General features: G+C 64.4%; 116 protein-coding genes, 1 tRNA gene and 2 pseudogenes (1 of these 119 only partly in view). 52 read left to right on the top strand and 67 right to left on the bottom strand.

Going from position 1 to position 109214, the window contains the following annotated elements:
- Nucleotides 1-31 precede the first annotated feature (31 nt).
- The gene (locus tag AC3CB8_RS03415) at nt 32-760 is read right to left on the bottom strand and encodes a DUF805 domain-containing protein (protein WP_023774483.1); all 729 of its coding nucleotides are present in this window, start codon (nt 758-760) and stop codon (nt 32-34) included.
- Nucleotides 761-1465: 705 nt separating this feature from the next.
- Between AC3CB8_RS03415 and AC3CB8_RS03420 the strand changes: the two genes are divergently transcribed.
- On the top strand, nt 1466-2008 hold the full coding sequence (locus AC3CB8_RS03420) for a glycosyltransferase (RefSeq protein WP_352563925.1): 543 nt from the start codon (nt 1466-1468) through the stop codon (nt 2006-2008).
- 3 nt (nt 2009-2011) lie between these two features.
- Here AC3CB8_RS03420 and AC3CB8_RS03425 read toward each other — a convergent pair whose 3' ends face one another.
- Nucleotides 2012-3880, bottom strand: a complete 1869-nt coding sequence (locus tag AC3CB8_RS03425; protein WP_352563924.1) for a DEAD/DEAH box helicase — start codon at nt 3878-3880, stop codon at nt 2012-2014.
- Nucleotides 3881-4028: 148 nt separating this feature from the next.
- Here AC3CB8_RS03425 and AC3CB8_RS03430 point away from each other — a divergent pair, with 148 nt between their 5' ends.
- From AC3CB8_RS03430 to AC3CB8_RS03440, 3 genes are all read left to right on the top strand, one after another.
- Nucleotides 4029-4232: a hypothetical protein gene (locus AC3CB8_RS03430; RefSeq protein WP_031240383.1), complete on the top strand. Its 204-nt coding sequence runs from the start codon at nt 4029-4031 to the stop codon at nt 4230-4232.
- Nucleotides 4233-4340: 108 nt separating this feature from the next.
- Nucleotides 4341-5375 carry an aspartate-semialdehyde dehydrogenase gene (locus AC3CB8_RS03435; protein ID WP_023774477.1) on the top strand — a complete coding sequence of 345 codons (1035 nt, stop codon included), beginning with the start codon at nt 4341-4343 and terminating at the stop codon, nt 5373-5375.
- A gap of 250 nt (nt 5376-5625) precedes the next feature.
- Complete coding sequence (locus AC3CB8_RS03440; RefSeq protein ID WP_352595883.1) at nt 5626-6078, top strand: GNAT family N-acetyltransferase; 453 nt, start codon at nt 5626-5628, stop codon at nt 6076-6078.
- Nucleotides 6079-6080: 2 nt separating this feature from the next.
- Here AC3CB8_RS03440 and AC3CB8_RS03445 read toward each other — a convergent pair whose 3' ends face one another.
- Entirely contained in the window at nt 6081-6488 is a 408-nt protein-coding gene (locus AC3CB8_RS03445) for an ACT domain-containing protein (RefSeq protein WP_352563921.1), read from the bottom strand.
- A gap of 189 nt (nt 6489-6677) precedes the next feature.
- On the opposite strand from AC3CB8_RS03445, the gene AC3CB8_RS03450 reads away from it, so the two are divergent.
- A complete protein-coding gene (locus AC3CB8_RS03450; RefSeq protein ID WP_352563920.1) occupies nt 6678-7088 on the top strand; it encodes a DoxX family protein in 411 nt (136 codons plus the stop codon).
- A 166-nt stretch (nt 7089-7254) separates the two neighbouring features.
- A complete protein-coding gene (locus AC3CB8_RS03455; protein ID WP_023774473.1) occupies nt 7255-7518 on the top strand; it encodes a YMGG-like glycine zipper-containing protein in 264 nt (87 codons plus the stop codon).
- A gap of 131 nt (nt 7519-7649) precedes the next feature.
- Here the strand turns inward: AC3CB8_RS03455 and AC3CB8_RS03460 are convergent.
- From AC3CB8_RS03460 to AC3CB8_RS03490, 7 genes and pseudogenes are all read right to left on the bottom strand, one after another.
- Nucleotides 7650-8461 (bottom strand): annotated as a pseudogene (locus tag AC3CB8_RS03460) (acyl-CoA thioester hydrolase/BAAT C-terminal domain-containing protein); the annotation flags it as partial.
- Nucleotides 8462-8586: 125 nt separating this feature from the next.
- On the bottom strand, nt 8587-8988 hold the full coding sequence (gene rpsP / locus AC3CB8_RS03465) for a 30S ribosomal protein S16 (RefSeq protein ID WP_023774471.1): 402 nt from the start codon (nt 8986-8988) through the stop codon (nt 8587-8589).
- Between the two features lie 48 nt (nt 8989-9036).
- Entirely contained in the window at nt 9037-9363 is a 327-nt protein-coding gene (locus AC3CB8_RS03470; RefSeq protein ID WP_015314959.1) for a chorismate mutase, read from the bottom strand.
- 7 nt (nt 9364-9370) lie between these two features.
- Entirely contained in the window at nt 9371-10987 is a 1617-nt protein-coding gene (ffh, locus tag AC3CB8_RS03475; protein ID WP_352563919.1) for a signal recognition particle protein, read from the bottom strand.
- 313 nt (nt 10988-11300) lie between these two features.
- Nucleotides 11301-12257 (bottom strand): CPBP family intramembrane glutamic endopeptidase, encoded by a 957-nt coding sequence (locus AC3CB8_RS03480; RefSeq protein WP_352563918.1) that lies wholly within the window; start codon nt 12255-12257, stop codon nt 11301-11303.
- A gap of 175 nt (nt 12258-12432) precedes the next feature.
- On the bottom strand, nt 12433-13032 hold the full coding sequence (locus tag AC3CB8_RS03485) for a DUF1236 domain-containing protein (RefSeq protein ID WP_023782104.1): 600 nt from the start codon (nt 13030-13032) through the stop codon (nt 12433-12435).
- 62 nt (nt 13033-13094) lie between these two features.
- A complete protein-coding gene (locus tag AC3CB8_RS03490) occupies nt 13095-14192 on the bottom strand; it encodes a zinc-binding metallopeptidase family protein (RefSeq protein WP_023774467.1) in 1098 nt (365 codons plus the stop codon).
- A gap of 287 nt (nt 14193-14479) precedes the next feature.
- Here AC3CB8_RS03490 and AC3CB8_RS03495 point away from each other — a divergent pair, with 287 nt between their 5' ends.
- Nucleotides 14480-15277 carry a lytic murein transglycosylase gene (locus tag AC3CB8_RS03495; protein ID WP_352726531.1) on the top strand — a complete coding sequence of 266 codons (798 nt, stop codon included), beginning with the start codon at nt 14480-14482 and terminating at the stop codon, nt 15275-15277.
- Nucleotides 15278-15326: 49 nt separating this feature from the next.
- On the opposite strand, the gene AC3CB8_RS03500 is transcribed toward AC3CB8_RS03495, so the two are convergent.
- The 3 genes from AC3CB8_RS03500 to AC3CB8_RS03510 all read right to left on the bottom strand — a co-directional run bounded on the left by AC3CB8_RS03500 (nt 15327) and on the right by AC3CB8_RS03510 (nt 17699).
- Complete coding sequence (locus AC3CB8_RS03500) at nt 15327-15554, bottom strand: hypothetical protein (protein ID WP_023774465.1); 228 nt, start codon at nt 15552-15554, stop codon at nt 15327-15329.
- Nucleotides 15555-15869: 315 nt separating this feature from the next.
- On the bottom strand, nt 15870-16304 hold the full coding sequence (locus tag AC3CB8_RS03505; protein ID WP_031248378.1) for a hypothetical protein: 435 nt from the start codon (nt 16302-16304) through the stop codon (nt 15870-15872).
- 171 nt (nt 16305-16475) lie between these two features.
- The gene (locus AC3CB8_RS03510; RefSeq protein ID WP_023782099.1) at nt 16476-17699 is read right to left on the bottom strand and encodes an argininosuccinate synthase; all 1224 of its coding nucleotides are present in this window, start codon (nt 17697-17699) and stop codon (nt 16476-16478) included.
- A 314-nt stretch (nt 17700-18013) separates the two neighbouring features.
- Here AC3CB8_RS03510 and AC3CB8_RS03515 point away from each other — a divergent pair, with 314 nt between their 5' ends.
- The gene (locus tag AC3CB8_RS03515) at nt 18014-18655 is read left to right on the top strand and encodes a LysE family translocator (protein WP_023774461.1); all 642 of its coding nucleotides are present in this window, start codon (nt 18014-18016) and stop codon (nt 18653-18655) included.
- Here the strand turns inward: AC3CB8_RS03515 and AC3CB8_RS03520 are convergent.
- From AC3CB8_RS03520 to rlmN, 3 genes are read right to left on the bottom strand one after another with little or no spacing between them, the layout of a single operon-like run.
- The gene (locus AC3CB8_RS03520) at nt 18627-19100 is read right to left on the bottom strand and encodes a hypothetical protein (RefSeq protein ID WP_023782098.1); all 474 of its coding nucleotides are present in this window, start codon (nt 19098-19100) and stop codon (nt 18627-18629) included. The genes AC3CB8_RS03515 and AC3CB8_RS03520 overlap by 29 nt on opposite strands.
- On the bottom strand, nt 19097-19546 hold the full coding sequence (locus tag AC3CB8_RS03525) for a hypothetical protein (RefSeq protein WP_023774459.1): 450 nt from the start codon (nt 19544-19546) through the stop codon (nt 19097-19099). The genes AC3CB8_RS03520 and AC3CB8_RS03525 overlap by 4 nt, the downstream gene beginning before the upstream one ends.
- Nucleotides 19543-20778 carry a dual-specificity RNA methyltransferase RlmN gene (rlmN, locus tag AC3CB8_RS03530; RefSeq protein WP_352549531.1) on the bottom strand — a complete coding sequence of 412 codons (1236 nt, stop codon included), beginning with the start codon at nt 20776-20778 and terminating at the stop codon, nt 19543-19545. Before rlmN ends, AC3CB8_RS03525 begins: the two co-directional genes overlap by 4 nt.
- Before the next feature lie 277 nt (nt 20779-21055).
- Between rlmN and AC3CB8_RS03535 the strand changes: the two genes are divergently transcribed.
- Nucleotides 21056-21355, top strand: a complete 300-nt coding sequence (locus AC3CB8_RS03535) for a hypothetical protein (protein ID WP_023774457.1) — start codon at nt 21056-21058, stop codon at nt 21353-21355.
- Between the two features lie 82 nt (nt 21356-21437).
- On the opposite strand, the gene AC3CB8_RS03540 is transcribed toward AC3CB8_RS03535, so the two are convergent.
- Complete coding sequence (locus AC3CB8_RS03540) at nt 21438-21935, bottom strand: DUF305 domain-containing protein (protein ID WP_352563916.1); 498 nt, start codon at nt 21933-21935, stop codon at nt 21438-21440.
- Between the two features lie 182 nt (nt 21936-22117).
- On the opposite strand from AC3CB8_RS03540, the gene AC3CB8_RS03545 reads away from it, so the two are divergent.
- Entirely contained in the window at nt 22118-23473 is a 1356-nt protein-coding gene (locus AC3CB8_RS03545; RefSeq protein WP_352615580.1) for a chloride channel protein, read from the top strand.
- 53 nt (nt 23474-23526) lie between these two features.
- On the opposite strand, the gene AC3CB8_RS03550 is transcribed toward AC3CB8_RS03545, so the two are convergent.
- The 3 genes from AC3CB8_RS03550 to AC3CB8_RS03560 all read right to left on the bottom strand — a co-directional run bounded on the left by AC3CB8_RS03550 (nt 23527) and on the right by AC3CB8_RS03560 (nt 25115).
- Nucleotides 23527-24030, bottom strand: coding sequence for an invasion associated locus B family protein (locus AC3CB8_RS03550; RefSeq protein ID WP_015314944.1), 504 nt, complete (start codon nt 24028-24030; stop codon nt 23527-23529).
- 287 nt (nt 24031-24317) lie between these two features.
- The gene (locus AC3CB8_RS03555; protein WP_023793556.1) at nt 24318-24680 is read right to left on the bottom strand and encodes a YkvA family protein; all 363 of its coding nucleotides are present in this window, start codon (nt 24678-24680) and stop codon (nt 24318-24320) included.
- A 138-nt stretch (nt 24681-24818) separates the two neighbouring features.
- Complete coding sequence (locus AC3CB8_RS03560; protein ID WP_023774453.1) at nt 24819-25115, bottom strand: 4a-hydroxytetrahydrobiopterin dehydratase; 297 nt, start codon at nt 25113-25115, stop codon at nt 24819-24821.
- 50 nt (nt 25116-25165) lie between these two features.
- On the opposite strand from AC3CB8_RS03560, the gene AC3CB8_RS03565 reads away from it, so the two are divergent.
- Nucleotides 25166-25684 (top strand): low molecular weight protein-tyrosine-phosphatase, encoded by a 519-nt coding sequence (locus AC3CB8_RS03565; protein WP_352563486.1) that lies wholly within the window; start codon nt 25166-25168, stop codon nt 25682-25684.
- Here AC3CB8_RS03565 and thpR read toward each other — a convergent pair.
- Both thpR and AC3CB8_RS03575 read right to left on the bottom strand, forming a co-directional pair.
- On the bottom strand, nt 25588-26184 hold the full coding sequence (gene thpR / locus AC3CB8_RS03570) for an RNA 2',3'-cyclic phosphodiesterase (protein ID WP_352563485.1): 597 nt from the start codon (nt 26182-26184) through the stop codon (nt 25588-25590). The genes AC3CB8_RS03565 and thpR overlap by 97 nt on opposite strands.
- A 128-nt stretch (nt 26185-26312) precedes the next feature.
- Nucleotides 26313-26948 (bottom strand): arylesterase, encoded by a 636-nt coding sequence (locus AC3CB8_RS03575; protein WP_023774451.1) that lies wholly within the window; start codon nt 26946-26948, stop codon nt 26313-26315.
- 83 nt (nt 26949-27031) lie between these two features.
- Between AC3CB8_RS03575 and AC3CB8_RS03580 the strand changes: the two genes are divergently transcribed.
- The 4 genes from AC3CB8_RS03580 to AC3CB8_RS03595 all read left to right on the top strand — a co-directional run bounded on the left by AC3CB8_RS03580 (nt 27032) and on the right by AC3CB8_RS03595 (nt 31961).
- Nucleotides 27032-27727: an ABC transporter ATP-binding protein gene (locus tag AC3CB8_RS03580; RefSeq protein WP_352563484.1), complete on the top strand. Its 696-nt coding sequence runs from the start codon at nt 27032-27034 to the stop codon at nt 27725-27727.
- Nucleotides 27727-30276 carry an ABC transporter permease gene (locus AC3CB8_RS03585; protein ID WP_352563483.1) on the top strand — a complete coding sequence of 850 codons (2550 nt, stop codon included), beginning with the start codon at nt 27727-27729 and terminating at the stop codon, nt 30274-30276. The genes AC3CB8_RS03580 and AC3CB8_RS03585 overlap by 1 nt, the downstream gene beginning before the upstream one ends.
- Before the next feature lie 227 nt (nt 30277-30503).
- Nucleotides 30504-31277, top strand: coding sequence for a Bax inhibitor-1/YccA family protein (locus AC3CB8_RS03590; protein ID WP_023774447.1), 774 nt, complete (start codon nt 30504-30506; stop codon nt 31275-31277).
- A 105-nt stretch (nt 31278-31382) separates the two neighbouring features.
- Complete coding sequence (locus AC3CB8_RS03595) at nt 31383-31961, top strand: GNAT family N-acetyltransferase (protein WP_352563481.1); 579 nt, start codon at nt 31383-31385, stop codon at nt 31959-31961.
- A gap of 75 nt (nt 31962-32036) precedes the next feature.
- On the opposite strand, the gene AC3CB8_RS03600 is transcribed toward AC3CB8_RS03595, so the two are convergent.
- Nucleotides 32037-32417, bottom strand: a complete 381-nt coding sequence (locus tag AC3CB8_RS03600) for a DUF2794 domain-containing protein (protein ID WP_023782086.1) — start codon at nt 32415-32417, stop codon at nt 32037-32039.
- Nucleotides 32418-32942: 525 nt separating this feature from the next.
- Here AC3CB8_RS03600 and AC3CB8_RS03605 point away from each other — a divergent pair.
- From AC3CB8_RS03605 to AC3CB8_RS03630, 6 genes are read left to right on the top strand one after another with little or no spacing between them, the layout of a single operon-like run.
- Nucleotides 32943-33602 (top strand): helix-turn-helix domain-containing protein, encoded by a 660-nt coding sequence (locus AC3CB8_RS03605; protein ID WP_023793541.1) that lies wholly within the window; start codon nt 32943-32945, stop codon nt 33600-33602.
- Nucleotides 33603-33637: 35 nt separating this feature from the next.
- Nucleotides 33638-34708, top strand: coding sequence for an extracellular solute-binding protein (locus tag AC3CB8_RS03610; protein WP_352563480.1), 1071 nt, complete (start codon nt 33638-33640; stop codon nt 34706-34708).
- 22 nt (nt 34709-34730) lie between these two features.
- Entirely contained in the window at nt 34731-35594 is an 864-nt protein-coding gene (locus AC3CB8_RS03615) for an ABC transporter permease (protein ID WP_023774442.1), read from the top strand.
- The gene (locus AC3CB8_RS03620) at nt 35594-36391 is read left to right on the top strand and encodes an ABC transporter permease (protein WP_023774441.1); all 798 of its coding nucleotides are present in this window, start codon (nt 35594-35596) and stop codon (nt 36389-36391) included. The genes AC3CB8_RS03615 and AC3CB8_RS03620 overlap by 1 nt, the downstream gene beginning before the upstream one ends.
- On the top strand, nt 36388-37500 hold the full coding sequence (locus AC3CB8_RS03625) for an ABC transporter ATP-binding protein (RefSeq protein ID WP_023774440.1): 1113 nt from the start codon (nt 36388-36390) through the stop codon (nt 37498-37500). The genes AC3CB8_RS03620 and AC3CB8_RS03625 overlap by 4 nt, the downstream gene beginning before the upstream one ends.
- A 22-nt stretch (nt 37501-37522) precedes the next feature.
- On the top strand, nt 37523-38908 hold the full coding sequence (locus AC3CB8_RS03630) for an NAD(P)/FAD-dependent oxidoreductase (RefSeq protein WP_023782080.1): 1386 nt from the start codon (nt 37523-37525) through the stop codon (nt 38906-38908).
- A 54-nt stretch (nt 38909-38962) separates the two neighbouring features.
- Here the strand turns inward: AC3CB8_RS03630 and AC3CB8_RS03635 are convergent, their stop codons facing one another.
- Nucleotides 38963-39772 (bottom strand): DUF1223 domain-containing protein, encoded by an 810-nt coding sequence (locus tag AC3CB8_RS03635; RefSeq protein WP_352552389.1) that lies wholly within the window; start codon nt 39770-39772, stop codon nt 38963-38965.
- A 393-nt stretch (nt 39773-40165) separates the two neighbouring features.
- A complete protein-coding gene (acnA, locus tag AC3CB8_RS03640; RefSeq protein WP_023774437.1) occupies nt 40166-42856 on the bottom strand; it encodes an aconitate hydratase AcnA in 2691 nt (896 codons plus the stop codon).
- 284 nt (nt 42857-43140) lie between these two features.
- Here acnA and ccmA point away from each other — a divergent pair, with 284 nt between their 5' ends.
- The 4 genes from ccmA (at nt 43141) to AC3CB8_RS03660 (ending at nt 45334) form a co-directional block, all read left to right on the top strand.
- A complete protein-coding gene (ccmA, locus tag AC3CB8_RS03645; RefSeq protein ID WP_023793531.1) occupies nt 43141-43749 on the top strand; it encodes a heme ABC exporter ATP-binding protein CcmA in 609 nt (202 codons plus the stop codon).
- A gap of 49 nt (nt 43750-43798) precedes the next feature.
- The gene (gene ccmB, locus AC3CB8_RS03650; protein ID WP_023774435.1) at nt 43799-44464 is read left to right on the top strand and encodes a heme exporter protein CcmB; all 666 of its coding nucleotides are present in this window, start codon (nt 43799-43801) and stop codon (nt 44462-44464) included.
- 124 nt (nt 44465-44588) lie between these two features.
- Nucleotides 44589-44756, top strand: coding sequence for a heme exporter protein CcmD (ccmD, locus tag AC3CB8_RS03655; RefSeq protein ID WP_023774434.1), 168 nt, complete (start codon nt 44589-44591; stop codon nt 44754-44756).
- Nucleotides 44753-45334, top strand: coding sequence for a DsbE family thiol:disulfide interchange protein (locus AC3CB8_RS03660; protein WP_023782076.1), 582 nt, complete (start codon nt 44753-44755; stop codon nt 45332-45334). The genes ccmD and AC3CB8_RS03660 overlap by 4 nt, the downstream gene beginning before the upstream one ends.
- 81 nt (nt 45335-45415) lie before the next feature.
- Here the strand turns inward: AC3CB8_RS03660 and AC3CB8_RS03665 are convergent, their stop codons facing one another.
- From AC3CB8_RS03665 to AC3CB8_RS03680, 4 genes are all read right to left on the bottom strand, one after another.
- Nucleotides 45416-45655: a Trm112 family protein gene (locus AC3CB8_RS03665; protein WP_352563476.1), complete on the bottom strand. Its 240-nt coding sequence runs from the start codon at nt 45653-45655 to the stop codon at nt 45416-45418.
- A gap of 84 nt (nt 45656-45739) precedes the next feature.
- Nucleotides 45740-46411, bottom strand: a complete 672-nt coding sequence (locus AC3CB8_RS03670; protein ID WP_023782074.1) for an LON peptidase substrate-binding domain-containing protein — start codon at nt 46409-46411, stop codon at nt 45740-45742.
- Nucleotides 46412-46517: 106 nt separating this feature from the next.
- On the bottom strand, nt 46518-47540 hold the full coding sequence (gene trxA, locus AC3CB8_RS03675) for a thioredoxin (RefSeq protein WP_352563474.1): 1023 nt from the start codon (nt 47538-47540) through the stop codon (nt 46518-46520).
- Nucleotides 47541-47624: 84 nt separating this feature from the next.
- Nucleotides 47625-48122 (bottom strand): prolyl-tRNA synthetase associated domain-containing protein, encoded by a 498-nt coding sequence (locus AC3CB8_RS03680; RefSeq protein WP_023771907.1) that lies wholly within the window; start codon nt 48120-48122, stop codon nt 47625-47627.
- 210 nt (nt 48123-48332) lie between these two features.
- On the opposite strand from AC3CB8_RS03680, the gene AC3CB8_RS03685 reads away from it, so the two are divergent.
- Nucleotides 48333-48407 (top strand) — tRNA-Gly (locus AC3CB8_RS03685).
- A gap of 94 nt (nt 48408-48501) precedes the next feature.
- Here AC3CB8_RS03685 and AC3CB8_RS03690 read toward each other — a convergent pair.
- The 4 genes and pseudogenes from AC3CB8_RS03690 to AC3CB8_RS03705 all read right to left on the bottom strand — a co-directional run bounded on the left by AC3CB8_RS03690 (nt 48502) and on the right by AC3CB8_RS03705 (nt 49821).
- Nucleotides 48502-48798 carry a hypothetical protein gene (locus tag AC3CB8_RS03690; RefSeq protein ID WP_023793522.1) on the bottom strand — a complete coding sequence of 99 codons (297 nt, stop codon included), beginning with the start codon at nt 48796-48798 and terminating at the stop codon, nt 48502-48504.
- Between the two features lie 197 nt (nt 48799-48995).
- Nucleotides 48996-49208 (bottom strand): annotated as a pseudogene (locus AC3CB8_RS03695) (outer membrane protein); the annotation flags it as partial.
- 33 nt (nt 49209-49241) lie between these two features.
- Entirely contained in the window at nt 49242-49586 is a 345-nt protein-coding gene (locus AC3CB8_RS03700; protein ID WP_352563472.1) for an outer membrane protein, read from the bottom strand.
- Nucleotides 49587-49620: 34 nt separating this feature from the next.
- On the bottom strand, nt 49621-49821 hold the full coding sequence (locus tag AC3CB8_RS03705) for a hypothetical protein (protein WP_352563471.1): 201 nt from the start codon (nt 49819-49821) through the stop codon (nt 49621-49623).
- 120 nt (nt 49822-49941) lie between these two features.
- Between AC3CB8_RS03705 and AC3CB8_RS03710 the strand changes: the two genes are divergently transcribed.
- Both AC3CB8_RS03710 and AC3CB8_RS03715 read left to right on the top strand, forming a co-directional pair.
- On the top strand, nt 49942-50214 hold the full coding sequence (locus AC3CB8_RS03710; RefSeq protein ID WP_352563470.1) for an invasion associated locus B family protein: 273 nt from the start codon (nt 49942-49944) through the stop codon (nt 50212-50214).
- A gap of 69 nt (nt 50215-50283) precedes the next feature.
- Nucleotides 50284-51528 carry a M24 family metallopeptidase gene (locus tag AC3CB8_RS03715; RefSeq protein ID WP_352563469.1) on the top strand — a complete coding sequence of 415 codons (1245 nt, stop codon included), beginning with the start codon at nt 50284-50286 and terminating at the stop codon, nt 51526-51528.
- Nucleotides 51529-51569: 41 nt separating this feature from the next.
- Here the strand turns inward: AC3CB8_RS03715 and AC3CB8_RS03720 are convergent, their stop codons facing one another.
- The 5 genes from AC3CB8_RS03720 to AC3CB8_RS03740 all read right to left on the bottom strand — a co-directional run bounded on the left by AC3CB8_RS03720 (nt 51570) and on the right by AC3CB8_RS03740 (nt 57638).
- Entirely contained in the window at nt 51570-53006 is a 1437-nt protein-coding gene (locus tag AC3CB8_RS03720) for an amidase (protein WP_352563468.1), read from the bottom strand.
- A gap of 357 nt (nt 53007-53363) precedes the next feature.
- A complete protein-coding gene (locus AC3CB8_RS03725; protein WP_023771914.1) occupies nt 53364-54455 on the bottom strand; it encodes a Gfo/Idh/MocA family protein in 1092 nt (363 codons plus the stop codon).
- A 288-nt stretch (nt 54456-54743) separates the two neighbouring features.
- Entirely contained in the window at nt 54744-55907 is a 1164-nt protein-coding gene (locus tag AC3CB8_RS03730) for an ABC transporter substrate-binding protein (RefSeq protein ID WP_352563467.1), read from the bottom strand.
- A 64-nt stretch (nt 55908-55971) separates the two neighbouring features.
- Nucleotides 55972-56814, bottom strand: a complete 843-nt coding sequence (locus AC3CB8_RS03735; RefSeq protein WP_352563466.1) for an ABC transporter permease — start codon at nt 56812-56814, stop codon at nt 55972-55974.
- Nucleotides 56811-57638: an ABC transporter ATP-binding protein gene (locus AC3CB8_RS03740; protein WP_023771917.1), complete on the bottom strand. Its 828-nt coding sequence runs from the start codon at nt 57636-57638 to the stop codon at nt 56811-56813. Before AC3CB8_RS03740 ends, AC3CB8_RS03735 begins: the two co-directional genes overlap by 4 nt.
- A 313-nt stretch (nt 57639-57951) precedes the next feature.
- Between AC3CB8_RS03740 and AC3CB8_RS03745 the strand changes: the two genes are divergently transcribed.
- The 3 genes from AC3CB8_RS03745 (at nt 57952) to AC3CB8_RS03755 (ending at nt 61472) form a co-directional block, all read left to right on the top strand.
- Nucleotides 57952-58890 carry a MurR/RpiR family transcriptional regulator gene (locus AC3CB8_RS03745; RefSeq protein ID WP_352553656.1) on the top strand — a complete coding sequence of 313 codons (939 nt, stop codon included), beginning with the start codon at nt 57952-57954 and terminating at the stop codon, nt 58888-58890.
- Nucleotides 58891-58969: 79 nt separating this feature from the next.
- The gene (locus AC3CB8_RS03750; protein ID WP_023771919.1) at nt 58970-60754 is read left to right on the top strand and encodes an NAD(P)/FAD-dependent oxidoreductase; all 1785 of its coding nucleotides are present in this window, start codon (nt 58970-58972) and stop codon (nt 60752-60754) included.
- A gap of 157 nt (nt 60755-60911) precedes the next feature.
- On the top strand, nt 60912-61472 hold the full coding sequence (locus tag AC3CB8_RS03755; protein ID WP_352563465.1) for a CatB-related O-acetyltransferase: 561 nt from the start codon (nt 60912-60914) through the stop codon (nt 61470-61472).
- A gap of 14 nt (nt 61473-61486) precedes the next feature.
- Here the strand turns inward: AC3CB8_RS03755 and AC3CB8_RS03760 are convergent, their stop codons facing one another.
- Together AC3CB8_RS03760 and AC3CB8_RS03765 are read right to left on the bottom strand one after the other, a co-directional pair.
- Nucleotides 61487-62722 carry an amidohydrolase/deacetylase family metallohydrolase gene (locus AC3CB8_RS03760; RefSeq protein WP_352563464.1) on the bottom strand — a complete coding sequence of 412 codons (1236 nt, stop codon included), beginning with the start codon at nt 62720-62722 and terminating at the stop codon, nt 61487-61489.
- 33 nt (nt 62723-62755) lie between these two features.
- Nucleotides 62756-63121, bottom strand: coding sequence for a RidA family protein (locus AC3CB8_RS03765; RefSeq protein WP_023782057.1), 366 nt, complete (start codon nt 63119-63121; stop codon nt 62756-62758).
- A gap of 220 nt (nt 63122-63341) precedes the next feature.
- Between AC3CB8_RS03765 and AC3CB8_RS03770 the strand changes: the two genes are divergently transcribed.
- The gene (locus AC3CB8_RS03770; RefSeq protein ID WP_140788985.1) at nt 63342-63827 is read left to right on the top strand and encodes a hypothetical protein; all 486 of its coding nucleotides are present in this window, start codon (nt 63342-63344) and stop codon (nt 63825-63827) included.
- 72 nt (nt 63828-63899) lie between these two features.
- Here AC3CB8_RS03770 and AC3CB8_RS03775 read toward each other — a convergent pair whose 3' ends face one another.
- Nucleotides 63900-64535 (bottom strand): methyltransferase family protein, encoded by a 636-nt coding sequence (locus AC3CB8_RS03775; RefSeq protein WP_023782055.1) that lies wholly within the window; start codon nt 64533-64535, stop codon nt 63900-63902.
- 342 nt (nt 64536-64877) lie between these two features.
- Here AC3CB8_RS03775 and AC3CB8_RS03780 point away from each other — a divergent pair, with 342 nt between their 5' ends.
- The 4 genes from AC3CB8_RS03780 (at nt 64878) to AC3CB8_RS03795 (ending at nt 67996) form a co-directional block, all read left to right on the top strand.
- The gene (locus tag AC3CB8_RS03780) at nt 64878-65039 is read left to right on the top strand and encodes a hypothetical protein (RefSeq protein WP_352563463.1); all 162 of its coding nucleotides are present in this window, start codon (nt 64878-64880) and stop codon (nt 65037-65039) included.
- A 28-nt stretch (nt 65040-65067) separates the two neighbouring features.
- On the top strand, nt 65068-65853 hold the full coding sequence (locus AC3CB8_RS03785; protein ID WP_352563462.1) for a COG4705 family protein: 786 nt from the start codon (nt 65068-65070) through the stop codon (nt 65851-65853).
- 78 nt (nt 65854-65931) lie between these two features.
- Nucleotides 65932-66615 (top strand): winged helix-turn-helix domain-containing protein, encoded by a 684-nt coding sequence (locus AC3CB8_RS03790; RefSeq protein ID WP_352574912.1) that lies wholly within the window; start codon nt 65932-65934, stop codon nt 66613-66615.
- A gap of 10 nt (nt 66616-66625) precedes the next feature.
- Nucleotides 66626-67996: a sensor histidine kinase gene (locus AC3CB8_RS03795; RefSeq protein ID WP_023771927.1), complete on the top strand. Its 1371-nt coding sequence runs from the start codon at nt 66626-66628 to the stop codon at nt 67994-67996.
- 44 nt (nt 67997-68040) lie between these two features.
- On the opposite strand, the gene AC3CB8_RS03800 is transcribed toward AC3CB8_RS03795, so the two are convergent.
- Entirely contained in the window at nt 68041-68469 is a 429-nt protein-coding gene (locus tag AC3CB8_RS03800; RefSeq protein WP_023771928.1) for an Lrp/AsnC family transcriptional regulator, read from the bottom strand.
- A gap of 121 nt (nt 68470-68590) precedes the next feature.
- On the opposite strand from AC3CB8_RS03800, the gene AC3CB8_RS03805 reads away from it, so the two are divergent.
- The gene (locus AC3CB8_RS03805; RefSeq protein WP_352563460.1) at nt 68591-69694 is read left to right on the top strand and encodes a saccharopine dehydrogenase family protein; all 1104 of its coding nucleotides are present in this window, start codon (nt 68591-68593) and stop codon (nt 69692-69694) included.
- 52 nt (nt 69695-69746) lie between these two features.
- On the opposite strand, the gene lpdA is transcribed toward AC3CB8_RS03805, so the two are convergent.
- The 4 genes from lpdA to AC3CB8_RS03825 form a co-directional block, all read right to left on the bottom strand.
- Complete coding sequence (gene lpdA / locus AC3CB8_RS03810; RefSeq protein WP_352563459.1) at nt 69747-71144, bottom strand: dihydrolipoyl dehydrogenase; 1398 nt, start codon at nt 71142-71144, stop codon at nt 69747-69749.
- Between the two features lie 288 nt (nt 71145-71432).
- A complete protein-coding gene (locus tag AC3CB8_RS03815; protein WP_352563457.1) occupies nt 71433-72758 on the bottom strand; it encodes a dihydrolipoamide acetyltransferase family protein in 1326 nt (441 codons plus the stop codon).
- A gap of 1 nt (nt 72759) precedes the next feature.
- On the bottom strand, nt 72760-73773 hold the full coding sequence (locus tag AC3CB8_RS03820) for an alpha-ketoacid dehydrogenase subunit beta (RefSeq protein WP_352563456.1): 1014 nt from the start codon (nt 73771-73773) through the stop codon (nt 72760-72762).
- A 3-nt stretch (nt 73774-73776) separates the two neighbouring features.
- Nucleotides 73777-75009: a 3-methyl-2-oxobutanoate dehydrogenase (2-methylpropanoyl-transferring) subunit alpha gene (locus tag AC3CB8_RS03825; protein WP_023771933.1), complete on the bottom strand. Its 1233-nt coding sequence runs from the start codon at nt 75007-75009 to the stop codon at nt 73777-73779.
- Between the two features lie 297 nt (nt 75010-75306).
- On the opposite strand from AC3CB8_RS03825, the gene holA reads away from it, so the two are divergent.
- Complete coding sequence (holA, locus tag AC3CB8_RS03830) at nt 75307-76350, top strand: DNA polymerase III subunit delta (RefSeq protein ID WP_352563455.1); 1044 nt, start codon at nt 75307-75309, stop codon at nt 76348-76350.
- A 407-nt stretch (nt 76351-76757) separates the two neighbouring features.
- On the opposite strand, the gene AC3CB8_RS03835 is transcribed toward holA, so the two are convergent.
- The 5 genes from AC3CB8_RS03835 to mnmE all read right to left on the bottom strand — a co-directional run bounded on the left by AC3CB8_RS03835 (nt 76758) and on the right by mnmE (nt 82586).
- Nucleotides 76758-77639: a ParB/RepB/Spo0J family partition protein gene (locus AC3CB8_RS03835; RefSeq protein WP_352563454.1), complete on the bottom strand. Its 882-nt coding sequence runs from the start codon at nt 77637-77639 to the stop codon at nt 76758-76760.
- Nucleotides 77640-77705: 66 nt separating this feature from the next.
- On the bottom strand, nt 77706-78506 hold the full coding sequence (locus AC3CB8_RS03840) for a ParA family protein (RefSeq protein ID WP_031251964.1): 801 nt from the start codon (nt 78504-78506) through the stop codon (nt 77706-77708).
- 55 nt (nt 78507-78561) lie between these two features.
- The gene (rsmG, locus tag AC3CB8_RS03845) at nt 78562-79194 is read right to left on the bottom strand and encodes a 16S rRNA (guanine(527)-N(7))-methyltransferase RsmG (RefSeq protein ID WP_352563453.1); all 633 of its coding nucleotides are present in this window, start codon (nt 79192-79194) and stop codon (nt 78562-78564) included.
- The gene (mnmG, locus tag AC3CB8_RS03850; protein WP_352563452.1) at nt 79191-81074 is read right to left on the bottom strand and encodes a tRNA uridine-5-carboxymethylaminomethyl(34) synthesis enzyme MnmG; all 1884 of its coding nucleotides are present in this window, start codon (nt 81072-81074) and stop codon (nt 79191-79193) included. Before mnmG ends, rsmG begins: the two co-directional genes overlap by 4 nt.
- A 183-nt stretch (nt 81075-81257) precedes the next feature.
- Nucleotides 81258-82586 carry a tRNA uridine-5-carboxymethylaminomethyl(34) synthesis GTPase MnmE gene (mnmE, locus tag AC3CB8_RS03855; RefSeq protein WP_023782042.1) on the bottom strand — a complete coding sequence of 443 codons (1329 nt, stop codon included), beginning with the start codon at nt 82584-82586 and terminating at the stop codon, nt 81258-81260.
- A 72-nt stretch (nt 82587-82658) separates the two neighbouring features.
- Between mnmE and AC3CB8_RS03860 the strand changes: the two genes are divergently transcribed.
- A complete protein-coding gene (locus AC3CB8_RS03860) occupies nt 82659-84677 on the top strand; it encodes a thioredoxin domain-containing protein (protein ID WP_352594823.1) in 2019 nt (672 codons plus the stop codon).
- A gap of 58 nt (nt 84678-84735) precedes the next feature.
- On the opposite strand, the gene rho is transcribed toward AC3CB8_RS03860, so the two are convergent.
- The 3 genes from rho to hemE all read right to left on the bottom strand — a co-directional run bounded on the left by rho (nt 84736) and on the right by hemE (nt 87734).
- Entirely contained in the window at nt 84736-86001 is a 1266-nt protein-coding gene (rho, locus tag AC3CB8_RS03865; protein WP_015314810.1) for a transcription termination factor Rho, read from the bottom strand.
- Nucleotides 86002-86166: 165 nt separating this feature from the next.
- Nucleotides 86167-86703 (bottom strand): protoporphyrinogen oxidase HemJ, encoded by a 537-nt coding sequence (gene hemJ / locus AC3CB8_RS03870; protein WP_023771941.1) that lies wholly within the window; start codon nt 86701-86703, stop codon nt 86167-86169.
- Nucleotides 86703-87734, bottom strand: coding sequence for a uroporphyrinogen decarboxylase (gene hemE / locus AC3CB8_RS03875; protein ID WP_352594826.1), 1032 nt, complete (start codon nt 87732-87734; stop codon nt 86703-86705). The genes hemJ and hemE overlap by 1 nt, the downstream gene beginning before the upstream one ends.
- A 293-nt stretch (nt 87735-88027) precedes the next feature.
- Between hemE and AC3CB8_RS03880 the strand changes: the two genes are divergently transcribed.
- From AC3CB8_RS03880 to dnaQ, 5 genes are all read left to right on the top strand, one after another.
- Nucleotides 88028-88960: a pyruvate, water dikinase regulatory protein gene (locus AC3CB8_RS03880; protein ID WP_435053015.1), complete on the top strand. Its 933-nt coding sequence runs from the start codon at nt 88028-88030 to the stop codon at nt 88958-88960.
- A 276-nt stretch (nt 88961-89236) separates the two neighbouring features.
- A complete protein-coding gene (locus tag AC3CB8_RS03885) occupies nt 89237-89836 on the top strand; it encodes a Maf-like protein (RefSeq protein WP_023782039.1) in 600 nt (199 codons plus the stop codon).
- Nucleotides 89829-90728 carry a shikimate dehydrogenase gene (locus AC3CB8_RS03890; protein ID WP_352563449.1) on the top strand — a complete coding sequence of 300 codons (900 nt, stop codon included), beginning with the start codon at nt 89829-89831 and terminating at the stop codon, nt 90726-90728. Before AC3CB8_RS03885 ends, AC3CB8_RS03890 begins: the two co-directional genes overlap by 8 nt.
- Nucleotides 90725-91306, top strand: coding sequence for a dephospho-CoA kinase (gene coaE / locus AC3CB8_RS03895; protein ID WP_023771946.1), 582 nt, complete (start codon nt 90725-90727; stop codon nt 91304-91306). Before AC3CB8_RS03890 ends, coaE begins: the two co-directional genes overlap by 4 nt.
- Nucleotides 91307-91392: 86 nt before the next feature.
- Nucleotides 91393-92121 carry a DNA polymerase III subunit epsilon gene (gene dnaQ, locus AC3CB8_RS03900; RefSeq protein WP_352563448.1) on the top strand — a complete coding sequence of 243 codons (729 nt, stop codon included), beginning with the start codon at nt 91393-91395 and terminating at the stop codon, nt 92119-92121.
- A 19-nt stretch (nt 92122-92140) separates the two neighbouring features.
- On the opposite strand, the gene AC3CB8_RS03905 is transcribed toward dnaQ, so the two are convergent.
- The 9 genes from AC3CB8_RS03905 to rph form a co-directional block, all read right to left on the bottom strand.
- Nucleotides 92141-93091 (bottom strand): alpha/beta hydrolase, encoded by a 951-nt coding sequence (locus AC3CB8_RS03905; RefSeq protein ID WP_352563447.1) that lies wholly within the window; start codon nt 93089-93091, stop codon nt 92141-92143.
- A gap of 18 nt (nt 93092-93109) precedes the next feature.
- Entirely contained in the window at nt 93110-93790 is a 681-nt protein-coding gene (locus tag AC3CB8_RS03910; RefSeq protein ID WP_023782034.1) for an isochorismatase family protein, read from the bottom strand.
- Nucleotides 93791-94115: 325 nt separating this feature from the next.
- Nucleotides 94116-95420 carry a M24 family metallopeptidase gene (locus tag AC3CB8_RS03915; RefSeq protein WP_023771950.1) on the bottom strand — a complete coding sequence of 435 codons (1305 nt, stop codon included), beginning with the start codon at nt 95418-95420 and terminating at the stop codon, nt 94116-94118.
- A gap of 101 nt (nt 95421-95521) precedes the next feature.
- Complete coding sequence (locus AC3CB8_RS03920; protein ID WP_352726416.1) at nt 95522-96493, bottom strand: GlxA family transcriptional regulator; 972 nt, start codon at nt 96491-96493, stop codon at nt 95522-95524.
- A 97-nt stretch (nt 96494-96590) separates the two neighbouring features.
- On the bottom strand, nt 96591-96914 hold the full coding sequence (locus AC3CB8_RS03925) for a low molecular weight protein tyrosine phosphatase family protein (RefSeq protein ID WP_023782031.1): 324 nt from the start codon (nt 96912-96914) through the stop codon (nt 96591-96593).
- Nucleotides 96915-96979: 65 nt separating this feature from the next.
- Entirely contained in the window at nt 96980-98158 is a 1179-nt protein-coding gene (hemW, locus tag AC3CB8_RS03930; protein ID WP_023782030.1) for a radical SAM family heme chaperone HemW, read from the bottom strand.
- Nucleotides 98155-98832, bottom strand: coding sequence for an RdgB/HAM1 family non-canonical purine NTP pyrophosphatase (gene rdgB / locus AC3CB8_RS03935; protein ID WP_023782029.1), 678 nt, complete (start codon nt 98830-98832; stop codon nt 98155-98157). Before rdgB ends, hemW begins: the two co-directional genes overlap by 4 nt.
- Nucleotides 98832-99242, bottom strand: coding sequence for a VOC family protein (locus AC3CB8_RS03940; protein ID WP_023782028.1), 411 nt, complete (start codon nt 99240-99242; stop codon nt 98832-98834). The genes rdgB and AC3CB8_RS03940 overlap by 1 nt, the downstream gene beginning before the upstream one ends.
- Before the next feature lie 183 nt (nt 99243-99425).
- Complete coding sequence (gene rph / locus AC3CB8_RS03945) at nt 99426-100142, bottom strand: ribonuclease PH (RefSeq protein WP_352594830.1); 717 nt, start codon at nt 100140-100142, stop codon at nt 99426-99428.
- 155 nt (nt 100143-100297) lie between these two features.
- Between rph and hrcA the strand changes: the two genes are divergently transcribed.
- The 6 genes from hrcA (at nt 100298) to AC3CB8_RS03975 (ending at nt 105862) form a co-directional block, all read left to right on the top strand.
- Nucleotides 100298-101380, top strand: a complete 1083-nt coding sequence (gene hrcA / locus AC3CB8_RS03950) for a heat-inducible transcriptional repressor HrcA (protein WP_023771957.1) — start codon at nt 100298-100300, stop codon at nt 101378-101380.
- A gap of 143 nt (nt 101381-101523) precedes the next feature.
- A complete protein-coding gene (locus AC3CB8_RS03955; RefSeq protein WP_015314792.1) occupies nt 101524-101721 on the top strand; it encodes a hypothetical protein in 198 nt (65 codons plus the stop codon).
- Nucleotides 101722-101810: 89 nt separating this feature from the next.
- Complete coding sequence (locus tag AC3CB8_RS03960; RefSeq protein ID WP_352563444.1) at nt 101811-103175, top strand: PQQ-dependent sugar dehydrogenase; 1365 nt, start codon at nt 101811-101813, stop codon at nt 103173-103175.
- A gap of 113 nt (nt 103176-103288) precedes the next feature.
- Nucleotides 103289-103906, top strand: a complete 618-nt coding sequence (locus AC3CB8_RS03965) for a LysE family translocator (RefSeq protein WP_023771959.1) — start codon at nt 103289-103291, stop codon at nt 103904-103906.
- A gap of 179 nt (nt 103907-104085) precedes the next feature.
- The gene (gene cysK / locus AC3CB8_RS03970) at nt 104086-105066 is read left to right on the top strand and encodes a cysteine synthase A (RefSeq protein WP_023782025.1); all 981 of its coding nucleotides are present in this window, start codon (nt 104086-104088) and stop codon (nt 105064-105066) included.
- 169 nt (nt 105067-105235) lie between these two features.
- Nucleotides 105236-105862: a glutathione S-transferase family protein gene (locus tag AC3CB8_RS03975; protein WP_023771961.1), complete on the top strand. Its 627-nt coding sequence runs from the start codon at nt 105236-105238 to the stop codon at nt 105860-105862.
- 9 nt (nt 105863-105871) lie between these two features.
- Here AC3CB8_RS03975 and AC3CB8_RS03980 read toward each other — a convergent pair whose 3' ends face one another.
- Nucleotides 105872-107116 (bottom strand): RNA polymerase sigma factor, encoded by a 1245-nt coding sequence (locus AC3CB8_RS03980; RefSeq protein WP_352563493.1) that lies wholly within the window; start codon nt 107114-107116, stop codon nt 105872-105874.
- Nucleotides 107117-107123: 7 nt separating this feature from the next.
- Nucleotides 107124-107492 carry a YciI family protein gene (locus tag AC3CB8_RS03985; protein WP_023771963.1) on the bottom strand — a complete coding sequence of 123 codons (369 nt, stop codon included), beginning with the start codon at nt 107490-107492 and terminating at the stop codon, nt 107124-107126.
- A gap of 233 nt (nt 107493-107725) precedes the next feature.
- On the opposite strand from AC3CB8_RS03985, the gene AC3CB8_RS03990 reads away from it, so the two are divergent.
- The gene (locus AC3CB8_RS03990; RefSeq protein ID WP_023782022.1) at nt 107726-108187 is read left to right on the top strand and encodes a RidA family protein; all 462 of its coding nucleotides are present in this window, start codon (nt 107726-107728) and stop codon (nt 108185-108187) included.
- A gap of 350 nt (nt 108188-108537) precedes the next feature.
- Here the strand turns inward: AC3CB8_RS03990 and AC3CB8_RS03995 are convergent, their stop codons facing one another.
- Nucleotides 108538-108663 carry a hypothetical protein gene (locus tag AC3CB8_RS03995; RefSeq protein WP_352563443.1) on the bottom strand — a complete coding sequence of 42 codons (126 nt, stop codon included), beginning with the start codon at nt 108661-108663 and terminating at the stop codon, nt 108538-108540.
- A 2-nt stretch (nt 108664-108665) separates the two neighbouring features.
- A complete protein-coding gene (locus tag AC3CB8_RS04000; protein WP_352563494.1) occupies nt 108666-109208 on the bottom strand; it encodes a hypothetical protein in 543 nt (180 codons plus the stop codon).
- On the opposite strand from AC3CB8_RS04000, the gene AC3CB8_RS04005 reads away from it, so the two are divergent.
- A protein-coding gene (locus AC3CB8_RS04005) for a YciE/YciF ferroxidase family protein (RefSeq protein ID WP_015314781.1) crosses the window boundary here: on the top strand, nt 109207-109214 show its beginning. 499 nt of this gene lie beyond the right edge of the window; 8 of the gene's 507 nt are visible here — the first part of the coding sequence; the start codon lies at nt 109207-109209; the stop codon falls past the right edge of the window. The two genes, AC3CB8_RS04000 and AC3CB8_RS04005, sit on opposite strands and share 2 nt — an antisense overlap.

Genomic DNA, 109214 nt, shown 5'->3' on the forward strand with positions numbered 1-109214 from the left:
TTTTGGAGTGACTTTTCTCGGGACCTGGCTCCTAAACTCTGACTCCCGCCGGCACCGGTCCCCACTGGTTTTCACGCGCCTGGGTCGGGATCAGCGCGAAGACCAGGATGATCAGGCTGCCGATGCTGGGGACCAGGATCACCAGATAGAGCCAGCCCGACAAGCCGATATCGTGCAGCCGGCGCACGGTCATGCCGAGGCTGGGCAGGAGCGTCGCCAGGAGGAAAGTGCCGCAGAGGCCGACCGTCACCGCCGCCGAGACATCTGTGTCGAAATTGCCCATTTCGATATCGGTGAAGATGCCGATGCCGCCGACGATCAGCAGGCAGACCACCCAGAAAAGGCAATAGCCCCAATATTCCTTGCGGCGGGCGCGGCCGGCGAAGTTGAAGTAGTTCTGCGTCAGTCCACGCCAGAAATAGCCCCAGAGATCACTGGGTTCGGCGGTTGCGCTCTCGCTGGATCGGCCGAAATGCCGCGCCTGCCCGCGCGCCGTGGATGCGGTGCCGGCTTGGGCCGGTGCCGCACTTATGCCGGCGCCAACCGTCGAGTTCACGGCCGGGCTCGGGTTGGGTTGGCCAGCGATCGAAAAGACGTCGCGCGCCTGGCCGCCGCCCGGCTGGAACTCGACCGTCGTCCCGTTAGGCATGGCGGTTTGCCGGCGCAGGTTCTCGCGGGTGAAAGTGTAGCTGTTGCCGTCGGCTCCGGTGATGAAGCCGAAGCCCTGGTCTTCGTCATAGTGAAGCACTTCGCCGCGCATCCGCCCGCCCCTTATAGCCCGTTCCCGGCCAAGATGTGGCACAGGCCCAAGCCCATGGGCAAGCCGCCCATAGCTACCGTCTTCGCGGCGAATGAAGCATAAGACACCGAGTGCAACCGTTTTGGCCAAAGCAGACCATGACAGTGGAATATTCCAATGCCAGCGTGTTGACCGAGGATGGCGAGGTGACGGTGCCGCCCGGGCGGGTCACCTTGGCCATCTGCCACCGGGCTGATGCTCTGGCCGCCCGGCAAGGGCCTGGCTGGCATTCCACGGGTAGGGAGCTTTCTCGTGAACGCGGCTCTGGCGGATCCGGTTGGATGCGAAACCCGAGGCGCCGGGCCAGAGCACCGGGGCGGAGCCAGGCCTCGTGCTGATCAGCCATCACATCCTGACCCAACAACACCGATCCGCGGTATCGGCTACCACCAGCAAGCTTGCCTTTCTTTGGCACGATCTCATCCCGACACTGCGTCCGGACCTGGTCGGTGCGGGCATCGGCGAGACTCGATACGGCTCTTATCTCGAACACTTCGTGCGCATCGGCGTTCTGCGCTTCCGCCGAGGTTGGCGCGACGTTGAGCGATCACATGCGCAAGGCCGGCGTCGCCGCGCCCGTGGTGTACCGGTTTCCGATGCCCTCCATCCTCCACGAGACCGCTTCGCGCATGGGCGCGACCTCCCGCATAGAGACCGGCGAACCGTTTGTACTCTATTGTTCCACCATCCAAGTACGCAAGAACCACATCCTCTTGGGCGCACTGGCGGCAGGCGCTGGACGAAGGCGTCAAGCTGTCGAAGCTTGTCTGCGCTGGGCGCTGGGGCTGGATGATCGAGCCGCTGCGCGCCTATCTCAAGGCTTATCCGAAGCTATCCGAATCGGTCACGTTCACCGGCCTGGTCAGCGACGAGGAGCTAATCCAGTATTATCGAAGCGCCTCTTTCGGCGTCTTTCCCTCGCATATTGAGGGGTGGGGCTACGGCGCCTCGGAATGTCTCGATTTCGGCATTCCGGTAATCGTCTCGACCGCGCCGTCGCTGATCGAGGCGAGCGGCGGCATGATGCCGGCGATCGACCCCAATGACCAGGCCGGCTGGTACGCAGCGATCCGCAAAATGGCGGAAGACCACGCCTGGCGATCCTCGCTGGCGGATCGCATCGCCCAAAACCACCGCCCGACGCCGGCATCGGCAAGCTGGGCCGCGATCAAGGCCGGCCTGAAGGAGAGCGCGGCCGGCCGTCTCTAGACTTTACGAAGGCCGCTTCTTCGTCTTCTTGTTTTTTGGCGGACCGGCGTTGTCGAATTTCGGCTTGCCCGGCTTCTTCGCCCACGGCTTTGCCTCATGCGTGGTGGCCGGACGCTGGTCGGCTGAAGCCGGTGCACGCTTCTCGAATTTGCGCTTCGGCGCGTTCGGGTCGAATGGCGCCTTGCCGCGATGCGGTTTCTTGTCCGGGCTCGGCGGCTGATAGCCGGCCCGCGACAGGTCCGGCGTGCCGTCCAGCCGCTTGACCACGATGTTCCCCTGCAATTTGCGGTCAGGCCCGATCGCGGCGAGAAAGCGCTCCGCCCAGTCGGCGGCGATCTGCACGAACGTCTCTTCCGGCTGCATCTTAATGGCGCCGATCTCGCGCTTGCTGATGCTGCCGGCGCGGCACAGCATCGGGATCAGCCAGCGCGGCTCGGCATTCTGGCGGCGACCAACCGACAACGAGAACCAGACGCTGGCGCCGAAATCGTCGCGGCGGCTGGGCGCCTCGTCGCGATGGGCGAATTTTTCGCCCGCCGCTCTTTCACGCGATGGTGTGAAAGGCGCGACGTCCATGAGATCCTCGGGCGCCGAGCGGCTGGCGCGGCACTGGCGCACGAAAGCGGCCGCCACCTGTTCGGCGCCATGACGGCTAAGAAGCGCATCGATGAACTCGCGCTCGTCATCCTTCAGCGGTTCGTCGAAAGCCGGGTCGGCAAGAATGCGCTCGTCGTCGCGCCGTATCACGTCGTCGGCCGAGGGCGGGCTCGCCCATGTCGCCGTCAGCTTGGCGCTTTGCAGCAGCCGCTCGGTACGCCTGCGGGCGCTGTTGGGCACGATCAGCGCGCTGACGCCCTTGCGCCCGGCACGTCCCGTGCGGCCGCTGCGGTGCAGCAGCGTTTCGGGATTGGTCGGCAGGTCGGCGTGGATCACCAGCTCGAGATTGGGCAAGTCGATGCCCCGCGCCGCGACGTCGGTGGCGATGCAGACTTTCGCACGGCCGTCGCGCATCGCCTGCAGCGCATGGCTGCGTTCGTTCTGGCTGAGTTCGCCCGAAAGCGCGACGACGGAAAAATTGCGGTTGTTGAAGCGTGCCGTCAGATGATTGACGGCGGCGCGCGTGTTGCAGAACACCAGCGCGTTCTTGGCCTCATAGAAGCGAAGCACGTTGATGATGGCGTTCTCGCGGTCGGCGTGGGCGACATTCAGCGCCCGATATTCGATGTCGAGATGCTGCTTTTCCTCGCCGGCGGCCGAGATGCGTACGGCATCGCGCTGATAGCCCTGGGCGAGCGTGGCGATGGAGCGCGGCACGGTGGCCGAGAACATCAGCGTCCGGCGCTCGGCCGGTGCGGCATCGAGGATGAATTCGAGGTCCTCGCGAAAGCCGAGATCGAGCATCTCGTCGGCCTCGTCGAGAACCACGGCCTTGAGCGTCGACATGTCGAGCGAATGGCGCGTGATGTGGTCGCGTAGCCGGCCTGGCGTGCCGACGACGATGTGGGCGCCGCGCTCCAGCGCGCGCCGCTCGGTGCGCATGTCCATGCCGCCGACGCAGGACGCCACCGTGGCGCCGGTCGGCTCATAGAGCCATTCGAGTTCGCGCGTCACCTGCAGCGCCAGTTCGCGCGTCGGCGCCACCGCCAATGCCAGCGGCGCCGCTGCCGGGCCGAAACGTTCCGCGCCGTCGAGCAGCGTCGGCGCCATGGCAAGGCCGAAGGCGACGGTCTTCCCCGAGCCGGTCTGCGCAGACACCAGCGCATCGGCCTGGCCGAGCTCCAGCACCGCCTTCTGCACCGGTGTCAGGTCGGAATAACCACGTTTTTCCAGCGCCTGTGCCAGCGCGGGAACAATACCATCGAAGTTGGACATCTCGTTCTTTCGGAATTCAGGGGTTCTGCGCTCATCATGGAGCACATGCCGGGGGGCTGGCGGCGCCAGCCAGACAATCTTGGCCGTTCGTACTTCCTGCCGCCCTTCTTGTACAGGGTGCCATGAAGGCTATGCGTGGTGTCGCCAATTGACTCCTGCCGCAAACCGCGTAAAAGCCCGCTTCGAACGGGATCGTTTTTCGATGCGCGGCCTTTTGATGGCTCTTCTTGCATTCGATGCCCCCAGCCTCAATGCGAACCATTGGGCCGGGCGCGTCGCCGCGTCGTCTCGTTCCGGCAAAACCCCATTCTTGGCCAAGAAAACCACCAAAACCACCACCAAAACGGTGTGATTCCCTTGGCCTAACCACCCTCTCCCGGGTCCGGCCTGGGGGACGGAACCCGCACTTGGCCGGCGGGTTTTCTCCAAAAACCAAGCGGAGAGGGACAGGAGATCTCAGATGAGTTTCAAGGTTGCGATAGTCGGCGCCACGGGCAATGTGGGCCGGGAAATGCTCAACATTTTGGAAGAGCGCGGCTTTCCAGTGAGCGAAGTCGTGGCGCTCGCCTCGCGGCGCAGCATGGGCACGGAAGTGTCGTTCGGCGACCGCACGCTGAAGGTCAGGCCGCTCGATCAGTATGATTTTTCCGACACGGACATCTGCATCATGTCGGCCGGCGGCAATGTCTCCAAGGAATGGTCGCCGAAGATCGGCAAACAGGGCTGCGTCGTCATCGATAATTCGTCGGCCTTCCGCTACGACCAGGACGTGCCGCTGATCGTGCCCGAGGTTAACCCGGACGCGATCTCGCTGTTCACACGCAAGAACATCATCGCCAACCCGAATTGCTCGACGGCGCAGCTCGTCGTGGCGCTGAAGCCGCTGCATGATTTCGCCACCATCAAGCGCGTCGTCGTCGCCACCTACCAATCGGTGTCGGGCGCCGGCAAGGAAGGCATGGACGAGCTGTTCACACAGACCCGTGCGGTGTTCGTCGCCGACAGCGTCGACGTCAAGAAATTCACCAAGCGCATCGCCTTCAACGTCATCCCGCATATCGACGTCTTCCTCGATGACGGTTTTACCAAGGAAGAATGGAAGATGGTCGCCGAGACCAAGAAGATGCTCGATCCCAAGATCAAGCTGACGGCGACCTGCGTGCGCGTGCCGGTGTTCATCGGCCATTCGGAAGCGGTCAACATCGAGTTCGAGAAGCCGATCACCGCCGATGAGGCGCGCGACATCCTGCGCGATGCCCCCGGCTGCCAGGTCTTGGATAAGCGCGAGGATGGCGGCTACATCACGCCGCTGGAATCGGCCGGCGAGGACGCCACCTTCATCTCGCGTATCCGCGAGGATTCGACCATCGACAACGGCCTGTCGATGTGGATCGTCTCCGACAATCTGCGCAAGGGCGCGGCGCTGAACGCCGTGCAGATCGCCGAGCTCCTGGTCGAGCGCGGCCTTATCCAGCCGAAGAAGAAGGCGGCCTGACGTAGGTTTGTTTTAGCTCACGGGCCGTATCGCCGCTGCCGCGGCGGGCCCTCCGCGAGGGCGGCGGCCTGACGTAGGTTTGTTTTAGCTCACGGGCCGTATCGCCGCTGCCGCGGCGGGCCCTCCGCGAGGGCGCCGGACGACCGGCGGCCCGCGGTCGCCGGGCTCGGCCTTCGGCCGTCATCTCTCTTCTCCCCGTCACTATACGGGGAGAAGGTGCCGGCAGGCGGATGAGGGGCAGCGCCGACCTATGAGCGATCGCACCAAAATCACTCTGCGCCCGGCCATCGATTCGGATGCCGCCGCCATCGCGACCATGATGCGTGCGTCGCTCAACGCTTTCGACTGGATGCCAGTGCTGCACACGCCGGAGGAAGACCTTTTCTTCATCCGCGACGTCATGCTGCCATGGCAGCAGGTGACAGTCGCCGAGGCTGGCGAAGAGATTATCGGCTTCATCGCCGTGAACGGCGATTGGGTGGAACAGCTCTATCTCGATCCGACCTGGACAGGACAAGGCGTCGGCAGCCGGCTGCTGACGGACGCCACTGCCGCCCTGCCGGTCGTGAACCTCCATTGCTTCCAATCCAACACCGGCGCCCGGCGTTTTTACGAGCGCCATGGGTTCCGTGCGGAAGCATCCGGCGACGGCACGGCTAACGAGGAAGGCCCGCCTGATATTTTGTATGTCCGCCGGCGTTGATTTCAGCCACCGCTGTCCGTAGCCAGCTGGCGCAGCAACCCCATCGCCTCCTCCGCCCGCCCAGCCGGCACAAACAGATGGTCGTGGTAAAAACCCGAGACCGGATTGACGCCCATGCCGGCGGCGGCCAGTCGCGCGGTGATGGCGGCGAGAAAGCCGACGGCTTCCAGCGATGAGTGGATGTCCAGCGTGATCATCCGGCAGCGGAACGAAACGGTGAGTCCGGCTTTCCTTGCCGCCGCCTCGGTCACGATCAGTGTCGTGCCCTCGCGCTCGCCAAACACCATGACCGGCTCCAGGCCTTCCGGATGGGGAGCCCCAGGCGCCAGCGTGGCGAAGACATGAATGCCGTCGAGCAAGTCCGGCGTCATCGATGCCAGCAATGTCTTCAGGTCGGTCTCGCCGGTCATTCTTCGTCTCTCTTGTTGCAACGGATCGCCCGCTCCTCAATAGCCGCCATGGGCGAATGCCGATAGCCGGGCCCGCGTCGCGGGGCGCACCGGCGCCAAAATAAATCCGGCCCGTGTAGGATTGCCGGCCCATGCCGCGTCCTTGGCTTGACCCCTGCAAAGGGCTCAAACCAACCGGAGGGAACACCAATGAGCATTTCCGAAACCGCGCCCGTTTCGTCCGGCGCCCTGTGGACCGGCCGCGTGTTGAGCGGCGTCATCATCCTGTTCATGATGTTCGACGGCGCCATCAAGCTGCCGCCGCTCGATATCGTCACCCAGGCGATGGTGCCGCTGGGCTGGCCGGCAGATCCGAATGTCGCGCGCATGCTCGGCGTCATCGGCCTGGTCTCGACCGCGCTCTACGCGCTGCCGAGCACCTCCGTGCTCGGCGCCATCCTGCTCACCGCCTATATGGGCGGCGCCATCGCCACCAATGCGCGCATCGGCAATCCGCTGTTCTCGCACACGCTGTTCGGCGTCTATCTCGGCATCATCCTGTGGGGCGGCCTCTATCTGCGCGACCCCAGGGTGCGCGCGCTGATCCCGTTCAGCCGATAGCCAAGAACAACGTCGCTTCATCTTCACGCCAGCGGGTGGCAACTCCGATGATGCGATTTGTCTGAGCGAGCGGCGTCGCGATCTTCGTTTTCCTCGGGATCAAATTAGCCGTCTGAGAGTTAAGCACTTGGCGGCGAGACGGCGATCCGCGTGAGAGGAACGACAAATGAAGAAAATCCTGGCCATTCTGGTGCTGACGACGGCACTGGGTGCATGTTCGCAAACGGAAAAAGGGGCTGCCGTGGGCGGCCTAGGTGGTGCTGCGGTTGGCGCGGCCGTGGCCGGAGATCCGGTGCAGGGCGCTGTTGTCGGCGGTGCGGTGGGCGCCGTGGCTGGCGCGCTGATCGGCCATGCCAGCGAAAGCGGCCAATGCCGGTACCGCGATCGCCATGGTCGGGTCTATGTCGATCGCTGCCCAAGCGGTTATTGATCGGCCGCATTTCAGACATGAACAGCAAAACGGCGGGCTTGACCCGCCGTTTTCGATCGATGAATTGGCTGCGCTCGCTTGAGACAGCCGCGGGCAGCGCTACAGCAGCTCCCGGATCTATCGCCAGGCGACCGCCCCAGATCCGCATCAGCGCGGTCATTGCCGCCATGCGCATGCGAGCTTGAGCGCGGTGTGGTTTCGCCAGGCAGGAGAATGCGATGGCCGGCGCCTGGGCCCGAAACCAGGCGCGTGGCCTTTCCGGCATCTTGCCGACGTCGGACAATCGAGCGGGCAAATCCCAGGGATGGCCACAGCGCATCGTCGCCGCCCGCGACCAGCATGACCGTCGCCGAAATGTCCTCGACCGGAATGGCGGCCTTGCCGGCCTCCTCCTTGAAAGCGGTCAGGCAGTGTTCGAAAAGCCCGCGGTAGGACACAAGGCCGTCGACGCAGCTTGCTTTCCAATTTGGGTCGGTTGGAACAAACGGGAACGGCAGTCCCTTGAGCGTCCACGACGACCGCTCGGGCCAGCTGACGCCGTCGGCGCCCGGCCCGATATTTCCCCAGACCACCGATGTCGGGCTGATCGCGACAACGGCGTCGATGCGCGGGTCATGCGCCGCAACGAGCAAGGCCGCCTCGGCGCCTTTGGACGTGCCGACATAGACGATACGCCGGCATCCCAAACCGACAAGACGGTCGGTCGCGGCGAAAAAAATCTCCAAGGGATTTCGCAAATGCCTGGGATCTGGCGTTGGCCGCCAAACCACCGGAGGGCAAGGGCAGAGACGCCCACATCGGCAAACAGCCTGGCGCGCCCGACGTCGACGCGGCCGCTCGATCCGCTCAGCACCACGACACCTGCCGTGGCCTCGGGGCATCGCAACAGGGTTCCGGCGACGACGCCGGACAGGCTCTCCTCCGCGACTGCCCGTTGGTCCATCCGATCCTCAGCCGGAAATCAGAAGCTTTCCAATGAAACAGCAAAGGGCAGGTGAGTGGCAAATGCAAACAGCAAAACGGCGGGCACAGGCCCGCCGTTCTGTTCCCGCAAGGAATAGGAAGCGATTACTCGGCGGTAGCGGCTTCCGCTTCGGCCGGTGCGGCAGCGGCCGAGGCGACGGCGGCAGCGGCGTCTTCCTGGGCCTTCTTCAGCAGGGCGGCGCGTTCCTGCGCCTTCTTGCCGGGCTCGGCCTTCTTCGGGTTGGAGCGGGCCTCGCGCTTGGCAAGGCCGGCCTCATCGAGGAAGCGCAGCACGCGGTCGGTCGGCTGGGCGCCGTGCGACAGCCAATGCTTGACGCGGTCGGCATCGACCTTGATGCGCTCGCCGTCCTTCGGCAGCAGCGGGTTCCACGAGCCGAGCGACTCGATGAACCGGCCGTCGCGAGGCGAACGGGCATCGGCGACGACGACGTGGTAGTAAGGACGCTTCTTCGAGCCCGCACGGGCCAGTCTGATCTTCAGTGCCATTTCTTTTCTCCTAAAAGCTCTGATTTCGTTTGATAAGTCAGGGTTTCTTCAACCCGTTTTCGTCACGCCGTTGGCAGCGGCGATCTGTTCGTGGTGCCGGATCACTTCGCGGACGACGAAGTTGAGGAATTTCTCCGCGAAATCCGGGTCGAGATGCGCGTCATGCGCCAGCTGGCGCAGGCGGGCGATCTGCTGCTGCTCGCGCGCCGGGTCGGCCGGCGGCAGGCCATGCTCGGCCTTGAGCACGCCAACCGCCTTGGTGCAGCGGAAGCGCTCGGCCAGCATGTGGATGAGGGCCGCGTCGATGTTGTCGATCGAGGCGCGGTAGCCGGCCAGGATGGTGCGGGCGTCGGCCATGTCCTTTTCTTCGTTCATAGCGTCCTCACTTCTTCTTGCCGAGACCGGGCAGGCCGCCACCGCCGCCAAGGCCGGGAAGCTTCATGCCGCCGGGCAAGCCGCCGCCGGGTAGGCCGGGCAAGCCGCCGCCGGGAAGACCGCCGGGCAAGCCCTTCATGCCGCCGAGGCCGGCGGCCTGCGCCTGCTTCTGCAAGGCTTCGAGCTGCTTGGGGTCCATCTTCGACAGATCGGGCATGCCGCCGCCCATCATGCCGCCCATGCCACCACCGGGCATCATGCCGCCGAGGCCCATCTTGGAGGCAAGGCCTCCCATCATGCCGCGCATCAGGCCGCCGCCTTTGCCCTTGCCGCCCATCGCCTTCATCATGTCGGCCATGCCGCGATGCATCTTCAAGAGCTTGTTGATTTCGGCGGCATCGGTGCCGGAGCCGGCGGCGATGCGCTTCTTGCGCGAGTGCTTGAGGATATCCGGATTGGCGCGCTCGGCCTTGGTCATCGAGGAGATAATGGCGAGCTGGCGGCCGAACATCTTGTCGTCCAGGCCGGCGGCGGCCATCTGGTCCTTCATCTTGCCCATGCCGGGCATCATGCCCATGATGCCGCCCATGCCGCCCATCTTCGACATCTGCTGAAGCTGCTGGGCGAGGTCGTTCAGGTCGAACTTGCCCGACTGCATCTTCTTGGCCATCGCCGCCGCCTGCTCGGCGTCGATGTTTTCGGCGGCTTTTTCGACCAGGCTGACGATGTCGCCCATGCCCAGGATGCGGTCGGCGATGCGCTTGGGGTGGAATTCCTCCAGCCCGTCCATCTTTTCGGCGGTGCCGATCAGCTTGATCGGCTTGCCGGTGACGGCGCGCATCGACAGCGCGGCACCGCCACGGCCGTCGCCGTCCATGCGGGTCAGCACAAGGCCGGTGATGCCGACTCGCTCGTCGAAGCTTTTCGCCAGGTTGACGGCGTCCTGACCGGTCAGCGAATCGGCGACCAGCAGGATTTCGTGCGGGCCCGACACCTTCTTGATGTCGGCCATCTCGACCATCAGCGGCTCGTCGATGTGGGTGCGGCCGGCTGTATCGAGGATGACGACGTCATGTCCGCCGAGCTTGGCCGCCTGCACGGCGCGCTTGGCGATATCGACCGGGTTCTGGCCTGCGATAACAGGCAGCGTCGCCACCTTGACCTGCTCGCCGAGCTGGCGCAGCTGCTCCTGCGCTGCCGGACGCCGCGTGTCGAGCGAGGCCATCAGGACCTTTTTGTTCTGACGCTCGGTCAGCCGCTTGGCGATCTTGGCCGAAGTGGTGGTCTTGCCGGAGCCCTGCAGGCCGACCATCATGATGACGACCGGGGCAGGCGCGTTGAGGTCGATGGCGACACCCTCGGCGCCGAGCATGTCGACCAGCTGGTCATGGACGATTTTGACGACCATCTGTCCCGGCTTGATCGACTTCAGCACCGCGGCGCCGACGGCCTTCTCGCGCACCTTGTCGGTGAAGGACCGCACCACTTCCAACGCCACGTCGGCCTCGAGCAGCGCACGGCGCACCTCGCGCAGCGCTGCCGAGACATCCGCCTCCGACAACGCGCCGCGACCGGTCAGGCCGTTCAGGATGGAGCCAAGACGCTCCTGCAGCGATTCAAACATTCGTTTTCCTTTTCCCAGGCACCCGGATGGTGCCCGAGAGGTAATGAGTTCGCGCCCAGTCTCCTAGCAAAAGCCAGTCTCCTAGCAAAAGCCACTCCAAGCAAAAGCCCAAAACCAAAAAGCACCCGGGGGCGCACAGCGCTGCCGGGTGTTGGCCTCCAGGATCTGTTTACAGCACTCGGCCTCAAAGAGGTTTCGGCGTCCTGGTCGGCTTGCTCGGAGGAATACTCGTCGCGGAATTCGTGGGCTGTAGACAGGAAATCGGCGAGAGAGTCAAGGCAAAGCCGGTGTCGCGCTGTTTCCAGGGCCGCGATCAGGCCGCATCCACGGCGTTTGGAACCTCAGCCGTGACCTTGAGTGGCGACCGCGGATGCAGCAGCAAGACAATCGTCAGCAGGCTGCAGGCAATGCCGATGAGGGCAATGAGGATGGCATCCGATATCATCCAGCCCGGTCCTTCGAGCGGCTTTGCAGTGAACAAGGCGAAGGAATTGTAGCTCTGCTGATGCGAGATCAGCAGGAAGCCGGTCAAATTGTTGCCGAGATGGGCGCCAAGTGCGGCGCCGAGATTGCCGGTGGCGTAGACCACGAGGGTCAGAAGCAGCGCGAAGGCAGCGATCGAGACCAGCACGCTGGCGTTCATGGCGGCCGTCGAACCGCCGCTCCAGTGCAGCGAGGTGAACAGCAGGCCGGGCAGCAGCGCCCAGACGAACGGGCTTCTGAACCGATTGGCCAAGCCGCGCGGCAAGTAGCCGCGGAACAGCACCTCCTCCGACGAGGTCTGCAGCAGGGTGAGTGCGGCGATCGGGATCGCGAACAGCAGCCAGGATGGCAGGCTGATCATGTTGCGCGCGATGCCGGACTGCAGCAGATAGAGCAGGATTTCGGACAAGGACGAGGTGATCAGCACCGCGATCAGCCCCTTGAGGAAGTCCAGTCGCGCTACGCGGCGGCCGGCGCCAAGCAGCGCCGACAGCGGCTCGCCATGCACCCAGCGCATGACGATCCACAGGCCGATCCAGATCCCGGCGAAAGAGGCGAGCGCACAGAGGATGCCGACGGGCGAGGCGAGAAAACCCTCCATGTCGTGTGGCGAAGCCGCCGCCCCACGCCAGGCGAAGTAAACACGGGTGCCACCGAACAGCACGGCCGCGGTGGTGGCGCCCCAGAACAGGACGACCATCAGCGTTCCCAGCAACAGGCGCGGCAAAGTCGTCCTGGCGTTCGGCGTGTTGCGATAGCGCTCGAAGGCAGTGTCGTCTATCGTCACGCTTGTCCTCGATCCCAATCCACCGCTGCTTGATCTGGCTGATGGTTTCGGGAACCGGGCGCGATGTCAGCAGAATACGCAAACCCGGATTGGCACGGAACACAGCGTCGGCCAGCCTACCGCGGTCGCCTATCAGGTTTCGCCGGCGGCCGCTTCGGCGACCGCCGGCATCGCATCAACGCACGACGTACATGATGCGCCGTGTCTGCGGATCGATCAGCGCCCGCTGGCCGTTCACATAGACATAGCGGTAGTTGTAATCAGGAATTTCGCGCAGCTCGACCGTATCGGGCAGGGTCGCGCCGGTGACCACCTCGCCGTCGAGATAGACGGGGTCGAGGCGGTGGGTGTCGACGTAGGTCCGTACCGCGGCCGGCGGCGCTGGAAAGTCGCCAACCACCGGATCGCTGGAAATGATCGCACCGGTATAGTCGGTCGAATAGTTGCCGATGTCGGCCGGCGGCGTGACCACGGCAACGGCGGAGCGGCGCTGCGTCAGCACGACGCGGCTGCCGCCGAAATCGGCCGTGACGTAGTCGGAATAGACCCAGCCCTGGCCACCCGCTTCGGCGATGGTGCACCATTTGCTATTTTCGATGCAGCCGTTGAGCGTCGCCGACTGGCCTGCGGCGAGCACGCCGATCACTGGATACTGCGGACCAGGGCCGGCGCGCACGTTGAGATCGGTGACTGCCGAGACTGCGGTATCGGCCAGCGCCGCGCCGGACATTGCGGTCAGCATCCCCGCTATTGCGGGAAACAATAAGGATTTCATGGGTTCTCTCCGTTTCAAAGTCCCTCGGCGGTGACAACGGGGCAGCAGCGCATGCGTTCCGGCTAAAATGCGCGAGCCAACTCACGATTTGTTCCGCCGTCCACCGGCAAGCCGGTCAGAAGATCGTGTACGAACGCCAGTTTCCGCGCCGTCGCGTCCGAAATGACGAAGGGGTAGAGGTCGGGGAGGCCCATGCAGCGGTTGATCGAATTGGAAGCTTCCGACAGCACCAGCCAGCGGGCAAGGATCTTGTCGAAGGGCTCGGGCGTGTTGGCGGGCTCCGAGGGTGCTGCCCGCGGCTCGCCCCCGGTATCGCCCCGCGGCAGTTCGTTCGCCTCCACCGTCTCCAGCCGGCCGAGCGGAAAGTTCAGCGCATGCACCATTTCCAGCGTGTCGGTGATGTGCAGGTGGTGGGCCCAGGTCTCGGCCCAGTCCTCCCACGGATGCGAGGTGGCGTAGGCCGAGATGTGGTCTTGCTGCCAATCGGGCGCCGCGCCATTGGCGTAATAAGCTTTCAGCGCCTGTTCGTAGTCGGCACGCTCGTCGCCGAACAAGGCGCGGAACGCTTCCAGCCTTCGCGGATCGTCGCGGATCAGGCGGTCCCAGTAATAGTGGCCTAGCTCGTGGCGGAAATGGCCGAGCAGCGTGCGATAATTCTCACCCATCTGGACGCGACGTTTTTCGCGCTCGGCTGAATCGGCTTCGGCGACATTCAGCGTGATCAGGCCGTTGTCGTGACCAGTGAGAATCCGTTCGCCGCCCGGGCCGCCGCCAATCGGATCGGCGAGGAAGTCGAAGGCCAGCCCGATCTCGTCCGTCGGGCTCTGCTTGGGCGCCACCGGCAGGCCGAAGGCGAGCAGCGAATAGATGGCGCGCTTCTTCGCCGCCTCGACGCGAATCCAGCGGCGGCGATTGCCGTCGACCGAGAGATCCGGGATCAGCTGGTTCAGCACGCAGGCACGGCAGAAGACCTGTTCCGGCTCGGCCATCCAGTTGCAGGCGCATTCGTCGGCATTGGTGCACTGGATCGCGCCGTCGACGCCTGACAAGACAAAGCGCGCGTCCTCGGGATCATAGAGCACGAGACTGCTGCAGTTCAGGCACTGGGCATTCTCGAAATAGAGACGGTGGCCGCAATGCGGGCAGTCGAAAAGTTTCATTTCGATCTCAATTCATCAGAAGGGATGCATGGCGGCCCGTGCCCAAACGCGAACCACCGGCCGGTGTTCCGCGCTCCATCGCGACTATTTTGCTTCCCCGGTCCAGGCGCGCCTGCCCGGTCCATGGGCGGCATCAGCGTCTTCATGCCTGACACTCGCCATAATAATCACTTGATCGTAGGCAAATTCCCCGCCATTCGCCAGCATCGCGCCACAGACGGTGACAAATGCGCGTTTCGCTGGCAAATTCGCAAACGGGACGTGAATCAGGCAACCAGGAGAACAACATGGCATTTCTTGCCAAGGGTAGGATTTTAGCGGCGGCGGTGGTGGCGGCGCTGGGGCTGGCAACCGGTGCGCAAGCGGCGGCCAGCTGCGGCAAGACCGGCGCCGGCTTCGACGCCTGGAAGCAGGACTTCGCCGCTGAGGCCAAGTCCGAAGGTGTCGAGTCGAGGGGTCTGGCCGCTCTGGCCGGCGCCACCTACGCAACAAGGACGATCTCCGCCGACCGCGCCATCCACAAGGCTTTCAGCGGATCGGTGGACGATTTCATGAAACGCCGCGGCGGGTCGGCGATCATCTCCAAGGGCCGTTCGCTGAAGAAGTCGAACGCGGCGCTGTTCAACCAGATCGAAGCCAACTACGGCGTGTCGCCGGGCGTGCTGCTCGCCATCTGGGGCATGGAAACCGGCTTCGGTGCTTCCATGGGCAACCAGAACACAGTCTCCGCCATTGTGACGCTTGCCTATGATTGCCGCCGTCCCGAATATTTTCACCCGCACGCCATCGCGGCTCTGAAGCTGGTTGATCGCGGAGCGTTGACCGCCTCGTCGGTCGGCGCCATGCATGGCGAGATCGGCCACACGCAGTTCCTGCCCGGAAATGTCTTGAAGTATGCGGTCGGTAGCGGAAACCTGCGCGACAAGGCCACCGCTTTGGCCTCCACCGCCAACTTCCTCAAGGGTCACGGCTGGCGGGCTGGCGCCAGCGCCCAGTCGAACATGGGCGCGATCGCCGGCTGGAATTCCGCAAGCGTCTATCAGCAGGCCATCGCCCGCATCGCCACCGCGATCGACGCCGATTGATCGAACCGCACGGCATTGAACGAAAAACCCGGCCTCCGCGCCGGGTTTTTCATTTCACGTCGAGCGCATAGGAGCAGCCGGCCAGCGTCCTGCCCCCGTGGGACTCGACGGTCGAGACGTTGAGCGTGATGCGCGTGGCAAGGCTCACACCGCTGGCGTCCTCGCTGCTTTCGGCCACGACCTTCTCGCCGAGGAACTTGTCCGGCGTCGAAACCGTCGCCGGAACGTCGAGCTGGCGAGCGAGGTCCGGCGCGGCGATCCCGTCGAGCACCGCCATCGGCCCGGTCGCGGTAAGACGATTGTCCCCGTATCGCGTCCGAAGACATGGATCGGAGCGGGCAGCTCATACTGCCGCAGGAAGGGATTGCCGGAAGCGGCCTCCTTCCAGCCGAGGGTCTGCCCCACATCCGGCTCGCCGGCCAGCCAGAGGGCAAGACCATTATACGCTGGCACATTGGCCCTGCATTCGATGAGGGCGGCGAGGTCCAGGGAGGCGAGGTCGAAATCCCCAGCGGCGACCGGCGTCGCGAAAAGCACCAGCGGCACCAGCCATTCCCGTGAAATGGCCGGCTTCGATCCCGTCACGTCGCTCTCAATGATTTGCCCAGCCGCTCAACGGGCATTTCTGGGAAATGGGAACCTGGAAGGCGCCGTCAACACCGCTGCAGTTGCGAAATTTGAGCGACAGCGGCGCCGGGGCTTGCGTGACCTTAGCAGGCTTCGGCTTGCCCTTGATGACCATCCAGATTTCTGTCGGTTGGTCGAGTTGCAGCCTGTTGATGTCGGAATAGCTGACCCGGCCGCTGCGTACGCCATCGGCGAGGCGCTGGCAGAACAAAGTCGGCATGCGCGCCTGCGATGTGCCCATGAAAGAAGCCATATCGTGCTTGAATGAAATGTTCCATACGCGGACGGCGCCAAGGCACCCTTCCAACCCCGCGTCAGGGGCGCGTTTCGCGGCCGCTTGTGATGACTGGCACCCGATGAGAGCGACGGCTGCCGCAAGCAGAAGAACATTGTTTTTCATGTCAAAGCCCCTTGATCCCGTGCAAGAACCTAAATGAAGCCGCTCAGAGATCAAGGACCAACTTGTCTGGAGCGTTTTTGACTTCCAGTATATTAGACAGATAAAATAAAACCCGACGTCTCCGTCGGGTTTCGTAAGCGTGAGTTGGCGAAAGCCAGGCCGCTGCCCGGTTCAGCCTCGGCGGTTGCGTGCGGCCAATGTCCGCAGCCTCAGCGCATTGAGGCGGATGAAGCCGGCGGCGTCCTTCTGGTCATAGGCGCCACGGTCGTCCTCGAAGGTGACCAGCGCGTCGGAATAGAGCGTCTTCCCAGACTTGCGGCCGGTGACCATGACATTGCCCTTGTAGAGCTTCAGCCGCACCGTGCCTTCGACGTCTTCCTGGCTCTTGTCGATCATCGCCTGCAGCATCAGGCGCTCGGGCGAGAACCAGAAGCCGTTGTAGATGAGCTCCGCGTAGCGCGGCATGAACTCGTCCTTGAGGTGCGCGGCGCCGCGGTCGAGCGTGATCGATTCAATGGCGCGATGGGCCACGATCAGGATGGCGCCTCCCGGCGTTTCATACACGCCTCGCGATTTCATGCCGACGAAACGGTTCTCGACCAGGTCGAGCCGGCCGATGCCATTGTCGCGGCCGAGATCGTTGAGCGCGGCCAGCATGGTGGCCGGCGACAGCTTCTTGCCGTTGAGCGCGACCGGGTCGCCCTTCAGGAATTCGATCTCGATCTCGGTGACGGCATCCGGCGCGTCCATCGGCGACACGGTGCGCTGATGCACGAATTCCGGCGGCTCGCTCCACGGGTCTTCCAGCACCTTGCCCTCGGAGGACGAGTGCAGCAGATTTGCGTCGACGGAGAACGGTGCGTCGCCCCTCTTGTCCTTGGGCACCGGGATCTGGTGCTGTTCGGCGAAGTTCATCAGGTCTGTGCGCGATTTGAACGACCAGTCGCGCCACGGCGCGATGACCTTGATGTCGGGGTTCAGCGCGTAGGCCGAAAGCTCGAAACGGACCTGGTCGTTGCCCTTGCCGGTGGCGCCATGCGCGATGGCGTCGGCGCCGGTTTCCCTGGCGATCTCGACCAGGTGCTTGGAGATCAGCGGCCGCGCGATCGAGGTTCCCAGGAGATAGGTGCCTTCGTAGACGGTATTGGCGCGGAACATCGGGAACACGAAGTCGGCGACGAATTCCTCGCGTACGTCGACGACACGAATGTCCTTGATACCCATCATCTCGGCCTTGCGGCGCGCCGGCTCCAGCTCGCCGCCCTGGCCGAGATCGGCGGTGAAGGTGACGACCTCGGCGCCGAGTTCGGTTTGCAGCCATTTCAGAATGATGGATGTGTCGAGGCCGCCGGAATAGGCGAGCACGACCTTCTTCACGTCTTTGGTCTTGGACATTTCTGCTCCGTCGAAAAGCGGACGCTTGAGGCAAGGCGTCAGGGATTGTCGGAGCGCCTTTTAGCAGGAACGGCAAAGCGAGCAAGCGCACGCGGCGCCAGCCTTCTGATCCAGCGCGGCAGTGCGACGCCCGGCTTGATCGGGAGCAACGATCTCGGGGCCATGCCGCCGGCCACTAGGCGCTCAAGAGCGCCGCCTTGAAGCGCGGCGAAAACTGGCCGAACCGCTCCAGCTCCACCGGAGGATGCGCCGGCCCCGTCTGGCGTCGGCGCGATACATCCTGTATACGCCCCGAATCTTCCCGGGGCCTTGCCATGTCCTTCATTCCCGACACCACCACGCTGATCCAGTTCGCCATCGCCACCGTTATCCTGGCGATCACGCCAGGCCCCGACATGACGCTGTTCGTGTCGCGCACACTGAGCCAGGGCCGCGCCACCGGCTTCGCCTCGATGGCCGGCGCGCTGTGCGGCACGCTGATCCACACCACGCTGGTGGTGGTCGGCGTCTCGGCGCTGATCGTCGCCTCGCCGATGGCTTTCTTCGTGCTGAAGATCTTCGGCGCCGGCTATCTCGTCTTCCTCGCTTGGCAGGCGATCACCAAGGGTTCGGCTTTCTCGCCGGAAAAGAAGACCGGCCCGCAAATCTCGCTGTTGCGCAGCTGGGCGGCGGGGCTCGGCGTCAATTTGCTCAACCCGAAAATCATCCTGTTCTTCATGACCTTCCTGCCGCAATTCGTCTCCGCGCACGATCCGAACGCGCCGGGCAAGCTGTTCTTCCTCGGCTCCATGTTCATCGTGCTGTCGATCCCGGTGACGGTACCGATGGTGCTGGCGGCTGAAAAATTCGCGGCGGCAATGAAAGCCAGCCCCCGTGTGACGCGGGTGGTCGACTATCTTTTCGCCGGCGTGTTCTCGGCGTTCGCGCTCAAGATTCTGACGGCCCAGGCGAAGTAGAGACCTTCCACCAGCTTCCTGCCCAGCGCCCGGCGGCAAGCCAATAGAAGATGCCGCCGACCATGCCGCCACCGAGCACCGCCATGATGGCGCTGGCTTCGGTGACCGCGAAAGCGGAATCGCGGACATTGTCGACGAGGCCGAGGAAAGCCCCCGCCACCACCGCGCCGGCGAGGGCGTAGAACAACCAGTCGCGCCGACCGAGGATTTCGGCAATCAGGATGACGATCGCCGCCGGCATGAAGCCGAAATAGGCGACGAACAGGGCGACGAAAGGAATTGAAAAATAGAGCGACGCCGTCGCCGCCGGATGCGCTTGCGCCGGCCCGTAGCCGAGCGAGGCCAGGAACAGGATGTTGAGGAAGGCGCTCGCCGCCAGCGAGGCTACGGCATAGCCGAACAGGATGATGGCGAAGCGCACGATGTACGCGACGAGACGGTTCATTGGGGATCACGGCCCCTGAGACGACCGGAGCCGCGTCCAGCCAGAAGCCAGTAGACCCAGCCTGCGGCAATGCCGGCGGCGGCCAGAAAACCCAGGAAGCCCGGATTGAAAACGAAGCCTCCGGCCGAGCCCGGCACAAAAACACCGAAGGCGATCGACGTGACCGCGCCCGTGACCGCGAAGTAGAACCATCCTCGCAGCGCCAGCCGTTCGGCGACGAAGATCGCCGGGCCGACGATCAGCAGCGCGCAGATGGCCACGGTCAGCACGGCGAGCGGGAAGGAGGCCAGCCAGTCGAACGTGAAAATGATTGACCAGTTGCCGTCCTCGATCCCGGCCAGCAGAACGATCAGCAGCACAGGCACCAGGATCGAGGTCAGCACGGCGGCGAGGTAGCCGACTGCTATCACCGCGAAACGTGTGAGGCCGGCGACGAGACGGCTCACACCTCGCCGTGCCCCGCGATCATCATGGCTTCCAGCGCCAGCCGGTCGACCTTGCGCATGCGTTCCGATTCCGACTTCAGCTGACCGCAGGCGGCCAGGATGTCGCGGCCGCGCGGCGTGCGGATCGGCGAGGCATAGCCGGCATTGTTGATGTAGTCGGCGAACTTCTCGATCGTCTCCCAGTCCGAGCATTGGTAGTTGGTGCCCGGCCACGGGTTGAACGGGATCAGGTTTATCTTGGCCGGAATCCCCTTGAGCAGCTTGATCAGCCCCTTGGCGTCCTCGATGGAATCGTTGACGTCCTTCAGCATCACATATTCGAAGGTGATGCGCTTGGCGTTGGAGAGGCCGGGATAGGCGCGGCAGGCGGCGATCAGTTCCTTCAGCGGATATTTCTTGTTGATCGGCACCAGAAGGTCGCGCAGATCGTCGTTGGTCGCGTGCAGCGAGATCGCCAGCATGACGCCGATCTCCTCGCCGGTGCGGAAAATCTCGGGCACGACGCCCGAGGTCGACAGCGTGATGCGACGCTTGGACAGGGACAGGCCGTCGCCGTCGGAGGCGATCAGCAGCGCCTTCTTCACCGCCTCGAAATTATAGAGCGGCTCGCCCATGCCCATCATGACGATGTTGGACACTTTCCGGCCCTCGGCCGGCACGATGGCGCCATCCGGCGTGTCGCGGTCGGGGAAGTCGCCGAGCCGGTCGCGCGCGGTGAGCAACTGCGCCAGGATTTCTTCGGCGGTCAGGTTGCGCACCAGCTTCTGCGTGCCGGTGTGGCAGAACGAACAGGTCAGCGTGCAACCGACCTGCGAGGAGATGCAGAGCGTGCCGCGGCCTTCCTCGGGGATATAGACCGTCTCGATCTCCACCGGCCGGCCGGCGCCGCGCGGCGGAAAGCGGAATAGCCACTTTCGCGTGCCGTCGGCGGAAATCTGCTCCTCGACGATCTCGGGCCGGGCAACGGTGAAATGCTTGTCGAGTTCGGCGCGCAGATCCTTGGAGATGTTGAACATGCCGGCGAAGTCGGAAACGCCGCGCACATACATCCAGTGCCAGAGTTGCTGGGCGCGCATCTTTGCCTGACGCTCCGGCACGGTGCCGGATTCGACAAGAGCGGCGGCGAGTTCCGTCCGCGTGAGGCCGATCAGCGATGGCTTTTCGGTCCGCGCGGCACGGCCGCGCAAGGCGTCACGGGCGCCGTCGGCGGTAAGATCGAGTGAAAGGGTCATGGTTGCACAGATATAAGCGGTTTGCGGCCGATTTCATCCATCGGCCCGATATGAAGGGCGGCGCATAGCACAGGTTGAGCGCGAAGTCATGCGGTGCACGACAAACCGGGTCTGCCGTCGGTGTCCCGATCGCGACCGTCCCCGTGAAGGACGGTCGAGGCCGGCCGAGGGAATGTCGTTGGCGGCGATCACTTAGTCGTGTTGGCGTAACGATCCCCCTCGCGCCTTCGAACCCTGAACGGGGCAACTGTGCCCCTACAGAATGGGAGAATGCAGGATGAAATCGATCAAGCTCGCCGTCATTGCCGGCCTCGCCGCGCTTTGCGCCTCGCAGGCGTTTGCCGAGGACACGATGGGCACCATGAGCATGATGAAAGGCGGACAAGTGACGGCGATCATGCCCGACGGGCATATGGGCACCATGACGCCGGACGCGAAGATGGGCGCCGACATGATGAAGATGGCCAAGCCGATCAAGCACTGCATGATGATGATGACCGACGCCAAGGGCAAAGCCTACATGATCGACACCTCGACCAAGAAGGCCCAGGCCGAATGTGAAAAAATGGCCATGTGACCATCTCGCAAGGACTTGCCCGCCGGCTTTGAGGCCGGCGGGACGGGCAGCTTTCATATTGTCCGCGCCTCCATCCCCGCGCCTACCGGTCGATGGACAGCGTATCGATCCCGGTGCTCTGGTCGGTTTCCGGCGGTGGCGGCGCGGCCTCGCGGGCTCGGTAGGACAGCAGGTCGGGAGCGCCGGCCGCTGCGGGATTGGCTTCGAGCCGCGCGATCAGACGCTTCATTTGCGTGATCTCGGGCACCTGTGCGTCGATGATGCCGTCCGCCAGCTTTCGCACCTCCGGATCGTGGATATGGGCGCGTTCGCTGGTCATGATCGCGATCGAGTGGTGCGGGATCATGGCCTTCATGTAAGAGACGTCGCTCACGGTTTCCTGGCTTCTGACCAGCCACAAGGCACCAGCGAATACGAGCATGCCACCGATGACGATGCCGACATTCGCGGCCACGCTCTCGTACATCCCCCACATGAAGCCGATCATGACGATGGCCATGGCGGCGCCCATCACGATGGCCATCCACACCCGGGTCTGGCTGAAGAAAACATGATCCAGCGCATAGGTGTTCAGGTACATGAGCCCCTACATGAGGACCGTGGAAACCAGGATCATCGCGGCGAATCTAACATAGCGCATGACCGCGGGCTCCTTGCTCAAAGGCACCGCGACTGTGGCCTTTTGATCCCGTCCGACCGGCAGACTCGCGCTTGATCGGCGTCATGCCTGTGTTAGGGCTGGGTTTTCCCCCGAGGACAGACATGGCCGGCCAATCGCGAAAACACCCCATGCTGCGGCGTTCGCGCGCCATGTGGGCCTCGCGCCGCGTCTGGCAGCCGCGTCTGGTGTTCTGGGCGGGAGCCATCTCCATCGGCCTGATCAGTGTGCTGTTCGCCGTGCTGGCCGACAAGGCGCAGGCTCTGTTTCATGTCGTGATCGGCAATGACGGCGGCTGGCGCTTCTATCTGCCGCTGGCGATCACGCCGCTCGGCTTTGTGCTGTGCGCCTGGCTGGCGCACGCCGTCTTCCCGGGCTCGCAAGGCAGCGGCATTCCGCAGGCGATCGCCGCCCGCCACCTTCGCGACGACGACGACCGCAGCCATATCCTGTCGCTCAGGCTGGTGGTGGGCAAGATCGCGCTCACCCTTGTCGGCCTGTTCTGCGGCGCTTCGATCGGCCGCGAGGGACCGACCGTGCAGGTCGGCGCATCGCTGATGCTGCAGGCGGCGCGCTGGGGCGGCATGGCGCAGGCGCGCGGCCTGATCCTGGCGGGGTCGGCCGCCGGCATCGCCGCTGCCTTCAACACGCCGCTCGCCGGCATCGTCTTCGGCATCGAGGAGATGGGCCGCACCTATGAGGCGCGCACCAACGGGCTGGTGCTGACGGCGGTCATCCTGGCCGGCCTCGCCTCGCTCGGCGTGCTCGGCAACTACACCTATTTCGGCGTGTCCAAGGAGACGATCTCGTTTGCCGTCGACTGGCCGCTTGTAATCGCCTGCGGCGTCATCGGTGGCGGCTTTGGCGCCTTGTTCTCGTTGCTGGCCCTCAAGGCGACGCGGCGTATCCGACGCTGGAACGCGCTGCAGCCGCTGTGGCGCGCGCTGCTGGTGGCCGCGATCTGCGGACTGGGGGTCGCGGTGATCGGCATCGCCTCGGGCGGGCTGACCTTCGGCACCGGCTACGCGCAGGCGCGCAGCGCGGTCGAAGGCACGCCGCTGCCCTGGTTCTTCTTTGCCGAGAAATTCGGGGCCGGCCTGCTGTCGATGATCTCAGGCATTCCCGGCGGCATCTTCGCGCCCTCGCTGGCGGTCGGCGCCGGCATCGGCAGCTCGCTCGGCCTGATGTTCGGGAGCAGCGCCGGCGTCGCGGCCCTGCTCGGCATGGCAGGCTATTTCGCCGGCGTCGTGCAGGCGCCGATGACGGCTTTCGTCATCATCCTGGAAATGACCGGCAATCACGACAATGTCATCGGCCTGATGCTGGCTTCGATGCTGGGCTACGGCACCGCGCGGCTGATCTCGCACGAGCCGCTTTATCACGCCCTGTCGCGGGTGTTCATCGCCGAGGCGATCCGGCGGCGGCGGGCGGAGGCAGCACCGGAATCAGGGCTGGGCTGAAAAAGCAAAGGCCGGGCGTTACGGCCCGGCCTTCGGTTCAAAAACGAAGATAGCTATTTGCACTTGGCGATCGAGGACAACGCCGCCGAAATGCCCTTAAGCGAGAAGACATAGTTCGTGGGATTGCCGCGGCCCGACTTCGCCGACACCTTCATGTCGGTTCCGGTCTTCATCGCCGCGATCAGCACTGGCTCTTCCGCCGCGTTCTCGACCCAGGCCGATTTGCCGCGCGTGAACATCGAGAAGCTCTTCTTGTCGATGGTGACGGTGGCCTTGGAACCTTCCTGGAAATTGTAGCCGGCGATGAACTGCGGTTCATAGGACACCTGCTGGCCGGGTCGCTGGCTGACGAAGAAGAACATGTCGCCATGGTCGAGCGTCGGCGGCTGCTTGTCGGTCGGCACTGTCAGCACGTAGCAGACCTTGCCGCCCGAAGCCTGGTAGCTGTAGGTTCCCCAGGCATTGTGCTGGCCGATCTTGGTCGCCTGCTGCGCCAGCGCCGGCGCCGCCGAGGCCGCCAGGACCAGGCTCGAAACTAGTGCAATCAATCCGCGCATCGTTTTTCCCGTATTCCAAATGGTGCGGAGGCGGGCCGCGTGGCGTCCTGCCGTCGCTTCATTTTGATTTAATCTGGGTTACCAAACGGTGAATTCCCCAAGAGAAAAGGACTCTTCACCCCAGGAAACCGCCGCCATTTCCGCGCCGCCGCCTTGTCAGCGGCCGGCTCGGTGTCCCTTTGGCGACTTGGAGGCCACGAAAACGGCAAGAGTTTGACTTTTAACCCGCCGCTGAACGCCCCTGTCCAGAGGTCGAGCCGTCGCGGCGGAATTCGGCCGGCGGGACTTCAGCCCTTGTCGGCGATGGCGTCCTTGGCGGCTTGCCGGTGCGCGGGCGTGATATGGGCGCTGACGGCGGTGATCGCGGCGGTCAGCACGGCGATGTCGTCGGTGAAGCCGAGACCGAGGATGAAGTCGGGGATGAGGTCGACCGGCAGGACGAAATAGCCGAGCGCTGCCACCAATATGCCCTTGGCGCGCAGCGGCGTCTTCTTGTCCATGGCGCAGTAATAGGCGGCGACGACATCTTCCATGAACGGAATCTGCCGAGCGGCCTTCCTGGCCGTGCGCCAGAACTTTTCGCGCACTTCGCCCTCGCCGGCCAGCTTGTCGCCAAAGCCGAAAAAATCAAAACCGGATTCTCGCGCCATCTATCTCTCTCCTTGCGGATCCCATGCGCATACCGGCGCATGCCGCCGATCAAAATGTGGTGAAAGCCGAACCGGGCTGCAAGATGCCGGCGCCGATTTGCGGGCCCGCGCCCGGCCTGGACGCTGGACAGCCCGCGTTCAGCCGCCGAAATAGCGGTTCATCTTCTTGGCGAGGTCTATGTCGAGCGCCGTCACGCCGCCGGCGTCATGCGTGTTCAAGGTCACATTGACTGTCTTGTAGACATTCGACCAATCGGGATGGTGGTCCATCTTCTCGGCGGCCAGCGCCACCCTGGTCATGAAGGCGAAGGCTTCGGAGAAATTGACGAAGGTGAAGGTGCGGCCGATCGAGGCGCCATCCTGTGCCAGTGTCCAGCCCTCAAGCCCTGTGAGCGCCGCTTCGGCGGCCTCCCTGCCCAGTTTCTCTCTCGTCATGTCCGCTTCCCGTGCTAATGCGCTGAAGTCGTCACCATAGCGCCGGATCCATGATCGCGAAGCCCATAAATTCCATTCTTTTCGTCTGCCTCGGCAACATCTGCCGGTCGCCGCTGGCCGAAGGCGTCCTTCGCGCCGTGCTGGCGGAGCGCGGATATGGCGGCGATATCGTGCTCGATTCGGCCGCGACCGGCGGCTGGGAGGTCGGCTCCGCTCCCGACCCACGCTCGATCGCCATCGCGTCTCACCACGGCATCGACATCTCGCGGCAGCGGGCGCGCAAGATCATGGCGGAGGATTTTCACCGCTTCGACCTGATCTTCGGCATGGACCGGTCCAACGTCGCCGACCTGAAGGCGCTGGCGCCGGCGGCGGTGCGCGACCGTATCCACCTGTTCCTGGAATTCGCCGAGGGAAGGCCGCGCGATGTACCGGATCCCTACTATGAGGACCAGCAAGCGTTTGCCGAGGTCTATCGCATGATCCGGGAGGCGTCGGAGGTGTTGGCGACACGGCTGGCGGCACGCGTATCGACGCCGGACAGCGGCCATGCCTCCTCGACGATATAGGGGCCGCCACCGACCGAATCGCGCGAGGACATCAGCACGAAACGGCCGATACGGAACGGCAGCGTCGAGAAATTGCCGCGCGCCGACAGATATTGGGCGACGTCGAGCGGGCTCGAATTGCGCAGCCGCGCCAGCGTCACGTGCGGCATGAACCTGCGCGGATCGGCGGGGATGCCGAGCCGTTGGCAGATGCGCTCGATTTCGGCCTGGAGAGCCGCCAGATCGGGCGAGGGCGAAGCGCCGGCCCACACCGCATGCGGCTTCTTCTGGCCGAACGCGCCGACACCCGACAGCGTCAGCGAAAAGGACGGGCGATGCACCCGGTCGAGCGCGTTGGCGATCTCGTCGGCGACATGGCCCTGGACGTCGCCGATGAAGCGTAGCGTCAGATGGTAGTTTTCGACGTCGATCCAGCGGGCCCCGGGCAGGCCGCCCCGGAGCAGGGACAGCGAAAGGGCGGCATCACGCGGAATTTCGAGGGCGGTGAAAAGACGCGGCATGAAGAGCCTCCCTTCCTCGAATCGAAACTGTCATCCCTAGCGAATCATCGATAATCAAATGGAGCAAGTGGTTTGTTGGTCGCGGATGCAATCTAAAGCTTCCGCAACGGAACCGGTTCCATCCGACGTCACGATCCGCCTGGCATGGCCTTCTCGACGGTGGGCAGGATGCGTTCGACCATCAGGTCGACGCCGCGAGCACTCGGATGCAGGCCGTCCTCGAGTTGCAGGCCGGGCTGGCCGGCGACGCCGTCGAGGAAGAACGGATAGAGCGGAACATCGTATTTGCCGGCCAGGTCAGCAAAAATTGCGTCGAAGGCGCTCTGGTAGTCGGCGCCGAGATTGGGCGCCGCCCGCATGCCGGCTAGCAGCACGGCAATCTTTCGCTCTTTGAGCTTGCCCAGCATCTCGTCCAGATTCCTTTTCGTGATGTCGGGCGCGACACCCCGCAGCATGTCGTTGGCGCCGAGTTCGAGGATCACCAGCTGCGTGCCGTCAGGCACCGACCAGTCGAGCCGCGCTAGGCCGCCGCTGGAGGTGTCGCCGGAGACGCCGGCATTGGCGACGATGACGTCATGGCCCTTCGCACGAAGTGCTGCCTGCAATTTATCGGTAAAGCCCTCGCCCGGGCCAAGGCCGTACCCCGCCATCAGGCTGTCACCGAAGCCGACGATCTTGAAAGGCTCGGCGCGCACCGACGAGATGCCGCCGCAGATGGCGAGGAAAACGATCAGGCCTGCGGCAAAGCGGCGTTTGAAAGACATGCGGCAGGTCCCATATGACAGAGAATTCTTCCGGCGATGGCTTCCGACAGGCAGAGCCTCCCTTCATATAGGACGCTTTCATTTTGACAGAAGCCGTCATCGCGCTGAAAGACGTATCCCTGACACTCGGCGAAGGCGCTTCGTCGGTTCATGTATTGAAGGGTGTCAGCCTCGACGTCGCGCGCGGCGAGGCGACTGGCATCGTCGGCCCGTCGGGGTCCGGCAAGTCGACATTACTGATGGTGCTGGCAGGGCTGGAGCGGGTCGATTCCGGTACGGTGCGCATTGCCGGCGAAATCCTCAACGGCAAAAGCGAGGACCAGATCGCTTCGTTTCGCGGCCGAAACATTGGCATCGTGTTCCAGTCCTTCCACCTCATCCCCAATATGACGGCGCTTGAAAATGTCGCGGTGCCGCTCGAACTGGCTGGCCATGCCGATCCGTTCTCGGTGGCGGCGCGCGAACTGGCGGCGGTGGGCCTGAGCGACCGCGTCACCCATTATCCCGGCGAGCTCTCCGGCGGCGAGCAGCAGCGCGTGGCGATCGCCCGGGCGCTGGCACCATCGCCGCGCATCCTGATCGCCGACGAGCCGACCGGCAACCTCGATCAGGCGACGGGGCGGCAGGTCGCCGATCTGCTGTTCGCCAAGGCCGCCGAACGCGGCATGACGCTGGTGCTGGTGACCCATGATCCGGCGCTCGCGGCGCGCTGCTCGCGCCAGGTTTCGATGCGCTCCGGCCGGATCGAGGCGCCGCCGCCGGTCAGGGTCAGCGCCTGATGCCGCTGGCGCGGACCTTGAAGCTTGCCATCCGCTTCTCGCTGCGCGAGATGCGCGGCGGCCTGTCCGGCTTCCTCATCTTCCTCGCCTGCATCGCGCTCGGCGTGGCGGCTATCGGCGGCGTCAATTCGGTGGCCCGCTCCATCACCGCCGGTGTCGCCGATCAGGGCCAGACGCTGCTCGGCGGCGATCTTCGCTTCCAGATCAACCAGCGCGACGCCAGCCAGGCAGAACTCGGCTTTCTCGACGGGCTGGGCGTGGTTTCGCATACCGCCGGCATGCGCTCGATGGCGCGCCTGGCTGACGGGTCCGACCAGGCGCTGGTCGAGGCCAAGGCTGTCGACGAGGCCTATCCGCTCTATGGCGCGCTGGAAACCGAACCGGTGCTGACGAAGCAGGAACTGTTCGGCGGGCAGTTCGGCGTTTTAGGCGCCGCGGCACCCGATCTCTTGTTCGAACGGCTGCATCTCAAGATCGGCGACCGGCTTAAGCTCGGCACCGCCACGTTCGAACTGCGCGCCAGGCTGGTGGCCGAGCCCGACGCGGTCTCCGACGGGTTCGGCTTCGCGCCAAGGCTGATGATCTCGACCGAGGGCCTGGCCGCCACCGGGCTGATCCAACCGGGCAGCCTAGTCGAGAACGCCTACAAGGTCCGGCTGCCCGCCGGTGCCGACGAGGCTCGGCTCAAGGCCATCCAGGACCAGGCGGCCAAGGATTTTCCGGAGGCCGGCTGGTCGATCCGCACGCGCAGCAACGCCGCACCGGCGCTTTCCTCCAACATCGAACGCTTCTCGCAGTTCCTAACGCTGGTCGGGCTCACCGCGCTGGTGGTCGGCGGCGTCGGCGTCGCCAACGCGGTGCGCGCCTATCTCGACGGCAAGCGCGGCGTCATCGCCACCTTCAAGAGCCTGGGGGCATCCGGCGGCTTCGTCTTTGCCGTCTACCTCGTGCAGATCCTGATCATCGCCGCGCTTGGCATCGTGCTCGGCCTCGTGCTCGCGGCGCTGATGCCGTTCGCGGCGAGTGCCGCGCTTCGGTCGGTCATTCCCGTGCCGGCGCAAGGCGGCTTCTATCCCGGCGCGCTCGCCATGGCGGCCCTGTTCGGCCTGCTGGTGACGCTGGCCTTCGCGCTGCTGCCGCTCGGCCGCGCCCGTGACGTCCCGGCAACCGCGCTGTTTCGGGAGATGGGGCTGGAAGGCCGGGGTCTCCCGCGCCCCGTCTATGTCGTTAGCGCGCTCGGCATCGCGCTTTTCCTGGCAGCGCTGGCGATCCTGTTTTCGGGCGACCAGCGCATCGCCTCGATCTTCGTCGGCGCCACCGTTTTTGCTTTCCTGGTGCTGCGTCTCGTCGGCGGTCTGGTGCAATGGGCAGCCAGGAAAAGCCCGCGCGTGCGCTTTGTCGCGCTGAGACTTGCCATCGGCAACATCCACCGGCCCGGGGCGCTGACGCCCTCGGTGGTGCTGTCGCTGGGGCTTGGGCTGACGCTCTTGGTGACACTGGCGCTGATCGACGGGAATCTCAGGCGCCAGATCTCCGGCAGCCTGCCGGAGCGGGCGCCGAACTTCTTCTTCGTCGACATCCAGGGCAGCGAAGTCGATGCGTTCTCCTCGCTGATCGCGGACGAGGCGCCGCGGGGAACGCTGGCCAAGGTGCCGATGCTGCGCGGCCGGGTCATGGCGCTCAACGGCGTCGCCGTCGACAAGGTCAAGGTGCCGGCCGAGGGCGCCTGGGTGCTGAAGGGAGATCGCGGCCTGACTTACGACACCAAGCAGCCGGAAAACGCGACGCTGACCGAAGGCAAATGGTGGCCCGACACCTATGCCGGCGAGCCGCTGGTTTCGTTTTCGGACAAGGAAGGCAAGGAAATCGGGCTGAAGCTCGGGGACACGATCACCGTCAATGTGCTCGGCCGCAATGTCACCGCCCGCATCGCCAATTTCCGCCAGGTCGAATGGGAAACGATGGGCATCAATTTCGTCATGGTGTTCTCGCCCAACACATTCGCCGGCGCCCCGCATGGCTGGATAGCCACGCTCACCGAAAAGAACGCCTCGACGGCCGACGACGCGCGCGTCCTCAACGCCGTCACCCGCGCCTTCCCCGCCGTGACGACGGTGCGGGTCAAGGACGCACTCGACATCGTCAACCGGCTGGTCGGCCAGCTCGGCACGGCGATCCGGGCGGCGGCCGGCGTGGCGCTGATCGCCTCGGTTCTGGTGCTTGCCGGCGCGCTTGCCGCCGGCAACCGGGCGCGCATCCATGACGCGGTGGTGCTGAAGACGCTGGGCGCCACCAGGCGAACGCTGATCACGGCATTCTCTTTGGAATACATGCTGATCGGACTGGCCACCGCGATTTTCGCGCTCGCCGCCGGCAGCGCCGCCGCCTGGTTCGTGGTCGCACGCATCATGACACTGCCATCGCATTTCATGCCCGAGGTGGCGGTGGCGACGATTGCCTTTTCGCTGGTGATCACGGTCGGCATCGGCCTTGCCGGCACCTGGCGGGTGCTCGGCCACAAGGCCGCACCCGTGCTGCGAAACCTCTGATTCGCCGGCCGGCGCCCGCCTGCCCGGGTTAAATCTTGGTAAGAATGCCGTCCGAAACGGCCGGCGAAGGCGCATTTTGACCCGTCACGAACCGTTACACCCGGTTACGGTCTTGTTCTCGACGCGAATAACCATCATATTCCGCGCAGGCATGCTGGAGCCCCCCAGCGGCGCCTGGGTCCGCAAGAGGCCCGACACCGGACGGGGCAGAAGCAACGAGGATTCCAATGGCTGATCCCATTCGCAACTATCAGACGTCGGCGGTGCCCGGCGTCCGCGCCGACATCGACCAGGGTCTGCGCGCCTACATGATCAAGGTCTACAATCTGATGGGGCTTGGGCTGCTCATCACAGGCCTTGCCGCCATCGGCACGATCATGCTGGCCACCACCACCGATCCGGCTTCGGCCGTCGCGACGCTGCCGAGTGGCGAGATGCTGACCTCCTTCGGCTACGCGATCTTCGGTTCGCCGCTGCGCTGGGTTGTCATGCTGGCGCCGCTGGCCGCCGTGTTCTTCCTGTCGTTCAGGATCCAGTCGATGAGCGTCGCCGCCGCGCAGACCACCTTCTGGGTCTATGCCGGTCTGGTCGGCCTGTCGCTGTCGTCGATCTTCCTGGTCTACACCACGGCCAGCATCTCGCAGACCTTCTTCGCCACCGCCGCGGCCTTCGGCGCGCTGTCGCTGTTCGGCTACACCACCAAGCGTGACCTGTCGGCGATGGGCTCGTTCCTGATCATGGGCGTGTTCGGCATCATCATCGCGTCGGTGATCAACATCTTCCTGCAGTCGTCGGCACTGACCTTCGCCGTCTCGGCGATAGGCGTGTTGGTCTTCGCCGGCCTCACCGCCTATGACACGCAGAAGATCAAGGAGATGTATTTCGAGGGCGACACTTCCGATGTCGCGGGCCGCAAGGCCATCATGGGCGCGCTGTCGCTCTACCTCGATTTCATCAACCTGTTCATGTTCCTGCTCCAGTTCATGGGGGACCGCCGCTAAGCGGCATTGGACCATCGACTCCTGAAAGGGCGGCCCAACGGCCGCCCTTTTCTTTTACACGGGTCTCTGCTGTTATTGAAAGCACAGGAGAGGCTTGCATAAAGAATGAGCAATATCGTGATCAGGCCTGCGATCCCCGCCGACCTCGACGCCATAACCGAAATCTACGCCGACGCGGTTGCCAACGGCACGGCGAGCTATGAACTGGAGCCCCCCAGCCGCACCGAGATGGGGACGCGATTCGCCGCACTCGCGGCCGGCGGCTTTCCCTATCTGGTGGCTCAAAAGGCAGGCGCCGTGCTTGGCTATGCCTATGCCGGCGCGTTCCGGCCGCGCCCGGCCTATCGCTTCATCGTCGAGGATTCGGTCTATGTCGCGCCTGACGCGAAGGGCCAGGGTGTCGGCCTTACACTAATGCAAAGCCTGGTCGCGGCGGTCGAGGCGGCAGGCTTCCGCCAGATCGTCGCGGTGATCGGCGATGGCCGCGCCGACAGCGCCTCGGTGAGGCTGCACGAAAAGCTCGGCTTCCGTCATTCCGGCCGCCTCGAGGGCTCCGGTTACAAGCACGGGCGCTGGTTGGACACGGTATTCATGCAGCTATCGCTCAACGGCGGGGCATCGCTGCCACCTGATTCGGATTCGCTGCCGGAGCGGAAGTTCCGGAAGGGAGAACTGAAGAATTGAGGAATAAGACACTCGGCGCCTGACGTAAGCGGCTCTTTTCCTTCGCTCCTCAATTCTTCAATTCGCCATTCACCCCTATACCAGCTTCAGCTTGCTGTCGAAGACGCCGAGCACGCGGCCAAGCTCCTGGCCGCGTTTGAGGATGCGCCCGCCCGCCGCGATGACGGCGAAGGCGCCTTGCTTGCGCGCCAGTTTCGGGTCCTTGACGATCTGGAACAGCGGCACTTCGCTGGCACGGCGGAAGACGGAAAAGACAGCGCGGTCGGTGAGGTGATCGATGGCGTAGTCGCGCCATTCATTGGCCGCGACCATGCGTCCGTAAAGCCTGAGGATCTGGTCCAGTTCGCGCCGGTCGAAGCGGACCGGCTGGTCGAGGCGTGCGCTGCGCGCCTCGTGTAGCGGGATCAATATCGCGGATGCGTCTCCATCCCCCATCCCGCCGCCGTCATCGGTCATGCCTGCCTCGATCCTCAAAAATGAATCTTTGCCAACCAAAGTTGGCCCCTTCGCATCGCAATTGCAAGAGCCGGAGAAGCGAAGCAGCGGCGCGCCGTTTCCGCCGCGTCCAGTCACGTTTGTGAAACGCGTGTTGGAATTGGTGATGGTTCGCCACATTTCTGCCTTTTTTTATCCGCGCTCATGCCCCAATGTCCGACGAATTTACCGGCGTTGCCTGAGACGGTTCGGTCCGGCACCGGCTCGTAAACCCCAAGCCCCCCGCCCACGGGTCTGCGTCGGATCGAACCAACCTCGGCCTTTTCCTCGGAAAAGCCGGGTGCGACGATCCCAAAACCTAAATGACCGACGTCAGAAGCAAGCTGACGTCGGTTTTTTCGTTTTTGAGCCTTGCACCTGGGACTGCGCGGGCCGAGCATCGGCGTAGGGCCGAGGTCGCCAGCCCACGTCGCTATTCAATTCTGCCGACCATGCTTGCCATTTTCCGTATCACTTAATAGGGTGTTAAGTGGAACGGAGACGACAATGCCACACGCATCGGACTCCCCACTGAAACAGTTGAATGGCCGGGCGGCCGTGTCGGAGGCCGGCGGCGTCGGCCCTCGTATCAAGGCATTGCGCACGGCCCGGCGCGTCTCGCTACGCCAGCTTGCCGACATGACGGGCACCACGGCGAGCTTCATCAGCCAGCTCGAGCGCAATCTGTGCGGCGCCAATACGGGCACGCTGCTCAAGATCGCCGCCGCTCTCGATCTCGGCATCAACGATCTGTTCGAGGACAATGCCCGTCCCCTGCACAAGGTTTTGAGGCGCGAGGAGCGGCCGGTCGTTCCGGTCGGCCTCCAAGGCCGCAAGATGCTCCTGTCGCGGCGGCCGATCCATCAATTCGAAGTCTATGCCGGCCATTTCGAGGTTGGCGGCTCGACCGGCGACGAGACCTATGTGCATGGCGGCGAGCACGAAATGTTCATGGTGCTCAGGGGCACCGTCGAGCTGACGCTTGCCGACGAGCGCCATCTGATGCGCGAAGGCGACAGCGTCGAATACGCAACCTCGGTGCCGCACCGGACCGTCAATGTCGGCGACACGCCGGCCGAGGTCCTCTGGATCATCGCGCCGCCGACCGCCGGCGCGCTCGAACTCGATCGATACAGGCCCGGAAACCGCTCGCATCCGGGTGAATGAAAACAATGCGAGTTCTGCAAATGGGAGAGATGATCATGAAACTGAGATTTGGACATGCGGCGGCCGTCGCCGTGCTTCTGGCGGCCACCGCCGCGCTCGCGCAATCCAAGCCGGTGGCGGGAGAGGTCGCTGATGGCTCGCTGAAGGGCAAGACGCTGACCCTGGTTTCCTATGGCGGCATCTACCAGGACGGCCAGGCGGCCGCACTCAAGGAGTTCGTCGACAAGTCCGGCGTCAAGCTCCTCAATGACGGCCCGACGGAGATCGCCAAACTGCAGGCGCAGGTCGAGTCCGGCAATGTGACCTGGGACGTCGTCGATACCGACGACCTGCCGCCCTATGTCTATTGCGGCAAGCTGTTCCAGAAGCTCGATCTGACGAAGCTCGACGTCTCGAAAATCCCGGAAGGCCAGGTCGGCGAATGCTCGGTGCCGGCGATGAACTACGGTGTCGTGCTGATGTACAACAAGGAAAAGTACGGGGATAATCCGCCCAAGAGCTGGGCCGACTTCTTCGATACCCAAAAATTCCCCGGCGTGCGTGGCATCGACGGCTCCGGCAGCCCGACCGGTGGCCTGCTGGAACAGGCTTTCAAGGTTGCCGGCGGCGACCCGAAGGCGATGACGGTGGCCGATATCGACAAGGCGATAGATGTGGTCCGCAAGCTCGGCCCCGACACGATCTTCTGGAAGACGGGTGCAGAATCGCAGCAGCTCGCCGAATCCGGCGAGGCCGACATGCTGATGATGTGGACGGGCCGCGCCATGACGGCGGTCAAGAACGGCGCCAAGTACGCGCCCGCCTGGCAGGACTGGCTGGTGGTGATGGACCAGATGACAATACCCGTCGGCGTCAAGGATACGGATGCATCCTATGCGTTGCTCAATGCCTATCTCGGCAAGCATGCCCAGGAGATATTGGCGGAGAAGACCTCCTACACGCCGATCAACAACGACGCGCAGCCCAAGGTCGACGCTTCCGTCGCCGCCTACCTGACCAATACGCCTGAACGCCAGAAGCAGGGCTACAAGCAGAACTTCAAGTTCTGGGTTCCGAACTTCGCGGTGGCGCAGGAGAAGTGGGCGGCGCTGATGGCCGGGAACTGACCGGCTGACGGGAAGCAAGGCCGTGAGCGCGTCCGAGCCAACCATTCCGGCCGCCGAAAGGCGCTGGGCATGGCGGCCGTTCGCGCTCGCGTTGCCGGCCCTGGTCCTGCTTTTCGGGGTGATCGGCTATCCGCTACTGACCATCGTGCTGCGCAGCCTGTCGGAACCGGAGTGGGGAGCGCAGAACTATGTCTGGTTCTTCAGTGCGCCGATCAACCTTGTCGTGCTCCAGCGGACCTTCGTCATTTCGGCTTGGGTCACGCTGGTGTGCGTGGTTTGCGCTTATCCCTACGCCTATCTGATGACCGCGGTCGGTCCTCGCGTCCGGCTGGTGCTGCTCTTGTGTGTGCTGATCCCGTTTTGGGTGAGCGGCGTGGTTCGCACCTTGTCCTGGGTGATCCTGCTCCAGGATTCAGGCGTCATCAACTCGATCCTCAGGTCGCTCGGGCTCGGTGGTATCAGGCTGATCCGCACCCAGACGGGCGTGGTCATCGGCATGGCGCAGGTGCTTTTGCCGTTCATGATCCTGCCGCTCTATTCGGTCATGAAAGGTATCGATCTCAGGCTGATGCGCGCGGCGCAAAGCCTTGGCGCGCGGCCGTCCCGCGCCTTCTTCACCATCTACCTGCCGCTGTCGCTGCCGGGCGTCTATGCCGGGGCGATCATCGTCTTCATCCTGGCGCTCGGCTTCTACATCACGCCGGCTTTGCTCGGCGGTCCGCGTTCGACCATGCTGTCCACCCTGGTGCAGACACAGGTGCTCAGCCTGCTGCAATGGGGCCGTGGCGGCGCCATGGGCGTGGTGCTGCTGGTCACGACCTTCGTGTTGCTGGCGCTCGCCGCGCCCGTGATGCGATCCCGGTACCGGGAAGCGGAGCGGCGCTGATGGAGATGAAGCCGCTCACCCGCGTCATCCTCGGCCTTGTCTGCCTGTTGGTGGCCATATGGCTGGTGGCCCCCACGCTGGTCGTGGTGCCGATGTCGTTCAACGAGAACAAGTCGCTGGCGTTTCCGCCGCAGGGCTTTTCCTGGCAATGGTACCAGAATTTCGCCACGAACCCGGACTGGTCGAACAGCTTCCTCAATTCGCTGAAGGTCGCCTCGATCGTTGCCGTGCTGGCAACGGTGCTCGGCACGCTTGCCGCCTTCGGCCTCGACCGCATGAAGGCACGGCCGGCAAACCTGCTGCGCATGCTGATGTTGACGCCTATGGTGGTGCCGGGCGTGGTGCTGGCCATCGGCATCTACGCGGTCTATCTCGATACACGGCTTGTCGGCACGCTGCTCGGCTTCGTGCTCGCGCACACCATCCTTGCGCTGCCCTTTGTGCTGATTGCCGTCTCGGCCAATCTCGAAGTGTTCGACAGGCGGCTCGAGACAGCCGCGGCGAGCCTCGGCGCCAGCGCGCTCACCGCCTTCCGCACGGTGACGCTGCCGCTGATTGCACCCGGCATGCTGTCGGGCCTGCTGTTCGCCTTCGCCACCTCCTTCGATGAGATCGTCGTGTCGCTGTTCATCACCAATCCCTACCTCAAGACATTGCCGGTGCAGATCTTCGCTTCCATCACGCGCGACGCCGACCCGACGGTCGCGGCCGTCGGCACGATCCTGTTGTTTGCCACCACGATCCTGATCGGCGGCGGCATGCTTCTTCTTGGCCGCGAGCGGAAAGGACGCCAATGACCTTGGGGCAAGAGAGCAGGGGCGCGGCGATCGATCTCAGGACGATCAGCAAGGCCTATGGCAGCTTCAAGGCGCTGGACGGCGTGTCGCTGCACATCGAGGCCGGCGAGTTCATGACGCTGCTGGGACCAAGCGGCTCCGGCAAGACGACGACACTCAACGTCGTCGCCGGCTTCACCGAGGCCAGTGCCGGCGCGCTGGAAGTGGGGGGCAAGAGCGTCGTCGGCGTGCCGGCGCACAAGCGCAACATCGGCGTGGTCTTCCAGCATTACGCGCTGTTTCCCCATATGACGGTGAGCCGCAACGTCGCCTATCCGCTCGCCTTGCGCGGCGTGGCGGGAGCCGAGCGCGAACGACGGGTGCGCCAAGCGCTCGACATGGTCAAGATGGCGGATTTCGGCCATCGCTTCCCCAGCGAGCTTTCGGGCGGCCAGCAGCAGCGCGTGGCGCTGGCCCGCGCCATCGTCTTCGACCCGCCGCTGCTGTTGATGGACGAGCCGCTCGGCGCGCTCGACAAGAAGCTGCGCGAATGGCTGCAGCTCGAGATCAAGCGCATTCACCGCGAACTCGGCACCACCTTCGTCTATGTGACGCACGACCAGGAAGAGGCGCTGGTGCTGTCGGATCGCATCGCCGTGTTCAACCGGGGCCGGATCGAACAGATCGGTACCGGGCGCGAGCTGTATGACGAGCCGGCGACACTGTTCGTCGGCAAGTTCATCGGCGATTCCACCGTCTTGCGCGGGGCCGCCGCCACCTCGGGCCAGGAGACGGCGATCGAGATATCAGGCCAGACGGTGACGACCGCCAAGCGTCTCCCCAATGGCGGCAGGCCGGTCATGCTGCTGCGTCCCGAAAAGCTGGCGCTCGCCCGCCCTGGCGCAGGCGGCGATGGCCGCAACCGGCTCACGGGGCGCATCGGCGAAGCCATCTATCTCGGCTCCGGCTCAAAATACGAAGTCGATCTGGCCGACGGCTCGAAAGCCATCGTGCGCTCGACGCTGGAAGCAGACAGTTTCGTCATCGGGGACGAGGTCGAGGTGCTGTTCGCCGGCGCCGACGTGAAGCTGCTCCCCGACGACGACAAGGCTGACCTGACGCTCACCTGATTTCGGAACGGATTTCAAGAAAATGCAAGCCAAGCACAATGGCGACGTGTCGTTCTGGTATGCCGATATCGGCGGGGTGCCGGCCTATCGGCCGGCCTTGCCCGGCGACATCGAGGCCGATGTCTGCATCGTCGGCGCCGGTTACACCGGCCTGTGGACAGCCTATTATTTGAAGAAGGCGCGGCCTGCGCTGCGCATCGCCATCGTCGAGAAGGAGTTCGCCGGCTACGGCGCGTCGGGCCGCAATGGTGGCTGGCTGTCGGGCGGCTTCAGCTGGTCGCGTGAGAAATACGCAAAGACCTCCTCGCGCGGCGCGGTGATCGACATGCAGCGCGCCATGTCCGGAACGGTCGATGAGGTGATCGCGGTGACGGAAGCCGAAGGCATCGACGCAGATATCCGCCGTGTCGACAACATCACCGTCGCCACCAACACAGCACAATTGCAGCGCGCCAAGGCCGAATACGAGGAGCTGCTGGGCTGGGAGATGCCGCCGGAGCGGCTGGCCTTCCTCGATGCGCGGGAGGCGCGCCAGCGCATCGCCATCGACAAGGTGCTGGGCGCCTTCGTCGTGCGCAACGTCGCGCGTGTCCAGCCGGCCAAGCTGGTGCAAGGCCTGGCGGCGGCTGTCGCGCGGCTTGGCGTGCCGATTTACGAGCAGACGCAGGTGCTGGCGATCGAGAAGGGCAAGGTCACCACCAGCAGAGGCATCGTGCGGGCAGGGAAGATCGTCCGCGCCACCGAAGGCTTCACGGCTGGCATCCCCGGCTACGAGCGTCTCTGGCTGCCGCTGAACAGCGCCATCGTGGTTACCGAGAAGCTGCCGCAAGAACTGTGGGATCAGATCGGCTGGAACGGTTACGAGGTGCTGGGCGATGCCGCCCACACTTATTGCTACGCGCAGCGCACGCGCGAAGGCCGCATAGCCATGGGCGGCCGTGGCGTGCCCTACCGCTTCGGTTCGCGCACCGATGTGCGCGGCCGGACCCAGCAAGCGACCATCGACCAGTTGCACGAGGTGCTGACCAGGTTGCTGCCGCGGACCAAGGGCGTGCGCCTCGACCATGCCTGGTGTGGGACGCTTGGCGTACCGCGCGACTGGTGCACCACTTCAGGCTTCGACCGGGAAAGCGGCATTGGCTGGGCCGGCGGCTATGTCGGGCTCGGGGTTTCCAGTTCCAACCTGTCAGGCCGCACCCTGCGCGACCTCGTGCTCGGCCACGACACCGAGCTGACCCGGCTGCCCTGGGTCAACCGCACGGTCAAGAAATGGGAACCGGAACCACTGCGCTGGCTCGGCGTGCATACAATGTACCAGCTCTATCGCATCGCCGACCGGCGTGAAGCAAACGGCTTGGACCGGACCTCACGCCTTGCGGCTTTCGCCGATCGCCTGACCGGACACTGAGCATCCGGGCGAACTGCGTCACAGGTGCCCGGCATTGCGCCGAACCGCGTGACGTTACAGCTTACGATCGAGGGAGGTCTCGGATCCGGGTTTGTGGATGAAAGCCGCACCCAGGATGGGGCCTGGCAGGCCATCCTTGCCGACCGACTGCAAAAGCACGGCGCAGCCGCCTTTCTTGGTGATCTCGCTCAGCGGCAATTCGTATCGCTGCGCCATGCCATGCCACATGCCGGCGGTCTGGATCCCGGTGACCGCGTTCCAATAGGTCATCTTACGGCCGGAGTTCTCGCCCTGGCCGATCTTGACAGTCTGCGGCGCGTCGAAATAGACGATGACGACATGGGCGTCGTTCGGGCCGGCGCCGGCGTCACCTGCGTCGATGATCACCCGGTCGCCGGTGCGGCTGACCTTGATGGGCACACGCATGCCTTCGCCGGCACGGGCCATGCGGGCAAGCGCGCCGTCGACCTCACCGCGATTGGCGCCGTTGACATGCATGCGGCCGTTCAGGACGGCCTGCGGCGTATAGACCGAACGGCTGCTGAAATAGCGCATATAGTCATATTGCCGCTCGGTGTTTTCCTTGTGGCTCAGCGTGTCCTTCCAGCCGAGATAGTCCCAGTAATCGACGTGATAGGCGAGCGCGACAAGGTCTTGCCTCGTGGCGAGTTCGGCGAAGAACGCGTCCGCCGGGGGGCAGGAACTGCAGCCCTGGCTGGTGAACAGTTCGACCACGCCGAGCGGCCTGTCGGGTTTCTCGGCCTGGGCCGTTTCGGGCTCGCTGGCACGGCCAGCGCCGGCATAAACCGAGAAGGCCAGCGCAAAGGCTGCCAGCCACAATGATCGTCGCGAGGCCATGACCATTCCAATTCCCACCGGTGATGCCGGCTTTGTTCTGCTTTGCCGAAATATGTGGCAGAACGGGAAGTCAACGGGAAGTCACGTTGCGGTGAAATTTACCGCTGCAATCGTGAGGTAAGGCCGCAATAGGAGCAGCCGCTGCATTTCAAGGCGTGGTTCGATTGAGCGGCGGCATCATCGCCATGCGGCAAGTTCTCCTCACCGCCATCTATCTCTATTGCCAACGCACCGGCCCTGGACTTTGGTCCTGGCCGGTCAATGCTTTGACGACCTTGCCTTCATCCCGGCAGGACTGTGCGGCATGCTGGTCCGCGGCCGCGGCAGGGGTATATCGAGTAGTGAGTAGTGAGTAGTGAGTAGGAGCGTCCCTGCGTCCTACTCACCACTCACTGTTTTCTAGGCCGCCAGATCGCGCAGCACGTACTGCAGGATGCCGCCGTTCTTGAAGTAGTCGAGCTCATCCAGCGTATCGATGCGGCAGATGATCGGCACGTTCTTCACCGTGCCGTCGCCATAGGTGATCTTGGCGGTCATCGTCTGGCGCGGCTTGATGGCGCTCAATCCGTCGATCTCGACCAGCTCGTCGCCCTTGAGGTTGAGGGAAGCCCATGAGGTGCCTTCCTCGAAGACGAAGGGGATGACGCCCATGCCGACCAGGTTCGAACGATGGATGCGCTCGAAAGACTGGGCGATGACGGCGCGGACACCAAGCAGGTTGGTGCCCTTTGCCGCCCAGTCGCGCGACGAGCCGTTGCCGTATTCGACGCCGGCGAAGATGACCAGCGGCACCCCTTCCTTCTTGTATTCCATCGCCGCGTCGTAGATCGATTCCTCTTCCTTGCTGGGATAGTGGATGGTGTAGCCGCCCTCACGGCCGTTCTCGCCCAGCATGTGGTTGCGGATGCGGATGTTGGCGAAGGTGCCGCGCATCATCACCTCATGGTTGCCGCGCCGCGTGCCGTACTGATTGAAATCGGCAACGCCGACGCCATGGTCGGTCAGGTATTTGCCGGCCGGCGAGGCGGCCTTGATCGAACCCGCCGGCGAGATGTGGTCGGTGGTGATCTTGTCGCCGAACAGGCCGAGCACGCGGGCGCCCTTGATGTCGCCGATCTTGCCGAAACCGGTGGTCATGCCGGCGAAGTAGGGCGGGTTCTGCACATAGGTCGAATTGTTGTCCCAGGCATAGGTCTGACCTTCCGGCGCCTTGACGTTCTGCCAGTACTCGTCGCCCTTGAAGACGTCGGCATATTTGCGGGCGAACAGCTCGCGGGTGACGTTCTTCTCGATGAACTCCTGGATCTCCGCCGAGCTCGGCCAGATATCCTTGAGATAGACCGGATTGCCGTTCCTGTCGTCGCCGAGCGGCTCCGTGGTCAGGTCCCTGGTGACTGTTCCAGCCAAGGCGTGGGCGACGACCAGCGGCGGCGACGCCAGGTAGTTCGCCTGCACGTCGGGCGAGACGCGGCCTTCGAAGTTGCGGTTGCCGGAGAGCACCGCGGCAGCGATCAGACCCTTGTCGTTGATGGTTTTGGAGATCGGCGCCGGCAGCGGGCCGGAATTGCCGATGCAGGTGGTGCAGCCGAAGCCGACCAGGTTGAAGCCGATCTGGTCGAGCTCCTTCTGCAGGCCCGACTTTTCCAGATATTCCGCCACCACCTGGCTGCCGGGGGCCAGCGAGGTTTTTACCCACGGCTTCTGCTTCAAACCGAGGCGGTTGGCGTTGCGGGCAAGCAAACCCGCACCGATCAGCACTGATGGGTTCGAGGTGTTGGTGCACGAGGTGATGGCGGCGATGACGACGTCGCCATGGCCAAGGTCATGGTCGGTGCCTTCGACGGCGTAGCGCTTGGAGATTTCCGCCGCCTTCTTGTATTCGGTGTCCATCGCCTTGGCGAAACCGGCCGGAATGCCTTCCAGCGCGACACGGCCCTCGGGGCGCTTGGGACCGGCCATCGACGGCACGACGCTGTCCAGTTCCAGTTCGAGCAGGTCGGTGAAGACCGGATCGGCGGAGCCGGACTCGCGCCACATGCCTTGCGCCTTGGAATAGGCCTCGACCAAGGCGATGCGGTCCTCGCTGCGGCCCGACATTGTGAGATAGCGGATGGTTTCCTGGTCGACCGGGAAGAAACCGCAGGTGGCGCCATATTCGGGCGCCATGTTGCCGATGGTGGCGCGGTCGGCCAGCGTCATGTTGGACAGGCCAGGCCCGAAGAACTCGACGAACTTGCCGACGACGCCCTTCTTGCGCAGCATCTGGGTGACGGTGAGCACGAGGTCGGTGGCGGTGACGCCCTCCTTGAGCTTGCCGGTGAGGCGGAAGCCGATGACTTCCGGCAGCAGCATGGAAACCGGCTGGCCGAGCATGGCCGCCTCGGCCTCGATGCCGCCGACGCCCCAGCCGAGCACGCCAAGGCCGTTGATCATGGTGGTGTGCGAATCGGTGCCGACGCAGGTGTCGGGATAGGCGGTGGTTTCGCCGTCCTCGGTGTTGGTCCACACCACCTGGCCGAGATATTCTAGATTGACCTGGTGGCAGATGCCGGTGCCGGGCGGCACGACGCGGAAGTTGCGGAATGCCTGCTGGCCCCATTTCAGGAACTTGTAGCGCTCTTCGTTGCGCTCATATTCGAGCTCGACATTGCGGGCGAAGGCCATCGGCGTGCCGAACTCGTCGACGATGACGGAATGGTCGATGACGAGGTCGACCGGCACCAGCGGGTTGATCTTCTGCGGATCGCCGCCAAGCGAAGCCATGGCGTCGCGCATGGCGGCGAGATCGACCACGGCCGGGACGCCGGTGAAATCCTGCATCAGCACGCGGGCCGGGCGGTAGGCGATCTCGACGCCGGCGGTGCCCTTGTCGGTCAGCCAGCCGGCCACCGCCTGGATGCTCTCCTTGGTGACGGACCGGCCGTCCTCGTTGCGCAGCAGGTTTTCCAGCAGCACCTTCATCGAATAGGGCAACTGGGCAATGCCGGTGAGGCCGTTCTTCTCGGCTTCGACGAGGTCGAAATAGACATACTCGGCGTCGCCCGCTTTCAGCGTGCGGCGGCAATTGAAACTGTCGAGGGATTTTGACACGTGCGATCCGTCCTGTCTGTTCAGCCTGAAAGGGAACGGACGCCGATGGCATGCAATCACGCGCAAAGGTGCGGGTACGGCCATTTCCGCTGTCCGTTCCCAAGCAACCCGAGCCGTTCAAGGCGGCGCGTGCGCTGGTTCGGCGCTAATTCTGTTCCCGCGCCGACCGCTGGCACGGATGCCCCGCATATAGAGAATTTTCTGGAATAGTTCTAGACAGTTGCAGAGCAAATTTGTGCGATGCGGCAGCGTTCGCGAAACATTGATTTCAGGGCAGGCGAGGGATGCGGCTTATCGCCGAAAATCTGGGCGGCGAACGCGGCGGCGAGCCGGTTTTCTCCGGCATCGGCATTGTGCTCGATCAGGGCCAAGCCCTGGTCGTCACCGGGCCGAACGGCTCGGGCAAATCGACCTTGCTCATGGTGGTCGCCGGCCTGCTGCCGAAAACCGAAGGCCGTCTGCTGCTCGAGGGCGGCGGCGACGAGTTCCCCTCGATCGGCTCGGCCTGCCACTATCTCGGCCACCAGAACGCGATGAAGGCGGCGCTGAGCGTGACCGAGAATTTGCGCTTCTGGCGGGAGTTCCATGGCGAAGGCCGGCTCGATGTGGAGGAGGCTCTGGCAACGGTCGGGCTCAGCGGCATCGGCCATTTGCCGTTCGGCTATCTTTCGACCGGGCAAAGACGCCGCGCGGCGATCGCGAAACTCTTGGTCAGCCATCGGCCGCTGTGGCTGCTCGACGAGCCGACGGCAGGGCTGGACAAGGCTTCGGAGGCGCGATTTGCAAGGCTGATGCGCGAGCATTGCGAGGAAGGCGGGATGCTCGTGGCGGCGACGCATCTGCCGCTGGGATTGGCGGCGGCGAAAGAGTTGGTGATGGGGGAGGCCTTTTGATGACTGCCCCCTACGGCGCCCCCCTTCTTCAACAAGGGACCACATCGTAATGTGGTCGCTCTTCCTACGCGACATCCGCCTCTCGATCCGTGCCGGCGGCGGCGCGCTGACCGGCGTAATTTTCTTCCTCGCCGTCATCGCCACCATCCCTTTCGGCGTTGGGCCGGATCTCAAGCTTTTGGCCCGCATCGGTCCGGCGATCCTGTGGATCGGCGCGCTGCTTGCCTGCCTGCTCGGCCTCGACCGGCTGTTCCAGGCCGACCGCGAGGACGGTTCGCTCGATCTCCTGGTGCTCGGCAACGACCGGCACATGCTGGCGCTGACGGTGCTGGTGAAGTGCGTCGCGCATTGGGCGGGCAGCGTCCTGCCGCTGGTGGTCGCGGCCCCACTGCTCGGCCTGTTCATGAACATGGAACCGTTGGCCATAGGCGCCACGGCGCTGACGCTGCTGGTCGGCACGCCGGCCATCACCTTCATCGGTGCCGTGGGCGCCGCGGTGGCGGTGGCGCTGCCGCGTGGCGGCCTCTTGATCTCGGTGCTGGTGCTGCCGCTGACCATACCGGTGCTGATCTTCGGCGTTTCGGCGAGCTATGGCGCGACGGCCAATCCCGATCCGTTCCTGCAGCCCTTCCTCATTCTTGCCGCGCTGACGCTGTTTCTTGGCGTCCTGGGGCCGACCGCCGCGGCGCTGGCGCTGCGCCACGGCACGGATTGAGGCGCAAGAGCTCTGAAGGCTGCGGCGTGGCGGCCGATTGCGGAGCCGCCGGCGCGCGGCTAAGGGAAGACATGATCGAACGAGGCGGAAAGACCCGGCTGGAACTGGCGATGGAGCGGCGCGCATGAGCGCGCATGCGCTCTACGTCGCGGCGGCCTACGCGATCACCGCCGTGGCACTGGCCGGGCTGATCGGCTGGATACTCATCGACCAGCGGGCGCGCAAGCGCGAACTCGCCGAACTCGAGGCGGCCGGCGTGCGCCGCCGTTCCGACAAGGCAGCCAAGCCATGAGCACAGGGACGGAAACGCCGACGCCGCCCCGTCGCCGCCTTTTCGTATATTTGCCGCTGCTGGTCTTCCTCGGACTGGCCGGACTGTTCCTGTCGCAGCTTTTGTCGGGACGCGATGCCTCGGAAGTGCCGTCGGCGCTCATCGGCCTGCCGGCGCCGCGGACCAACCTGCCGCCCCTGGAGGGCAGCAATTTGCCCGGGCTCGATTCGAAAGCCTTCGCCGGCAAGGTCACGCTGGTCAACGTCTTTGCGTCCTGGTGCGCGCCGTGCCGGGAAGAGCACCCGGTGCTTCTCGCGCTGGCGCAGGACAAAAGGTTCGCGATGGCGGCGCTAAACTACAAGGACCGGCCGGAAAACGCCCGCCGCTTCCTCGGCGACCTCGGCAATCCGTTCCAGGCGATCGGCGTCGACGAAGCCGGCCGCACGGCGATCGACTGGGGTGTCTATGGCGTGCCGGAAACCTTCGTCATCGGCAAGGATGGCAAGATAGCCTACAAGCATGTCGGCCCGCTGACGCCAGAGTCCACCAGGGAGCTTCTCCTGCCGCAGATCGACAAGGCGCTGGCCATGCCGAACTGAGGCGATGGCGCGAAAACCCCAGGATATCCCTTGGTTTGTATACGTTTATGGTTGAAGCGGAGCGGACCGCTCCGCGCCACCTCAATTCGGCCCACCTGATCGTGGCGGCGACAGCACATCCTCGGCCGAGAGCACCCTCGCTTCCGAGGGCAGCATGATCGGGATGCCGTCGCGCACCGGATAAGCGAGCTTGGCGACCCGCGAGACCAGCTCGCCGCGCTCGGGATCCCAGGCCAGCGGCCCCTTGGTCAGCGGGCAGGCCAGGAGTTCCAGCAGCTTGGGGTCAACATTGGTCTTCTTTCCGTCGCGCCCATCCACCATTGGGTCCCCTTCCGGTTTCACGCCCAGCATGTCAGGAAATCAATCAGGCCGTCATTTGCAGGGCGGCTGGATATCGACGCATCCCTACTGCAGGCTCGAGCCAAAATCCTCATTCTCGCGCGCCAGCGTCATCTCGGTGATGGCGATCAGCGTTTCGGCCCTGGTTTTCAGGTCCGCGGCCTCGAGCAATGCCTGCTTCTCGGCCGGTCCGTAGGGCGCCATCATCGACAGCGCGTTGACCAGCATGGCGTTTTCGGCGCGGCTGACGCTTTCCCAGTCGGCTTCCAGATCATTCGCCTGCAGATAGGCGCGAAAGGCTCTGAGCAGCGCCGGCCGGTCGATTTCATTAGCCGCCTGCTCTTCGTCGAGATCGGCGAGGAAGGGTGCCGGCTTCGCCTGGCGGAAGGGCGTCTTGACCGTCAGCTCGTGGGCGACGCGGAACCGGCACACGCCTTGCAACGAGATCAGGTAGCGACCGTCGCCGGTCTCGGAAAAGGCGATGATGCGACCGATGCAGCCGACGCTGCAAAGCTCCGGCTCGCCATCCTCGCGCAATGCGCCATTGAGGCCGGGCTGGATAACGCCGACGAGCCGCGAGCCGCCGACCGCCTCGTCCACCATCTGCAGGTAGCGCGGCTCGAAGATGTTGAGCGGCATGCGGCCGCCCGGCAGCAGCAGCGCGCCTTCGAGCGGAAAGAGCGGGATCGTCGACGGCAGATCCTTGGCGAGCCGGTAATGCGCGTTTCCCGCTTGCACCTCGTTCCTCCGATCGCTTCCCTCGCGAAGCGTCAATCCTGCCCTGTCCTATCTGGGGCTCAGGCCTTGCGCCGCAAGCCCTTGCGACAAAACAACCATGAGCGGCTCAGGAAAACAGCAATGCCGACAATTTGCGGCGCGCCGCAAGCGTCGCCTCGTCGGTCATGCCCCAGGCCTCGAACAGCTGCAGCAACTGCGTCCTGGCGCCATCCTCGTTCCAGCTCCGGTCGGCCTTGATGATAGCCAGCAGATTGTCGGCGGCTGCCGTGCGATCGCCCATGGCGTTCTGGATCATGGCCAGGTCGAAACGGGCCTGATGGTCCTTGGGGTTTTCCGCAAGCCGCCGCTCGAACTCGGCCGGATTGCCCAGCGCCGCCGCCTGCGCGGCCAGCGCGATCTTGGCACGCAGGGCGGCCAGCGGCGGTGCATCCTTCTTGGCCTCCGGCGCCGTTGCCAGGAGCGCCTCGGCACCCTCGGTGTCGCCGGCCTCGAACAACAGGTCGCCCAGCCCGCCAATCGCCTCGACCGTTTCCGGCGCCTGCGCCAGGATGGTATCGTAAATGTCGGCCGCGGTCTGCATGTCGCCGGCGTCGCGCGCCTCCGCCGCCGCGGCCAGCGCCTCGGCCACCGGCGGCGCGCCATTGCCCTTGCCGCCGACCTTGGTGATGAATTCGTTGATCTGGCTCTCGGGAATGGCGCCCATGAAGCCGTCGACCGGCTGGCCGTCCTTGAAGGCGATGACCGCCGGAATCGACTGAATGCCGAGCTGGCCGGCGATCGAGGGATGGTCGTCGATGTTCATCTTGACCAGCTTGACCCTGCCGCCGGCGGCCTTGACCGCCTTTTCCAGCTGCGGGGTGAGCTGCTTGCAAGGTCCGCACCACGGCGCCCAGAAATCGACCAGTACGGGCTGGCGGCGCGATTCCTGGATGACGTCGACGGCAAAGGCCGCGGTCGTCGTGTCCTTGATGACGTCGCCGGCGACGGGGCCGGCGTTGGGGGCGGCTGCTGGCGGCGCGGACGCCTGGCCGAGTCCGGCTTTGGACTCGGTTCCGCCATACTGCACCGTGGTGGCATACTGGCCGCCCTTGTTTCCGAATGATCCGCCAAACGGATTGTTGTCGCTCATCTCGTCACCCTTTCGGTCGCGCCGCCGGCCCGTGGCCCGGCGCCCTGTCTCAATTGGAAATCGGCTTTGCCACCCATGTGGCGATCATGCCGAGACTTTCAAGATAGCAGCATCATGCCCGGTTGCCTCGACGAATCTGATGAGATCGGCGGCCGCGATCGATGTCGTCGCCTCGTTGGTCAGTGGATGCGCGTTGATGACGGAATGGTCCATTAGATCCTTGTCGAGCACCAGCCTGACGCGGTTTTCCCTGTCGTTGATGATGCCGAAGACCGTGACCGCCCCCGGCGTGACGCCGAGCAGCTCGATCAGCATTTCCGGTTTGCCGAACGAAACCCGGCTGGCGGCGCCGATCAGCTGGTGTATCTGCTTGAGATCGACGACCGCGTCCTCGCCGACGGTGACCAGGAAGAAATTGTCCTTCTTGTCCTTCAGGAACAGGTTCTTGGTGTGTCCGCCGGCGATCTCCCCGCGCAGCGCCTGCGAATCGGCAACCGTATAGAGCGGCGGGTGGCGTATCGTCGAAACCGCGATGCCGAGTTCGGCAAGAAAGGCCATCAGGTCAGCTTCGGTCTTCGGCATGGGTCTCTTCTTCGTCGGTTTCTTGGCCTTGCCGTTTACGGCCAATGAGGCGACCGACACAAGACCGTCGCGCAAGCGGCGATCAAATCGGCGCGTCGCGGGCGGTTTGCCGGCATCGATCGGAAGGTTGCAAAAGCCTGCTATTTCCCTGTTGCAATCGCCGCGCTCTTCAGCCATATAGGCCCGGCTTGCGGCCAAGACGCCGTGTGAGCGGGTGTAGCTCAGGGGTAGAGCACAACCTTGCCAAGGTTGGGGTCGAGCGTTCGAATCGCTTCACCCGCTCCAGTTTCCTCAAGGAAATCAAGCACCGAAAAGCCGCGGTTCGCCGCGGCTTTTTCGTTTTTGACGGATTGAACCTCGACCGCCCAAGAGCCGGACGTCACTTATGGGACTGCTGGAAGCCGGCAACGTCGTACTGAGATACGCTCTTCGGGTTCTTGGAGTTCTGCGGCTGGGTACCTGCGTAATGTGTTCCCGCATTTCCGTCCGGGTTGAAGGCTGAACCCGGCGCGGTGCTGGCATTGCCCGGCGTAACACTTCCTGTCTGAGCGGTGCCGATCGTTTGATCGGGTTGGCCTTTCGTCCCCGTTACCGAGTGGACGTTGGCAGCCGAAGCCAGGCCGGCGGAGGTCATCAGCAAGCCCAGTACCATGGGGAAGAGGTGATGTTTCATCATTGTTCTCCCAAAATCGGTTTGATTTCAGGGCGCTCGCGGTCTCGGGAGCACCCGGCGAACAAGACTGAAACGCTTTTCGGGACGCCGTTCATCCCGAGCATCACGGATCTGTGATGTCGGGCGCCGCCGGCCTGTCGCACAGGCTAACCCACGCCTTCCGTTGGGTGCACGGGAAATTCCTGCGCCGCTCGACTGGGCTACTGACCCGTCCCGAATTTGTATGTGACGCGGGCCATGACGGCATCCACTTTGGCGTCGGTCCGATACGTCTCTGGGTTCACTCCGATTGTGCCATCATCAAATACGTTATTGCCGCTGCTGGTCTTGGACCCAAGATCGATGTGGGTGTAATCGACGCCAAGAGATAGGTTGTCGGTAATGGCATAGTCGATCCCGGCGCCGAGGGCATAGCCGCTTTGCCAGTCGTTCTTCTCGTATGTGACCTAGGCATCATTGTCCCGGGCCGTGAACTTGACCTTGCCGCCGGCATACCCGGCCGTTGCATAGATCAACACACGATCGAAGGCATAACCAATGCGTCCAACGGCTGTAACGTAGTTGGAGATTTTACCGGTTTCAGTGTCGCTGTCTGGGAAATAGGGGCTGACGATGGTCTTTTTGATGCCCGTGGCAGTCCACGTCACCTCGCCACCCAGGACGATCTGGTTCCACTGATACTGTGCGCCTATGTGAGCGTCGGTTGCCGTGATGTCGCCGTTTGCCGCGCCCTGCCGACGCACCGCTTGCGTAAATGGCTCTCCTGGCGACCGGCACGTCACCAGCCGCAACCCCGGTGATCTCGTTCCGCGACAAAGCGGGGCCTCAGTATTTGGTACCCGAACTGTCGCCAGCAGCATCCGCGCCTGGTTGCTTTCGTCCGCCGGTCAGCCGACCGGACTCGAACTCCTCGACCGCCTTGTCCCAGCAGGCCTTCTCAAGGTCGGGCATCAAGCCTTCCCGCTCCCAGAGTTCGCGGACCCGCTTGCTGATATGCGCGACACGTTCTTCGTGGCTGATCACCATGGCCGTCTTCCTATGGATATCCAGAGGAAGCAACCGGACAGCGCCTGAAATGTTCCAATTGGACGCGTAGAGTCCCCGCCGGTTTGTTCTTCTCCACATGGATTGATGGGCCGGCTAACCATGCCTCGTCGATCTGATCGCGCAGCAGCGCCATGCCATAACCCTTGCGGCGATGGATGGACAGAAAAGCGATGTCGCCTGTTCCTGCCGTCCGGCGCCAGCTACCAGATCGACCAGGGACAGAAGACGCTGCCGCCGGACCTCGTCAAGGCGATGAAGCCGGGAACCAATCTGAACATCGGCATGGAATCCGTCACCCGCAAGCCGGTCACCATGCCGGTGTCGCTGGCCGGCTTCAGCGCCGCGTTGACCAAGCTGGAATCGATCAAGTAGACCTTCGGTCGCTTGATTGTCGGCGCCCGCGATGCTCCGTTGCCGGTTCCATGCATACGGAGAAGCCTCATGACGGGTTTTGTCGACCGGCAGCGCGCCACGCAGTTGATGCAACGCGCCGGCATCGCGGCGCTGGTGCTCTCAGCGCCCGAGGCCTTCCATTATGCGACCGGCGCTTCGATCGGCCCGGCCGGCCTGTTCCGGCGCGCCGGCGCCGGCTTCGTCGTCGTCCCGGCCAGACAGGACCTGCCGATCGGCGTTGTGGTCGCGGACTTCAATGCCAGGCAACTGCGGACCGCCGCGCCCGAGATGGTCGTGCGCTCGCACCCGATCTGGATCGAAGCCGCGCCGGTCGAGACAGGACCTGCAGGGCTGCCCTTGGCGGAGCGTATCGAGGCTGGCCAGGCTTCGCTCGGCCGCGCGCCGGATTTCGCGCGTCCCGCAACCTTCGACCTCGCCGGCTCGGTTCGCCAGCTTCAGGCAATCCTCACCCATTTCGGGCTGCAGCGTGCCACGCTCGGGCTCGACCTCGACTTCATTCCCGCCGCCGATTTGGCCGCCATCCAGGCGCTGCTGCCGGATTGCCCTGCTGTGGACGGCTCGCCCGTGCTGGACCGGCTGCGCGCGGTCAAGTCGGAGCGCGAGATCAACCTGCTGCGGCAAGGCATCATCCTGTCGGAAGCCGGCCTGGAGCGGCTGCAGGTGGATGCCATGGCCGGCATGCGCCAGAGCGATCTCGTCGCGCTCTACCGGCAGGGCGTCGCCACGGCGGCTGCCGGCTTGTCCCATCCGGTCATCACGGCCGAATATGTGACGCTGGGCGCCCGGGCCAAGGGCGCCGACGCCAGGGCCGTGGCGGGCGATCCGCTGAAATGCGACATGGTCTGTACGGTCGGTGGCTACGCCTCCGACATGTCGCGCAACTTCACCTTCGGCCCGCCTTCGGCCGATCAAGCTGAACTGCACGCCATTGCCGAGCGCGCCTTCGACGACGGGCTGGCCGAGCTTGTTCCCGGGAACACGCTTGCCCATGTCCACCGCGTCGCCACCGACAGCCTGGCGCGCCAAGGCCTGCGCTCCTACCGCCGCGGCCACTTCGGCCACGGCGTCGGACAGTCGGTCTTTTCCGAGCAATGGCCGTTCATATCGGCTGGCAGCGAGGTCGTCATCGAGGCCGGCATGGTGCTGGCCTTCGAGATCCCGCTCTACATCGACGGCCTCGCCAGCTTCAACCTCGAGGACCAGTTCCTGATCACGCCGGAAGGCCCCGTGGCGATGAACCGGCTGCCGCGGCGGCTGGAAGTGATTGGGTAGGCCAGCACCATGCGGCGGTGGTCACCTGGGCGCGTGAAGAACTAAGCGCTCACGGCCGGCCGCCTGTCCTTCCATGGCATTTCCTGTTCCAGCCGCGCCGACGCCGCCAGTACCGTCGCCTCGTCGCCGTAGCGGCCGACAAGCTGCACGCCGACCGGCGCGCCGCCCTGCGACCAGCCGAGCGGCAGCGAGATCGCCGGCTGGCCGGAGATGTTGAAGGGGAAGGCAAAGACTGCATCCGCCCATTTGGCGTTGTAGTGGTCGATATCCGTCTCCGACATGTCGTAATAGCCGAACGGGCGCGGCAGTTGCGTCAAGGTGGGCGTGACGAAGAGATCATAGGCCTTGAGGTCGCCGACAATATCGCGGCCGACTTGCCGGAGCTGCTCGACATCGGAGATGTGCCTGACCCCGCTGGTGGCGCGGCCGCGCTCGATGATTGCCCAGGTCACCGCCTCGACATCGCCTGACGTCACCGGCCGGCCGATCACCGTTTCGAGGTAGTCGAAGGTCGCCGCCGTCTGCACGCAGGTCATGTTGGTGTAGGTCGCCCATACGCCGTTGGCATCGAGCGGCATGTCGTGCTCCTCGACATGATGCCCCAACCGCTCCAGTGCGGCCACGGTCGCCAGCACCGCCGCCTTCACCTCCGGATCGATGGCGGTGCCGTTGGGCGGCGTGACTGTGAAGCCGATGCGCAGGTTTTTCGGCGCACTCCCCGACAGGCTAATCCAGGAGGCATCCGGCACCGGCGGCGTATAGGGCTCGCCGGGCAGGGCGCCGGCCACCGCATCGAGATAGGCCGCCGTGTCGCGCACCGTGCGCGAGCAGCAGAGGAAGTAGGCACCGCCGTACCAATAGTCGCCAAACGGCGCCAGGCTGACGCGGCCGCGTGACGGTTTCAGGCCCACGATCCCGCAGCAGGAGGCGGGGATGCGGATCGAGCCGGCGCCGTCGCTGGCCTCCGCGATCGGCACCATGCGCGAGGCGACAGCCGAGGCCGCACCGCCGCTCGATCCGCCTGGCGTGATGCCCTCCTTCCACGGGTTTTTCGTCGTGCCGTAGAGTTTTGGTTCCGTCGTGATCGACCATCCATTTTCGGGCGCGTTCGACTTGCCGACCAGCACCAGTCCCGCCGCCTTCATGCGGCGGACGACTTCGGTGTCGAAATCGGCGACGACATCTCTGAGGTAGAAACAGGAATTGGTGTTGGGCGCACCTGTCCAGGACGAGGCCAGTTCCTTGAGCAGGAATGGTACGCCGGCAAAGGGTGCCGATCTGTCGACCGTCGCGGCCTGCGCGCGCGCCATGTCATAGAGGCGATGAATGACCGCATTGAGCGACGGGTTCAACCGCTCGACTAGCGTGATCGCCGCCTCGACCAGTTCCGCCGGCGAAACCTGGCCGCCGCGGACCAGCGCGGCGAGGCCAAGCGCGTCGGACTCGGCATAGGTTTTCAAAAGACTGTCGGTGACCATCTCTCTCTCCCTATTCTCCTGTCCTCGACACTCGTCGAGGCGACCGAGCCATCGCTTCGGTCATTTGCCAATGTTGGCACCGCCCCTCATCCGCCTGCCGGCACCTTCTCCCCGTATAGTGACGGGGAGAAGGGAGGACGGCCGCAACCCCGGCGCCACTCCTGTGGCCTTAAAGGTTGGCGAAGTCGTCGGTGACGGCGTCTTTCTCCCCGTCACTATACGGGGAGAAATGCCCGGCAGGGCAATGAGGGGCAGGGCAAACTTGAGATGGTTGTCCTGCAGGGGCTCCAATCCCGCCAATGTTCTCACTGCCGACGTTCACTGCCGGCGCCCTCCAGCGCCGGCAACCGGATGACGTCAGGCCAGTTCCACCGTCCGTCCCAGCTCGATGCTCTGTTCGGCCGCGAGCACGATGCGCAGGCTGTTGACCGCGGCATCCATCTGCTCGGTCAGATCGAGGTCCTCGCTTATGGCGCGCAGGAAGAACGCCTGCTCGCGGTCGCACAGTTCCTGGTGGCCGGGCTCGTCCTCCATGCTGACGATCTCGTCGGGCTTTTTGAAATTCTTGTCGCCGTCGACGGCGGCATAATGGATCTTCAGCGCGTCGGTCTTGGTGTGGCGGTCGATGTCGGCGGAGTTCGACACTTCGGCCAACTCGGCCGCGCTGCTCGCCTGCTGGCCGGCGACGATCGAGACCGCGCCTTTCGGGCCGACGACATCCTTCACGAAATAGGCCGTCTCGCTCATCATCGGGCCCCAGCCGGCCTCGTACCAGCCGACCGAACCGTCATCGAAGGTGACATGCAGATGGCCGTAATTCTGCTTGTCGGCTTCGGCCCACAGTTTGGCGCCGATGCCATGCACGCGTACCGGCTTGGCGCCGGTCAGCTGGCACATGACGTCGACATAATGCACGCCGCAATCGACGATCGGGATCAGCGAATCGATCAGGTTCTTGTGCCAGTGCCAGGCGCTGCCGCTGCTTTGCTGGTTGAGGTTGAGCCGCATGACCAACGGCTTGCCCAGCGTCTTGCCGACCTCTATGAACTTGATCCACGAGGGGTGGACGCGCAGGATGTAGCCGAGCACCAGCTTGCGGTTTTTCGCCCGCGCGGCCGCCACCACCTTTTCGGCGTCCTCGATGTTGGTGGCCAAAGGCTTTTCCATGAACACGTGGCAGTTCGCCGCGATCGCCTTCAGCGCGTATTGGGCATGCGTGTTTGGCCAGCTGTTGATCGAGACCGCGTCGGGCTTGGTCTCCTTCAGCGCCAGATCGAAATCCTCGTAGAGCGGATAACCGGCGAGTTCGGCCGGGATTTTCGTGTTGCTCTTGATCGAGCGGCTCATGATGCCGACGATCTCAAACCCCTCCGAGCGGTGATAGGCGCTGGCGTGCGACGCACCCATATTGCCGAGACCCACCACCAGTACTTTTACCTTGTCGGCCATGTCAGCCTCCCGAATTCTTGATTGGATCGTGTGGGCGGCGCGCTGCCGCCCTTGTTGGTCATCCCGCGTTTGCGCTGCCCCTCATCCGCCTGCCGGCACCTTCTCCCCGTATAGAGGCGGGGAGAAGGGAGCTTGCCGCAACCTCCGCGCCCTTCTGGAAACCTTGGAGATGGGCGAAACCATTGACGACAGCATCTTTCTCCCCGTCGCTATACGGGGAGAAATGCCCGGCAGGGCAATGAGGGGCGCAGCCGCCATCGACAGATCTCGGATGCGATTTGCGCAGCCCTACTTCACCGCCGAATCGAACAGGTGCGCCTTGATCTTGTCGACATCGAGCGCGGCAAAGCCTTCCGACAGTTTGACGCCGTCGGCGTCGGCCTTGACCTTGGCCTTGTCGAAGTCGTTGGCGGCCGGGATCAGGTCGTTGCTGCAGACATCCTCGGCCTTCACCGGGTTGGTGATCTGGCCGATCTTGTGGATCTCGTCGAAGAAGCCCTGCCAGCTCGCCATGTCGTGAGAGCCCCAGCCGCCGCGCTTGTCCATGTCGCCGCGGAAGACGTTGATCTGCTGCAGGATCGAGGTGGTGCCGAGCTCCGGTCCGAGGTTCTTGGCCAGCGTCGGGAACTGCTCGAATACCGCTTCAACCGCCGCGCGTGGATTTTGATATCCAAACTCAAGGCCCATCGCCCAGCCGCGCAGATACTTTTCCAGGAACGCCTTCTTGTCGGGGTCCTCGAGGTCGGCGGCGCGCACGACGAAGGTGTTGGCCGGCAGCTTCGAGTTCTTCACGCCGAGCCAGTATTCGAAGTCGAGACCCTTGGCGATCCATTCGGCGCGCAGCCCTTCCCATGACAGCGCCGCGTCGCCCTGGCCGCCCGCAAGCGCGGTGCCCCAAGTCGGCCAGCCGGCCTCTACATATTTGACCTTCTTGATATCGACGCCTTGCGCGGCAAGCAGCGGATCGGTGATCGACTGCCAGGCGGCGGAGCCGAGCAGGATGGTCTTGCCTTCGAGCTTCTTCAGATCGTTCGAGCCCTCGCCCTTGCGGAAGGCAATGCTGAACGTGTCGCGCGCGCCCATGTGGAACACCGACTTCAGCTTCATGCCGTTCTGAATGGCGAAGGAAAACACGCCGGGCGAAGGAAAGCCCATATCGGCCTGGCCGACATCGACGAACTTCACCGTCGCCGTGCCGTCGGACGGTCCCGGCTGCATGTCGGTGTCCAGCCCGTCGAAATAGCCGGCCTTCTTGGCCGCCCAGTAGGGATAGTCGTCGAGCACTTCGAGCGTGCCGCGCGGCGAGATCCAGGTGAACTTTCCATAGGCCTCGGCCCTCGCCATGAGTCCGGTGGCGCCGAGCGCGGTCGCCGTCACCAGCCCGGCGCCGGTCACCTGCAGGAAGGTGCGGCGGGTCATTCCCGCCTGTTGGATGAGATTGTCCTTGGTCATGGCACTCCCCTTTTGTTGATTGTTGGTCTGCCGCCCGCCTCCGGGCGTGCTCATTGCCTTCGCTTCAAGCCTCCCAGCTCGCCCATTTCTTGCCGATGAGGAAGAACAGCACGTAGATCAGAATGCCGAGCATCGACAGGATCAGCACCACGGCGAAGAATTGCGGCATCTGGATCATCGACGAATAGGTGGTGAGCCGGTTGCCGAGGCCGAAGCCACCGCCGACCATCTCGGCGCCGACGGCGGTGAGCAGGCCGAAGATGGCGCCGATCATCAGCCCGACCAGGATCATCGGCAGCGCCATCGGCGCGCGGATTTTCCAGAATATCTGTAAGGTGCTGGCGCCATAGGACCGCGCCAGCGCGATCTTGGCGCTGTCGACGCGACGAAAGCCGGTGGCGGCATTGATCATCACCATCGGCCCGGCGGCCAGCGCCACCGCGATGATGCGCGGCGTGTAGCCGAAACCGAAACGCAGGATGAGCAACGGCACCAGCGCCAGCATGGGCGTGGTGACCAACAGCAATATATACGGCGCGACGATCTTTTCCGCGAACGGGAACTGGGTGATGACGGCGGCCAGCATAAGACCGACGGCGGCGCCGACGGCAAAGCCGGACACCAGCTCGACCAGCGTATAGCCGAGATGCGGCGCGATCAGCGGAAACTCGTCGAACAGGGCATACGCGATCGAGCTCGGCGGCGGCATGATGTAGAGCGGCACATGGAACAGCCGCAGCGCCAGTTCGATGCCGCCGATGATGATGACGGCGACGGCGAGGATGGCCGCCACCTCCTTGCCCGACTTGATGCCCGGGCCGCTGGCGAAGGCCGAGAGGTTGGTCAGGCTGACGTCTTGCCCATCACCTGATTTCGCCTTCGAAAATTCGGGAATGGCGTCGCTCATGGCCTGATCCTCACGATCTCGGCGCTCGGTCGCTCCAGCGCCTTCGGTCTGGTGCGCTCTCCGACAATGTCCATCTTGATCCGGTTGGTGAGGTCGAACACCTCCTTCGTCGCCATGATTTCCAGGGAGCGCGGCCGCGGGAACGGCACGCGGTATTCCTTGGCGACGCGGCCCGGCCGCGCGCTCAGCACCACGACGCGGTCGGAGAGGAAAATCGCTTCCTCGATTGAGTGGGTGATGAAGACGATGGTGGTCTTGGTGTCGAGCCAGATCTCCTCGACCAGCCGGTTCATCTCCTCGCGGGTAAAACTGTCGAGCGCGCCGAACGGCTCGTCCATCAAAAGCACCGACGGTTTCAGCGCCAGCGCCCGCACGATCGCCGCACGCTGCTGCATGCCGCCCGAAAGCTCGCGCGGGAACTTGCCGCCGAAACCGTCGAGGCCGACGCGGTTCAGGAGATGCGCGATCCAGGCGCGGTCCGGTTTTTCGCCCTTGATCTCGAAGGGGAAGCGGATGTTGGCGTCGAGATTGCGCCAGGGCAGGAGGTTGGCTTCCTGGAAAACGATGCCGATATCGGGATGCGGCCCGGAAATCTCTTTGCCGTCGAGCTTGATCGCGCCGCTTGTCAGGCCGTGCAGCCCCGACATCGACCACAACAGCGTGGTCTTGCCGCAACCGGACGGGCCGACGATTGAGACGATTTCATTGGCTCTGACGTCGAGGCTGCAGCGGTCCAGCGCCAAGAGGTCGCCGGACGCCGTGTGATAGATCTTGGTCGCTGCCTGCACGCCAAGCTTCGGCGTTGTTATCTCGCCCGCGTTCATCCGCCCCTCGGAGATTGCGTGATGATCCAATGGTCATCAGACTGCCAGAAATCAGTGTGTAACTATCCTACTTTGCTGTCAAGCGTCGACGATGGCAAGCGTGGTACGAGAATCGCTGGCCTGGTATAACTATCTGTTTTGATGTGGTATTCTTTGCCTTGAAATCCGTGTTGCTTTCCTACATGATTTGTCAGACGCACACGCAGCTGCCCTGGCGGCACGCATCGGTTGCAGCGGTGCCGTGCGCATGGAACGACAGCGTGCGAACATGATAAGAGGTCAGGTCGAAAACGGGGTAGGGAACACCGCCTTCATGACCGAAGCTGCCAGCCATACGATCGCGGACGAAGAGGGAGCCGGGGGCGAACCCGTCCGGCGCATTCCCGACATCATCTCACTGGTCAAGGATTCCTACGGCGAATTGCGCCCGGCCGAACGCCGCGTCGCCGATGTCGTGCTCGAAAATGTCAAATATGCCGTCGACGCTTCCAACGCGGCGCTGGCCCAGCGAGCCGGGGTCAGCGAACCGACGGTGACCCGGTTCTGCCGGGCCATAGGCTGCGAGGGCGTGCGCGATTTCAAGCTGAAGCTGGCGCAGAGCCTCGTCGTCGGCGCACTCTACCTGGACACGTCGCCGGCCAGGGAGGGAGACGCCGCCATGCCGTTCTGGAACGCGGTGTTCGGCGAAGCGCGCCGGGCGCTGCAGGAAGCCGAGCGGCAGCTCGATCCGGGTGAGCTGGAAAAAGCCGCCGAGCTGATCGCCCGGGCCCGCCAGGTCACCGTATTCGGGCTCGGCGGCAGCTCTTCGGCGCTGGCGCAGGAAACTCAGTACCGGCTGTTTCGCTATGGCATCTCGATCAGCGCCCAGTGCGACCCCTATTTGATGCGCATGACCGCCTCGACGCTGAAGCCCGGCGACCTGGTGGTCGCCATCTCGGCGACCGGGCGCACGCGCGAGGTGATCGAGGCGGTCGAACTCGCCAAGCACTATCGCGCCAACGCGATCGCCGTGACGGCACCCGATACCGAGCTCGCCCGCGCCTGCGACGTCAAGCTGACGGTTGCCGTGCCCGAATATCCCGACACGCTGAAGCCGACGGCCTCGCGCTTCGCCTTCCTGGCGATGATCGACCTCCTGGCGGTGGCCTCGGCCTACAAGCTCGACGGCCCGGCCCGCGAGACCGTGCGCCGCATCAAATACAACGCCCAGATCCACCGCACGGGCAAGGAAATGGAGCCGCTCGGGGATTAGGCAGGCGGATGAGGGGCAGCGCCGGGTTCAACAATTACCGTCCCAACTCAGGTTGGGCGGATGCAGCAAGAGGGAAGAAATGCTCGAAATGGCACCGACGAAACAGGCAGCCGCATGGCTCGCATCCCTGGCGCAAGCGCTCGAAGCCGGCGATGTTCCCGCCGCAAGCAACCTGTTCGTCGACGATTGCTATTGGCGCGACCTGCTGACCTTCACCTGGAACGTCACGACGATGGAAGGCCGCGAGGCCATCGCCGACATGCTGAAAGCGACGCTGGCGACGACCAAGCCTGCCGCGTGGCGGCTCACCGGCGAGGCGACCTCGGATGAAGGCACCATCGAGGCCTGGTTCACATTCGAAACGACGGCGGCCACGGGCGAAGGCATCATGCGGCTGCGCGACGGCCGCTGCCGTACCCTGTTCACGGCGATGACCGACTTGAAAGGGTTCGAGGAGCGCAAGGGCGCGGCGCGGCCGCTGGGCGTGCGCCACAAGGCGGACCCGGAACGCGAGACCTGGTCGGAAGCGCGGGCGCGCGAGGCGCGCGAACTCGGCGTAACGGCGCAGCCCTATTGCCTGGTCATCGGCGGCGGCCAGGGCGGCATCATGCTCGGAGCACGGCTGCGGCAGCTCGGCGTGCCCACCATCGTCATCGAGAAGAACGCACGGCCGGGCGATTCTTGGCGCAACCGCTACCGCACGCTCGTGCTGCACGATCCGGTCTGGTACGACCATCTGCCCTACATTCCATTCCCCGACAATTGGCCCGTCTTTACGCCCAAGGACAAGATGGGCGACTGGCTGGAAATGTACACGCGCGTCATGGAGCTGAATTACTGGGTCGCCACCAGATGCCTTAGCGCCAGCTTCGACGAGGCGGAGAAGGAATGGACCGTTGTGGTCGACCGCGTCGGGCAGCGCATCACGCTGAAGCCGAAGCACATCGTCTTCGCCACCGGCGCCTACGGTCCGCCGCGCAAGATCGACCTGCCGGGTATCGACCAGTTCAAAGGCGAGCTGCTGCACTCCAGCCAGTATGCCAGCGGCGAGAAATTCCGCGGCAAGAAAGTCGCCGTCATCGGCGCGGCCAGTTCCGGCCACGACGTCTGCGTCGACCTCTGGGAGAGCGGCGCCGACGTCACGATGATCCAGCGTTCGCCGACCACCGTGGTCAAGTCGGACACGCTGATGCAGGTCGGTTTCGAGATATTCTCCGAAGACGCGCTGACGCGCGGCATCACCACCGAGAAGGCCGACATGATCGTTGCCTCGACGCCCTTCGCGCTGGTGCCCAAGGGCCAGCGCGCGCTCTACGACGTCATCCGCGCGCGCGACGCCGAATTCTACGAGCGTCTCGCCGCCTCCGGCTTCGCGCTCGATTTCGGCGACGACGAAACCGGCCTGCTGATGAAGGCCTACCGCACCGGCTCCGGCTACTACATCGACGTCGGCGCCTCGGACCTGATCATCGACGGCAAGGTCGGTATCCGCGGCGGCGTCGCGATAAAATCGCTGACGGCGAAAGGCATCCTGTTCGAGGACGGCAGCGAGCTCGAGGCCGACGCCATCATCGCCTGCACCGGCTACCAGTCGATGAACGAAAATGTGGCGGCGCTCGTCTCGCGCGAGGTCGCCGACAAGGTCGGACCCTGCTGGGGCCTCGGCTCCGGTGTCAAGGGCGACCCCGGCCCCTGGCAAGGCGAATTGCGCAACATGTGGAAGCCGACGGCGCAGGAAGCACTGTGGTTCCACGGCGGCAACCTGGCGCTGTCGCGTTTTTACTCGAAATACGTGGCGCTGCAGATCAAGGCGCGGATGGAGGGTGTCGGGACGCCAGTCTACGGGAAGCCGAGCAATTCCTGACCGGGTAACGCAAGTAGCGGTGGGCACGCACTCGAAATTGCTTGCGAACTTTTCAGATAGGGTGAGTAGTCGCCCCTGTATGCCTGGCAATTCTGGGGGGAAGCCGGTGGGACTGTTGAGAGGGCTTCGCATAAAGCTGGGACTGAAGAAGGACCCGTTGCCGCCACTGCCAGGCGTCGAGATCGGTCGTCATACTTACGGCCTCAACAAGGAATCGTTCTTCAGTCCGCACAAGAACGTGCCGGTTCGCATAGGTTCGTTCTGCTCGGTTGGCCCGGGTGTTCTGTTCATCTGCGCGGCGAAGCATCGCCTCGACGCCGTGACCACCTATCCGATCCAGTTTGCGAACGGAAAAATCCGGAATGCGCCCGGCGACGAGGGCAACGGACCCATCACGGTCGGCCACGATGTCTGGATTGGCGCTCGCAGCATCATCCTTGGGGGTGTCACGGTCGGCAATGGCGCTGTGCTGGGCGCCGGCAGCATCGTCACCAGGGACGTCCCGCCCTATGCCATCGCGGTCGGCAATCCCGCTCGTATCATCCGGTACAGATTCGCGCCTGAAATTATTGAGCGTTTGCAGTCGTCGCAATGGTGGAACTGGAGTGACGATCTTATCCGCGAGCGCGTCGAGCTTTTGACGACAGTAGGCGCCGAGATTTTCGTCAACGCAGTGGATGCGGCGTACCCGTCCGATAGTCCTTCGACCGCTCACTGACTAACCGGCCTGGCTCAATCGTGGCTGTGGCCAAAGTGCCGGGCTGCGATATCGACATGGGTGTGCCGGGCATGCGCCTCGAAACCTTCGGTCTCGCCGACATCGTTTGCCGCCTCGTTCGGCCACCATGTGCCGCCGATGACGATGCCTTCCGACACCAGCCGCTGGTCCGTGACCAGCAATGCGCCGATCGCATCGACGAAGGTGAAGCGGCCCGACCGCTGGCGAAGCACGGCGACATCGCCGACGGTGCCGACCGCCAGCGTGCCGAGATCAGGCCTTGCGATCGCCCGCGCCGGCCCTTGCGTCGCCGCCCGCAGAACATCGACCAGCGGCATGCCGAGGGCCATCAGCTTCGACATGCAGACCAGTATGTCGAAGGCCGGCCCGTCGACGCAGTAGAGATGCACGTCGCTCGAGATGACGTCGGGCGCCAACCCTTCGGCCAGCATGGCGCGGGCGACCTCGAAGTCGAACGAACCCATGCCATGGCCGAGATCGAAGATAACGCCGCGCTCGCGCGCCAGCCGCATGTCGGGCCGCACCATGCCGGAGGCGAACACCGGCGCATTGGGGAAGGGCCGAAAACAATGTGTGAGGATGTCGCCCCGGCGCAGGCGCGGCAGCACTTCGGAGCGGCCGGGCGGCGGCTCGTCTATATGCGCCATCAGCGGCAGGCCGGCCTTGTCGGCGGCCTCCAGCGCCAGATCGACCGGCGCGATGCCGCTTGTGCCGCCGGCATGCTTGCCGGACCGCACCTTGACGCCGACGACGACGTCGGCGTGCTCGCGCACCGCCGCCACCACCTCGCGCGGCTCGCAGAGACGGAGATCGCTGCATTCGCCGACCGACACCGTCTGCGAGAAGCCGAAGATGCCGGCAAAGGAAATGTTGACATAGGCCAGGATGCGCACCTTCGAACGCTCCATGACATGGCGGCGGAAGCCGAGGAAATTGCCCGCGCCCGCGCTGCCGGCGTCGATGAAAGTGGTGGTGCCGCTCTTGGCGGCGAGCCTGTCGGCGTCGACACCGAGCGAAGTGCCGCCCCAGTAGACGTGGCTGTGCAGGTCGACCAGACCGGGCGCCACGATGCAACCCGTGGCGTCGATCACCTGGGCGGCGCTGGTCGCTGGAATGTCGGCGTCGATCGCGGCGACCCGGCCATTGGCGATGGCGACATCGCGCGGCACATCGACGCCGGCCGCCGGGTCGATCAGCCGTCCGCCCTTCACCAGGAGGTCGAATTGCATTTGTTGGAACCTCCGATTGGCCCAATTATCGTTTCAAGCCGGTCTGTAGGCGACGGCCTCGACTTCGATCTTGATGTCGATCATCAGCCGCGATTCGACCGTGGTGCGTGCCGGCGGATTTTTCGGGAAATGCCTGGCATAGACCGCGTTGAAAGCGCCGAAGTCGCGCGCGTCCTCGAGCCAGACGGTGGTCTTGACCACGTCGTCCAGGGTGCAGCCGGCGAGCGCCAATGCGGCCTTCACATTGGCGAGCACCTGCTCGGTCTGCTCCGTGATGCCGCCCTTGACCACGATGCCGTCGCCGCCAACCGGAACCTGGCCCGAGACAAAGACAAAATCGCCGGCCCGCACGGCGGGCGACAGCGGCACATGGGACGTTCCGAAAGTCTGCTTGGGCAAGGGACGGCCTCCTCCGATGACATGGCCGGACACCGAGGTGGCGGCTTTGGGACGAGATTTACCGCGATCGCGGCGTTCCCGATAGAGGCCCTTGTTGGAAAGCAACATTGTTCGAAATCCGTGTTGCTTTATTACAGAAGCGCTTGCATCGTGCGCGTTTGCCGGACGGGCTCGACGCCACGACGGATAGACGCCCTTGCGAAACCGGAGACCCTCGACAATGACCTTCGACAAGAACCCGTTCCCTTCCGGCGACGCCGACCGTCACGCGCTGTGGGAGATGCTGGTGCGGCGCGACATCGATGCCTTCATCGGCCAGGACTGGGCCATGGTCGAAAACGATTTCATCGCCGAAAGCTTCTTCGGCATGCATGCGCATTTCCTGGCCAATGCCGATGCCTGGCGGCTGCAATTCCCGCGGCTGGAGATTTACCGCGACGAGTGGCTGCGCCAGGCAAAGGAAACGGCGGCGACCAAATTCGCCGAGCCGCTGCGCGAGGCGCTGTTTCGCGTCACCAATCTGCGCGACATCGATGTCGACGGCGACCGCGCCGTGCTGCACAAGAAGTTCGACGGCAGCGTCGCCAAGGCGGATGGCAGCGTCGATCGGCTGAAGTGGCAGACATTGTACTTCTGCCGAAAGGTTGGCGCGAGCTGGAAGATAGCCGGCTTCGTCGGCTACATGCCTTATCCGCTGGGAAGCTAGTTTCGATTCCCATGAACGACGATCGACATTCGTGATGGCCGATCAGCCGCGCAAATTCCCGTGGCGAACTGCTCAGTACAGCGTGATGAAGGCCGGGAACAGCACGCCTGTCTCCCTGAAATACTCGATCAGCTCGATGGCCGGGAAGATGGCGAGGAAATAGAGCCCGTCGAAAAAGGTGCGCCTCAGTGCCCGGGTCGAGAACTGCAGCTCGTCATTGTCGTGGTAGAGTAGCGGGTTTGGCCAGAACCGGGGCGTCGCCTTGATGTAAGCGCCATAGACCGGGCCGAACTTGCCCAGGAGATATTCCGCCTCCTTGCGCGCCGTGACACGGAAGATCAGGAAGCTGGCGGCGCCGAGCGCGGCGGCGGCCACCAGCGAGCCGTAGAGCAGGCCGATGCCGACCGCGCCGACCGTCGAGAAGAAGTAGAGCGGGTTCTGGCTCATCGAGAATGGTCCCGTCGAGACCAGCTCTTCATTTTTCTTACCGCCGACATACAGGATGCTCCACAGCCGGCCGGCGACGCAGGCGAGCACTAGGCAGAAGCCGAAGAATTCGAGCGTTTCGTGGCCGTTGGAGCCTTCGCTGAGCGCCGGTTTGGTCAGGAACAGCAGCAGCACCGCCAGCGCCGCCGCGACCCGGATGAATATCAGCCGCTTGCGCTGATCGAAAGCCTGTGAAACCGGCTTGAGGGAAGCGTAGGTCATTTTCGTGTTTTCCTGGGCACTGGTGCAGGCCCGGCCATTGGGGCACGCCATTGATGGCGGATACAAGGCGCTTATCCTCTATCAGCGCATCGCGAGGCATTCGTAAAGGCCTTTTGCGTCGGCCACCGCATCCTTACGAATTTGTATGGCGCCGGACAGGCTGGTGAGAAGTCACTTCCCTATGGTTGGAATACCGGCCCGCCACCTCGGCGGCCGGCTTCGACCAGGTCAGGGAAAGGATGCTTTCATGAGAAAATTTGCACTTGCCGTCGCAGTGGGGACCTCGCCGTCTCGGCGTCGATTTCCTCCGTTTTCGCGGCCACCGCGCCTTGCGAGGAGACGTTGAAGACCCTTCGCGCCGCCGAGGCGCCAGCCAAGCTGAGCGCCGGCGACAAGGCCAAAGTTTCGGAACTGGAGACCAAGGGCATCGAGCGCTGCAATGCCGACGACGACAAGCGCGCCGACGACTTCTTCGCCCAGGCCATGAAGGTCATGGGCAAGTAACCTGACGCGGCCATCGAGGACATCAGCCATGCTCGCACCCCACACACACCCGAGCCGAAACAGGGTGCCGGACGTCACCCTCGACTTCTGGCTGGTCAAGCTGATGGCGGTGACCATGGGCGAGACGGCGGCCGACTATCTCGTCGTCAACCTCGGCCTCGGCCTGACCGTCACCTCGCTGATCATGACCGGCGTGCTGATCGTCGCCCTCGCCCTGCAATTCGCGCAAAAACGTTACGTGCCCTGGGCCTACTGGCTGGCGGTGGTGCTGATCAGCGTCGTCGGCACGCTGGTCACCGATAATCTCGTCGACAATTTCGGCGTGCGCCTGCAGACCACCACGATTGCCTTCTCGGTGATGCTGGCGGCGACATTCGCGGTCTGGTACGCGAGCGAACGGACGCTCTCGATCCACACCATCTTCACCACCAGGCGCGAAATCTTCTACTGGCTGGCGATCCTGTTCACCTTCTCGCTCGGCACCGCCGCCGGCGACCTCGTCGCCGAGACCTTCAACCTGGGCTATCTGACCACGGGGCTGCTGTTCGGCGGCGTCATCGCGCTCATCGCGCTCGCCTGGTATCTCTTCCATCTGGACGCCGTCCTGGCGTTCTGGCTCGCCTATATACTGACGCGTCCGCTTGGCGCCTCTTTCGGCGATTGGCTGTCACAGCCGGCCGAATATGGTGGCCTCGGTTTCGGCACCATTTTCACCAGCCTGATCTTCCTCGGCTGCATCATCGCGCTCGTTCTCTACATGACGCTGAAGACCACCCCCGACGATGCCGACGAGATTCTGCTGGAATCGGACTGAGCCGCCGGCGCGACCATCCTAGGAACGAACCCGAGCCGGTGATAGCCTGTCGCCGATACCGGCAGCCAGGGAACAGCGATGCGGCTACTTCTCGTCGAGGACGACCACAGGACGGCGGACTATATCGTGCGCGGCCTGACCGAGGCCGGCCATGTCTGCGACCTCCTGCGCAATGGCCATGACGGGCTTTTCGCCGCGACCAGCGGCGGCTACGACGTGATCGTCGCCGACCGGATGATCCCGGGCCTCGACGGTCTTTCGATGGTCAAGGCTGTCCGCGCCGCCGGCGTGCGCACGCCGGCGATCTTCCTCACTTCGGTCGGCGGCATAGACGACCGCGTCGAGGGGCTCGAGGCCGGCGGCGACGACTATCTGGTCAAGCCCTTCGCCTTTTCCGAGCTGCTTGCCCGCATCAACGCGCTCGGCCGACGGCCGGCCGCGCAGGAACAGAAGACCGTTCTGCGGGTCGCCGACCTCGAAATGGACCTCATCATGCGGCGCGTCGTCAGGCAGGGCCACCCAATTGACCTGCAGCCGAGGGAGTTCAGCCTGCTCGAGGTGCTGATGCGCGGCGAGGGCCGCGTCATCACCCGCACCATGCTGCTGGAACGCGTCTGGGATTTCCATTTCGATCCCAAGACCAGTGTCGTCGAAACCCATATCAGCCGATTGCGGACCAAGGTCGACAAGCCGTTCGGCACCCAGCTCATCCACACCATCCGCAACACCGGCTACAGCCTGCACGCGCCGCTCTCCCAGTGATCGCGACCCGATGACCGCGACCCGGACCCGCCTCCTGCGCAGCACGCCATTCCGGCTTGCCCTGACGTTCGCCTTCCTGTTCATGCTGGCCTTCGTGCTGTCCGGCGCCATCGTCTACCAGATGATGAGCGCCGACCTTGCCGAGCAGCTCGACGACACCATCAGCGAGACCTTTGCCGTCATCGCCGCGACCTATGCCGACAAGGATCTCAGGGAGTTGGTGGAGACGGTCGAAAACCACTCCGCGCGCAGCCCCAGGAAGGAGCAGCTCTTTTCGCTGACCGACGCGGCCGGCAGCCGTATTGCCGGGAACTTCACCGCGGCCGGGCTTCCCGATGGTTTCTCGATGTTCGGCGCCGAAATGCCGGGCCTGCCGCCGGACACCGAGTATCGCGCCTATTCCGGCTCGGTCGGCGCCAACACGCTGACCATCGCCTTCAGCCTCTCCGAGACCGAGGAACTGGAAACGATCATGCTGATGAGCTTCGGTTGGGCGACGCTGATCATCACCGGCCTGGCTGTCGCCGGCGGCGCCCTGCTCGCCTCGCGCGTCCAGCGCCGTCTCGACGGCATTGCCGCCACGATGGTCGACGTTTCGCATGGCCGCCTCGACACCCGCATCCCACTGACCGGCAAGGACGACGACATCGACATCGTCTCCGGCCAGATCAACGCGGCGCTCGACCGCCTGTCGGCGCTGGTCGAGGGCATGAAGCAGGTCAGCGCCGACATCGCGCATGATTTGAAGACGCCGCTGAACCGCCTGCAGATGATCCTGGAGAGCGCCGCCGACAAGGCCGCGCGGCGCCAGGACGTCTCCAACGATCTGGCTGACGCGCGCGGCGAGGGCCATCAGATCAATGAGACCTTCGACGCGCTGCTGCGCATCGCGCAGATCGAGGCCGGCGCGCGCAAGGCGCGCTTCACCGATGTCGCTCTCGGCGAGATCCTCGAGACCATCGCCGAAATCTACGCCGGTGTGGCCGAGGATGACGGCAAGGTGCTGTCATCGGTCGAGCTGCGTCAGACCGCCGACCGCATCCATGGCGATCCGGAACTGCTGACGCAGATGTTCGCCAACCTGGTCGAGAATGCGCTGCGCCATTGCCCGCCCGGCACATCCATCCAACTCTCGGTGACGCGCCGGGACGACCGCGTGCTTGCTGGCGTCGCCGACAATGGCCCCGGCATTCCCGCCGACGAGCGCGAAAAAGTGTTTCAGCGTCTCTACCGGCTGGACCACAGCCGATCGACGCCAGGCAGCGGCCTCGGCCTCAGCCTAGTCAGGGCCATTGCCGACCTGCACGGCGCGACCATCGCGCTGGAGGACTGCCGGCCCGGGCTGGGCGTGGCGGTGAGTTTTCCCTTGGTGATGGATTAGCCGACAAAATTACCGGTGCTGGCCAAACCAGCTTGAAAGTCCATTCAGCGGTCGATGCGCGTCGACAGGATGATCGACGACGATGTCCGCTCCACGCCCTCCATGGCGCCGATCTGGTCGAGCAGCGTGTCGAGGTCGCGGATCGACGGCGCGTCGACGATGACGATCATGTCGAAATTGCCGCTGACGGAGTGCAGCGTTCTGACCGGCGGCAGCGCCTGCAGGCTGCGCACCACCTTGTCAGCCAGCTTGGGCGTTACGGTGAGCAGCACATGCGCCCTGACCAGCCCCTGCTCATAGTCCGGCGCCAGCCGTGCGCCATAGCCGGTGATGATGCCGCGCTGCTCCAGCCGCTCGATTCGGCTTTGCACCGTCGTGCGCGACACGCCGAGCCGCCGCGCCAGTTCGGCCGTCGAGGCGCGCGCGTTGGCGCGCAGCAGCGAGAGCAGGGCCTGTTCGGCATCACTGAGCATTTCGACGAAATCCCTCGGCGGATCGGCAAAGGATTGGGTTCAGTTTGCAGAATTCCATGCTTCCTTTCGACAGGCAAGTTGCGATGATTTCCGCGAACACGGATCGCAGGGGAATTTGATCATGAACAAGATCGTTATCGTCGGGGCCGGCAAGATCGGCTCGACCATCGCCGAAATGCTTGCCGCGACGGGAGACTATCAGGTCACCCTCCTCGACCGCTCGGCGGCGCAGCTCGCCGCGGCGGAAGTCCCAGCCGGCGTGGAGACGCTGGAACTCGAAATCGCGGCGCCCGGTGCGCTTGAAGCAGCGCTCAACGGCAAGTTCGCGGTGCTGAGCGCCGCCCCCTTCCATCTCACCACGCGCATCGCCGAGGCGGCGGCCAGCGCCGGCGTGCATTATCTTGATCTCACCGAGGACGTCGTCTCGACCAGGCGGGTCAAGGAGCTGGCCCGTACCGCCAAGAGCGCCTTCATCCCGCAATGCGGGTTGGCGCCTGGCTTCATCTCGATCGTCGCCAATGATCTCGCCAGCCGCTTCGACACGCTGGAAAGCGTGCGCATGCGCGTCGGCGCGCTGCCGCAATACCCGTCCAACGCGCTGAACTACAATCTGACCTGGAGCACCGACGGCGTCATCAACGAATATTGCGAGCCTTGCGAGGCGATCGTCGAGGGTGAGCTGGTCGAAGTGCCGCCGCTGGAGGAGCGCGAGGAGTTTTCGCTCGACGGTGTCACCTATGAGGCGTTCAACACCTCCGGCGGCCTCGGCACGCTGGCCGAGACGCTGAAGGGCAAGGTACGCACGCTGAACTACCGCACCATCCGCTATCCCGGCCACGCAGCGATCATGAAGGCGCTGCTCAACGACCTTGGCCTGCGTCATCGCCGCGACGTGCTGAAGGATATTTTCGAAAGCGCCCTGCCGGCGACGCTGCAGGACGTGGTCATCGTCTTCGTCACCGTCTCCGGCCGCAGGAACGGCCGTCTGCTGCAGGAGACCTACGCCAACAAGATCTATTCCCGGCGCATCGGTCAAGAGGTGCGCAGCGCCATCCAGATCACCACCGCGTCCGGCATCTGCGCCGTGCTCGACATGCTGGCGGACGGATCGCTGCCGGCGACCGGCTTCGTCAAGCAGGAGGACATCGCACTCGATGCATTTCTGGCCAACCGTTTCGGCCGCGCCTACGCGCAGCATGACATGGTGAGCCGGCTTGCGGGGTGAGCGGCGTAGGGGCGCCGCCGTATCCTTCCAAGGGGTAGGCCCCACCGCCCGCTCAAATATGCAGGGCGTGCCCGAGCGCCTTGAGCGCAGCTTCCTGGAATCCTTCGCCTTGCGTAGGATGGGCATGGATGGTGCCAGCGACATCTTCCAGTCGTGCCCCCATCTCCAGTGCTAGGCCGAAAGCCGCCGACAGTTCCGACACGCCCTGCCCGACCGCCTGGATGCCGAGCACCAGGTGATTGTCGGCGCGCGCCACGACGCGGACGAAGCCGTCTTCGCCGAGCTTCGTCATGGCGCGGCCATTGGCGGCGAAGGGAAACAGGCCGATCTTGATCTCGCCGCCCTGCGCCTTGGCCTCTTCGGGCGACAGACCCGCCGTCACCAGCTCGGGATCGGTAAAGCAGACGGCCGGGATCGAGCGCTTGTCCCAGCTGCGCTTGTGGCCGGCGACGATCTCCGCGACCATTTCGCCTTGCGCCATCGCCCGGTGCGCCAGCATCGGCTCGCCGGTGACGTCGCCGATGGCGAAGACGCCGCGCATCGAGGTCCGGCACTGGTCGTCGATACGGATGAACTTTCCGGCCCTGTCGAGATCGATCTGGTCGAGCCCCCAGCCTTCCGTCACCGGCTTGCGGCCGACCGTCACCAGCACCTTGTCCGCGGCGACCTTGGTGCTCTTGCCGTCCGATGTCTCGACCAGCAGGGCATCGCCGTCTGTCGATAGCCCTTTGGCCTTGGCGCCCAGCATCACCTCGACGCCGAGCGCGGCAAGCCGCTTGACGACAGGCCGGGTCAGCTCCGCATCATATTGCGCCAGCACGCGCGGCAAGGCTTCAACCACGGTGACCCTGGAGCCCATCTTGGCGAAGGCCATGCCGAGTTCGAGCCCGATATAGCCGCCACCGACGACAGCGAGTTTCTTGGGAACCTCACTCAGGGCCAGCGCCTCCGTGGACGAGATCACAGGCCCGCCAAAGGGAAGAAAAGACAATTCGACCGGCGCCGAGCCGGTGGCGATCACGATCGTCTCGGCCCGGATCACCTGGCTTCCGGTCTCGGTCTCGACCTCGACGGTCTTGCCGTCGCGAAACCTCGCCCAGCCATGCACGGTCTTCACCCCGGCCTTCTTCAGCAGGCCGGCGACACCGCTGTTGAGCCGGCTGACGATGCCGTCCTTCCAGGCGATGGTCCTGGCCAGATCGAGCACCGGTGCGGTGACCGAAATACCGAGCGGGCTGTTGCCGCCGGCCATGTGCGACACCTTCTCGAATTCCTCCGCCGCGTGGATCAGCGCCTTGGACGGGATGCAGCCGACATTGAGGCAGGTGCCGCCGGGCTTCGCAGCCTCGACGATGACCGTATCGACGCCGAGCTGTCCCGCACGAATGGCGCAGACATAGCCGCCCGGACCGGCGCCGATGACGAGCAGCTTGCAGGAGATTTCCTTCATGTTGGCAGCGTCCTTCTGGTGAAAACTGCCGGTGACGCCCTCCCATCCGGCCTAGCGCTGCCCCTCTTCCGCCTACCGGCACCTTCTCCCCGTATAGTGACGGGGAGAAGCGAGCTGGCCGCAACGCCGGCCTTCTCTTTGCAACGCTGGTGATTGGCGAAACCCTCGATGACAACGTCTTTCTCCCCGTCACTATACGGGCAGAAATGCCCGGCAGGGCAATGAGGGGCAGCGCGGCGCTCAATGTAAAGCGACTGGGAAACACGCTGAGAACGCATTAAATAATCCTCAATCCACGAATATCAGCGCCGGCGTCTCCAGCAGCGCCTTGATCCGCTGGATGAACACCGCCGCGTCCCAGCCGTCGATGACGCGGTGGTCGAAGCTCGACGACAGGTTCATCATCTTGCGCGGAATGAACCCCGTGCCGTCCCAAACCGGCCGCACCATCATCTTGTTGACGCCGACGATCGCCACTTCGGGGTGGTTGATCACGGGCGTCGTCGCCATACCCCCCATGGCGCCGAGCGAGGTGATGGTGATGGTCGAGCCGGACAGCTCGTCACGTGTCGCCGTTCCCGACTTCGCAGCCTCGGCCAGCCTGGCGACCTCGGCGGCACAGTCCCAGACGTCGCGCGCCTCGGCATGCTTGACGACAGGCACCACCAGTCCCGACGGAGTCTGCGCGGCAATGCCGATATGGATGCCGCCATGCTGGTGGATGATGCCGGCCTCGTCGTCGAACAGGGAATTGAGCTGGGGCTGGTCCGCGATCGCCTTGACCATGGCCCGCATCAGGAATGGCAGCAAGGTCAGCTTCGGCCTCTCCGCGCCTCCCTTGGCACGCTTTTCATTGTTGAGCGCGGCGCGCAGTTCCTCGAGCGCCGTGACGTCGATCTCCTCGACATAGGTGATGTGCGGGATACGCGACTTCGACAGCGTCATCTTCTCGGCGATCTTGCGCCGCAAGCCGACCAGCTTGATGTCCTCGACCGCATCGTTGCGGGCGGGGCCGGGTGCCCTGGCCGCTTGCGGGCCGCGCGCCAGGAAGGCCTCGATGTCTTCATGGCCGATGCGACCGGCCGGGCCGCTGCCTGAAACTTGCCTGAGGTCGATGCCCGTCTCTTTCGCCCGCAGGCGAACGGCGGGCGAGGCCAGCGGCTTTTCGCCTTCCGGACGCGGCGCGCCCGAAGCCGAGGAGCGTGTCACGGTTTTCGGCGCCGACGACGACGATGCCGATTTCGCCGGTGTCTCGGCGGGCTTTGCCGGCTTGGGTGGCGAGGCGGCTTCGGGCTTCGGGCTCGGCAGCCTGGCGGGCGGCTCCACCCCGGTCGCCGGTTCAGCCACTTTGCCGGCTTTCATATTGCCCTCGCCCGCTACTTTCAGCCGCACGATGGGCGAACCGATCGCCACCGTGTCGCCGATCTCGGCGCCCAGCCACAGGATCTCGCCATCGACGGGCGACGGGATTTCGACCGTCGCCTTGTCGGTCATCACGGCGGCGAGCACCGTGTCCTCGCGCACGATGTCGCCGATCTTCACATGCCATTCGACGAGCTCGGCCTCGGCGACACCCTCGCCGACATCGGGCAGCTTGATGATGTGCTCGCCCATGTCAGGCCTCCATGGTTTCAAGCAAGGCGCGGCCGACACGCGCGGGACCGGGAAAATACTCCCACTCCTGCGCATGCGGATAAGGCGTGTCCCAGCCGGCGACGCGGGCCACAGGCGCCTCCAGGTGGTAAAAGCAGTTTTCCTGCACCAGCGCCGAAAGCTCGGCGCCGAAACCCGAGGTCAGCGTCGCCTCGTGCACGACGACGCAGCGGCCGGTCTTCTTGACCGAAGCCACGATCGTGTCGAGATCGAGCGGCAGCAGCGTCCTGAGATCGATGATTTCGGCGTCGATGCCGGTCTCCTCGGCCGCCGCCTGGGCGACATAAACCATGGTGCCGTAGGCGAGCACCGTGACTGCCCCGCCCGCCCTGCGGATGGCGGCCTTGCCGAGCGGCACGGTGTAATGGCCGTCGGCGACTTCGCCGAGCTCATGCTTCGACCACGGCGTCACCGGCCGGTCATGATGGCCGTCGAACGGGCCGTTGTAGAGCCGCTTCGGCTCCAGGAAAATCACCGGGTCGGGATCCTCGATCGCCGCGATCAGCAGCCCCTTGGCGTCATGCGGATTGGACGGAACCACCGTCTTCAGGCCCGACACATGGGTGAACAAGGCTTCCGGGCTCTGGCTGTGCGTCTGGCCCCCGAAAATGCCGCCGCCGGTCGGCATGCGGACCACGATCGGGCAGGTGAAATCGCCGTTCGAGCGGTAGCGCAGCCTCGCCGCTTCCTGCGTCAGCTGGTCGTAGGCCGGATACATGTAGTCGGCAAACTGAATTTCCACACAGGGCTTCAAACCGTAGGCGGCCATGCCGATGGCCGAGCCGACAATGCCGGATTCGTTGATCGGCGCGTCGAAGCAACGGCTCTTGCCGTATTTGGCCTGCAGCCCGTGCGTGAGGCGAAAAACGCCGCCGAAGAAGCCGACATCCTCGCCGAACACGACGACTTTGTCGTCGCGCTCCATCGACACGTCCATGGCGTCGCGAATGGCCTCGATCATGGTCCGTCTTGGCATGGCTCAGACTCCCGCCTGCTGGCGCTGGCGCCTGAGATGCGGCGGCATCTCGGCAAACACACCTTCGAACATCTCGCGTGTCGACGGCTTGCCGCCGGCATGCAGCGTGCCGTGGCTTTCCGCTTCCTTCTGCGCCGCGATCACCGTGTCGAGGATTTCGGCCTCGGCCTGCGCATGCCGTTCGTTCGACCAGACACCGAGCTTGATGAGATGGTTCTTCAGCCGCACGACCGGGTCACCCAGCGGCCAAGCGTCGGACTCGGTCTTCGGCCGGTAGGCGGAGGGATCGTCCGAGCTCGAATGCGCGCCGGCGCGGTAGGTGACGTATTCGACCAACGTCGGCCCAAGATTCTCCCGCGCCCTTGTCGCCGCCCATTTGGCCACCGCGTGTACCGCCAGATAGTCATTGCCGTCGACGCGCAGAGACGGGATGCCGAAGCCGAGCCCCCGGGCCGCGAAGGTGCCGGAACCGCCGCGCGCGATGCCTTGAAAAGTCGAGATCGCCCACTGGTTGTTGACGACGTTGAGCACCACCGGCGCCTTGTAGGTGGAGGCGAACACCAGCGCCGAATGGAAATCGGATTCCGCCGTCGAGCCGTCGCCGATCCAGGCCGCGGCGATCCTGGAATCGTTGGAGATCGCCGACGCCATCGCCCAGCCGACCGCCTGGATGTACTGCGTCGCCAGATTGCCCGAGATCGAGAAGAAGCCGTGCTCCTTCGACGAATACATGATCGGCAGCTGCCGGCCCTTCAGCGGATCGGCCTCGTTGGAATAGATCTGGTTCATCATCGTGACCATCGGATAGCCGTCGGCGATGAGCAGGCCGGCCTGGCGATAGGTCGGGAAATTCATGTCGCCGGGGCTGAGCGCCTTGCGGAAGGCGCAGCTCACCGCTTCCTCGCCCAGATGCTGCATGTAGAAGGAGGTCTTGCCCTGGCGCTGCGCCATCTGCATGCGCGCATCGAACGTCCGCAGCGTCATCATGTTGCGCAGGCCTTCCAGCAATTCCTCGCTGGAAAGCAGCCCGGCCCATGGCCCGACGGCCTCGCCATTGCGGTTCAGCACCCGGATGATCGAAAACGCCATGTCGCGGATGATGCGCGGATCGACATCGATGTCGGGGCGTGGCACGGAGCCGGCCTCGGCGATGGTCACATTGGAGAAATCAGGCGTCCCGCCCGGTCGCACTTCCGGCTCCGGAACGTGAAACCGCAACATCCCAGCATCGGCCATGACCTCGAGTCCTCCAATGTTGCCTGGGTGGGATATTTGCATATCCGCGCCGCCAGTGCGAATGCCTCGGGGAGGCGGTTCCAGCCGCGCCGGCCGATCCGGCTTCCCGCGTTCAAGATGAAGATATGTCCGCGAAATTTCTTGTCGATGTTGGGCGGCCGCGCGCAATTTGGCGTATGGTTCCGCGCTGGTTGCCGCAAGAGAAGGTGATTGGTGCTGGACTTTGCGGTTCGCCGACGTTGGCGATCCGAGCAGGAAGACGTTCACTCCCTCCCAGCATCATGCTAACCACCCTCCATGGCACAGAAGAAGGCATATGAGGTCGACGGTTGGCTGGCGCGGCCTGATCCGCGCATCTCGATCGTCCTGCTTTATGGCCCGGATCGCGGCCTTGTCTCCGAGCGGGCCAAGGCCTTTGCCGGAAAGACCGGCCTTCCGCTCGACGACCCATTCTCGGTGGTCAGGCTCGAGGGTTCCGAGGTCGATCGCGACGAGGGCCGCCTGCTCGACGAGGCCCGCACCGTGCCAATGTTTTCCGACCGGCGGCTGCTCTGGGTGCGCAATGCCAGCGGCCAGAAGGCACTGGCCGACGACGTCAAGGCGCTGACGGCGGAGCCGGTGCGGGACGCCATCATTCTCATTGAAGCCGGTGATTTGAAGAAAGGCGTCGGGCTGCGCGCCGTGGTCGAGGGCGCCGACAATGCCATGGCGCTGCCTTGCTACGCCGACGAGGCGAGGGACATCGACACCGTCATCGACGACGAACTGCGCAAGGCCGGCATGTCGATGACGCTGGAGGCGCGGCAGGCGCTGCGCCGCAATCTCGGTGGCGACCGGCTGGCCTCGCGCGGCGAGATCGAAAAACTCGTCCTCTACGCCCACGGCCAGAAGGAGATCGGGCTGGAAGAGGTGAGAGCCATGTCCGGCGACGTGTCCGGCGCCTCTTACGACGACGCTGTCTGCGCGCTGCTCGAAGGCAAGGTCGGCGATTTCGACACCGCTTTCACGCGCCACTGCCAGGGCGGCGGGCAGCCCTTCCAGGTGCTGTCCTCGGCCATGCGGCAGTTACAGCAGATCCAGGTCATGCGCGGCCAAATGGAGACCGGCGGCCGCAACGCCGCTTCCGTCGTTGCCGCCGCGCGCCCGCCGGTCTTTTTCTCCAGGCGCAAGCTGGTGGAGAAGACCCTGGAGCGCTGGAACAGCGAAGCGCTCGGCCGCGCGCTGGCCCGGTTGCATCAGGCCGTGCTGCAGACGCGGCGACGCCCGGACCTGTCCGTCGCGCTGGCAAGGCAGGCGCTGCTGGGAATCGCGGTGGAGAGCGCTAGGCTGGGACAGCGGTAGAAAGCGGCCAGTCTCCCCCTTGTGGGGGTTCGGAGTGATCCGCGTCGCGGACGGGAAGCCAATTGCTTGGCTTTCCGAAACGACGAACGCCCGGAGCGACCAGCGAAGGGCCGGGTCCAGCAAGGCAGAGGGGCGCTGTCCCGCCGGCCTATCTCAATTGGGCCCACGCCCCGCGCCAAGCTGATTTCCGCCGGCGCTGACCTCACCTGCCTGCCGGCATCCTCTCCCCGTAAACGGCGAGGGATGCTCTTCTCGCTGCTTTCGCCAAATCGCCAGCGCCACAGAAGGCGCCGGCGCCGCAGCCAGCCTCTTCTCCCCGTCTCTATACGCGGAGAAGGTCCCAGCAGGGGGATGAGGGCTGCACCGATCGCGGGGAATAAAGCCGCATAATTTGCCGGCTAAACGTTTTAATCCTGCTTCAGCCGCCTGCACAGCTCGTCCAGCTGTTCCAGGCTCCGATAGGCGACCCGCAGCACCCCGCCCTTGCCCTTGTGGTCGATCGACACAATCATGCCGGTCGTGTCGGTGAGCAGCTTTTCCAGCGCCAGCGTGTCGGCGTCCTTTTCGGCTGGCGCGGCTGGCTTGGTGCCGTTGGAACTGGCGACGGCCGGCATCTGCGCCAGCGCTTCGGCCTGGCGCACCGAAAGTCCCTCCTCGACGATGCGCTTGGCGAGGCCGGCCGGATCCTCCGCCGTCACCAGCGTGCGGGCGTGGCCCGCCGACAGCGCGCCGTCGACCAGCATGTCGCGGATCACGTCGGGCAGCTTCAACAGTCTCAATGTATTGGCGACATGGCTGCGGCTCTTACCGATGACCTGGCCGAGATCGGCCTGGGTGTAGCCATGGTCGTCGATGAGTTGCTGGTAACCCTGCGCTTCTTCGACCGCGTTGAGGTCGGCGCGCTGGACGTTCTCGATGATCGCCAGCTCGAGCGCGGTGCGGTCGTTGACGTCGCGGATGATGACCGGAATCTCGGTCAGCCCGGCGCGCTGCGCGGCCCGCCAGCGCCTCTCGCCGGCAATGATCTCGTAGTGGCCGGCCTGCGTCGGCGAGGGCCGTGCCACGACCGGCTGCACCACGCCATGTTCGCGGATCGATTGGGCAAGATCGGTCAGTTCGGCATCGCCGAAATGCCGGCGCGGATTTTTCGGGTTGGCGCTGATGAACTCGATCGGCACCTTGCCGTCCGCGCTCATGCCGGGCTTTTCCGGGGCAGCCGGCCGATCGATCTCGCCGATCAGTGCTGCCAGTCCGCGACCCAGTCTTTTCCTCGAGAGATCTTCGCTCATCTTTATTCCACGTCTATTTCAGATCGTTTCGGTATCGAATCGGCTCTTAGTATGCACTGGATCTGGTCAAGCGGCGCGCAATTTGCGCTCGCGGCGGATCACTTCGGAGGCCAATTGCAGATAGGCCTGGCTGCCCGAGCATTTCAGGTCATAGAGAATTGCCGGCTTGCCATAGGAGGGGGCTTCCGACACCCGCACATTGCGCGGAATGATCGTCTCATAGACTTTGTCGCCCATATGCTCGCGCACGTCCTGCACCACCTGGTTGGCGAGATTGTTGCGACCATCATACATGGTCAGCACAATGCCCTGGATAGTAAGATCGGGATTGATCGAGCGGCGAACCTGCTCGACGGTTTCGAGCAACTGGCTGAGACCCTCCAGCGCGAAGAACTCGCATTGCAGCGGCACGAGAACAGAGTCGGCTGCCGCCATTGAATTCAAAGTCAAAAGATTGAGCGAGGGCGGACAATCGATCAGCACATAGCCGAAGGGCGCCCCGCGCTCGGTCGCGGCACGCAGCGCATTGCGCAGCTTGAGCACCCGGTCCGGCGCCGAGGCGATCTCCATCTCGATGCCGAGCAGGTCCAGCGTCGAAGGCACGATGGAAAGGCCGGGCACCGCGGTCGGAATGGCGGCGGCCTCCAGGTCCAGTTCGCCCGTCAGCACGTCATAGGACGAAACCGTCCGGTCCTTGCGGTCGATGCCGAGGCCGGTGCTGGCATTGCCTTGCGGGTCGAGGTCTACGATCAGCACTTTCTCACCGATCGCCGCCAGCGCAGTGGCCAGGTTGATGGCGGTGGTGGTCTTGCCGACACCGCCTTTCTGGTTGGCTACGGTGATGATTCGAGGGCCGTTCTTCATCATGGATCTATGCCAGAAATTCATCTTTGGGTCGCCAAACAATCGGACCGGTCTCGGTTCAGACAGGCCGTACATTGGACAATTCGAGAATGACGCCGCTGGCGTCGGTCACGCTTGGATGTTCTACCAGATCGAAGGTCCACCGGTTAACGCTTTCTTGCACTTCGGCGCGGTAATCCCGGCCTTTGTGGAACAACGCCCGCGCGCCCGAGGTCAGCCATGGCGCCGACAGGTCCAGCAGCACCGAAAGCGGTGCCAGCGCCCGTGCCGTGACGATTTCCGGCTTCGAAACAAGCACATGGCTATCCTCGACTCGTCGCGCCACGACCCGTGCCGGCAAGCCGAACTGGCCGACGACCGTCTGCAGGAACGAAGCTTTCTTGCGGTTGCTTTCGACCAGATCGATGCTGGCGCCCGGGCGGTCGCCGAGCAAAAAGGCCATGACAAGCCCGGGAAATCCGCCACCAGAACCGATGTCAGCCCAGTGCGTGGCTTCGGCCTCTATCCCAGCAAGTTGCGCGCTGTCCAGGATGTGGCGCTGCCAGACATCGCCCGAGGTCGACTGCGCCACGAGATTGATGCTGCGGTTCCATTTCTGGAACATCGCTTCAAACGCCACCAGGCGATCGAATGTTTCACGTGAAACCGGGCCGGCGGCCTCCTGCAGGCTCTCACGGGAGAAAGAACTCACGCAACATCCCTCTGCTCGGCATTCTCCACCGATTCCCAATGCCGAACATGCGCGATGATGATTGCCAACGCCGCCGGTGTCATGCCGTCCATGCGCTGCGCCTCCGCGACGGAGCGCGGCCGCCGCGCCTGCATCTTCTGCTTCAGCTCATTGGACAGACCAGGCACTCCGGCAAAGTCGACGGTGTCCGGGATCAGCCGGGCCTCTTCACGTCGGATCTGCGCGACATCCGTGCTCTGGCGATCGAGATAAACCGAATATTTCGCTTCCGTTTCAAGACGTTCCGCAGTCTTGGCATCGACGTCGTGAAATTTCGGGTCGACCCCAGCGAGCCAAGCCACATCGACACCGGGATATGCCAGCAATTCAAAGCCGGACCGGCGCACGCCATCGTGATTGATCTCCAAACCGTGCCGTGCCGCCTCGTTCGGCGTCATGGTCAGCGAAAGCGCCATCCGGCGCGCTTCATCCAGCCGCTGCATGACATCGTCATAGCGCTGCATCCGCCGCGCCGAGGCGATTCCCAGCGTCTGCGCCAGCGGCGTCAGCCGCTCATCGGCGTTGTCGGCGCGCAGCGAGAGTCGAAACTCGGCCCGCGAAGTGAACATCCGATAGGGTTCGCTGATGCCGCGACTGGTCAAATCGTCGACCATCACGCCGATATAGGCCTCGGTACGGCTGAGCACGATCGGGGCGCCGCCCGCCGCCCGCCGCGCTGCATTGAGGCCGGCGAGCAGGCCCTGCCCGGCGGCCTCTTCGTAGCCCGTCGTGCCGTTGATCTGCCCGGCGAGAAAAAGTCCGGCAACGCGCAGGGTCTCAAGTGTGGGATTCAGTTCGCGCGGATCGACATGATCATATTCGATGGCATAGCCAGGCTGCAGCATGACCGCATGCTCCAAACCAGGAATGGTCTTCAGTATGTCCAGCTGAACGTCTTCCGGCAGCGAGGTCGAAATACCGTTGGGATAGACGGTGTGGTCGTCGAGCCCTTCCGGCTCCAAAAAGATCTGATGTCCGTCCCGGTCGCCGAACTTGACGATCTTATCCTCGATCGACGGGCAATAACGCGGCCCAACCCCTTCGATCGAGCCCGAATACATGGCCGACCGGCCAAGATTGGCGCGGATCAAATCATGCGTGGCTGGCGTGGTGCGGGTGATGCCGCAATCGATCTGCGGCGTCACGATACGGTCGGTCATCAGTGAGAACGGCACGGGATTCTCGTCCGCCGCCTGGCTTCCCAGCGACACCCAGTCGATGGTTCGTCCGTCCAGTCGCGGCGGCGTGCCGGTCTTCAGTCGCCCGAGCTTGAAGCCGGCGCGGTGCATTGTATCCGACAGGCCCATGCTGGCCTTCTCGTTCATGCGGCCAGCGACAATCTTCTTTTCACCGATATGAATGAGTCCTCGCAGGAAGGTTCCCGTCGTCAGCACCACGGCGCCGCAGACAAGCCGCCGCCCGTTGGCCAGGAGAACCGCGGCGATCTTTCCATCGGAGATCTCGAAATCGAGAACCTCGCCCTCCACAACCTCCAGATCGTTCTGCTGCCGAATCGCTTCGTGCATGGCAAGGCGATAAAGTTTTCTGTCGGCCTGCGTGCGAGGGCCGCGCACCGCCGGGCCTTTGCGGCGGTTGAGCAGGCGGAACTGGATGCCGGCGGCGTCCGCCACGCGGCCCATCAGCCCGTCCATGGCGTCAATCTCGCGCACAAGATGCCCCTTGCCGAGCCCGCCGATGGCAGGGTTGCACGACATCACGCCGATCGTCTCGAAACGCAGCGTCACCAGCGCGGTCCTGGCGCCAGCGCGCGCGGCGGCGCTGGCCGCCTCGCAACCCGCATGGCCGCCGCCCACCACAACCACATCATAGTGATCGGTCATTCTATATTGGTCCCGAACTCAAAGAAGATGAGCGACACATGTCCCCGCGACGCGGGACTGTCAAGAAAACTCCGCGCGGCGTTTCACGTGAAACAGCGAAACCCGCCTCTCTATCTGCGTTTCACGTGAATCGCCGCCTAATTGTTTCACGTGAATCAGCAGAAGCATCATGTTTCACCTGAGTCATTTGCCGATGCAGAACTGGGAAAAGATCACGTCGAGCAAGTCTTCTACGTCCACCGCGCCCATGATGCGTCCCAGGCGTTCCGCTGCCAGGCGCAGCTCTTCGGCGCGCAATTCCTGGGCCATGCGCTCATCGGCGGCGCGGTGCAGATGCCGGTTCGCCGCGTCGAGCAACTCGACATGGCGCAGCCGCGACGGCAGGATATCGCCGGAGTCGCCGGTCGCCTCGGCAGCGCGACGACCGATCTCCAGCAGCAATCGCTCCACGCCCGTCCCGTCGACCACGGATATGCCGAACTCGTACCGCCGAGCTAAATCGTGGGGCGCTCTCTTATCGAGCAAGTCGAGCTTGGTGCCGACGCGTAATGCTGGTGCAGACATCGATAGCGGACCGGTATCCTTGGGGTTCGCGGCATCCTCGAGCAGCAGCAGCAGATCGGCGCGATTCGCCTTCGCTCTTGCCTTCTCGATGCCGATCGTCTCGATCTTGCCGGGCGCTTCTCGCAGGCCGGCGGTGTCGGTAAGTCGGACACGCAGGCCCCGGAGATCCAGAACCACCTCCAGCAAATCTCGGGTCGTGCCGGGTTCATCCGTTACAATAGCGGCATCGCGCCGCGCCAAGGCATTGAACAGGCTGGATTTGCCGGCATTGGGCGCACCGAGAATGACGACTTCGAAGCCGTCCCGGATGATCTCGGCGGCATGGAAGCCGGCAATGTGGCGGTCGATCTCCGATATCATCGACCTTGCGTCAGACCAAACCGTGTCCGAAACGGAACCCGGTACATCGTCTTCATCGGCGAAGTCGATCTCGGCCTCGATCATGGCCCGCGCATGGATCAGCCGCCGCCGCCAGCCGAGATAGAGTGCGCTCTGCGCGCCCCCGGCGTTATGGATGGCGAAACGCCGCTGCGCTTCGGTCTCCGCATTGACGAGGTCGGCCAGCGCCTCCGTCTCGACCAGATCGACCTTGCCGTTGAAGAAGGCGCGGCGCGTGAATTCTCCGGGCTCGGCATGCCTGACGCCGTCGAATCCAGCGATCGTTTCCAGCATCTTGGCCACCACGGCGCGCCCGCCATGAACATGGAACTCGGCGACATCCTCGCCGGTGAAGCTCGCCGGACCGGGAAAGAACAGAACCAAGCCGTTATCGAGCACGGTTCCATCTGGAGCCCTGAACCTGCGCAGGACCGCGGACCGCGCCTTAACCATGCCGCCGGCAATTGTTTCGACTACGAATCGAGTCTTCGGGCCGGATATGCGCAACACCGCAACGCCGGCCGGAAGCCTGCCGCTCGACAGCGCCACGATCGAATCGCCTGAAATCATTTGCCCGCTCTACCGAACCGCCCTAGCTTTCGCCTCGTCACCGCCCCGTATCGCTCCTGAAAGTTGGCCATTGTGACATTGCCCGCGCAAAACCTGCTTGCCGAAGAGGCCAGCCCCTATCTGCAGCAGCACAGCGGCAACCCCGTGCATTGGCGCGGATGGTCACCGGCGTCGCTCGGGGAGGCAAAAGCGCTGGACAGGCCTATCCTGCTCTCCATCGGCTATGCCGCCTGCCACTGGTGCCATGTCATGGCCCATGAAAGCTTCGAGAATGACGACGTAGCCGCCGTCATGAACCGTCTGTTCGTCAATATCAAGGTCGACCGCGAGGAGCGACCCGACATCGACCAAATCTATATGGCGGCCCTCTCCTCGATGGGCGAGCAAGGTGGCTGGCCGCTGACCATGTTCCTGACCCCCGAGGGCAAGCCGTTCTGGGGCGGCACCTATTTCCCCCGCGAGCCGCGCTATGGCCGTCCCGGGTTCATCCAGGTGATGGAAGCGGTCGACAAGGCCTGGCGCGAAAAAAGGGCAAGCCTGCACCAGAGCGCCGACGGCCTGACCTCGCATGTCGAGGCGCGGCTCTCGGCCACGCATTCCAAGGCGGTTCTCGATCGCGATACGCTGTCCGACCTCGCCGGCCGCGTCGGTGGCATGATCGACCGCGATCGCGGCGGCCTCGCCGGCGCGCCGAAATTCCCGAACGCGCCGTTCATGCAGACGCTGTGGCTGTCCTGGCTGCGCGACGGCAATACCGCACATCGCGACGATGTCCTCGTCAGCCTCGAACATATGCTCAGCGGCGGCATCCACGATCACATTGGCGGCGGGCTCAGCCGCTACTCGACGGACGCCGAATGGCTGGTGCCGCATTTCGAGAAAATGCTCTACGACAACGCGCAGCTCATCCGCTTCTGCAACTGGGCTCTCGCGGCGACCGGCAACGATTTGTTCCGATTCCGAATCGAGGATACGGTCGGCTGGCTGCTGCGCGAAATGCGCGTCGAAGGCGGCGCCTTTGCCGCCAGTCTCGATGCCGACAGCGATGGTGAGGAAGGTCTGTTCTACACCTGGAGCAGGGAGGAGATCGAATCCGTTCTGGGGGACGAATCAGTCTTGTTTTTCAAGTACTTCACTCTCTCCAGCCCGCCCGGTTGGGAAGGTAAGCCGGTGATCCATCAGACCCTCTCCCAGCAGGCGCTTGGTGTTGCCGACCGGGAACGGCTTGTCCCGCTCAAGGCAAGGCTTCTCGCTGTCCGCGAACAACGCGTCAGGCCGGGCCTGGACGCAAAGACCCTTACCGACTGGAACGGCCTGATGATCTCCGCCATCGCCGAGGCGGGTCGTTCGCTGGCGCGGCCGGATTGGATCGAGGCCGCGGCCAAGGCCTTTGCCCATATCGGCAAAGCCGGCCGCGACGGTCGCTTGCCGCACTCCATGCTTGGCGTCCGGAAGCTGTTTCCCGCACTGTCGAGCGACTATGCCGCCATGACCAACGCGGCGATCTCGCTGTTCGAAGCCACTGATGACTGGAGCTATGTCGACCAGGCCGGCCGGTTCCTTGAACAGCTCGACCGTTGGCACGCCGACACGGAAGGCAAAGGCTACTATCTGACCGCCTCGGACACCACCGATGTGCCGATCCGCATCAGGGGCGATGTCGACGAGGCCATCCCCTCAGCCACCAGCCAGATCATCGAGGCCCAGGTCCGGCTCGCTTCTATTATTGGCAGTCTCGCCTTGCAGGAGAAGGCGTGGAAAACCGCCGAGCATGCCGCCGGCCGCGCCGCGCAGCAGGCCTATGGCCAGGCGGGTATCGTCAATGCCTGTGCGCTTGCCCTCGAGCCGTTGAAACTCGTCATCGTGGACGAGCTGGAGGATCTGGAGCTCATTCCGGTGGCGAATCGAAACCCGGATCCGCGCCGTGTCGATATCGCCGTGCCAATCGGTACGGGGGCGAATCGACCGTTGCTGCCCGGCGGAATCCTGCCGCCGACCAACCGGCGCGGCGCTTGGCTGTGCACCGGCCAGGTCTGCCTGCCGATGGTTACGGATGCCGATGAATTGGAAGGATTGTTGCGGCGAAAGTGATCCTGTCATCCCCGGCTTGACCCGAGGATGACGAGGAGAAGGCCCTGCCGCGCCTCGATTACGTGTTCATCGAATCGAAGAAATCGCCGTTGGTCTTGGTCTGCTTCAGCTTGTCGATCAGGAACTCGATCGCGTCGGTGGTTCCCATCGGCGCCAGAATGCGGCGCAGCACGAAGATCTTCTGCAGGTCCTGGCGCGACACCAGCAGGTCTTCCTTGCGGGTGCCGGACTTGAGGATGTCTATGGCCGGATAGATACGCTTGTCCGCCACCTTGCGGTCGAGCTGGATTTCACAGTTGCCGGTGCCCTTGAACTCTTCGAAGATGACTTCATCCATGCGGCTGCCTGTGTCGATCAGCGCGGTGGCGATGATGGTCAGCGAGCCGCCTTCCTCGATGTTGCGCGCGGCGCCGAAGAAACGCTTCGGGCGCTGCAGCGCGTTGGCGTCGACACCACCGGTCAGCACCTTGCCGGAGGACGGCACGACGGTGTTGTAGGCGCGGCCCAGCCGAGTGATCGAATCAAGAAGGATCACTACATCGCGGCCGTGCTCGACCAGCCGCTTGGCCTTCTCGATGACCATTTCGGCGACCTGGACGTGGCGCACCGCAGGCTCGTCGAAGGTCGAGGAGATGACTTCGCCTTTGACCGAACGCTGCATGTCGGTGACTTCCTCGGGACGCTCGTCGATCAGCAGCACGATCAGGTAGCATTCCGGATGATTGGCGGTAATCGAGTGCGCGATGTTCTGCAACAGCACCGTCTTGCCGGTACGCGGCTGTGCGTTGATCAGCGCGCGCTGGCCCTTGCCGATCGGCGCCACAAGGTCGATCACGCGAGGCGATATGTCCTTGCCGGGCGGATTGTCGACCTCCATCTTCAGCCGCGAGGTCGGATAGAGCGGCGTCAGATTGTCGAAGTGTATCTTGTGGCGGATCTTTTCGGGATCGTCGAAATTGATCGTGTTGACCTTGAGCAGCGCGAAATAGCGCTCGCCCTCCTTCGGGCTGCGGATCGGTCCTTCGACCGTATCGCCGGTCTTCAGCGAAAAGCGCCGGATCTGCGACGGCGAAATGTAGATGTCGTCGGGCCCTGGCAGATAGTTGGCATTGGCGGAGCGCAGGAAGCCGAAACCGTCCTGCAGCACCTCGACCACGCCGTCACCGATGATCTCGATGTCCTGGGCGGCGAGCTTCTTCAGGATAGCGAACATCAGTTCCTGCTTGCGCATGACGCTGGCGTTCTCGACCTCGAGCGATTCGGCATAAGCGATCAGCTCTGGCGGCTTCTTGTTCTTGAACTCGGTGAGTTTCATTTCTTGCATTAGACGGACTCTGGGTAGGCTTTGGGGGAAAGATCGGCGGGATGCGACAAATGCCGGGCGCGGCCGAAAGCAATGACGGGCGGCGCATGACGGGAAGGAAGACCCGTCTTGTATCGTCGGTCGGCTGAAAGAGCAAGCCGCCTTTTGAGCGGGTCCGATGAAGCCTCAGAAGGGCTTCACGACGACCAGGATCACGATTGCGATCATCAGCAATGTGGGGATCTCGTTGACGATCCGCCAGTGTCTTGCTGGTTTTTCGTTGCGGTCCTCGGCGAATTTACGCACCGCGGCCGCCAGATAACCATGAACACCGGACAAAATCAGCACAAGGCCGATCTTGGCATGCAGCCAGCCGCCCTGGAACGCAAAGATCTTCCAGGCCAGCCACAGCCCGAAGACCCAGGTGAGGATCATCGCCGGATTGATGATGCCGCGCAGCAGACGCCGCTCCATCACCTTGAAAGTCTCCGACTGCACGGATCCTTTCGGCGCATCGACGTGATAGACAAACAGCCGCGGCAGATAAAGCATCCCAGCCATCCAGGAGATGACGGCGAGGATATGGATCGCCTTTGCCCAGGGGTAGAAGCTTTCCGGCGCGAAGAAAAACAAAAGCGCGGTGAGAACGATCAGGACAGCAATGCCAACGACCATGCGCTTCATCGCCTGGCCGGCGCTGTTGGTGTTATCTCTGTCAGCCATCAGCGTGCCGCGCTCCGAACCTGTTTTACCATCGCCTCGACATGCGCCACCGGCGTCTCCGGCGTGATGCCGTGGCCGAGATTGAAGATCAGCGGCCCATTCCCCAGCACCTGGAGGATCGCTTCGACGCCATCCGCCAACGCTTGCCCGCCGGCGACCAGCCGCAACGGATCGAGATTGCCCTGGACGGCGCCTTGCCGCTGCAACGCCTTCGCGGCCTCCAGCGGCACCGTCCAGTCGATGCCCAGCCCCGTCGCGCCGGTCTTCTCGCGATAGCTCTGATAGCGGGCGCCGGCGCCCTTGGGAAAACCGATGATCGGCACGTCGGGATGGACCGCCCGAACCTGCCTGACGATCTCGGCCACCGGCTCGACGCAGAAGCGTTCGAAGGACGCATCGTCGAGCACGCCCGACCAGGAATCGAAAATCTGCACAACGTCCGCGCCGGCCTCGATCTGCCGGATCAGGTAGGACGCCGAATGGTCGGCGAGCACTTTCAGCAACTGCCTAAACGCCGCCGGCTCGCGGTAGGCGAACAGCCTCGCCGGCGCCTGGTCGGGGGTGCCGTGGCCGGCGATCATATAGGTCGCGACCGTCCACGGGGCGCCGCAGAAGCCGATCAGCGTCGTCTCGTCGGGCAATTTCACCCGCAGCCGGCGAAGCGTCTCGTAGACCGGTTCGAGATTCACGTGAAACATGTCGCTTCCCAGCGCCGGAATCTCGGCCGCCGAAATCGGCGTCAGCAACGGCCCACGCCCTTCCTCGAAGCGCACATCGCGACCAAGCGCATGGGGAACGACAAGGATGTCCGAAAACACGATCGAAGCGTCGAAGCCAAAGCGCTCGATCGGCTGCAGCGTCACTTCCACGGCAAGGTCGGGGTCGTAGCAGAGATCAAGGAACGAGCCGGCCCGTCTTCGCGTCTCACGATATTCCGGCAGATAGCGCCCGGCCTGTCGCATCATCCAGAGCGGAGGAGGAAACACCGCCTCGCCTTTCAGCACATCCAGCATGATCCGTCTTGCACGCATCGAGCGCTCGCCTCTCCCGGCTTCCTCTTAATCAAATATCTTATTTTAAAAGAGTCTTCTGATTCTAAGAGTCTGTTGGTTGTGGTGGTTGTCACCTGTCCCGCTTTGGCCGCCAAAACGCCAGCAAGCATATTGTCGCGCATTCCCTACCGCGACTGGCAGGGTTCTGGGGACAATCGGGAATCCGCCACTGGAGTCAACGCGCTAGGTCAGATGCCCTCGAGGCCTGCCCTGTGGACAGTCAAACGGCAAAACTCCTCGTCCACGGACTTGTCCCCAGCCGCCCGGAGAAGCTGACAGCGCATCGAATTGTGGACAAACCGGCATCTGATACAGTCGCCTCCGGCCGGCATGCCTGCCGGTCCGATCTTATCCACATCCGCCCACAGCCCCAGGTGATCCCTGTGAACAAACCCCAGAGCTTCTTCCACCTGCATCTGATTTCCGATGCCACGGGCGAAACCCTGCTCGCTGCGGGCCGCGCGGCGTCAGCGCAATACAAGGATGCACGCGCCATCGAACACATCTACCCGCTCATCCGCACCGAAAAGCAGATAGCCAAGGTCTTCGAGGACATAGAGGAGGAGCCGGGTATCATCCTCTACACGGTGGTCGACCAGAAGCTGGCGCATGGCATCGACGAACGCTGCGCGGCCATGGGCCTGCCCTGCGTGTCCGTGCTGGAGCCCGTGCTGACTGTCTTCCAGTCCTATCTCGGAACGCCGGCCGGCCGCCGCGTCGGCGCCCAGCATGTTCTCGACGCCGAATATTTCCGGCGCATCGATGCGCTCAACTTCACCATGGACCATGATGATGGCCAGCTGCCGGCAAACATGGATGACGCCGATGTGGTGCTGATCGGCATTTCACGCACCTCGAAAACGCCGACCAGCATCTATCTCGCCAATCGCGGCATCAAGACCGCCAACATCCCGATCGTGCTCGGCGTGCCGGTGCCCGAAAGCCTTGTCAACGCCAGGGCGCCGCTGGTCGTCGGGCTGATCGCCACCGCCGAGCGCATCTCGCATGTGCGCCAGAACCGCATCCTCGGCAATTCGAGCACCTATGTGCCGACCGAATATGTCGACCGCGCCGCCATCAACGAGGAACTCGCCTATGCCCGCCAGATCTGCACCCGACACGGCTGGCCGATGATCGACGTCAGCCGCCGCTCGATCGAGGAAACGGCGGCGGCGATCGTTGCCCTGCGGGGAAAGACGCGATAGATCAGCCAAGAGGTTTTCCGAGGCTTGCCGCGGAGGGTCGGCGTCGCCCCTCACCTGCCTGCCGGCGCCGTATAGAGACGGGGAGAGGGGCCATGTCGTCGATGGTTTCGCCAATCATCAGCGTGGCCGAAAAGAGAGCCCACGTTGAAGCTGCCCCTTTCTCCCCGTCTCTATGCGGGGAGAAATGTCCGGCAGGACAATGAGGGGCGGCGCTAACTTTAACGAGTAAAGCAGCTCACACTCCAACCGCGCCTATGTCTGTGCCCGAGTGCAAAAATGACGGAAAAAATCATCCTCGCTTCAGGCAGCCCGTTCCGCAAGGCGATGCTGGTCCATGCCGGCGTCGACATCGAGGCGGTTCCCGCGACGCTGGACGAGCGGGCGCTGGAAGCACCCTTGCAGGACAGCGGCGCCTCGCCCGAGGACGTCGCCCTGGTGCTCGCCGAAGCAAAGGCCACCGACGTCAGCGAGCGGAGGCCCGGGGCACTGGTGCTTGGCTGCGACCAGACCTTGTCGCTCGGTGACGAGGTGTTCCACAAGCCGGCCGACATGGAGGGCGCGCGCCGCCATCTCCTGGCGTTGTCGGGCAAGACCCATCAGCTCAACAGCGCCGCCGTGCTGGTGCGCGACGGCAAGGTGCTGTGGCGCCATGTCGGCATCGCCTCGATGACCATGCGCAAGCTCGACCCCGCCTTCGTCGGCCGGCATCTGGCCCGTGTCGGCGTCAAGGCGTTGTCGAGTGTCGGCGCCTATCAGGTCGAGGGAGAAGGCATCCAGCTGTTCGAAAAAATCGAAGGCGACCATTTTACCATTGTCGGCCTACCGCTGCTGCCGTTGCTGGCGGAGCTGCGCGCACTGGGAGCCATCGATGGCTGAAACCTCGAAAAAGGCCTTCGTCACCGGCCACCCCATAAAACATTCGCGCTCGCCGATGATCCACGGTCACTGGCTGGTCAAGCATGGCATTGAAGGCAATTATCGGGCGATCGATGTCGCGCCCGAATACTTCGCCGAATTCCTGGCGACCCTGCAGGCGAACGGTTATCGCGGCGGCAACGTCACCATCCCGCACAAGGAGGCGGCTTTTGCCAGGGTCGCGCGCCGCGACCATGCGGCCGACGAGATCGGCGCCGTCAACACGCTGTGGTTCGAGGACGGCACTTTGTGGGGCGGCAACACCGACGGCCATGGCTTTGCCGCCAATCTCGACGACCACGCTCCGGGCTGGGCGTCCAACGGCCCGGCCGTGGTGCTGGGTGCCGGCGGCGCCTCCCGTGCCGTCATCCATGCGCTGAAGGAGCGCGGCGTCGGCGACATCCGCATCGTCAATCGCACGCTCGCCCGGGCAATGGAGTTGCGCGACCGCTTTGGCGGCGGGGTGTCGGCGCATCCCCTGGCCGCGACCGGCGAATTGCTGCGCGACGCCGGCCTGCTGGTCAACACAACTGCGTTGGGCATGCAGGGCAATGAGGGTCTGCCCGCCGATCCCAGGGGTCTGCCCGCCGACCCCAGGGGTCAGCCCGCCGACCCCAGACTGCTGCCCGACCACGCGGTGGTCAACGACATCGTCTATGTGCCGCTCGAGACCCCCCTGCTCGCCGCCGCACGGGCACGAGGGCTGAAGACGGTCGACGGGCTCGGCATGCTGCTCAACCAGGCGGTGCCCGGCTTCGAACGCTGGTTCGGCGTCAGGCCGAAGGTGACGGCTGAACTGCGCTCACTCATCGTTGCCGATCTGGTGCCCAAATCTCCGGCGCCGAAACCATGATCGTGCTCGGCCTCACCGGATCGATCGGCATGGGCAAGTCGACCACGGCCGGGATGTTCGCCGAAGCAGGCGTGCCGGTGCATGATTCCGACGAGACGGTGCACCGCCTCTATGCCGGCAAGGCGGCCCCCCTGGTCGAGGCCGCCTTTCCAGGCACCACGGTTCACGGAAGCGTCGACCGCGCGAAGCTCGGCGCCCGTGTGCTCGGCGATGCGGCATCCATGAAAAAACTCGAGGCCATTGTCCACCCGCTGGTCCGTGCCGATGCCGATGCCTTCCTGGCCAGGCATCTCGACGCAGGCGAATCGCTCGTGGTCCTCGACATCCCGCTGCTGTTCGAAACGGGCGGCCGTGGCCGCGTCGACAAGGTCGTCGTGGTGACGGCGCCGGCCGAAGTCCAGCGCCGGCGCGTGCTGGCGCGGCCTGGCATGAGCGAGGAAAAACTGGCGTCGATTCTGGCCAAGCAGGTGCCGGATGCCGAAAAGCGCCGGCTGGCCGATTTCGTCATCGACACCGGCGAGGGGCTGGACGCCGCGCGTGCGGCGGTTGCTTCGGTCATTGCCGAAATCAAGGGATAAGTCGGCTCCTGACGCAGGCCGTCAGCATTGCCCATTGCCATTTTGTTCCGGCCTGACGATTCTGCTCCCAGGAGCAACCTGATTCGATGCGCGAGATTATTTTCGATACGGAAACCACCGGCCTCGATTCGCGCGACGACCGCGTCATCGAGCTTGGCGGCGTCGAGCTGGTCAATCGCTTTCCGACCGGCAGGACCTTCCATCATTATATTAACCCGCAAGGCCGCGCGATCCATGCCGAGGCGCAGTCCGTGCACGGCATCAGCGCGGCCGATCTCGCGGGCATGCCGAGCTTCGCCGAAATCGCCGAGGAATGGCTGAAATTCACGGAAGGCGCCAAGCTGGTCGCCCACAACGCCACCTTCGATATCGGCTTCCTCAATGTCGAATTTGGCCGGCTCGGTCATCCGCCTGTCGATAACGGGCTTGTCGTCGATACGCTGGCTCTGGCGCGCCGCAAGCACCCGATGGGACCCAATTCGCTCGACGCGCTGTGCCGGCGCTACGGCATCGACAATACCAAGCGGACCAAGCACGGCGCCCTGCTCGATTCCGAATTGCTGGCAGAGGTCTATATCGAGCTGATCGGCGGCAAGCAGGCCGCACTGATCCTCGACAGCGCCACCGCGCCGGCCCAGGGCGGCAACAATGTCAGGCATATCGAGATCATCGTTGCCGAGCGCCCGGCGCCGCTTGTGCCGCGCCTGACCGAAGCGGAGCGCACGGCGCACGCCGCCATGGTCGCGACGCTCGGCGAAAAGGCGCTGTGGCTGAAAGCCTCCCCCCAGCAAGCAGCCCAGGCGCTGTCCTCGTAAAACCATCCGAGGAGCGGCCTCAGTAGGGCCACTCCCTCCGGCCCAGCGCGGCAACCGCCGCAATTATGCGCGCAAAAGCCTCCGCCGCGGCCGGCACGGTCGTGCGGGCGCGCAGGAAACTGTGCACGAGGCGGGGCTCCTCATGCCACCAGGCCTTGCCGCCGGCCTCCAGGACAAGGTCGCGATAGACTTCACCGTCCGACGACAGCGGATCGCATTCGGCCGCGATGACCACCGTTGGCGGCAGGCCGGAAAAGTCGCGGTCGCGCAGCGGCGAGAAGGTCGGACCGTCGGGCGATTGCTTCCTGGCTGAGCGCAGGTCCCGGTAGAAGGCGGCGTCGCTCGTCGACAGCAACGGCGCATCGGCGTGTTCGACGTAGGAGCCGATCGCCTCGTTGCCGCCGAGATCGGGATAGATCAGCACCTGGCCGATCGCGGCGCGCGGATGGTGACGCGTGGCCTGTGCCACCGCCGCCGCCAGATTGCCGCCCGCGCTTTCACCGCAGAGCAAGAGCGGCAACTCGCTGGTCGCTGCCGCCCATTCGAAAGCCACCAGCGCATCGTCGAAGGCGGCCGGGTGGAGATGCTCGGGTGCCAGCCGGTAATCGACCGACAGCACGTCGAAGCCGGTGCCGGCGCAGATTTCGGCGCAGATGTCGTCATGGCTTTCGAGCCCGCCGAGGATGAAACCGCCGCCGTGGAAATAGAGCACTGTCGCGCGCGGTGTGGCGCCGGCGTGCCGGTAGCGGCGAACCGGGATATCATGGCTCGAAGCGGCGACTAGGCTGTCCGTGGCCATGACTCCGGGCGGGCGGCCTTGGTGGAAGGCCCGGCACATCCTGGCATAGACCGCGCGCTGCTTGTCGATCGGCAGGCCGACGATCTCGGGCGGGTACCAGGCGTTGACGCTTTCGATATAGGCCCAGAGCGCCGGGTCGAGCCATGGTCCGTATTTGCCGCGGCTGGTCATTTCAGTCCGAGGGGCACGTCAAAGCTCGGCATAGAGATGGGCGGCGTTTTCAAAAGTGAAGCGCAGGGGTACCGAGCCTTCGACCTGCCAGACGGTTACCGTCTCGCCGGCCAGCAGCCGGCAGGCGCCGCCGGTGTCGGTAACCGCGCCGCCATAGAGCCGGTTGGCTAGGTTGAGGATGCCGGTCTGGTGCATGGCCATGCTGCCGCTGCCGCAGGCATCCTTGACCAAAAGCACGCGAAAGCCCCTTGCCACGGCATCCCTGACCGACGCGTCGATACAGGCCTCGGTCCACACGCCAGCTATGACAAGCCATTCGATGCCGGAAGCCTTGAGCCGGTCGCCAGCCGGACCGGAGCGGAAGGCGCTGGCCTCGGCCTTGATCAGCACCGCCTCGCCATTGCCGGGCGCCACCTCGTGGCAGATCTCGGTCAGCGGGTCGCTCTTGTCGGAAAAGGCCGACTTGCCGTCTTCGCCGACCGGATGAAAGGGCCGGTCCTGGCTGTCGAGATCGACGATATAGGCCCAGTGATGAAGCGGCACATGGTTTTGCCGCGCCGCCGCCTGCAGGCGCTGCACGTTGGCGAGGATTCTTTCGTAGCCCTCGACAAGGTAGCGCTTGTCCTGCCGGTGCTCTTCCTGCAGGTCGATGAACACGGCGGCCACCGTGCCGCGCTTGAGGGAGATAGGGCTTTTCATGCGAGTGGTCTCATGCGACCGCGCCTGGTTCGAAAGCCAACGCCAGTCCGTCCCGTGGGCTGTCGGAACTCTTGCAGGCCGGCCGAAGCCTCCCCGACTTCGTCATCCACGGGCGGAGCGGGAGCGAAGCGGACGCGCAGACCCGAGGATCCATGCGGTGACCTCGACCGTCGCGTGCAGCGGAGCAGATCCGCACCGTTGCCGGCGCGCTGAAGTCGCGGCATGGATCCTAGGGTCCGCGCCGCGTCGCAACGCTCCTTGCTTCGCCCTGGGATGACGAAGCGAGGGGTGTTTCGCCCGTTTACGGTGAGGTGGCCAACCCACATCAAACCTGCGTCTCCAGAAACTCATCCTCATAGGGAAAGCGCGACAGGAGCTCGGTGCCGGTCTCGGTGATCAGGATTTCGTCCTCCAGCTTGACGCCTTCGCGGCCGCCCTTCTCGCCAATATAGCTTTCCACGCTCACCACCATGCCTGGCACGATATGGCCGTCGCGGCCATAGGTCTCGTAATCCATGGCATGCGCGATGAACGGCGTCTCGCCATGCATGCCGACGCCGTGCATGACCGAGGTGTAGCGCTGGTCGACGAAGCGGTCCGGAATTTTCCACGCCTTCTCCGCGATCTCGCGGAACGCCATGCCGGGCTTCACGATGGAAATATTATGCTGAACCTGATCGTGCGCCATGCGGTAGAGCGACTTCTGATAAGGCGTCGGCTTGCCCGGCCCGCAGCGGAAGGTGCGGGAAAAATCCGAATAATAGCCGTAACAGCCGATCGTGTCGGTATCGAGCGCCAGCAATTCGCCGGGCCTGATCTTGCGGCCGCTGGCCTCGTTGAACCACGGATTGGTGCGCTGGCCCGAGGTCAGCAGCCGGGTCTCGATGAATTCGCCACCCTGGCGGATGACCTCGCCATACATGATGGCGAACAGATCGTTTTCGGAGACGCCGGGCTTGATCGCCTCGCGCACCGCATAGACGGCGGCCTCGGCGCCGGCCATCGACACCTGCAGGCATTTCACCTCCTCCGGCGTCTTCACGGCGCGCACGGCCAGGATTTCGCCCTGGCAATCGCGAACCTCGCAGCCGCGCTTTTCAAGCGCCAAGGCCTGCAAATGGCTGCAGCGGTCGAGCCCGAGTTTCATCGAGCCGCCGCCGTGCCTTCTCAGCAGTTCGGCGATCTCGTCGGCGAAGGGCCCGGCGGTCTCGTCGTCGCGGCCGGAGACCGAAGACCAGACCAGCTTGGAAGGACGCGCCTCGTCGATCGTGTCGAGCACCATCGAGACATGGTAGCTCTGCGGATATTCGAACAACACGATCGGCCCGTCGGTCGGAATGAAGAAATAGCGGGTCGAGTTGCGCAGGAAATAACCGAACATGTTGCGCGAGCCGGTGGCATAGCGCTGGTTGTAGGGATCGAACAGCACGACGCCGCCATAGCCAGCGTCACGCATCCAGCCGCGCAGTTTGTTGAGCCGGCCTTTGCGCAAGGCGTCGGCATCGATGAAGGACGGCTCGGTGTCTGACAGCCACATGCCGCCGGCCGGATCGGCCGCGGCCGGGTGGCGCATGCGATCCTTGAAGTCGACGTCCTCGGTGCTGTCTGGGTCGAATACGACGATGCTCATGGGGTGCCTGGCCTTGGCTGGATTGCAAGGCGAGACCATGGCGCAGAAGGTGAGAAAACATTGTGCGAAAAACCGCGTTTGTTATGCGGTATGCCGCTGAGCTAATGCCGCCGCGCCAGCTTCGGCGGATGGCCGTGCTCCTCGCGAAAGGCACGGGCAAAGCTCGACATAGAGGCAAAACCGCAGGCCAGCGCCACGTCGCGCACAGCCAGCGTCGAGTGCGCCAAGAGGTCGGCGGCGCGTTTCAGCCTGAGCCGCCGATAATAGCCATTGGGCGAGATGGCGAGTTCGGAGCGGAAGGAGCGCTCGAGCTTGTCGGAGGAAACGCCGAGCCTTGCCGTCAGCTCGGCCATGCCGAGCCGCTCCTCCACCGCGTCCTCCATGATGGCGATGGCCGACAGCACCAGCTCGTTTTGCACGCCGGTGCGCAGGCGCAAGGGCATCAGCTTGCGGTCGACGCTGGAGCGCAACTGGCTGTGCACGAACCACTCGGCGACGCCCGCGGCAAGTTCGGCGCCGTAATCCCGGGTGATGATCTCCAGCATCATGTCGAGGCTGCCGACGCCGCCGGCCGAGGTGAAACGCTTGCGGTCGATCACATAGAGATCGCGCCGCAGCTCGATGTTGGGAAAGGCCTCGGTGAAGGCGGCCTGGCTGGTCCAGTGCAAGGTGCAGGCATGGCCGTCGAGCAGGCCCGCACGGGCCAGGAAGAACGCCGCATCCGCGACCGCGCCGATATGAGCGCCGGCGCGCAGGCTGCGGCGGATCCAGCTCGCGGCGTCCTCGGCGACGAGATGATCGGCGTCGCCGCCAGAGCAGACCACGATGCGGTCGACCTTGGGCGCTGCCTCGGCGTAAAAGCCTCGCTGGATGACGACGCCGTTCGAGGCCTCGACCGGACCCTGGGTCGCCCCGACGATGATCCAGCGGTAGCATTGCCGCTTCGCCAGTAGGTTGGCGGCGCGCAGTGGCTCGATGACCGAGCTGAACGCCATCATCGGAAAGCCGGGGAACACCAGCACCGCGAAGGTGAGCGGGGCGTCCGAGGGTTTGGGTGGTTCGCGCGTGGCCATGGCGTCCGGAGCCGGGAGGATCGGGGACTACAATTCGGGCAGATGGGCTTCGGGGTCAACGGGATTCGGCCGAAGGCAAAGGGGCGAACGCAGGCGCTCAGTCCAGATACCGCGACACGCGCGCCTTCAGAAGCGCGATCAGCTCCGGGTCCATGAATTCATAGTCGTCGGGGATATCGAGGCAGATCACCTTGGCCGCCTTCAGGCCAGCCCTGAATTGCTTCCGCAGTTTCGTCCGGTGGGTTTTCTCCATGACAAAGATGATGTCCGCCCAGCCGACGAGTTCGTGCGTCAGCGGCGTGTCGGCATCATGATTGGTGCCGGCCGAGGCGACTTCGATGTCGCGCCGCGTGGAAAACACCTGCTCGGCGGTCGGGCTGCGCAAGCGGTTCTGGCTGCAGACGAAAAGGACGTTTTTCAACGTTACTGTCTCTTGGTGAGCATGATCTCGTCCGAAAACCGGTTCCTTTTTTTCGGGATCATGCTCTACCGCGCCAGATCGGCCACAACGGCGTCGAGCACGATCATACCGGCCGGCGTGGCGCGCAGGCGGGAATTGCCGATCGGCGCCACCAGGCCTTCGCCCTGCAGCACCGACAGCCGCGCGCTCGACAGGCCGCGCCCGGAGAAGGCCTCGTAGCGGGAGAGGTCGATGCCTTCGGCGAGCCTGAGCCCCATCAAAAGAAACTCGTCCGCCTCTTCGGAGCGCGTCAGGAGCTCGCCGCCAGTGATGCCATGGCCCTTGGCCTCGACCAGATTGGCCCAGGTTTCCGGCATCCGTTCGGCGATGGTCACCACACGATGGCCGTTCTCGACGAAGCGGCCATGCGCGCCGGGGCCGACGCCGACATATTCGCCGTAGCGCCAGTAGGTCAGATTGTGCCGGCTTTCGGCCCCCGGCCTGGCGTGGTTGGAGATCTCGTAGGCCGGGAGGCCGTGCGCCGACGTGATCTCCTGCGTCAGTGCATAGAGATCGGCGGCGTGGTCGTTATCGGGAACGACGAATTTCTTCGCCGCGTGCAGCGCATGGAAGGGCGTGCCTTCCTCGATGGTCAGCTGGTACAGCGATAGGTGGTCGGCGGCATGGCCGATCGCCTGTTCGAGTTCCGCCTGCCAATCCTCTGGCGTCTGCCCGGGACGCGCATAGATCAGGTCGAAGGACAGACGCGGAAAGATGTCGCGCGCGAGCCCGATGGCGTGCAAGGCTTCCCTGACGTTGTGCAGCCGGCCGAGAAAACGCAAATCCTTGTCGTTCAGCGCCTGCACGCCGAGCGAGACGCGGTTGACGCCCGCCGCCCGGTATCCGCGAAACCGCTCCGCCTCGACCGAGGACGGGTTGGCCTCGAGCGTTACCTCGATGCCGTCAGGCACCGTCCAGTTCCTGGCCACGGCGTCCAGGACCCTGGCCACGGTTTCCGGCTTCATCAGCGACGGCGTGCCGCCGCCGAGGAAGATGCTGGTCACTTCGCGTGGCCCGGTGCGCTGGCGCATCGTTGCCAACTCCGCCTCGAAGGCGGCGGCGAAGCGCTCCTGGTCGACCGGCTGGTGGCGGACATGGCTGTTGAAGTCGCAATAGGGGCACTTGGCCGCGCAGAACGGCCAATGCACGTAGACGCCGAAGCCGGGACCGCTGTCGAGCGCCATGGTGGTGCCGGATCCGATCATGCCGAGCCAAGCCTCACCGAGCCAAGCCGGGCTTGGGCGAATTTCTGGAAGGCGCGGGCGCGGTGCGACAGCGCCGTCGCCTGGCCGGGTTTCCAGCCGTGCTTTTCCTCCGCGCTCATCTCGCCGAAGGTCTTGTCGAAGCCATTGGGCAAAAACACCGGATCGTAGCCGAAGCCGAGCTCGCCGCGCGGCGGCCAGACCAGCGTGCCCTCGGCCTCGCCGCGATAATATTCGGCCTCGCCGTCGGGAAAGGCGAGGCAGATGACGGCGACAAAGCGGCCCGTGCGCCGTTCGGGCGTGGCCGCGCCAACTTCCTGCATCGCCACTTCGGTGCGCTGCATGGCCATGGCGAAATCGCGCGATCCGTCCGGAGTCTCGGCCCAGTTCGCGGTATAGACGCCGGGCGCGCCGTCGAGCGCGTCGACACACAGGCCAGAATCGTCCGACAGTGCCGGCAGCCCGGTCGCCTTTGCGGCGGCAAAGGCCTTGATGTAGGCGTTTTCCTCGAAGGTGGTGCCGGTTTCGTCCGGCTCGGGCAGGCCATACGCCTTGGCCGATTTCGCCTCGAAGCCGAACGGCCCCATCAGCTCGGCGAATTCGCGCAGCTTGCCTTCATTGTGGCTGGCGACGACGATCTTCTTGCCATCAAGCGTATGGAGGTTTGGCGAATGCATCAAAGGTCCCAGATTCTCGGCTCGGCGAACTCGATCGAATTGCCCGAAGGGTCGCGTATATAGATCGAACGGCCACCTTGCGGCCATTCGAATTCGCTTTCGATGGCGATTTTCTTCGCCATGAGATGGGCTTTCCAAAGCTCAATTTCATCGGCGGTCGCGGCAAAGCACAGATGGCCCTCGCCGACCGCGCCGTGCGGTGGCACTTTCAGCCTTGCATCGGGTGCGGGCGGAATTTTGGTCGCCTCGGCGTTGAAGACGAGCAGCACGCCCACGCCACAGCGGAAGAACAGGTGGCGGCCGTCGACCTTGCCGAGGGGAGTGAGGCCGAGAATGTCGGTGTAGAAGACTTCTGCTTCAGCGAGGTCGGTGACGTAGAGGGCCGATTCCAGGATTGCGGAGGGTGTCACGAGGCGCCCCCCTCTGCCCTGCCGGGCATCTCCCCCTCAAGTGGGGAGATTGGCGGTTTCAGCTCCGCCGCACATCCTGCGCCGTTGATAGATGTCGAAAGCCGATCGAACATCCGATCTCCCCCCTTGAGGGGGAGATAGCCGGCAGGCCAGAGGGGGGCGCCCAGGCTCGGCATCGAAAACTCAGGCCACCGCAATCTGCTGCAGGCTGACCAACCGGGAAATGCCCTTCTTGGCCAGGCCCATCAAGGCCGCGAATTGCTCTTCGGAGAAAGGCTCGCCTTCGGCGGTGCCCTGGATCTCGACGATGCCGCCCTTGCCGGTCATGACGAAATTGGCGTCGGTGCCGGCCGAGGAATCCTCGATATAATCGAGATCGATGACCGGCTGGCCGTCATGGATGCCGCAGGAAATCGCCGCGACATGATCCTTCAGCACTTTCGAAACGCTGGCCATCTGCCGCGCTTCCATCCAGCGCAGGCAGTCATACAGCGCCACCCAGCCGCCGGTGATCGAAGCGGTGCGAGTGCCGCCATCGGCCTGGATGACGTCGCAGTCGACGGTGATCTGCTGTTCGCCCAGCGCCTGCAGGTCGACCACGGCGCGCAGCGAACGGCCGATCAGCCGCTGGATTTCCAGCGTGCGGCCGCCCTGCTTGCCGGCTGAGGCCTCGCGGCGCATGCGCTCGCCGGTCGAGCGTGGCAGCATGCCATATTCGGCCGTCACCCAGCCCTTGCCGGAATTGCGCATCCAGCCAGGCACCTTTTCCTCCAGGCTGGCGGTGCACAGGACATGCGTGTCGCCGAACTTCACCAGGCACGAGCCTTCGGCATGCTTGGAGACGCCGCGCTCGAAGGATATGGCGCGCATTTCGTCGAATTGGCGTTTGGAGGGGCGCATTCGGCCTGCTTTCTTGTCATTTTTTGAATCGTGGCCGGCTTGTAGCCCCACCAAGCCCATGGCGCAAAGGAAAATGGCCGAGCGATCCGGCACAGACACCGGGTTGCGCGCGGCGCACCGAAGTCTATATCCTTGAACCAGAGGTTTTTGGCCGAATGACCAAGGCAGTCGATCCCGTTTCGCAGTCGTTGGCTCTTCAGTCACTCGACATGCGCTCGCGCGACATCTTCCGGCGCATCGTCGATTCCTACCTGCGGGACGGCGAACCCGTGGGCTCGCGCAGCCTGTCGCGCATCCTGCCGTCCTCGCTGTCGCCCGCCACCATCCGCAACGTGATGAGCGACCTCGAGCATCTCGGGCTGATTTATGCGCCGCACATCTCGGCCGGGCGCCTGCCGACCCAGGCTGGCCTGCGTTTCTTCGTCGACGCCTTCATGGAGCTTGGCGACCTCTCCGACGAGGAGCGCCGCACCATCGAGGCACAGGTGCGGGCCTCCGGCTCGGGCGCGACGCTGGAGCATATGCTGACCGAGGCCAGCCAGATGCTGTCGGGCATGTCGCGCGGCGCCGGCCTGGTGCTGGCGGCCAAGAACGAGGTGGCGCTCAAGCATATCGAATTCATCCAGCTGGAGCCGACCAAGGCGCTTGCCGTGCTGGTCTCGCAGAATGGCGATGTCGAGAACCGCGTCGTCGAGTTGCCCGCCGGCATCACCGTCTCGCAACTGCACGAGGCCTCGAACTTCCTCAACGCGCATATTCGCGGCCGCACGCTGGCCGAGGCGCGCACCGAGATCGCCCGCATCAAGGAAGAGACGAGAGCCGCCCTCGACACGCTGTCGCAGGACCTCGTCGAGAAGGGACTTGCGGTGTGGGCCGGCGCCGAAAGCGGCCTGCCGGCGCGGCTCATCGTGCGCGGCCGCGCAAATCTGCTGGAAAACGTCACCGCCCAGGCCGACATCGAACTCTTGCGCCACCTGTTCGAGGACATGGAGACGCAGGACGGGCTGATCCAGCTGCTCGACCTCGCCGAGCAGGGATCGGGCGTGCGCATCTTCATCGGCTCGGAGAACAAGCTGTTCTCGCTGTCGGGCTCGTCGCTGGTGGTGGCGCCCTATCGCGACAAGGACGCCCGCGTCGTCGGTGCGCTCGGCGTCATCGGCCCGACCCGGCTCAACTATGCCCGCATCGTGCCGATGGTGGATTATACGGCGCAGCTGATTTCCCGCATGCTGAGGTAAGAGAGCCGAGGAATTATCGCTTTGGTTTCCATGCCGGAATTCGACCGCGAGTGACTTCGAGAGTCGCCATCCCCGGGCTTGTCCCGAGGACGATGACTTTCCTGGCGGGGCCCAATCCAAACAGGCTGCAAAGGAGAAAAAGAATGGCGCTCGAATCGTTCAAGGCCCAGATCAGTCTGCTGCTCGAAGAGATGGTCAACCAGCCGGAGGACCAGCACGAAATTCAGGAACAGCTGCGCGAAAAACTACGGGAAATGCGCGCCATGGGCCTGCCGTTGCCGGCCGATCTCGTTGAATTGGAAAAACGCCTGGACGACGATTTTTACGCTGCCGGGACCTGATTCCAGGAGGTTGCTTCAAGTCATTGTGCGTCACGGAACCCACGGGCAAACCGATCGTTGATTTCCCTCACGACTGATTGGAGGAAGTGATGCGACTGGCTGGACTGGCGATGTCCGCACTGTTTATCACGACCGCGGCGCTCGCCCAGCAAGCGGACCAGCCTCTGCTCAAAGGTACGGCCGCCTTCGGCGACTGGCGGGCGGACAGGCCCGGCATACGCCGGCTGATCAAGCCGGAAGACCTGCCGAAGCCCTATGTAACCGAATCCGCCTCCAACAGCGCCGGCGTAATCGACATGCCGGCGGATGCAAGGCCGCATCTGCCGCCGGGGTTTTCGGCCGAGTTGATCGCCTCGGGGATCGACAATCCGCGCGTCGTGCGCATCGCACCCAATGGCGACCTGTTCGTTGCCGACAGCAAGGCCAACCAGGTCCGCGTCTATCGCCTGGCGAAGGGCAGCGCGAAAGCCGCTGAGAAAAGTATCTTTGCCGGCGGTCTCAACCGGCCCTATGGCATTGCCTTCTATCCCCCGGGCAAGGACCCGCAATGGGTCTACGTCGCCAATAGCGACAGCATCGTGCGTTTTGCCTATGGCAATGGCGACCTGAAGGCCTCGGGCGAGCCGCAAACCATCGTCGGTGACATCCCCTCGACCCACCACTGGACCCGCGACATCGCCTTCTCGCCCGACGGCAAGACACTTTACCTCTCCGTCGGCTCCGGCTCGAATGTCGCCGAGGACATGGGCAAGAGGCCCAGGGGCGGGCTCGACGCCTGGGCCAAGGCTGAGCCGCTCGGCGCCAGTTGGGGTTCCGAGGCGGGCCGGGCCGAGGTCCGGGCCTTCGATCCCGACGGCAAGAATGGCCGCACAGTCGCCACCGGCTTGCGCAACTGTTCGGGCATGACCGTCCAGCCGGCGACCGGCGCGCTATGGTGTGTCGTCAACGAGCGTGACGGGCTCGGCGACAATGTGCCCGCCGAATACGCGACATCGGTCAGGGAAGGCGCCTTCTATGGCTGGCCCTGGTATTATATCGGCGACAATGAGGACCCGCGCCACAAGGGCGAGCGGTCCGATCTCGCCGGCAAGGCTGACAATCCCGACGTGCTGATGCAGGCGCATTCGGCCCCGCTCAACATCGCCTTCTACGATGGCAAGGATTTGCCCGCCGAAGCCGGCTTTCCCCAGGCGTATCGAGGCGACGCCTTCGTTGCCCTGCACGGCTCTTGGAACCGCGGCAGCAGGACCGGCTACAAGGTGGTCCGGCTCAAGTTCAAGGACGGCAAGCCGACCGGCGAATACGAGGATTTCATGACCGGCTTCGTCGTTTCCAATGGCGAAGTGTGGGGCCGCCCGGTCGGCGTTGCGGTGGCCAGCGACGGATCCTTGATCGTCTCCGAGGACGGCAACGGCACGATCTGGCGCGTGACTTACAATGGCGACCGCTCCTGATCTTCTTGCGAACCGGTCCAATGCCGTCTGGTGCAAGCGAATCCCGCGCTCAGGGCGTTCTCCTGGAGGCCGTCCCGTGCGACAAGGCCGCGACCGCCCTTGGACGCCACGCCATGACCCTCACCGGATTCCTCGCCTACAGTGCCGCTCTCGGTATCGCCGCCGCCATTCCTGGCCCCGGCGTCACCGCGCTGGTCGCGCGTGCGCTGGGCTCGGGCTTTCGCTCGTCGCTGGCCATGTCCTTTGGCCTCATGCTTGGCGATCTCACCTACCTGACCGCCGTGGTGCTGGGTCTCGCTTTCGTCGCGCAGGAGTTCGGCATGGTATTCCTGGCCATCAAATGGGCCGGCGTCGCCTACCTGGCTTTTCTCGGCTGGCGCTTCTGGACCGCCGGCATCAGACCCGAAACCGTCGAAGCCCGGAAGGGCAAGGGCGGATTGCTGTCGAGCTTCGTCGCCGGCCTCACCGTGACGCTCGGCAATCCGAAGACGATGATCTTCTACCTCGCCATCACGCCGACCATCGTCGACCTGAAGACGATCACGCTCGCCGATTACGGCATTCTCGTCGCGCTGACGGTCATCGTCCTGTTCGTCGTGCTGCTGCCTTACCTGGTGCTGGCGGCCAAGGCGCGCTGGTTCCTGAAGTCGCCGCGCGCGCTGAGGGTGCTGAACCGCACCGCCGGCGCCTTCATGGTTGGCGCGGCGGCGGCGATCGCCGCCCGCCAGTAGGTCGTTTCAGCCAAACCATTCCCCGGCCTGGGCTGTTTCGAGAAATGCGTTTCCGAGGGCCAGGCGTTTTCAGCACGCGCCCCCACTCGGATATTTTCCAGCCGCGGCCTATCTTGCGCGGTTGAAAGCCCTATTCTGTCGGCGACTGCCAATTGCCTGAAATCCAGGGAGCGAAACCAATGAACAAGCCCGTCACTTCAGCCCGTGTGCCCGGCCGCGGCCGCATCTACAATTCCATCACCGACACGATCGGCGACACGCCCCTGGTACGGCTCGACAAGTTCGCCAAGGAGAAGGGCATCGTCGCCAATCTGGTCGCCAAGCTCGAATTCTTCAATCCGATCGCCTCGGTCAAGGACCGTATCGGCGTGGCGATGATCGAGGCGCTGGAAGCGGCGGGCAAGATTGCCCCAGGCAAGACCACGCTGATCGAGCCGACATCCGGCAACACCGGCATCGCGCTCGCCTTCGCCGCCGCCGCCAAGGGCTACAAGCTGATCCTGACCATGCCGGAGACGATGTCGGTAGAGCGCCGCAAGATGCTGGCGCTGCTCGGCGCCGAACTGGTGCTGACCGAAGGTCCGAAAGGCATGAAGGGCGCCATCGCCAAGGCTGACGAACTGGCCGCGACGATCCCCAACGCCATCATTCCGCAGCAGTTCGAAAACCCCGCCAATCCGGAAATCCATCGCACGACGACGGCCGAGGAAATCTGGAACGACACGCAGGGCGAAGTCGACATCTTCGTCGCCGGCATCGGCACCGGCGGCACCATCACCGGCGTCGGCCAGGTGCTGAAGAAGCGCAAGCCCTCGGTCCAGATCGTCGCGGTCGAACCGGAGGCCTCGCCGGTGTTGTCGGGCGGCCAGCCCGGCCCGCACAAGATCCAGGGCATCGGCGCGGGCTTCGCGCCAAAGATCCTCGACACAACGATTTATGACGAGATCGTCAAGGTCTCGAACGAGGATTCGGTCGCCAATGCGCGCCTCATCGCCCGCCTCGAAGGCGTGCCGGTCGGCATCTCGTCGGGTGCCGCCCTGCAGGCAGCAATCGTCGTTGGCTCGCGGCCCGAGAACAAGGGCAAGACCCTGGTGGTGATCATCCCGTCCTTCGCCGAGCGGTATCTGTCGACGATCCTGTTCGAGGGGCTGGGGGCTTAGGGCTTCGATACCCAGGAACAGCAGCGCTGGCCCGCTAGCGTGGTTTGTATTGCGCGTGAGCCTGGCCCGCAGAAAAACTCCCCTTGGCGCCGCCGCGCCGCTTGAGCCGACCACTGCTTCCGGTTCATATCACCCCCGGCTCGCGAGAAGACGGGCCGGGGAGGATTTCATGTACAAGCTCTACACGCGTCCGGGCAGCGGCGGCTTTGTCGTCGAGGCAGCGCTGGCGCTGATCGATGCGCCTTTCCAGCAGATCGACGTGCCGAAAAGCGAGGCGCCCGATCCTGCCTTCCTCGCCATCAGCCCGTTGAACCAGGTGCCGGTGCTGACCTTGCCGGACGGACGCTCGATCACCGAATCGGCGGCGATCTGCATCCTGCTCGCCGAGCGCCACCCGCAAGCCCGCCTGGCGCCGACCGCCGACGAACCGGCGCGCGCGGAGTTCCTGCGCTGGATGGCGTTCATGTCCTCGGTGCTCTACCCGGCGGTGCTGCGGCTCTACTACGCCCATCGCTACACGACGGATGCCGAAGGGTCGAAGGCGGTGAAACAGGCGGCGGTCGCCGAGATGGACCGCGGTTTTGCCGTCGTCGACGCAGCCTTGCGCGACCGCGACTGGCTCGCCGGCGATCAGATGTCGCTGGCCGACATCTATCTCGTCATGCTGGTGGCCTGGCATCCCGACATCGAGATGGCGCGGGCGGTCTGGCCCGGTATCGAACGCCTGTGGGCGCGGTTGCGCGAGCATCCGCTGATGAAGACGCTCAACACGTCGCACGAGATGTGGCCGGCCTGAGCGGAAACCTCACTGTCCGAGCGCGGCGCGTTTGGCCTGCAGGAACCGGCGCACCGCCGGATCGCGCTCGAGGCCGATAGCCCGATCATAGGCTTCGACCGCCTGCGCTCCCTGGCCGAGCCTGGCCAGCAGGCCGGCACGCGCGGCCCAGTAGGGCTGGTAGTCATTGAGCCGCTTGTCGTCGCCCAGCACGTAAAGAGCCGCCAAACCCGCCACCGCGCCCTCGGTCTCGGCGATCGCCACCGCGCGGTTGATCGCCACGACCGGCGACCCGGCGATCGAAAACAGCGCTTCGTAGAGCCCGCGGATCGCCGCCCAGTCGGTGCGGCCACGAAGCCGTCGCGCGGCATGCGCCGACTGTACCGCCGCCTCGAGCTGATAACGGCCGATCGTGCCCATGGTGGCGGCGCGGCCGAGCAGGGCTTCCGCCTCGTCGACCAGGGCATGATCCCACAATGCATGGTCCTGCTCGGCGAGCGGCACATACTCTCCGGCCGGGTCGCGCCGCGCCGCACGGCGCGCCTCGGCGAACAGCATCAGAGCCAGCAGGCCCAGCGCTTCCGGCTCGTCGGGCAGCAGCGAGGCCACCAGCCGGCCGAGCCAGATACCTTCGGTGGCGAGGTTCCGGCGCCGCGTCTCGGTACCGGCCGGATCGGACCAGCCCTCGGCGAAGGCGGCGTAGATCGCCTCCAGCACCGCGCCCAGCCTTTCGCCGAGTTCGGCCCGCTCCGGCACGCGGAACGGAATGCCGGTCTCGCGGATGCGGCTCTTGGCGCGCACCAGGCGCTGGCCCATCGTTGACGGCGAGAGCAGGAAAGCGGAAGCGATCGTCGCGGCATCGAAGCCGAGGATGGTCTGCAGGATCAGCGGTGCCCGCACGCCCGGTTCGATCGCCGGATGGGCGCAGGCAAACATCAGCCGCAATCGTTCGTCGGGCAGGTCGTCATCGATCATGCGCGCCTCCGCCTCCTCGGCAATCAACTTGAGATGCTCGCGGCCGGCTTCGCTGGTCAGCCGCCGCCGCACCGCATCGACACGCCGCCGCCTTGCCACCGCGAGCAACCAGGCTTCCGGCTTTTCCGGCACGCCGGTTCGCGGCCAGCGTTCAAGCGCCGCCGCAAAGGCGTCGGCCAGCGCATCCTCCGCCGCGGCCACGTCGCGCGTGCGCGCCGCCAGCCAGGCGACCAGCTTGCCATAGCTCTGCCGGGCGGCTGTCTCGGCCGCCGCCCGGGCAATTTCGGGTCGAGTGTCCATCACGCCGTCACTTCTTGGGCAGATAGTCGGCCATTTCCCAGATCGGTCGCACCTCGACGGTCCCGGTGCTGGCCGCCGGACAGCGCGCCGCCCAGGCGATCGCGGCGTCGGCGTCCTCGGCTTCGATCATGTAGAAGCCGGCAAGCTGCTCCTTGGTGTCGGCATAGGGGCCGTCGAGCACGCTGGTCTTGCCGTCAGTCATCCGGACCAGGGTGGTCGCCTGGCTCGGGCGCAGCCTGTCCCCGGCCAGCCAGGTGCCGGACTTCTTCAGCGCTTCCGTGTAGGCGTCGTAGGCGGCGCTCATCTGATAGGTCGCCTCGGTCGGCACGTTCGCCATCGCGGCTTCGTCGGCGTAGATCATAAGCATGTATCGCATGGGTCTCTCCCGTGGTTTGGAAGGCCGCTTCGTTGCGGGCCGAACGTATGTCGCGCGGCGGCGACCGATTTCGACAGGTCACGGAAAAACTTTCGGCTTCGTCGCGAAGTTTCGCAAGAACCGTATCTCACCTTCGGTGCCGGGCGACATCCACTGCCGCACTGGCGGCGATACCTGGCGGCCCTATCCTTGTCGCAGACAAGCAGACGAGGCGGAGCGACAGGAGTAAGACAATGGAACTCGTCACCCACAAGAAGTTCAAGAACGGCCGCTTGATGCCATGGGGGAAGGGCACGGTCGTCAGCGGCGCGAAGGGAACTGTCTATCTCTGTGGAAACACGGCGACATCGGACGATTACGATCCGGCCGGCAAAGCGGGCGGCGGCTTCGCCGGCGATGTGGCGGCGCAGTGGCGCGCGGTTCTCGGCTCCATCAAATCGGACCTGGAAGAGCTCGGCAGCGGGCTGGACCATCTCATCAGGCTGACCTTCTTCGTCAGAGGGCCCTTTCCCGACGGCGGTGTTCTCAGCTCTCCCAATTTTCGCCTCGACGTGCTGGACGCTTTCTTTGCCGAGCACTGCCCCAAGCACTGCAGTTACAACAATCCGCCGCCCTCGGAAGTAATTGGCGTCGCGGCGCTTGCCCAGGCAGACATCATGATTGAGATCGTCGCGGTCGCGGCGCTGCCGGATTGAAAGGCAATGCGGCCGCGACGTGCCGTGCCGCGGTTTTGCACCTTAACCGTCGGTCTAATGCGCCCGGGGTGGGTGCTCAGCGTCGTGTCCTGCTCGCCGCGACCGGCGCGACCGGCGATGGCTGGACGCTGTGCACGGTTCAGGGCTGCCTGGAACTCGGCCAGGCGGCGGGCGGCGTTATCGTGCTCGAACCCCTGTGTGCCGGACAGCGCGAGCGAGGCGCGGTAGATCAGCGGCTGCACCGAAGGATTCAGAGGGACGGCCTGCGTTGGGAGGACTCGTCGCGGACGGGCGGTCACACTGGCCTCGGCTGCTTATGTCCTATGACACTAAGGCAGCCGATGGCGGCGTCAAAGACGCGGCGTTGCCGCACGGCGGCGGTCGGCCAGGGCAGGGCGTTCGGCGCGATAGGCGGTGGCGCGGCTGTCGGCGCCCGGCCTGCAGATGCGGCTGTCGTGGCGGCTTTCGAAGCTCATGGTCAGTGCGCGCCCAGCGACGTGCCGCGACGGGCGCAGGCCGGACCCGGTCCGCGCATGTAATAGCGCTCGGGCCGGTAGGTCGGCGCGACGAATTCGCGGATGGCGGCGGCATAGCCGATGAGTTGCGTGAGGAAGTTCATTTTATCTGGTCCCTGTCCCGATTTTCGGACGTCCCTTCCGAAGTGCGGGAACGATAGCATCGAGGCGTGAATACTCAGTGAACGTGATGTTAATTTTTGGTCGAAAACCCGCCGCTTCATGGCCGGATTGCGGCTGATTCGGGGTGTTTCGACGCCTTTTGTCACCATTTCGGTCGGTGTGACTTTTGCATCACATATGTTTCGTTTGAATGTCGCCTTGGCGCGCTTGTGTTTCAACTTTCTTGCCGCCCGGGAATTTCCTTGCCGCGCGGCCGCGAGCGTTCGGAACCCGCCCCACCAATGGACGTTGAGACGCAGGACCGGCATTGCCGGCTCACAGGCACTGCCCAGGCAGGCCGGAACCTCCCGAGCAAGCAAGAGCAATGGAAAGGCTGAAATCATGGGCTT

It is taken from the genome of Mesorhizobium sp. P160927, from assembly GCF_057766385.1.

Bases quoted from the DNA above. Each gene is read 5' to 3' on its own strand.
- AC3CB8_RS03415 (WP_023774483.1), bottom strand. From the start codon at position 760: ATGCGCGGCGAAGTGCTTCACTATGACGAAGACCAGGGCTTCGGCTTC.
- AC3CB8_RS03425 (WP_352563924.1), bottom strand. From the start codon at position 3,880: ATGTCCAACTTCGATGGTATTGTTCCCGCGCTGGCACAGGCGCTGGAA.
- AC3CB8_RS03435 (WP_023774477.1), top strand. From the start codon at position 4,341: ATGAGTTTCAAGGTTGCGATAGTCGGCGCCACGGGCAATGTGGGCCGG.
- AC3CB8_RS03440 (WP_352595883.1), top strand. From the start codon at position 5,626: ATGAGCGATCGCACCAAAATCACTCTGCGCCCGGCCATCGATTCGGAT.
- AC3CB8_RS03445 (WP_352563921.1), bottom strand. From the start codon at position 6,488: ATGACCGGCGAGACCGACCTGAAGACATTGCTGGCATCGATGACGCCG.
- AC3CB8_RS03450 (WP_352563920.1), top strand. From the start codon at position 6,678: ATGAGCATTTCCGAAACCGCGCCCGTTTCGTCCGGCGCCCTGTGGACC.
- AC3CB8_RS03455 (WP_023774473.1), top strand. From the start codon at position 7,255: ATGAAGAAAATCCTGGCCATTCTGGTGCTGACGACGGCACTGGGTGCA.
- rpsP (WP_023774471.1), bottom strand. From the start codon at position 8,988: ATGGCACTGAAGATCAGACTGGCCCGTGCGGGCTCGAAGAAGCGTCCT.
- AC3CB8_RS03470 (WP_015314959.1), bottom strand. From the start codon at position 9,363: ATGAACGAAGAAAAGGACATGGCCGACGCCCGCACCATCCTGGCCGGC.
- ffh (WP_352563919.1), bottom strand. From the start codon at position 10,987: ATGTTTGAATCGCTGCAGGAGCGTCTTGGCTCCATCCTGAACGGCCTG.
- AC3CB8_RS03485 (WP_023782104.1), bottom strand. From the start codon at position 13,032: ATGAAATCCTTATTGTTTCCCGCAATAGCGGGGATGCTGACCGCAATG.
- AC3CB8_RS03490 (WP_023774467.1), bottom strand. From the start codon at position 14,192: ATGAAACTTTTCGACTGCCCGCATTGCGGCCACCGTCTCTATTTCGAG.
- AC3CB8_RS03495 (WP_352726531.1), top strand. From the start codon at position 14,480: ATGGCATTTCTTGCCAAGGGTAGGATTTTAGCGGCGGCGGTGGTGGCG.
- AC3CB8_RS03500 (WP_023774465.1), bottom strand. From the start codon at position 15,554: ATGGCGGTGCTCGACGGGATCGCCGCGCCGGACCTCGCTCGCCAGCTC.
- AC3CB8_RS03505 (WP_031248378.1), bottom strand. From the start codon at position 16,304: ATGAAAAACAATGTTCTTCTGCTTGCGGCAGCCGTCGCTCTCATCGGG.
- AC3CB8_RS03510 (WP_023782099.1), bottom strand. From the start codon at position 17,699: ATGTCCAAGACCAAAGACGTGAAGAAGGTCGTGCTCGCCTATTCCGGC.
- AC3CB8_RS03515 (WP_023774461.1), top strand. From the start codon at position 18,014: ATGTCCTTCATTCCCGACACCACCACGCTGATCCAGTTCGCCATCGCC.
- AC3CB8_RS03520 (WP_023782098.1), bottom strand. From the start codon at position 19,100: ATGAACCGTCTCGTCGCGTACATCGTGCGCTTCGCCATCATCCTGTTC.
- rlmN (WP_352549531.1), bottom strand. From the start codon at position 20,778: ATGACCCTTTCACTCGATCTTACCGCCGACGGCGCCCGTGACGCCTTG.
- AC3CB8_RS03535 (WP_023774457.1), top strand. From the start codon at position 21,056: ATGAAATCGATCAAGCTCGCCGTCATTGCCGGCCTCGCCGCGCTTTGC.
- AC3CB8_RS03540 (WP_352563916.1), bottom strand. From the start codon at position 21,935: ATGTACCTGAACACCTATGCGCTGGATCATGTTTTCTTCAGCCAGACC.
- AC3CB8_RS03545 (WP_352615580.1), top strand. From the start codon at position 22,118: ATGGCCGGCCAATCGCGAAAACACCCCATGCTGCGGCGTTCGCGCGCC.
- AC3CB8_RS03550 (WP_015314944.1), bottom strand. From the start codon at position 24,030: ATGCGCGGATTGATTGCACTAGTTTCGAGCCTGGTCCTGGCGGCCTCG.
- AC3CB8_RS03555 (WP_023793556.1), bottom strand. From the start codon at position 24,680: ATGGCGCGAGAATCCGGTTTTGATTTTTTCGGCTTTGGCGACAAGCTG.
- AC3CB8_RS03560 (WP_023774453.1), bottom strand. From the start codon at position 25,115: ATGACGAGAGAGAAACTGGGCAGGGAGGCCGCCGAAGCGGCGCTCACA.
- AC3CB8_RS03565 (WP_352563486.1), top strand. From the start codon at position 25,166: ATGATCGCGAAGCCCATAAATTCCATTCTTTTCGTCTGCCTCGGCAAC.
- thpR (WP_352563485.1), bottom strand. From the start codon at position 26,184: ATGCCGCGTCTTTTCACCGCCCTCGAAATTCCGCGTGATGCCGCCCTT.
- AC3CB8_RS03575 (WP_023774451.1), bottom strand. From the start codon at position 26,948: ATGTCTTTCAAACGCCGCTTTGCCGCAGGCCTGATCGTTTTCCTCGCC.
- AC3CB8_RS03585 (WP_352563483.1), top strand. From the start codon at position 27,727: ATGCCGCTGGCGCGGACCTTGAAGCTTGCCATCCGCTTCTCGCTGCGC.
- AC3CB8_RS03590 (WP_023774447.1), top strand. From the start codon at position 30,504: ATGGCTGATCCCATTCGCAACTATCAGACGTCGGCGGTGCCCGGCGTC.
- AC3CB8_RS03595 (WP_352563481.1), top strand. From the start codon at position 31,383: ATGAGCAATATCGTGATCAGGCCTGCGATCCCCGCCGACCTCGACGCC.
- AC3CB8_RS03600 (WP_023782086.1), bottom strand. From the start codon at position 32,417: ATGACCGATGACGGCGGCGGGATGGGGGATGGAGACGCATCCGCGATA.
- AC3CB8_RS03605 (WP_023793541.1), top strand. From the start codon at position 32,943: ATGCCACACGCATCGGACTCCCCACTGAAACAGTTGAATGGCCGGGCG.
- AC3CB8_RS03610 (WP_352563480.1), top strand. From the start codon at position 33,638: ATGAAACTGAGATTTGGACATGCGGCGGCCGTCGCCGTGCTTCTGGCG.
- AC3CB8_RS03620 (WP_023774441.1), top strand. From the start codon at position 35,594: ATGGAGATGAAGCCGCTCACCCGCGTCATCCTCGGCCTTGTCTGCCTG.
- AC3CB8_RS03625 (WP_023774440.1), top strand. From the start codon at position 36,388: ATGACCTTGGGGCAAGAGAGCAGGGGCGCGGCGATCGATCTCAGGACG.
- AC3CB8_RS03630 (WP_023782080.1), top strand. From the start codon at position 37,523: ATGCAAGCCAAGCACAATGGCGACGTGTCGTTCTGGTATGCCGATATC.
- AC3CB8_RS03635 (WP_352552389.1), bottom strand. From the start codon at position 39,772: ATGGTCATGGCCTCGCGACGATCATTGTGGCTGGCAGCCTTTGCGCTG.
- ccmA (WP_023793531.1), top strand. From the start codon at position 43,141: ATGCGGCTTATCGCCGAAAATCTGGGCGGCGAACGCGGCGGCGAGCCG.
- ccmB (WP_023774435.1), top strand. From the start codon at position 43,799: ATGTGGTCGCTCTTCCTACGCGACATCCGCCTCTCGATCCGTGCCGGC.
- ccmD (WP_023774434.1), top strand. From the start codon at position 44,589: ATGAGCGCGCATGCGCTCTACGTCGCGGCGGCCTACGCGATCACCGCC.
- AC3CB8_RS03660 (WP_023782076.1), top strand. From the start codon at position 44,753: ATGAGCACAGGGACGGAAACGCCGACGCCGCCCCGTCGCCGCCTTTTC.
- AC3CB8_RS03665 (WP_352563476.1), bottom strand. From the start codon at position 45,655: ATGGTGGATGGGCGCGACGGAAAGAAGACCAATGTTGACCCCAAGCTG.
- trxA (WP_352563474.1), bottom strand. From the start codon at position 47,540: ATGAGCGACAACAATCCGTTTGGCGGATCATTCGGAAACAAGGGCGGC.
- AC3CB8_RS03680 (WP_023771907.1), bottom strand. From the start codon at position 48,122: ATGCCGAAGACCGAAGCTGACCTGATGGCCTTTCTTGCCGAACTCGGC.
- AC3CB8_RS03690 (WP_023793522.1), bottom strand. From the start codon at position 48,798: ATGATGAAACATCACCTCTTCCCCATGGTACTGGGCTTGCTGATGACC.
- AC3CB8_RS03705 (WP_352563471.1), bottom strand. From the start codon at position 49,821: ATGGTGATCAGCCACGAAGAACGTGTCGCGCATATCAGCAAGCGGGTC.
- AC3CB8_RS03710 (WP_352563470.1), top strand. From the start codon at position 49,942: ATGCCTCGTCGATCTGATCGCGCAGCAGCGCCATGCCATAACCCTTGC.
- AC3CB8_RS03715 (WP_352563469.1), top strand. From the start codon at position 50,284: ATGACGGGTTTTGTCGACCGGCAGCGCGCCACGCAGTTGATGCAACGC.
- AC3CB8_RS03720 (WP_352563468.1), bottom strand. From the start codon at position 53,006: ATGGTCACCGACAGTCTTTTGAAAACCTATGCCGAGTCCGACGCGCTT.
- AC3CB8_RS03725 (WP_023771914.1), bottom strand. From the start codon at position 54,455: ATGGCCGACAAGGTAAAAGTACTGGTGGTGGGTCTCGGCAATATGGGT.
- AC3CB8_RS03730 (WP_352563467.1), bottom strand. From the start codon at position 55,907: ATGACCAAGGACAATCTCATCCAACAGGCGGGAATGACCCGCCGCACC.
- AC3CB8_RS03735 (WP_352563466.1), bottom strand. From the start codon at position 56,814: ATGAGCGACGCCATTCCCGAATTTTCGAAGGCGAAATCAGGTGATGGG.
- AC3CB8_RS03740 (WP_023771917.1), bottom strand. From the start codon at position 57,638: ATGAACGCGGGCGAGATAACAACGCCGAAGCTTGGCGTGCAGGCAGCG.
- AC3CB8_RS03745 (WP_352553656.1), top strand. From the start codon at position 57,952: ATGACCGAAGCTGCCAGCCATACGATCGCGGACGAAGAGGGAGCCGGG.
- AC3CB8_RS03750 (WP_023771919.1), top strand. From the start codon at position 58,970: ATGCTCGAAATGGCACCGACGAAACAGGCAGCCGCATGGCTCGCATCC.
- AC3CB8_RS03760 (WP_352563464.1), bottom strand. From the start codon at position 62,722: ATGCAATTCGACCTCCTGGTGAAGGGCGGACGGCTGATCGACCCGGCG.
- AC3CB8_RS03770 (WP_140788985.1), top strand. From the start codon at position 63,342: ATGACCTTCGACAAGAACCCGTTCCCTTCCGGCGACGCCGACCGTCAC.
- AC3CB8_RS03775 (WP_023782055.1), bottom strand. From the start codon at position 64,535: ATGACCTACGCTTCCCTCAAGCCGGTTTCACAGGCTTTCGATCAGCGC.
- AC3CB8_RS03785 (WP_352563462.1), top strand. From the start codon at position 65,068: ATGCTCGCACCCCACACACACCCGAGCCGAAACAGGGTGCCGGACGTC.
- AC3CB8_RS03790 (WP_352574912.1), top strand. From the start codon at position 65,932: ATGCGGCTACTTCTCGTCGAGGACGACCACAGGACGGCGGACTATATC.
- AC3CB8_RS03795 (WP_023771927.1), top strand. From the start codon at position 66,626: ATGACCGCGACCCGGACCCGCCTCCTGCGCAGCACGCCATTCCGGCTT.
- AC3CB8_RS03800 (WP_023771928.1), bottom strand. From the start codon at position 68,469: ATGCTCAGTGATGCCGAACAGGCCCTGCTCTCGCTGCTGCGCGCCAAC.
- AC3CB8_RS03805 (WP_352563460.1), top strand. From the start codon at position 68,591: ATGAACAAGATCGTTATCGTCGGGGCCGGCAAGATCGGCTCGACCATC.
- lpdA (WP_352563459.1), bottom strand. From the start codon at position 71,144: ATGAAGGAAATCTCCTGCAAGCTGCTCGTCATCGGCGCCGGTCCGGGC.
- AC3CB8_RS03815 (WP_352563457.1), bottom strand. From the start codon at position 72,758: ATGGGCGAGCACATCATCAAGCTGCCCGATGTCGGCGAGGGTGTCGCC.
- AC3CB8_RS03820 (WP_352563456.1), bottom strand. From the start codon at position 73,773: ATGCCAAGACGGACCATGATCGAGGCCATTCGCGACGCCATGGACGTG.
- AC3CB8_RS03825 (WP_023771933.1), bottom strand. From the start codon at position 75,009: ATGGCCGATGCTGGGATGTTGCGGTTTCACGTTCCGGAGCCGGAAGTG.
- holA (WP_352563455.1), top strand. From the start codon at position 75,307: ATGGCACAGAAGAAGGCATATGAGGTCGACGGTTGGCTGGCGCGGCCT.
- AC3CB8_RS03835 (WP_352563454.1), bottom strand. From the start codon at position 77,639: ATGAGCGAAGATCTCTCGAGGAAAAGACTGGGTCGCGGACTGGCAGCA.
- AC3CB8_RS03840 (WP_031251964.1), bottom strand. From the start codon at position 78,506: ATGATGAAGAACGGCCCTCGAATCATCACCGTAGCCAACCAGAAAGGC.
- mnmG (WP_352563452.1), bottom strand. From the start codon at position 81,074: ATGACCGATCACTATGATGTGGTTGTGGTGGGCGGCGGCCATGCGGGT.
- mnmE (WP_023782042.1), bottom strand. From the start codon at position 82,586: ATGATTTCAGGCGATTCGATCGTGGCGCTGTCGAGCGGCAGGCTTCCG.
- rho (WP_015314810.1), bottom strand. From the start codon at position 86,001: ATGCAAGAAATGAAACTCACCGAGTTCAAGAACAAGAAGCCGCCAGAG.
- hemJ (WP_023771941.1), bottom strand. From the start codon at position 86,703: ATGGCTGACAGAGATAACACCAACAGCGCCGGCCAGGCGATGAAGCGC.
- hemE (WP_352594826.1), bottom strand. From the start codon at position 87,734: ATGCGTGCAAGACGGATCATGCTGGATGTGCTGAAAGGCGAGGCGGTG.
- AC3CB8_RS03885 (WP_023782039.1), top strand. From the start codon at position 89,237: ATGACGGAAAAAATCATCCTCGCTTCAGGCAGCCCGTTCCGCAAGGCG.
- AC3CB8_RS03890 (WP_352563449.1), top strand. From the start codon at position 89,829: ATGGCTGAAACCTCGAAAAAGGCCTTCGTCACCGGCCACCCCATAAAA.
- coaE (WP_023771946.1), top strand. From the start codon at position 90,725: ATGATCGTGCTCGGCCTCACCGGATCGATCGGCATGGGCAAGTCGACC.
- dnaQ (WP_352563448.1), top strand. From the start codon at position 91,393: ATGCGCGAGATTATTTTCGATACGGAAACCACCGGCCTCGATTCGCGC.
- AC3CB8_RS03905 (WP_352563447.1), bottom strand. From the start codon at position 93,091: ATGACCAGCCGCGGCAAATACGGACCATGGCTCGACCCGGCGCTCTGG.
- AC3CB8_RS03910 (WP_023782034.1), bottom strand. From the start codon at position 93,790: ATGAAAAGCCCTATCTCCCTCAAGCGCGGCACGGTGGCCGCCGTGTTC.
- AC3CB8_RS03915 (WP_023771950.1), bottom strand. From the start codon at position 95,420: ATGAGCATCGTCGTATTCGACCCAGACAGCACCGAGGACGTCGACTTC.
- AC3CB8_RS03920 (WP_352726416.1), bottom strand. From the start codon at position 96,493: ATGGCCACGCGCGAACCACCCAAACCCTCGGACGCCCCGCTCACCTTC.
- hemW (WP_023782030.1), bottom strand. From the start codon at position 98,158: ATGATCGGATCCGGCACCACCATGGCGCTCGACAGCGGTCCCGGCTTC.
- rdgB (WP_023782029.1), bottom strand. From the start codon at position 98,832: ATGCATTCGCCAAACCTCCATACGCTTGATGGCAAGAAGATCGTCGTC.
- rph (WP_352594830.1), bottom strand. From the start codon at position 100,142: ATGCGCCCCTCCAAACGCCAATTCGACGAAATGCGCGCCATATCCTTC.
- hrcA (WP_023771957.1), top strand. From the start codon at position 100,298: ATGACCAAGGCAGTCGATCCCGTTTCGCAGTCGTTGGCTCTTCAGTCA.
- AC3CB8_RS03955 (WP_015314792.1), top strand. From the start codon at position 101,524: ATGGCGCTCGAATCGTTCAAGGCCCAGATCAGTCTGCTGCTCGAAGAG.
- AC3CB8_RS03960 (WP_352563444.1), top strand. From the start codon at position 101,811: ATGCGACTGGCTGGACTGGCGATGTCCGCACTGTTTATCACGACCGCG.
- AC3CB8_RS03965 (WP_023771959.1), top strand. From the start codon at position 103,289: ATGACCCTCACCGGATTCCTCGCCTACAGTGCCGCTCTCGGTATCGCC.
- cysK (WP_023782025.1), top strand. From the start codon at position 104,086: ATGAACAAGCCCGTCACTTCAGCCCGTGTGCCCGGCCGCGGCCGCATC.
- AC3CB8_RS03975 (WP_023771961.1), top strand. From the start codon at position 105,236: ATGTACAAGCTCTACACGCGTCCGGGCAGCGGCGGCTTTGTCGTCGAG.
- AC3CB8_RS03980 (WP_352563493.1), bottom strand. From the start codon at position 107,116: ATGGACACTCGACCCGAAATTGCCCGGGCGGCGGCCGAGACAGCCGCC.
- AC3CB8_RS03985 (WP_023771963.1), bottom strand. From the start codon at position 107,492: ATGCGATACATGCTTATGATCTACGCCGACGAAGCCGCGATGGCGAAC.
- AC3CB8_RS03990 (WP_023782022.1), top strand. From the start codon at position 107,726: ATGGAACTCGTCACCCACAAGAAGTTCAAGAACGGCCGCTTGATGCCA.
- AC3CB8_RS03995 (WP_352563443.1), bottom strand. From the start codon at position 108,663: ATGAGCTTCGAAAGCCGCCACGACAGCCGCATCTGCAGGCCGGGCGCC.
- AC3CB8_RS04000 (WP_352563494.1), bottom strand. From the start codon at position 109,208: ATGATTTCAGCCTTTCCATTGCTCTTGCTTGCTCGGGAGGTTCCGGCC.